Below are 113,860 nucleotides of genomic sequence, written 5' to 3' on the forward strand. Positions count from 1 at the left end.
ACCGTCAACGTCTATTACGAGGCCGCCGCGGTCATCGTGGCGCTGATCCTGCTGGGCCGCTACATGGAGGCGCGCGCCAAGGGCAATACGTCCGAAGCCATCAAGCGCCTGCTCGGCCTGCAAGCCAAGACCGCGCGCGTCGTGCGTAACGGCACGACGCTGGAACTCGCCATCGAGGAAGTGGTGGCGGACGACCTGATCGAAGTCCGCCCCGGCGAGCGCATCCCGGTGGACGGAGAGGTCGTGGAAGGCAACAGCTACATCGACGAGTCCATGATCAGCGGCGAACCCGTGCCGGTCGAAAAGCAGCCCGGCTCCGAAGTGGTCGGCGGCACCGTCAACCAGAATGGCGCGCTGACGTTCCGCGCCACCAAGGTCGGCGGCGACACGCTGCTGGCGCAAATCATCCGCATGGTCGAACAGGCGCAAGGCTCCAAGCTGCCGATCCAGGCCTTGGTGGACCGCATCACGATGTGGTTCGTGCCTGCCGTCATGGCGGCCGCCGTCCTGACCTTCATCATCTGGCTGACGTTCGGCCCCGAACCCGCCCTGACCTTCGCGCTGGTCAATGCCGTGGCCGTGCTGATCATCGCCTGCCCCTGCGCCATGGGCCTGGCAACGCCGACCTCCATCATGGTGGGCACGGGCCGCGCCGCGCAGATGGGCGTGCTGTTCCGCAAGGGCGAAGCGCTGCAATCGCTGAAGGACGCGCAGGTCGTGGCCGTGGACAAGACCGGCACGCTGACCAAGGGCCGCCCCGAGCTGACCGACCTGATCGTCGCTGCGGGCTTCGAACGCGCTGCGGTGCTGGGCAAGGTCGCCACCGTCGAGGCCAAGTCGGAACACCCGATCGCGCAGGCCATCGTGGACGCGGCGCGCGCCGAGAACATCGCGCTGGGCACGATCTCGCAATTCGAATCGATCACCGGCTTCGGCGTCAGCGCCCGGGTGGACGGCGACCTGGTCGAGATCGGCGCCGACCGTTTCATGCGCGAACTGGGCCTGAGCGTCGAGGCCTTCGGCTCGGACGCCGCGCGCTTGGGCGACGAAGGCAAGACGCCGCTGTATGCCGCCGTCAACGGCCAGCTGGCCGCGATGATCGCCGTGGCCGACCCCATCAAGGAAACCACGGCCGCCGCGATCCGCGCCCTGCATGACCTGGGCCTGAAGGTCGCCATGATCACCGGCGACAACCGCCGCACCGGCGAAGCCATCGCCCGCCAGCTTGGCATCGACGAAGTCGTCGCCGAAGTGCTGCCCGACGGCAAGGTCGCGGCGGTGCAGCGCCTGAAGCAGCAGTACGGCCCCATCGCCTACGTGGGCGACGGCATCAACGACGCGCCGGCCTTGGCCGAAGCGGACGTGGGCCTGGCCATCGGCACCGGCACCGACATCGCCATCGAAGCCGCCGACGTGGTGCTGATGTCGGGCGACCTGGGCGGCGTGCCCAACGCCATCGCCCTGTCCAAGGCCACCATCCGCAACATCAAGCAGAACCTGTTCTGGGCCTTCGCCTACAACGTGGCGCTGATCCCGGTAGCGGCGGGCCTGCTGTACCCGGTCAATGGCAGCCTGCTGTCGCCGGTGTTCGCGGCGGGCGCGATGGCCCTGTCCAGCGTGTTCGTCCTGAGCAACGCGCTGCGGCTGCGCCGCTTCGCGGCGCCCTTCCCGGCCCGCGGCTGAGCGGGACTTCCCGGCAGACGCCGGGAAGCGCCCTTCCTGCTGGTTCTACTGCTTCGGCGCGCTGGCCACCAGCGCGCCGAATTTCTTATCCAGCTCCGCCAGCGCATCATTGATGTAGGCGCGGCGCGCCTTGATCCAGGCGTCCTGCTCGGCCAGCTGCGCGCGCGCTTCCTTCAGCATGCGGTCCATTTCAGCCGGTTGCGGACCGCCCGAAGTGGCGCGGTTCTTGACGATGGCCACGGGGTCCAGCGTCGAGCGGAACTCCGCCTCGCTCATCGGCAGTTCGTTGCCGTACTTCGAGTCCTTCATGGCGTCCGCATAGATGCGGCGCGCCTGTTCGTACGGAAAGTCCAGCGGCTTGATGTTGTTGGCCTTGGCGTAGCTGACGACCTCGGACGCGAAGTGGTGGCCGTCGCGGAACGGCAGCTTGTACTTGCGCATCAGCACGTCGGCCAGTTCCTGCGAGGCGGTCCAGTCGCTGTTCAGCTCCTCCAGCGCCCGCTCGGGGCTGAGAACCATCGCTTTCAGCACCCGGTCCCAGCGCTTGAGCGCCGAAATGCCGGCGTCCACCATGGCGGAATTCTGCTTCACGTCCTTCGGGTCGCTCATGCCGGGCGTGATGTTGTGCGTCTGCACCACCGGCCCCATGGCCAGCGTCACGGCGGTGGACGCATCGCTGCGGGTGTCGTTGAGCAAGCCGGGATTACGCTTCTGCGGCATGGCGCTGGACACGTAGGTATTGCCGCCGCCCTCTTCCAGCAGGATCCAGGGACGCGGCTGGGCGTACTGCGTCATCACGTCCTCGACGAAATTGCCCGTGCGCAACGCGATGCTGGTGACGATGGACGCGACTTCGACGGGCTGATCCATGGACGAGATCTGCGAGGCGTCATAGGCGTTGTCGACCAGCGCGGCAAAGCCCAGGTATTGCGCCATGCGCTTGCGGTCCAGCGGCCAGCTGGTGCCGTTGAGCACCGTCGTGCCCATGGGCGAACGGTCGATGCGCACATAGGCTTCGCGGATGCGTTGGGCGTCGCGCGCCAGGCCGGCGGCCTGCCCCAGCAGATAGTGGCCATAGCTGTTGGGTTGCGCGGCCACGCCGTTGGTGTAGTTCGGCACGATGGTCGCGGCATGCTTGCCCGCCAGTTCCACCAGGGTGGTGGAGGTGGCGTTCAACTGGGCCGCCAGGTCCAGCAGCTTGTCGCGCAGGATGGCGCTGCGGTAGGTCGCGTGCATGTCCTGGCTGGAGCGCCCCGCGTGCAGCAGCGTCACGTCCTCGCCCGCCGCCTTGATCAGCAGCGGCTCGAAGGTAATGACGCTGGCCGGCCGCTTGGCGCCGGGCTGGTTGCCGTCGTTGATCACCTTGGCCACGCCGGCCGCCAGCCGCGGCGCCATGGACTTGTCCAGCAGCCCCTCGTCCGTGTTGATGACGGCGGTGGCCTTGTTGATCTCGCCCAGCCAGAAGAACGGATCGCGCGGCACGGAGGCCGCGGGCTGGGCTTGCTGGGCCGATGCCTGCGCGCCGAACGTAAAGGCAAGCGCGGCGCCCAGGGCGGGAAGTAGATGTCTCATGGCTGTCTCGTTAGGATGGCGAGCGGCCAGTGTATCGGCGGGCCTGGCGGCGGGAAATGGCGGATTTCACCGAGCCATCCGCCCGCATGTGCCGGCTGGATCTTCAGGACTTGGTCAGCCTGACCAGCATCTTTCCCGTGTTGGCGCCCTTGAACAACCCGATGAAAGCCTCGGGCGCACGCTCCAGCCCATCCACCACCGTTTCCCGCAGCTGCACCTGTCCGGCCATGATCCACGCGCTCATCCGGGGGATGAATTCCGGTAGTACGTCAATGTGATCGGATGCGATCAGGCCCTGCAGCTTGATGCGCTTTTCAATGGCCGAAAACAGGTTGCGCACGCCGACGGCCGGCTTGCCCTCGTTGTAGCCCGAGATCATGCCGCACAACACGAAACGCGCATGATCGCGAGCCAGCGCCAGCGCGCTGTCCAGGTGGTCGCCGCCAACGTTGTCGAAATAGATGTCGATGCCCTGCGGCGCGGCCTGCGCCAGCGCCGCGGTCAGGTCAGGCGCGTTGCGGTAGTCGATGACCGCGTCGACCCCGGCCACGTCGCGCAGCCAGCGCGCCTTGTCCTCCGACCCCGCGGACGCCACCACACGCAACCCCATCTGCTTGGCCATCTGGACCACCACGCTGCCGACCGCGCCGCTGGCTGCGGACACGAAAATGGTCTCGCCTGCTTGCGCGTTGGCGATCCGCGTCAGCCCCACGTAGGCCGTCAAGCCCGGAAAGCCCAGCGCGCCCAGATAGGTCTGCAAGGGAATGCCGTCGTCGGCGACAGGGGTGGCGTGCGCCGCGTCGATCAGCGCGTGCTCGCGCCACCCGGCGAAATGCACCACGCGGTCGCCTGCGGCGAAGCGCGGATCGGCGCTCTGCTCGACCACGCCGACCGCCGCGCCGTCCATCACCTGATCCAGCGCGAACGGATCGATGTAGCTCTTGCGTTCATCCATGCGGCCGCGCATGTACGGATCTACCGACATCCACAGATTGCGGACCAGGATCTGCCCCGGCTTGGGCGCGGGCAGCGTTGTTTCGACCAGCGCGAAGTCGGCTGGCGTGGGCAGCCCCGTGGGGCGATGCTTCAAGTGGATTTCCCGGGTGGCGATAGACATGGCGGACCTCATTGAAAAGAGTAGGAAGAGAAAGGGTCAGCGCGCGGCTCGTGAGCCAGGCGCCGCGTACGACAAGCCGAGCGCGTGCGCATCCGACAGGCCGCGCACGCGCGCCTTGTCGTCACCGCTCTCGACATCAAGAAACAGGTGCGTGCGCACATCGCTCACGCCGCTGTAATGGAAGACCCCGTGTTCGATCTGCGTGGCAATCGCGGCGCGGTACCCGTGCCCGTCATAGGCTTGCGCGCCGGCGCCGCCGGTCGCGATCAGGCGCACGCGCTTTCCGGCCAGCCGGCCGGGCTGCCCGCCGCCGACGCCGAAAGCCCATCCCTTGGTGAACACGCGATCGATCCAGCCCTTGACCAGCGCCGGCATGCTCCACCAGTAGACCGGGAACGCCAGCACGATCAGGTCGGCGGCCTCCACCCGCAATTGCTCACGCCGCACGTCGCCGGGCAAGTTGCCGTTGCCGCGATAGAAGGCCAGGTCGGCCGCGGTCATGCGCGGGTCGAAGGACTCCGCGTCCAGGTCCGCCCAGACGACGCGGGCCCGGCCGCCAGCCTGGACGCCGGCCACGTAGCGCTCGGCAAGCGTGGCGGAGTAAGAGCCAGCAGGCGCGCTGGCGGCGATAACCAGGATGTTCATGTCGGCCCTTTGTGTCGCGATGACGATGAGCCATTGAATCATCTACCCATCAGATAAAATAGTTCAATATTTCGTTAAAACCTATCTAACTGGTAGATATATATGCCGCCTCGGATTTCGCTGGAGCAATGGCAGGCCCTGGTCGCCGTGGTGGACGCGGGCGGCTATGCCCAGGCCGCCGACGCGCTCAGCAAATCGCAGTCGACCATCAGCTACGCGATCCGCCAGATCGAGGAGCGGCTGGGCGTGGCCGTGTTCGCCATGGACGGACGCAAGGCCTTGCTCACGGACGACGGCAAGATCCTCTACCGGCGCGGCAAGTCGCTGGTGGGCGAGGCCCAACGCCTGGAACGGGCGGCGGCCAATCTGGCCAAGGGACGGGAGCAGATGCTGACGCTGGCCGTGGAAAGCCTGTTCCCGACGGACCTGCTGTTGCGCTGCCTGGACAGGATTGCCGGCGAGTTCCCCGAGACACGCATCGAACTTCACGAATCAGTGGTCGGCGGCACGGATGAACTGTTGCTCTCGGGCGAGGCCGACCTCGCCATCTGCGCCGACCACATTCCGGCCGGCCATGTCGGCGACGCGCTGCTGCGCTATTGCGCGATCGCCGCGGCCGCGCCGTCGCATCCCCTGCACCAGATGAACCGTCCGCTGTCGCTCGAAGACCTCAAGGCGCATCGCCATCTGGTGATCCGTGACAGCGGCCGCCAGCGCGTGCGGCCCAGCGTCTGGGACGTCGCCGAGCAGCGCATCACCGTCAGTCACAAGAGCACGTCGATACGCGCGGCGTGCATGGGCATGGGCTTCGCGTGGTATCCGCAGGACTGGATCCGCGAACAGTTGGCCTCGGGCGAATTGAAGCCGCTGCCGCTGCTGGATGGCGCGCAGCGCTGGGGCGCGCTGTACCTGGTCTACCCCGATCCCGACGCAGCAGGACCTGGCGCGCGCCGCCTGGGCCAAATACTGCGCGAAGAGAGCCAGAAATCCGAATGAAACCGCGGCGCGGACAGCCCGTCCGCGTCCTTTGGCCTTAACATACCGCCCAAAAACCACACCATGCGCCCATGCCCCGTCCGAATCTGACCAACGCCGAAACCCTGTGCCAGATCGCCAAGCTGGGCAGTTTCCGCGCCGCAGCCGAACGGCTGCACACTTCCCAACCCGCCGTCTCGGCGCGCATGAAGGAGCTGGAGCAGTCGCTGGGCTTTCCTCTCTTCGAGAAGCGCGGCCGCCGGCTGGAACTTACGGTGCCCGCGCGCCGTTTCGTCGAACGCGTGGAACCGCTGCTGCTGGCAGTGGAAGACGCCTTCACCGACGCGGAGGCCGTCAATAACGCTGCCGGCACGGTGCGCATCGGCATGGGCGAGATTTCCATGACCTGGTTTTCACGCGTAGTGCCCGAGCTGCGCCGCGCCCTGCCGCGCGTTACCTACGAGATCGAGCTGGACCTCGCGGTCAAGCTGCAGGAGCACCTGACGTCCGGCGCGCTGGACATCGCGATCATGGCCAATCATCTGCGCGACGACCAGTTCATCTGCGAGTCGCTGGGTACGACCCGCATGTCGTGGATGGTCTCGTCCCGGCTGCTGAGCAACGCTGAAGGCCAGCCTCGCACCATGCAATCGCTACTGCAAACCGAGCCGTTGTGGTGCGTATCGCGCCCGTCGGGTTTCTTCGGACCGGCGCAGGACGAGCTGCGCGATATGGGCGCCAACCTGGACAACATCTGCAGCTGCAATCGCCTGAACAGCCTGATCGAAGTCGTCGAGGCCGGCGGCGGCATCGCGCAGTTGCCGGAAATGATGGTGGCCGAACAAGTTCGCGCCGGCACTCTGGTGCTGGTGGACCCGGCGCAGACGCCGCTGACGCTGGAGTTCACCATCGCCATCCACCGCAACCAGGGCCAGTCCGTCGTCCATCAGGTCGCCGAAGCCCTTGCCCGCCTGGGCAAGGCGGCTACCGGCCACGCCTGATGACTCGCGGCCGCGTTCAGGCGTCGAGCAGCGCGCGCTTCTGCACTTTGCCGCTGGCGTTGCGCGGCAACTCAGTCATGAACTGCACGTGCTCGGGTACCTTGAAATATGCAAGGCGCCCGGCGCAATAGGTCTTGATGGCATCCGCATCCGCCTGGTGCCCGGCGTGCAGCACGACGAAAGCCTTGACCGACTGGTCGCGCACCGGATCGGGTATGCCCACCACGGCCACGTCGCGCACGGCGGGATGCCCCATCAAGGCCTCTTCCACCTCCGCCGCCGAGATGTTCTCGCCAGCCCGCTTGATCACTTCCTTCTTGCGGCCGAAGAAAAAGAAGTTGCCCTTGGCATCCTGGTAGCCGAGGTCCCCCGTGTGCAGCCAGCCGCCCTCGAACACCGCCTGCGTCGCCGCCGGGTCGCGGTAGTAGCCCAGGGTCAGCGTGCGCCCAGGACGTCCGCGCACCACGATCTCGCCGACTGCGCCCACGGCCACCGGCCGGTTGTCGTCGTCGACCACGAACACTTCGCGGTCGGGCGTGGCGCGCCCGATGGACGGATAGGTCGAGGGCGAGGCATGGGGCTGCAAGGTGATGTAAAGCATGGTCTCGGACTGCCCGTAGCCGTTGCGCAACGGGATACGGAAACGCTCGATGAACGCCGCGATCTCGGCTTCCGAAATATTGATGGCATAGCCCGCGTACCGCACCTGATGCGCCGTATCGAAAGGCGTGGGCGGCTGGTTCAACAAGGTTCGGCACAGCATGCCGGACAGGCTGCATATCGTGATGCGGTGTTCGATGAGCTGGCGCAGGTAGCGCGTGGCGCTATAGCGTTCCCCGATCACCGCGGTGGCGCCCGCGGTCAGGCAGGACAGCACGGTTTCCTGGCAGTTGGCGTGGAACAGCGGCTTGTTGTTGAACACGCGGTCAGCGCGGCCTATGCCGCTGTTGGCCGCGCCCGCCTGGCCACACCAGAGCAAGTTGGCGTGCGTGAGCATCACCCCCTTGGGCCGCGCCGAAGTACCCGACGTGTACAGGATCTGCGCAAGGTCGTCGCTGCATAGCTCGGGCTCGCGGTAATCCGCGGACGTCGCCGCCAGCGCGCCGCTCACGCCTTCCGGCCCCAGGCTGCCGCGCGCCACCGGCACGATTTCCGGGCCTTGATCCATCGCGTCGCGGACTTCGCGGATCAACGCTTCGTGCGCGGGCTCGACCAGCGCCAGCGCGGGCTGACAATGCTCAAGCTGATAGGCTACTTCCGGCGCAGTGAGATGGATGTTGCCGGCCACGATGACGGCGCCCGCCAGCATCAGGCCCATCCACAGCGGCACGTACTCTGCGGTGTTGCCCATGAAAACGAATACGCGGTCGCCCGGCTGCACGCCGCGCGCCTGCAAGCCCGCGGCGAATGCGCGGGCCGCCTCGCGCAACTGGATGAAGCTCAACTGGCTGATGTCGCCGTTCTGGTACTCATGCACGATCGCCAGCTTATGCCCGTGGCACAGCGCCTGTTCATCGAGCAAATCCGTGATCCCGCGGTTTCCTGCTGCGTCCATCCAGCCTCCGGCTATTCTGATTTTTCAACGGCGCGCCGGCTCCTTGCGGCTGCGCCCATGAGTAGGAAAATCAGTATAGGTAGCGGCATTTCGCGGCACTAGCTAAACGTTTTTATGCATATCCATCAAGGTTTTTCATGCATGCCGGCAAGGCTGAATGATTGATGGGATTTATGCTTTTCCATCAAAACGTTTGCTTAGTCGCCAGCAGTCGGAAAACCTATACTCCGGTTCAAAGAGGCCACGCAGCAGAAGCGCCGGCCAGACCAAGAAGAATGCAAAACTGGAGGAGCTGCCGTGCAAGAGGCATCGATCAAGGACCAGGTTTCGGCCGAGGAATGGGCAGTGCGCGTAGACCTCGCCGCAGCCTATAACCTGGCTGTCGAAATGCGTATGACCGACCACATCTATACGCATATCTCGGCGAGGGTTCCCGGCGCCCAGCCGCACTTCCTGATCAATGCCTACGGGCTGATGTTCAACGAAATCACCGCGTCCAACCTGGTCAAGGTGGACATAGACGGCGGCATCCTGCTGGACCAGACCGGCCTGGGCATCAACCCCGCCGGCTTCGTCATCCATAGCGCCATCCATCGCGTCCGCCACGACTCGGCCTGCGTCATGCATACGCATACCGCGGCCGGCATCGCGGTATCCGCGCAAGAGGCCGGCCTGCTCATGATTTCGCAGCATGCCATGCGCTTTCACAACCGCATCGGCTACCACGACTACGAAGGCGTCGCGCTCGACATGGACGAACAGCAGCGCCTGATCGCCGATCTCGGCCCCCACAGCGCGATGATCCTGCGCAATCACGGCCTGCTGGTCTGCGGCGCCAGCGTGCCAGACGCCTTCGACGCCATGTTCTATCTGGAGCGCGCCTGCCAGGCGCAGGTCGCGGCGCTGGCCGGCGGCCTGCCGCTGGTAACACCCTCCGCCGCAGTTGCCGAGAAGGTCGGCCGCCAGTTCGACCGCCTCGACCGTCCGTCCCGCCACAAGCACTGGCCTCCCCTGCTCCGGCTGCTGCAACGCATCCGGCCCGAATACCAGGAATAGCGGCAACCGCGCCGCCCCCTGGCGGCCACTTTTCGTAGAGTAGAAATGGAAGATGCTCATCAATGCCGCGTCGCGGTATATGGTGCGGGCGCGATCGGCTGTCTGCTCGCCGCGCGCCTGGCCCAGGCTGGCTGCGAGGTGACCATGATCGCCCGCGGACAAACGCTGGCCGCCCTGCGGCAACATGGCGTCGGCTTGACGGCTGACGGCGCCACGCGCCACTACCCGGTGCGCGCCACCGACGATCCGCGTCAGGTGCGCGGCGCGGACTACCTGATTCTTGCGGTCAAGCAACAGGCGCTGGACGATATCGCCGCGCACCTGGCGCCGATGCTGGCGCCGAAAGGCACCGTGGTGCCGGCCGTAAACGGCATCCCCTGGTGGTATCTGCCCACGCTGGACAGCCCGCTGGGCAACATGCCGCTGCAAACGGTGGATGGCCGCGGTGCCCTCAGGCAAGCGCTGCCATTGGAGCGGGTGCTGGGCGCCGTGGTGTACATCGCGGCGAACGCCACCGCGCCTGGCATCACGGCCCAGAACGCACGCAACACTCTCATACTCGGCGAACCGGACGGCTCCAGGTCTGCGCGGGCCGACCGGCTCGCCGGACTGTTGCAAGCTTCAGGCCTGCAATGCGAGGTCAGCGGCGACATCCACCAAGCGGTCTGGGTCAAGGCGATGGGCAATGCCACCTTTAACCCCTTGAGCGTGCTGGCCCACGCCACCATGGAGGCCATGGTTCGCGATCCCCACCTCGGCAAACTGGCGCGCGCCATGCTGGGCGAGTACCTGGCGCTGGGCCAGGCGCTCGGGCTTGCGCTGCCGGTGATGGTCGAGCAACGCATGCAGGCAGCCGCCAGCGCGGGCGCCGCCCAGACCTCGATGTTGCAGGACGCGCTGCAAAACAAGCCGTTGGAAATCGACGCCATCGTCGGCGCCATGATCGAGATCGCAGCAAAGCTGAACCTGGACATGCCCCACGCCAACACGGTCTGGGGATTGATCCGGCACCGGAACCTCAGCGCAGGCGCCATCTGAACACCCCACCTAGAAAACCACAGGAGACAATCCATGAAATGGCTATCGCATTGCCTGGCCGCAACCCTGATCTGCACGGGCGCAGCCGCCCACGCCCAGGAATATCCCAACAAGCCCATCAACATCGTGGTGCCCTTCACGCCGGGCGGCGTCACCGACGTGATGACCCGGCAGGTCGCGGCCAAGCTGCAGGCAGATCTGGGCCAACCGGTGGTAGTGGTCAACAAGCCCGGCGCCGGCACCATGATCGCCTCGGCCTATGTGGCCAAGGCGCCGGCCGACGGCTATACGCTGCTGATGGCGGCATCGTCCCTGGGCATCGCTCCCAGCCTGTACAAGAACACCGCGAACTATGACCCGGTCAAGGATTTCCAGCCCGTTTCGCTAATCGCCAGCGTGCCTCACGTGCTGGTGACGGGCAAGCAGGTGCAGGCGTCCAGCGTGAAGGAATTGATCGCCACGCTCAAGAAAGACGGCAAGTCGGCGACCTTCGCCTCTTCCGGCAACGGCACGTCCAACCACCTGGAGGGCGAGCTGTTTGCCGCGCTGACCGGCCTGAAGATGACCCACATCCCCTACAAGGGCAGCGTTCCGGCGCTGACCTCCTTGGCAGGCGGTGAAGTCGACATGCTGTTCGTGGACATCGCGGCCGCGCAGCCCTTTCTCGACAGCGGCAAGGTACGGCCGCTCGCCGTCACCACCAAGACGCGGTCCTCGGTGCTGCCCGACCTGCCCACGGTCGAGGAATCCGGCCTGCCCGGCTACGACGCCATGCCCTGGCTGGGGATCGTGGCCCCGGCCGGCACGCCGCCCGCGGTCGTCGCGAGGCTGCAAGCATCCCTGCAGAAGATGAAGGCGGCGCCCGACGTGCAAGAGCAGTTCAAGAAAATGGGCCTGGACGCCCTGTTCACCAAGCCGGGCGATTTCGGCGCCTTCATCGTCAGCGACAGCGCCAAATGGGCCGAGTTGATCAAGAAGTCCGGCGCAACCGCCGAGTAGGCCGACACCCCCAACCCCCACGCCATTCCAGGAAGGACCCTTACATGCATCGCGATACTCCGGCCCCGGCAAAACCGCTCGGCAACGACGTGTGGGAGGCCACGCTCAAGCGCGCGCTGGCCAGCGCCAACATCCCCACCTTGCTCATGGTGCTGGTGCACCTGACGGGCGACACGCAGTGGCTGTCCGAACGCTACCAGTGTTCGCGCATCCGTGGCCTCGAAGACAACGACCCCGGCGGGCTGCCGCAAGCCGTGCAGGAGGAAATCCGTGAAGCCGCGTACTCGGCCATCCTGCGCAGCCGCAGCGGCCACCCGCCCAGACTGCCCGCCCCCACGCACGAACAGCTGGTCGCGATGCTGCGCACCAGCATCGGGGAAACCGTTCCCGACTCGTACGGCCCCATGATCGCCGCCTGGCTGGGACTGGATCCGGACTTCGCGCTGGAGCAACGCAATGCGTTCCGGGTGCCGCGAGGCTATCGGGTCCTGGTCATCGGCGCCGGCGTGGCCGGCCTGTGCGCCGCGATCCGCCTGCAAGGCGCGGGCATTCCTTATGTCGTGATCGAGAAGAACGCCGAAGTCGGCGGCACCTGGTACGAGAACCGCTACCCCGGCGCGGGCGTGGACACCCCCAACCACATCTACTCGTACTCGTTCGCCAAGCACGACTGGTCGCGCTACTTCGCCCTGCAAGGCGAGATCCAGGGCTATTTCGAAAGCGTCGCCGACCAGCATGGCGTGCGCTCCAACATCCGCTTCAACACGCGCGTGGAGTCCGCCCGCTACGACGAAGCCGCACTGTGTTGGAACGTACGCACGGTCGGGCAGGACGGCCAGGTCCAGGACTATGTGGCGGACATCGTCATCAGCGCGGTCGGTCTGTTGAACGTACCCAAGCTGCCCCCCATACCCGGCCTGGAGAGTTTCAAGGGCCCCTGCTTCCATACGGCGAACTGGCCGGAAGGCCTGGACCTGCGCGGCAAGAACGTGGGCATCATCGGCAACGGCGCCAGCTCCATGCAGGTCGTGCCCGCCATCGCCGACCAGGTCCGCTCCCTGACCGTGTTCCAGCGCTCCAAGCAATGGGCCGCGCCGTTCGAGAAATTCCAGAAGCCCGTGCCAGAGGACGTCCGCTTCCTGCTGCGCGAGGTACCGTATTACCAGGAGTGGTATCGCCAACGCCTGGCCTGGATCTTCAACGACCGGGTCCACGCGACGCTGCAAATCGATCCGCAATGGCCGCACCCCGAGCGCGCCATCAATGAGATCAACGACAAGCACCGCGAACACTTCACCAGCTACATCAAGGCGGAACTCGGCGAACGCCAGGATCTGCTGCCCGACGTTCTGCCCGACTACCCGCCCTTCGGCAAACGCATGCTGATGGACAACGGCTGGTTCCGAACCATGGCGCGGGACCATGTCGAGTTGGTCACTGGCGGCATCGCGCGGGTCACGGAAAACGCAGTGGTGAGCGACAACGGCCAGGCGCACGAACTGGACGTGCTGGTGGTCGCCACCGGTTTCGACGCGATCAATCTGCTGTCCTCGTTCAAGCTCTATGGCCGCGGCGGACGCTCGATCCGCGAGGCCTGGGACGAAAAGGGAGCCGAGGCCTTCATGGGAGTCGCGGCGCCCGGCTTTCCCAACCTGTTCATCCTGGCCGGTCCCAACACCGCCCTGGGCCATGGCGGCAGCGTCGTCGCCCTGCTGGAGACCCAGGTGCGCTATGTCATGGGCCTATTGCAGCAAGGACTGGACAAGGCCGGCGGACGCTTCGAGATTGAAGTCCGCAGGGACAGGCACGACGCCTATAACGCCCGCGTCCAGGCCGCCCACGACCGCATGATCTGGACCCACAAAGGCATGAGCAACTGGTATCGCAACGCGCATGGCAAGGTGGTGGCGCCCACCCCGTTCCGCAACGACGACTACTGGCACATGCTGCGCAAGACGGACATGGGCGACTACCACTACCGCCCGGCGTCTCGCGTGGGCGAAGCCAAGCCGTCCGCATCCGACCGCGTCGAGATTGCCTGAATGCCACAAGCGCAGAAGAAGCGTTGCCTGGTGCTGGGCTGCGGCGGCGTGACAGGGCTGGCCTGGGAGATCGGCATTCTGGCGGGCCTGGCGCGCCACGACGTCGACCTCTGCTGCGCGGACTTGTTCATCGGTTGCTCCGCCGGTTCCGTCGCCGGCGCGCAACTGGCGCTGGGCGTCCCGCCCATGCAGCTGCTGGCGACGCAGCTGTGCGGGACAGGCGCCGAACAATACCGTCCGTACTCGCAACAGGCGGCTGACGACAAGAACCGCGAGCTGTACGGCAAAGTGGGCGCTGACCTGGGGCAGGCGCGCCGGCGCATCGGCGCCTATGCGCGGCGCTCCGCCACGCCCACACTGGCAGAACGTCGCGCCATCATCGCCTCCCGTCTGGGCGCAAGCGACTGGCCCTCCCGTCCATTGCTGGTGGTCGCGGTCGACACGGCCACCGGCGAAGGGCGCAGTTTCAGCGCCGCCGACCAGGTCGATTTCATCGATGCCATCGCCGCCAGCTGCGCCGTGCCGGGCGCCTGGCCAGCCGTGCCCATCGGCGGCGCGACCTACATGGACGGCGGCATCCGTTCCATGACCAATGCCGATATGGCGGCCGGCTACCAGCAGGTCGTGGTGCTGGCGCCGCTGGGTTATCGAGAAGGGAATCCTGTCAGCGGCCATCTGCGGCGCGAACTGCAGACCTTGTGCGAGGCCGGCAGCCTGGTCCACGCCGTGCTGCCGGACGCGGCCAGCGTACAGGCCATCGGCGACAACGTGCTGGACCCCGCGCGGCGCGCCGACGCCGCCGAGGCCGGGCTGCGCCAGGCATCGGCGATCGCGCAAGCCCTGCGGCAAGCGTGGCGCTGATCCTGTCCCGCATTCCGCCCAGCGCTGTTCCCGTCAGAAAGCGGTCTGCTCACTTTCCTGAATGTGGCAGGTATCGACATACCGCCAGCACCCTAGACTCCCCGTTCAAGCCCGGCCGCCACGCGGCCTGGCCCCACCACGAACGCGGAGTGAACCATGAACGCATCACCGGCTGGCCTTAGACCCGCCGATTTCTTTTCCCCCACCGTCGCAGCCCTGATCTCGGTGCTGGTGAACTACGGTGGCACCTTCGTGCTGGTGTTCCAGGCGGCGGAGCTGGCCAGGCTGACGCCGGCCCAGACCGCGTCCTGGGTGTGGGCGGTTTCCATCGGCGTCGGCATCACCGGCGCGCTGCTGAGCTGGCGCTACAAGGCGCCCGTCATCACGGCCTGGTCCACGCCCGGCGTGGCGTTCCTGGCGACCGTGATGCCGTTCACGCCCTACGGCGAGGTCATCGGCGCCTACATCCTGTCGGCGCTGGGCTTCATCGTGCTCGGCCTGTCCGGCGCATTCGAGAAGCTGGTGCGCATGATTCCGGGCGGCATCGCCGCCGGCCTGCTGGCCGGCATCCTGCTGCAATTCGGCGTCAATGCCTTCGGCGGGGCCAGCGCCGATCCGCTGCTGGTGATCGTGCTGGTCATCTCCTACGCCCTGCTCAAGCGCTACACCTCGCGCTTCGCGGTGGTCGGCATCCTGGTCATCGGCCTGGGGCTGCTCATCGCGCAAGGCCGCATCGACTTCTCGGCGGTCCACCTCAGTCTGGCCGCGCCGGTATTCGAGATGCCGCGGTTCTCGCTGCAGGCGCTGCTGGGCGTCGCCTTGCCGCTTTTCATCATCACGCTGACAGGGCAATACATGCCCGGCATGCTGGTGTTGCGCAACGACGGCTACCAGACCAGCGCGAATCCCATCCTCACCGTGACGGGCCTGGGCTCGCTCATCATGGCGCCCTTCGGCGCGCACGCCTTCAACGTCGCGGCGATCACCGCCGCGATCTGCACCGGCCGGGATGCGCATCCGGATCCGGCCAAGCGTTACCTCGCGGGCCTGGCCTGCGGCGTGTTCTACATCCTGGTGGGCACCTTCGGCGTCACGCTGGCGACCTTGTTCATGGTGCTGCCCAAGGCGTTCATCACCACGCTGGCCGGCCTTGCCCTGCTGGGCGCGATCGGCGGCAGCCTGGCCAACGCCATGGCCGACGCCCGCACCCGCGAAACCGCGCTCATCACCTTTCTGGCCACTGCCGCCAACGTCACGCTGCTGGGCGTGGGCGGCGCGTTCTGGGGCCTGGTCGCCGGCCTGACCGCGCACCTGCTGATCCATGGGGGCCAGCGAGCGCTGGCCGCCAATTCTTGACCTCCCGTCGCCACTTGCCAATCGAAACAGGAACCACCGTGACGAACACCGATCTTCCCGACAGCCTCGCGCTGCCTAGTGTCAACGCCCAGCCCCTGGCGCAGGCCGATCCCGGCATCTGGGGCGCCATCGACGCCGAACGGCGCCGGCAGAGACACTCGATAGAACTCATCGCCTCCGAGAACTTCGTCAGCCGTGCGGTGCTGGAAGTCCAGGGCTCCGTGCTGACGAACAAGTACGCCGAAGGCTACCCCGGCCGCCGCTATTACGGCGGCTGCGTCAACGCCGACGTGGCCGAGGAAATCGCAATCGAGCGCGCCACGCGTCTGTTCGGCGCGCGCTACGCCAACGTACAGCCCCACTCCGGCAGCCAAGCCAACCAGGCGGTCTACCTGGCGCTGCTGGCGCCCGGCGACAAGATCCTGGGACTGGACCTGAAGGCGGGCGGACACCTGACCCATGGCTCCAAGGTCAACATGTCGGGACGCTGGCTGCAGGCGCTGAGCTACAGCGTCGATCCCGCCACGCACCGGGTGGACATGGACGAGGTCGAGCGCATCGCGCGCCAGGAAAGACCCAAGCTCATCATCGCCGGCGGCTCGGCCTACTCGCGCACGCTGGACTTCGCGCGCTTTCGCGCCATTGCCGATGAGGTGGGCGCGATCTTCATGGCGGACATGGCCCATTTCGCCGGCCTGGCCGCGGCCGGGGCATATCCCTCGCCGGTGCCGCATGCGCACGTCACGACCACCACCACCCACAAGACCTTGCGCGGTCCGCGCGGCGGCATGATCCTGACCAACGACAGCGAGCTCGCCCGCAAGATCGATGCGGCCGTATTCCCGGGCCTGCAGGGCGGTCCGCTGATGCACATCATCGCCGCCAAGGCCGTGGCCCTGGGTGAAGCGCTGCAGCCCGCCTTCCGCACCTACGCCCACGCCGTGGTCGAGAATGCGCGCGTTCTGTGCCGCCGGCTGGCCGAAGGCGGCCTGTCCATCGTGTCTGGCGGCACGGACTGCCATCTGGGCGTGGTCGATCTGCGGCCCTGGGGGTTGGCCGGCAATACGGCGGAGCAAGCGCTGGAACAGGTTGGCATCACCTTGAACAAGAACGCCGTCCCCAACGATGCCGCCAAGCCTGCCGTCACCTCCGGCATACGCGTGGGCAGCGCCGCCTGCACGTCGCGCGGCATGGGGCCCGCCGAATTCCAGGAAATCGGCGACATGATCCTGGCCTTGCTGGGCGGCGTACGCGCCGGGGCCGTCGACACCCGCACGGAAAGCGCCATCCGCGAAGGCGTGGCCGGGCTGGCCATGCGCTTCCCGCTGCCGTACTGAAGCGCCCTAGCGCTTCAACGCATTCGACAGCCGCAGCACCGCGGCTTCGATCTCGTAGGCCGTCAGCGAGGCATAGCCCAGCAGCCAGCCCTGCTGCTTGTGATCGCCCGCATAGAGCCGGCTCAGTCCGGGCAGCCGCAGGCCTGCGGCCTCGGCCTGGCGGATGGTCTGTTCCTCGGACCATCCGCGCTCGAGCAGGCATGGGATCTGCAACCCTCCGGGAGGCCTGTAGGCCTGCACGACGCCGCCGAGCTGCTTGCCCAGCGACTCCAGCAACACCTGCCGTCGTCCCGCGTACAGTTTTCGCATGGCTCGCACGTGCGAGTTGTAATGGCCGTCGTCCATGAAGCGCGCCAGCGTCAGCTGCAGGATCTGCGGCGTATGCCCGTCCATGATGCTGCGCGCTCGGGCAAAGGCATCGACCAGGCCGGGCGGCAGCGCCATGTATCCCATCCTGAGGCCCGGATACAGCGTCTTGCTGAACGTGCCCAGGTAGAGGGTGCGCTGGTGCATGTCCAGCCCCTGCACGCAGGCTGTAGGCAGGCCGTCGTAGTGGAATTCGCTGTCGTAGTCGTCCTCGATGATCCACTTGCCGTGTTCCGCCGCCCAGCCGATCAGATCCAGCCTGCGCTCAAGCGACAACGTCACGCCGGTGGGGTATTGGTGCGACGGCGTCACGTACACGCAGTTGGCGCCGCTGCGGTCCGCGCGCAGCAGGTCCAGGCGTATGCCCTGCGCGTCGACGTCAATGGGCACGATGCGCGTTTCCGCGGATTCGAAGGCCTTGCGGGCGCCGAAGTAACCGGGGTTTTCCATCAGGATGGGCTTGCCGGCGTCCGCCAGCAATTGCGCGCACAGGAACAGGGCCTGGCGGGTGCTGCTCAACACCAGCACCTGCTCGGGCAAGACCTTGGCCCCGCGCTCCAGGTTCAGGTAGGCGGCGATGGCGCGGCGCAAGGGCTCGGCGCCCTGCGGGTCGCCATGCAGCAGCACATGGCTGCGGTAGTCCTTCAGGACCTGGCGCTGCAACCGTTCCCAAACGTCGGTGGGAAAGGTGCGGGTTTCCGGCAGCCCCGTGGCGAACGCCTTGATGACCTGCTGGTCCGCGACCCCGCCGCTGTCCAGGATCATGCGCCCGCGCCGGCTCAGCCCCGCCCCTGCCGGTAGCGCGCCCAGCTTGCCATCCAACTTCGCACGCCTGCGCGCGGCGCCGCGCAGTTCGGTGCTCACGGTCTGCGACACGTAGCTGCCCGAGCCCTCGCGCCGCACGATGTAACCGTCGCGATGCAACTGCACATAGGCGTTCTCCACAGTATCGCGCGCCACCCCCAGCGATTTGGCCAATCCGCGGGTCGCGGGCAGCCTGAGGCCCGGCTCCAGCGCGCCGTCCAGGATCAGGGCGCGCAGCGCCCGCTGGATCCTCTGATGCAGCTCCAGGCGCTGGAGCTCCGCATCGTTCATGCGCATCTTCAGCGTATCCAGCTCGAAGGTCTTAGGCATGCGGTCTGCTCACAAGAAGAAAACTGGCCTGTCCGGGCCGGCCATTCTATCCGTAGACTCACCCCTTCGCCACGGCAACCGCGGGCGCAACCATGCAGGAGCCCGCGCCAGGCGGGGCAGGATCGGGAAACATGGCAAGGTCATACAACTTCAGCGCAGGTCCGGCGGCGCTGCCGCTGGAAGTGCTGCAGGAAGCGCACGAAGAGTTCTTCGATTTCGCGGGCACCGGCATGTCGGTGATGGAAATCAGCCACCGCTCGCGCGTGTTCATCGATATCGCGCGCCAGGCGGAATTGGACCTGCGGGCCATCCTGCAAATCCCCGACCGCTACAAGGTGCTGTTCCTGCAAGGCGGCGCTTCGCTGCAGTTCTCGCAGGTGCCGATGAACCTGCTGCGCGGCAAGGCGTCGGCGGACTATCTGCACACTGGACTCTGGTCCGGCAAGGCCATCGAGGCGGCGCGGCGCTACTGCAAGGTCCGCGTCGCGGCCAGCAGCGAGGCATCGGACTTCGACCGCATCCCCGCGCCCGGCGAATGGCGGCTTGACGCCGACGCGGCCTATCTGCACTACACGGAGAACGAGACGGTGCATGGCGTGCAGTTCCAGGCCGCGCCGGACGCATCCGTCCCGCTGGTGTGCGATGCCTGCTCCAGCCTGCTGTCCAAGCCGATTGACGTGTCCCGGCATGGTCTCATCTACGCCGCCGCGCAGAAAAACATGGGGCCGGCGGGCGTCACGGTCGTGGTGGTGGACGAAGCCTTGCTGGACGGCGCGCTGCCCATTACGCCCGATGTGCTGAACTATGCGCACGCCGCGCGGGCGGACTCGATGCTCAACACGCCCGCCACCTTCTCCTGGTATCTGACCGGGCTGACGCTGCGTTGGATCCGCCGGACCGGCGGCATGGAACGCATCCATCAGGCCAACCAGGCCAAGGCCGGGCTGCTGTACCGCGCCATCGACGCCAGCGGCGGCTTCTACCTCAACAAGGTCCGGCCGGAATTCCGGTCCATCAACAACGTGCCGTTCTTCCTGGCCGATTCCGCCCTGGAGCCCCTGTTTCTGCGCCAGGCCGAGAGCGCCGGGCTGATGGGGTTGAAGGGACACTCCCACACCGGCGGCGTCCGAGCCAGTCTCTACAACGCGGTCGACCTGCCGGCGGCGGCCGCGCTGGCCGATTTCATGACGGACTTCCAGCGCACGCGAGGCTGAAGCCGGCGCGGCAGCCCTAAAAAAGACACGGGAAGACCGGCATGGATTTCAGGCAGCTCAGGCAGTTCGTGGTTCTGGCCACGGAATTGAACTATCGCAAGGCGGCCGCCCGGCTGCACATGACCCAGCCTCCGCTCAGCGTCGCCATCAAGCGGCTCGAAACCGAGATCGGCGCGGACCTCTTCGAGCGGGACCGCCTGGGCGTGCGCCTCACCGTCGCTGGCGGCGCCTTTCTTCGCGAAGCGAAGCGCCTGCTGGAAGGCGCCGACGCCGCACTGCAGGCCGCACGCGATGCGGCCGAAGGACGCATGGGTACGCTGCGGGTATGCGCGGTGCCCAGCGCCGCGTTGAACCTGCTGCCGCGCATCCTGCCCGAATTCGCACAGCGCTTTCCGCACATACGCCTGCGACTGACCAGCGGCAGCACCGTCGGCATCCTGGCGGGACTGCAGCGCGGCGAGCTGGACGCGGCATTCCTGGTGCCGCCCGCGTCCGGGGTGCCGGGCATCGCAATCACGGCCTTGCGGCGGGAGAGGCTGACGCTGGCCGTGCCTGCCGGCCATCGGATGGCGGGCATGAATAGCGCCAGGCTCTCGGACCTGGCGGACGAAACGCTGGTGACCCTGGCGCACTCCGACAGCCCGGGATTCGCGGGAGAGATCGTCGCGGCCTGCCAGCGTGCGGGATTCCATCCCCGAGTCCTGCAGGAATCGTCCCACGCCCTCATCAGCCTGCCGCTCATCGCCGCGGGCCTGGGCGTCGCCATCGTCCCGGCGGCGCTGCGCCGGATCGCCATCGACAACGTGGCTTATGTGGACCTCATGGACGTGGCCGGCGCGCCCTTGACCTACGCCATGGCGCTGGCGGCGCCCGCCGAGTCCATGAATCCGGCGGTCCGCTGGTTCATCGACGTGGCCCACGAGGTGCTGGGCGCGCAATCAGCCTGAGGCCCCCCCGGGGCTTACTGCGCCGGTCGCGAAAGAATGCCCGCCCACTTTTTCTGTTCGGCCACGACCCGCTGCTCGAACGCCGCCTGCGATCCATCCACGGGTTCGCTGCCGCGCGCGTAGATCTTGTCCTGCACAGACGGGCTTTTTGCCACCGCGGCGATGGCCGTGTTCAGGCGCGCAACCACATCGGCCGGCGTGCCTTTGGGAACGGCAATGCCCGACAGCGATCCGCCTTCCACGTCCTTGCCCAGCACCTCCTTGACCGTAGGAATGTCAGGCAGGTTGGCCAGGCGTCGCGACGAAGTCACCGCGTAGGGCCGAATCTGCTTCGCCTCGACGAATCCCACCGCGGTAACGGCGGAAACGGCCGTCAGATCCGTGTTGCGGCTCATCACCGCCGTCATGGACTCCGATCCGCTCTTGTAAGGCACATGCAGCATCCTCACGCCGGTCGCCTGTTGCAGCAGCTCCAGGACTTGATAGTTGTCGGAACCTTCACCCGCCGTCGAAAACGCGATCTTGTCGGCCTGGGTCGACGCGGCCTTGATGATTTCCGGCAGCGACGCATACGGGCTGTCCGCGCCCACGGCCAGCACCGTGGGCGTATTGGCCAGCATGGCGACGTAGGTGAAGTCCTGGTTCGGATCGTAGGGCAGCTTCTTGTAGATCAGCGGATTGACCGCGACCATGCCGTTGGTGATCACCAGCAGCGTGTAGCCGTCGGCGGGCGACTTCGCCACCGCGCCCGCGGCGATGGAACCGCCCGCGCCGCCGCGGTTCTCCACCACCACCGGCTGGCCCAGTTCGCGCGTCAGCCCCTCGGCGAAGACCCGCGCCGTGGTGTCGGTCACGCCGCCCGCGCCGAACGGCACGATCAGGCGTATGGGCTGGTCGGGATATGGCCCCGCCCATGCCGCAGCCGGAAGCATTACACCCAACACAGCCGCCATGCAGCGGCGCAATCCCTTGTTCATCGCGTTATCTCCATTTTTTTGAGGATTTCAAGAAGCCGTCGTTCCAGGTCCGGGGCCAGCGGCGCCAGCGGCGCGCGCAGATGGCCGCTGTCCAGGCCGCGCAAGCGCAGGCCTGCGGCCACCGTCCGCGGCAGACCGTGGTCCATGAGAAAGTTCAAGAGATCGATCTGGCGGCCGAACCACTCGTCCGCGCCACGCGCGTCGCCGGCCATGGCGCAGCGATACAGGTTCAGGGCGAATGACGCGCTGACGTTGGCCGACGCCGTGCACCAGCCCGCCGCCCCCTCCGCGAACCCGGTCCGCGCCATGCAATTCAGGCCGATGTACACCGCTGTCCGGTCCGGGCAGGCCGCGCGCAGCCGCGCGATCTTGGTCGGATCCGGACTGCTTTCCTTGATCATGGTGACGTTGGGCAGCTCGGCCAGCCGGGCCAGGAACTCCACGGGCAGGTCCATGCCCGTGGTGAACGGATTGTTGTAGACCATCACCGGTGTGGAGACCGATACGCAGACCTCGCGGTAGTAGGCGTGGATTTCGTCCTGGGTCAGCTTCCAGTAGGTGCTGGGCAATAGCTGCAAGGCTGCGGCGCCCGCGCGTTCCGCGTAGCGCGCGTGGCGCACCGTGCTGGCGGTACTCAGGCTGGACACGCCCGCGAGCACGGGCAGCCGCCCGCGCGCCGCCTGGATGACGGTGTCGATGACGGCCTCGCGCTCGCCGTCGTCCAGGTAAGGCAGGCAGCCGACGCTGCCCAGCGGCGCCAGCGCATGCACGCCCTCGCCGATCAGGCGCTCTACGTGCGCTTCCAAGAGCGCGTGGTCCACCCGCCCGCGTTCATCGCAAGGCGTCAGCAGGTAGCCGATGATTCCCTTCAAGTGCATCGCTCGTTCTCCATGTCCGCTTGCAGTCTAGGGAGGCCGCCCCGGCCGGTCCAATACCTATTTCCAGGGCGCCTGATAGCTCCCGCCCGCGCTGCCGCGCGAGCGAATCTTGTATCCAGTAATTCCCGCGCAAGGCCGATAGACTTTCCCGGCCACTCACCAAGGAGCAAGCCATGAGCAGCAATGACGTTCTCGACCACGCGCAGGCCCACCACATGCCGGAGTACCGCAGGCCGGAGGACATGGAATGGGAAATGGGCCGGTTCAAGAACAAGACGAAGTTCCTCTTCCACACGCGGGCAGAACGCCCCACCGAACCCAACGCGGGATTTCTGCGCTATGAACCGGGCGCGGGCTTCCGTCTGCACAAGCATGACTTCGCCCAGGTCTGGTACGTGATCGAAGGGGAATTCAACATGGGCGGAAAGATGTACGGCCCCGGCACCGTGGTGTTCCATCCGGACCCGCACATCGAGGAGGCCCTCAGCACCGAGACGGGCGGCACCTTGTTCTTCGTCCAGTATCAGGGTCCCACGACCGGCGGCCGGCCGGTGTACGAAGGCCGCATGAACATCAAGGGCGAGCCGCCCGCGATCACCGCGCAGGATCTGGAGCACTGATACGCGGTTCCCCGGGCGGCAGCCAGGACTGGCAGCCGCCCACGGCAGGACTGTCAAGACCGGCCCGCCCACCAAGAAATAGAACATTCCAAGGAGACAACCCTCATGCACGCACGATTTCTGCGCGCCAGCCTCGCGTCGTTGACGTTTTCGCTTGCCGCTCAGGCTCAGGCCCAGGCAGTAGTCGACTGGCCCGAGCGCCCCATCACGCTGGTCGTGCCGTTCGGCGCCGGCGGCATCACCGACCTCACCGCCCGCACCGTGGCCAAACAGCTGCAGGCCGAGCTCGGCAAGCCGGTAGTCGTGGAGAACAAGCCCGGCGCCGGCGGCAACATCGCCGCCGACATCGTGGCCCGGGCCAAGCCCGACGGCTACACGTTGATGGTGATCACCAACGGCATGGTCGCGGTCAATCCGCTCATCCACAAGCAGCTGAACTACGACGCGCTCAAGGATTTCGCCTACGTCTCCATGATCGCCAATACACCGCTGGCCCTGGTCGTGCCCCAAAGCTCGCCGATCCAGGACCTGCCGGCGCTGGTGGCGCGGGCCCGCAGCCGGCCGGATGCCGTCTCCTTCGCCAGCGCCGGACAAGGCACCTCGATACACCAGGTATTCGCCCTGATGCAGCAGCAGACCGGCGCCACGCTCATGCACGTGCCCTACAAGAGCGGCGCGGAAGCCGCCACCGCCCTGCTTTCGGGGGTGGTGGACGTGACGGCGGTCGAGACCGTGGTGGTCGGGCCGTTCATCCAGTCCGGAAGGATGCGCGCGCTGGGCGTGACCTCGGCACAACGGGTGTCGAACCTGGCTGACGTGCCCGCGGCCCGCGAAGCCCTGGGCGGCGATTTCGATGTAGGCTCGATATCCGGACTGGTAGCCCCAGCCGCCACGCCGCAGAGCATCCTCGACAAGCTGGAACAGGCGATGCAGGCGGTGGCGCAAAGCGAGGGCATGGCGCAGCTCCATGCGCAAGGCAGCCAGCCCATGCCTGCGGGATCGCAGGTCTTTCTGGAGCGCATGCGCCAGGAACAGCAGAAGTGGCGCCTGGTATTCTCCGCGGAGCCCGGGAAGTAGCCCGCGGAGAATAGCCGCAGCCGTCAAGAACAGGGGAGTCGGGCCATGGATCGCATATATCCCGCCGCGGAAGAACTGGTGCAGCATCTGGTGGAGTCGATCTCCGCGAAGATCTTCAACGGCGCCTACGCGCCTGGGCAGAAGCTGCGGCAGGAGACCCTGGCCGAAGAATACGACGTCAGCCGCACGCCGGTGCGCGAAGCGTTCCGGCAGCTGGAGACCAAGGGCCTGATCGTGCAGCAGCCGCGCTACGGCGCCACGGTGGTGGCGCCGACCCTCAAGGACATAGGCGCGAATTACTGGCTGCGTGGCGAACTGGAGGGCATGGCGGCCGAGCTGGCGGCGCGCTGGATATCCGACGCCGATCTGCAAAGACTGCAGGCCACGCACGCCGAATGCGCCGAGGCGGTCGCCGCGCTGTATGCCGAGGTCAACGCCGGCGGCGCGGCCGCGCCGCGCCAGGCCGCCGCGCCCATGCGGCATTGGGTGGTCAAGAACCATGAGTTCCATGCCCTGATCTTCCGCGCCGCCGGCAATCCGTCGCTGGAGCGCATCATCAAGGACCTGCACACGGACTACACCAAGAACATCCTCAACATGACCGTGCTGGGCATGTACGAGACCCGCATGAAGAAGAACGTCGAACATCATGCCACCATCGTCGAGGCGCTGACGACGCGCGACACCGCAGCGTCGCGCGCAGCCATGCGCACGCATATCCATGAGTCCGGCGAGTTCGTGGTGGACTGGCTGCAAAAGCGTCCCGCAGGCCGCAAGCCGCCACGGTAGCTGCGCCCCCGATTCGGCCGAAAGCCACGTGCTACCATGCCGGCGGAAGGGCGCAACGCAGACGCCAGGGACACGGATCAGCCTGGCCACCCGCAAGCCGTGGAGCGCCTGCCGACCCGCACAGGAAGCGACACGGATTCGAGCATGAGCGAGACCAGGAACACGTCTAGATCCTCGATCGAGATTTCGGAAGAAATTCTGCGGCGGATCAGGAACGGGCAATACCTGCCCGGCGATGCCTTGAGCCAATACGAGCTGGCGACCGAGTTCGAAACCAGCCGCACCCCCATCCGCGAAGCCTTGCGGTTTCTCGAAGCGCGGCGCGCCATCACGCTGACCAGTACCGGCCGCGCCGTGGTCACCGTGCCATCCATCCGCGCCATCCGCGAAGCCTTCCAGATCCGCGCCGAACTCGAAGGGCTGGCCGCGCAACTGGCGGTGGACTGGATCGACGACCATGACCTGGAGCTGCTGGCGCAGCACCAAAAGCACTACGCCGATGCCCTGCGTTCGCGCGTGCGCAGCGAAAGCGGTTCCGACTGGCTGAAGTTCAACGCCAAATTCCACAGCCTGATCACCCAGGCCAGCCACAACGAACGTCTGCACGAGCTGGCCGCCGAGTTGCAGGGCAGCATCGTTTCCAACGTGCTGGGGTTCGCCTCGAAGATGCCGCCCCGCCTGATGGAAGAGAACATCAAGCAGCACGAGGACATCATCGCGGCGCTGACCCTGCGCAATGGCCCCGCCGCTCGCGAAGCGATGGCCACGCACATATCCCGGACGACCGAACTCGTCATCGAATGGATGGAGTCGCGGCGCTAGCCAGCTTTGCGCCGCCCGAGCCTTGCGGCTTCCCATAGGGACGCATCAACACGCCGCACGCCGCCGCGACCAATCCCAGTCCCGCCAGATACAGCACGATGAACCGCGGCGATCCTCCGCCCAGGGACAGCAGGTACGTCGCCACCAACGGCGCGGTGCCGCCGCCTATCGCCCCACCTATCTGCACGGCCAGCGAGATGCCGGTATAGCGGACGTCCGGCGGGAACATGCTGGAAAAGAGGCTGGACTCCTGCGCATACATCGCGGCGTATACCAAGCCGAACGCCACCAGCATCGCGATGTTCGTGTGATAGGCCGTCTTCTCATCCAGCAGCGAGAAGAACGTCGCGCTGAACAGCGAGATTCCCAGCGCGCCGGCGATGAATATCGCCCGCTTGCTGATCATGTCGCCCAGCAGCCCGAACAGCGGGATGGTGAACAAGGCCCCGACCGCTCCCCAAATGACACCCGTCAAGATGGTTTCGCGCGGCAGCCCCAGCGTACCCACGGCATAGGTCAATGAGAACGTCGCCAGCGTATAGAACCAGGTCTTTTCGGAGATGCAGGCCACCAGCGCGGTCAACACGGGAACCTTGTGCTCTCGGAGCACCGTCTTCAAGGGCAGCGCATCCTGTTTCGGCTGGGCCTGCGCCTGCTTGAATTCCGGCGATTCGCTGACCTTGGCCCGGATGTACCAACCGACCAGCAGCAGGAACACGCTTGCAAGGAATGGCAGCCGCCAGCCCCAGCTCAACATGTCCGCCTCCGGCAACCTGGAGACCGCGCCCATCGCCAGCGACGAGAGGATCAGGCCGGGCGCGACCCCGACCTGCGGCAGGCTGCCGAACAGGCCCTTCTTGCCTTCGGGCGCGTGCTCCACCGCCATCAGCACGGCTCCGCCCCACTCGCCGCCCACCGCCAGGCCTTGCAGGAAACGGAAGAAGACCAGGGCCACCGCGCCCCAGTAGCCGATCGTCTCATAGCTGGGCGTAAGTCCGATCAGGATGGTGGGCACGCCCATCAGCATCAGGCTGATCATCAGCATCGACTTGCGGCCGACGCGGTCGCCGAAATGCCCGAAGACGATGCCGCCCAGCGGGCGCGCAATGAAACCGACCGCATAGGTGCCAAAGGCCGCCAGCGTCCCGCTGATGGGATCGATCGCGGGAAAGTAGATCTTGTTGAAAATCAGCGCAGCCGCAATGCCGTAAAGAAAGAAGTCATACCACTCGATGGTGGTCCCGATCATGCTGGACAGTCCCGCGGTCACGTAATGCTTCTTCGAGCGCGAGGACGGCTGTTGTGAGATGGCGTTCATCCCGGTCTCCCTTGTTTTCTTTTTTTGCGCCCGACTACACGGCGGTGGTCTCTTCCGCCAGGCTCTTGCGCTCGCTGACGTTGAAGCGGCCTTCGTAGATCGCGCCCTGGTGGGTGTGCGGGCCGACGTACTGCACGTACAGGATCGTGCCGGCCTCGATGGTTTCCAGCTTGCTTTCGAAATGGGGATCCGGATGGAAGATCATCGAACCCTTGCCGTGGAGCTTGCCTTCGATGAGGAACTTGCCGTCCAGGATGTACCAGATCTGCGCGAAGTAATGGTTGTGCAGCGGGTGTCCCGATCCCTTTTCGTAACGCACGATGCCGGCGTTCGGAATGGTCGGATCCTCCGCCGTCGGATGGAACATCATCTTCGCGAACTGGCCTTCGTAGCGCAGGTTGGTCCACTCGAGGTCGTCCTCGTGCCGGGCGCGCATGCCCTGATGGTCCTCGGTCAGCGGACCGCCGCGGCCGCCCTCGTTGATGATCTGCTTGCCTGTGATGGTGTCGATGCTGCTCATGTGCTGTCCGTCCTGAAGAAAGAAAAGTGACAAACACAAATGGGATCCCATTTGCATAAAACGGGATCCTATTGATCACATGCCAAAGCGGCTACTGGGTTTAACCCTTAGATTCAGCGGGAGAGATGGCGAGCGGAAGAAACGCCGAGAGCCGCGGGCCGCGGCGGGTTGGAACGGGGCGCGGCGCGGCCCTTGCGCCTATGCAAGGCTACGGTTGCGAAGCGCCCTGGCCGCCGGCAGGCGCCAGGGCATGGGACGGACTCAGAGCTGGTCCAGCCATTGCTCCATCGCCTGGCGCGCGACGTGTTCAAGCCGGGGACCATAACGCCGCGCGTCCTCGCGGATGACCGCGGGATCGATCTGGCGCAGGCTCAGTTCGCAGGCATGGCCGATCAGCCAACGCTCGATCTGCGAGGAATCCGCCTCCAGGTGGAACTGCAGGCCCAGTATCCTGGGTCCCAGCGCGAACGCCTGGTTCGGAAAACCCGGCGTTTCGGCCAGGCGCGCTGCGCCTTCGGGGATGGCGAACTGGTCCCCATGCCAATGCAGCACAGGCACGGACTCGACCGCGCTCAGCACGGAATCCTGTCCTTGCGGCGTAAGCGTCAACGGCGCATAGCCGATCTCGGCGCGGCCGGTGGACACCACGTCCGCGCCCAGCGCCGCCGCCATGAGTTGCGCGCCCAGACAGATGCCCAGGGTCGGTTTGTCCTGGCGCAGACGCTGCGCGATGGCGCGCAGCTCCTGCTCCAGGAAGGGATAGCGGCCGGTTTCATAGACGCCGATCGGGCCGCCCAGGATCACGACGAGGTCAGCGTCGGCCAGGGTGGCGGCGTCAATGGCGTCGATGCCGGCCTCCAGGTATCGCACGCTATAGCCGCGATCAGCCAGGACCGGCGCCAATATGCCCAGGTCTTCAAAGGGAACATGGCGGATCGCCAAAGCGCTGAGGCTCATTCCAGGGACTCCTATTGCGGGCTCGGATGGCGGTCCAGCCCGCCCAGCAAGCCTTCGGGGGTTGAGACGAACAGGTTTTCCGACGCCAGCAGCCGTATGCCTTGCGGCGTGCTTTCCAGCAGGCGCCGTTCGCCTTCGGCAACCTGCAAGCTGAGCTGATAGCCGTCCTTGGCCGGCAGGCGCGCCGCGATGTCGCGGCTGTCGTCCAGCGCGGACGCCGCAGTGGACTCGAAATGGCCGATCAGGCGGCCGTCACGCTTGATGATGAGTCGGTACACCGGCATGCGCGCTACTCCAGGGAGCCGGACGCGCGCGATTCCGCGCCGTTGTCGGTCGGCCAGTAGTAGGAATCGGGCGTGTTGCGCGCGCCGAAGATGGCTTGACCGACGCGGACCACCGTGGCCCCTTCCTCGATGGCGATCTCGTAATCGCCCGACATGCCCATGGACAAATCATCCAGGCCGATGCCCGCCGGCGCGTCCTGGCGCAATTGGTCGCGCAGCGTGCGCAACAGCACGAAGCACTCGCGCACGCGCGCGGCTTCGGCCGAGAACAGCGCCAGGGTCATCAGGCCGCGCACCCGCAGTCCCGAGAATGCAGGCAGTTCGCGCAGGAAGGCCGCGGTCTCGTCCGGCTGCAACCCATACTTGCTGGCTTCGCCCGAGGTGTTGACCTGCACGAACACGTCCAGCTGACGGCCTTCCGCTTGCAGCCGGCGGTCCAGCGCTTCGGCGACCCGCAGGCTGTCGAGCGCCTGGAACTCGGCCGCATAGCGGGCCACGAGCTTGGCCTTGTTGGTTTGCAGGTGGCCGATGACAGACCATCGCAGATCGGTCAGGTCGGCCATGGCTTCCCATTTCCTCGACACTTCCTGCAGCTTGTTCTCCCCCAGATAGCGGCAGCCAGCCTCGTAGGCCAGCCGAATGCGCGCTTCCTCCACCGTCTTGCTCACGGGCAGCAGCCGCACCGCGGCCGGATCGCGGCCGGCGCGGCGCGCGGCATCGGCGATGCGTCCGTTGACCGTGGCCAGATTGCGGCGAAAGTCCTCGACCGACTGCGCCTGCGGCCAGCGGCCATGCTGGTCATGCTGTGTCTGGGTGTCCTTGTCTTGCCCAGGGTCTTGCTCGCTCATGCCTCAACCTCGCGGAGGAACAACGGCAGGCGTTTTCCATTACGCTTATGCCGTCTGAAGTTTTGTCATAGGTCAATATTATCACGCCGGCGCGAAGCCGGCTGATGCTACGCGTTGGCGGCCAGCCACTCGCGCGGTGAAACCCCCATCCGCTGCCGGAACGCCTTGGACAGGGACGAGGCGCTGGCAAACCCCAGTTCCGCCGCCACCAGCTTGACCGCGCGGCCAGACCGCATCATGGACGCCGCAAGGCTCAGGCGCCAGTCGGTCAGGTAGGCCGCAGGCGTGGCGCCGGTAGCGTCCTTGAAGGCTGCCGCAAAGGCGCTGCGCGACATGCCCGCCATCGCCGCCATCCTGGCCAGGGACCAGTCTTCATACGGCGAGCGGTGCAACGCCACCAGCGCCCTGGCCAGACGGGGATCCGACAGGCCCATCACCAGGCCGCTGGTCACGCCCACCTCCTCCGGATGGTCGAGTATCCACCGGAGCAGCTGGATCAGGACCACCTCGAACAGGCGGTCGGCCAACAGGCGCGAGCCGCAGCGCACGTGATCCGCCTCGGCGAACAGCAGGTCCAGCGCGGGCCGCAAGCCTTCGACCGCGTCCAGCGGGATCCGCACCACGGACGGCAAGGATTGGACGATGGGATTGCGTTCGCCGCCGTCGAAATCCAACGCCGCGCAGGTGAAATCGGAACCGTCCCGCGGCGGGTTCACGAACTCGTGATGCACGGCGCGCGGGTAGAACAGCAGGGTCGGCTCGGCCAGGCGCAGGCGTGGCGTGGCGGTCTCGCCCGGCCGATGCCGTACCTCCATCTCGCCCCGGCGCAGCACGTGCAGAAAGCCGCGTCCCGGCACGGCTTCGAAGGCCTGGGTGCCGCATAGCGCACCGGTGTGGAACAGCGTGGCACGCACCCGGAAACGGTCCAGCAGCGCCGACAGCCGGTCAACCTGGAGAGGAAGAGGATCGCTCATATCTTGGACGAAATGACAATTTTTCAGGATTAAAAAACACCTTGCGTCCAGGCATTCTACGTACGATTTCTCCAGCCCGTCCGAAACCGGCGGCCTTTTTTTCATTTCCAGGAGTTACCGACATGTCCCGAGTCCCTCTTATCGATGCCAGCAGCGCCAGCGCGGACCGCAAGGCGCTGCTCACGCAGATCCACGGCGCCTTTGGCGCAACGCCGAACATGTTCAGGGCCGTGGCCAATTCGCCGGCGGCGCTGCAGAGCATGTGGGGCGCCTTCGGCGCGCTGGGCGGCGGCGTCATTCCCGCCAAGCTGGGCGAACAGATCGCGGTGGCGGTAGCCGACCGCAACGCTTGCGAATACTGCCTTGCGGCCCATACGGCCCTGGGCCGCAAGGCCGGCGCCAGCGCCGAAGAAATGGCGGCCGCGCAAGGCGGCGACGCCACCGATCCCAAGACCGCCGCGGCGCTGCGCTTTGCGCTCAAGCTGGTGGAAGCGCGCGGGCAAGTAAGCGACGGTGACGTGCAGGCCGTGCGCGCGGCAGGCTACAGCGACCAGGAGATCGTCGAGATTCTGGCGCACGTTGCGCTCAACCTGTTCACCAACTACGTCAACGTGGCGTTTGCCGTGCCGGTGGAATTCCCGGCCGTGAAACTGCGCCGCGCCGCGTAGCAAGGCAACCGCGGCCGGCGGCGCGTGATTGCTCCGCCGGCCGCCTCACTGGAGTCTTCTGATGCCACGATCCGACACCCACACCGACGTACTGCCCCCGCCCTTGCAAGCGGACGAATGGCTGAATGCGGATGGTCCCATCGACCTCGCCGCCCTGCGCGGCAAGGTCGTGCTGCTGCATGCGTTCCAGATGCTATGCCCCGGGTGCCTGTCGCATGGGCTGCCCCAAGCCGAACGCGTGCACCGGCTGTTCCGCGGCCAGGATGTCGCGGTCATCGGCCTGCATACCGTGTTCGAACACCACGACGTCATGGGTCCGGCCGCGTTGCGGGCCTTCAATCACGAGTACCGCTGGAGCTTTCCCATCGGCATCGACCGGCCAGCGGCGGCGAGCTCCATCCCAATGACCATGCAAGCCTACGGCTTGCGCGGCACGCCCAGCCTGGTCCTGTTGGACCGCCAGGGACGCGTGCGCTTGCAGCACTTTGGCAGCATCGACGACCTGGCCCTGGGCGCGGCCATCGGCAGGCTGCTGGCGGAGAACGATGCTCCTGCGGAACATGCGGCCGCATCAGATGATCCCGCCCGCGACGAGTGCAACGCGGAAAGCTGCCCCGCGCCGCGTCCGCAATAGGCGCCGCGGACCCCGCCCGTGCGGCTATGGCTGGACCTGGGTGCGCAGCGCGCGCACCAGACAGGCCGCCTGCTCCTCGGTACCCACGGAAATGCGCAGGTATTGCTCCACGCGCGGCCGCGGAAAATGGCGCACCAGTATTTTCGCGTCCCGCAGGCCGGCCGCGAGCGACCGCGCGTCGAAACGCGGATGGCGGACGAACAGAAAGTTCGCCTGTGACGGCAAGACCTCGAAGCCCATCAGCCGCAAATGCGCGCAGAGCAACGTACGGGTGCCGATGATGGCCTGCCGCGTCTCCTCGAAATAGGCCCGGTCCTGAAACGCCGCTGCGGCGCCCGCCTGGGCCAGCCGCCCGAGCGGATAGGAATTGAAGCTGTTCTTCACCCGCTCCAGCGCGGCGATCAACGGCGCCTGTCCCATGGCGAACCCCACGCGCAGGCCGGCCAGCGCCCTGGACTTCGACAGCGTCTGAACCACCAGCAGATTAGGATATTGCTCCACCAACGCAATGGCGGATTGCCCGCCGAAGTCCACATAGGCCTCGTCGACCAGCACCAACCGGCGAGGCTGGATCTCCAGCAACCGCTGCACGCGATCCAGCGGCAGGCACTCTCCCGTGGGCGCGTTCGGGTTGGCGATCACAATGCCGGCTATGCCGGCATCCGCGGCGCCCAGCGCCGCGAATCCGTCCAGGTCCAGCCTCAAGCGCTCGTCCACCGCGATCTGCGCACAGCGTATGCCGAACAGGCGGCAATACACCTCATAAAAGCCGTAGGTCACGTCCGCCATCAGCAAGGGCTGGACACCGTGCTGGAAGAACGCGCAGAACGCCAGCGCCAGCACTTCGTCGGAACCGTTGCCGGCGAAGACTTGCTCCAGCGGCACTCCGTGGTACTGCGCGATGGCCGCGCGCAAATGCGCGGCCTGCGGGTCCGGATAGCGCTCCAGGCCATCGGCAGCCGCCGCGGCGATGGCCGCTATCGCGGCCGGTGACGGCGGATAGGGATTCTCGTTGGTGTTGAGCTTGATCCATCCGTTTCCCGGAGCCTGCTCTCCAGGCACATAGGGCGACAAGGTTTCAACGCGCGGGCTGTGTAGGGAAACCATGTTGTTGCGGCAGCGGCCTCTCGGTAAGCGATCGACGGGATTCTTACTGTGTATTTTGTCCTATGCCATACTACACTATGATTCAGGACAATATCCGCCATCACGCACAGCCGCGAGTTTCATGTCGACCTCTCTTTCCCTGTTTGTCCACCGCATCGCGCCCAAGCGCTGGCTGACGCGTTGCGCCGGCCGGCTGGCCTCATGCCGCCAGCCATGGGTAGCCCAGCCGCTGATACGCGGCTACGCCAAGTGGTACGGCATCGATCTGAACGAAGCGCTGCACGCCGACCCGAAGGCCTATGCCAGCTTCAATGCCTTCTTCGCGCGCGCCCTGCGCCCGGGCGCGCGCAAGCTGGCCGATGCGGACTGGACCAGCCCCGCGGACGGCACCGTCAGCCAGTTCGGCCGCATCAGCCTGGGACAGCTGATCCAGGCCAAGCAGCGCCGATACAGCGCGGCTGCGCTGCTGGCCGATGCGGACCTGGCGCGCGCGTTGGGAGGCGGCTGGTTCACCACGATCTACCTGAGTCCGCGCGACTATCACCGGGTGCACATGCCCTGCGAGGGACGCCTGCTGGGCATGCGCCATGTGCCAGGGACGCTGTACTCCGTCCGGCCGGAGATCGTGCAGGGCATGGATGGCCTGCTGGCGCGCAATGAGCGGCTGGTTTGCTGGTTCGAGCATCCCCTCCATGGCGTCTACGCCATGGTGCTGGTGGGGGCCGCCATCGTCGGCAGCATCGCCACGGCCTGGCATGGCCAAGTGGCGCCGCATGGCCGGCGCATCCAGCAATGGGACTACGGCAGCCTGGCTCCCTTGCGCTTGCCGCAAGGCGCCGAGATGGGACATTTCCAGTTGGGGTCGACCGTGGTGGTGCTGATGCCGGGCAGCGCCTGGCGCTTCCATCCCGGCTGGAAGACAGGGCGCGCCGTCAGATTGGGACAAGCCATGGCCGACCGGCGTTGACCCCGGCCGTGGCTAGAGCATGCTTTCCCGGATATCCCGCGCCAGCTTGCGGCACTGGCCGGGTTCGATCGCCGAGATGGTGATGCGCAGGCCCCTGACCGGATCCTGGACCCCGAAGGCATCGCCGTGGCGCACCAGCCAGCCGCGATGGGCCAGAGCCAGCGCAACCGCCTGGTCGTCGGTATCCAGCGGCACCCACAGGTTCAAGCCGTCGCCGTCCGCGGCGCACGGCACGCCTTGCTCCAGCAAGGCGCTTTCCAGGGCCTTGCGCCGCTGCGCGTAATCCTTACGGGCCTGGGTCATCTGCTTGGCCACCTCGGGCCGACCCAGCGTGACCTCGACCATGTCCTGCAGCAGATGGCTGACCCAGCTGGTGCCGGAAGCCAGCCGCAGGCGCAACTGGCGCGACGTCGCGGCGTCGCTGGCCACCATGGCCAAGCGCACGTCGGGACCCAGCGTCTTGGAGAATGAGCGCACCAGCGCCCACCGCTGCGTTCCCGCAGGCAACACCGAGTGGTATTCCTTGCCCGACAGCAAAGCGTAGTGGTCGTCCACGATGACCATGGCATGCGGATACTTGGCCAGTACCCGCGCCAGCGCCTTCGCCCGTTTTTCGCTCAGGCTGCAGCCCGTGGGGTTATGGGCCCGCGGCGTCAGGATCACGGCCTGCGCGCCCTTGGCCAGAGCCACCTCCAGCGCTGCCGCCTGCATGCCTTCGGCGTCGACCTGCACGCCCAGCGCCTGCAGGCCGGCGATGCGCAGCATGTTGATGCTGCTCAGGAAGCAGGGATTCTCGACCGCCACCTTATCCCCAGCCACCAAGTGCGAGCTGAGCAGCCGTTCAATGGCGTCCACCGCGCCGTGGGTCAGGTTGATCTCGAAAGGCGCCGGGCAGTCTCTCGCGAACCAGGCGCGGGCATAGCTTTCCAGCCCCGCGTTGACTGTGGGTTCGCCATAGAGACGCGGCTGATAGGGCCGGATGGCGAGGGCGGCGCTCAGGTCCGGCAGCCAGGCCGGATTGGGATTGCCGCTGGCCAGGTCGGCCAACGGCGAGTCCGACAGCGCGCCCTCCTGTTCGCCCGGGCCAGACTGGTCGCGAATGATGGTGCCCAGGCGGCCTTGGGTCAGCGCGATGCCCGCCGTCACCAACCGCTTGTAGGCCGCGGCAACCGTATTACGGTTGATATCCAGTTCGACCGCCAGATCGCGCACCGGCGGCAATGCCTGGCCCGGCGGCAGCTGGCCCGATTGAGCCAGCCCGCGCACGCAATCGAAGATCTCAGCGGCGGTCTTTCCTTGTATTTTCATAGCGTCCTAAGACAATTCCGTTCCTGGCACGGACAGCGGCCGGGCCGCGTCAAGTCAATGGGGCCGACTCCTGGCCGGGCCAACTCCTGGCCGGGCCGACTCCCCGCGTAAGTTTGACACGGATTCCCGGTCCGCATAAAGCGTGCCTACCGCACGCAATCCACGTAATAGCGCAGGTTTCCGTCCGCGTCGCGCAGCTCCACGAAGCCATGGATGTCCGTGCCGAACCCGGGACACTCCCGGTTCAGCTCGCGCGAGAACTTCAGGTAATCGACGATGGTCCGGTTGAATGCCTCGCCCGGGACCAGCAAAGGTATGCCCGGGGGATAGGGTGTGATCAGGCTGGTGGTGATGCGGCCTTCCAGATGGTCGATCTCCACCCTCTCGGTGCGCCGCTGGGCGATGCAGGCATAGGCATCGCAGGGCTTCATCGCGGGAGTGACGTCGGTCAGGTACATGTCCGTGGTCAGCCGGGCGATGTCATGCCTGGCATAGGTCGCATGAACATGCTGGCACAGATCGCGCAAGCCCATGTTCTCGTAGCGGGGATACTTGCTGCAGAACTCCGGCAGGATCCGCCACATGGGCTGGTTGCGCCCGTAGTCGTCCTTGAATTGCTGCAACGCCGTCAGTAGCGAACTCCAGCGGCCCTTGGTGATCCCTATCGTGAACATGATGAAGAAGCTGTACAGCCCGGTCTTCTCCACGATCACGCCATGCTCGGCCAGGAACTTGGTGACGATGGAGGCAGGAATGCCGCTGTCCGCGAAGTTGCCATCCAAGTCCAGCCCGGGCGTCACGATGGTGGACTTGATCGGATCCAGCATGTTGAAACCATCCGCCAGCGCGCCGAATCCGTGCCAGGACGAATCGCCATCGCCGCCGCGGATGATCCAGTCCTCGGGCGAGCCTATGCCCTCCGGCGCCAGCGTCTCCGGCCCCCAGACCTTGAACCACCAGTCGCCGTCGGCGAAATGCGTGCCGACCTCCTGCATCGCACGCCGGAAGTCCAAGGCCTCGGCGATGCTCTCCTCCACCAGCACCGTTCCGCCGGGCGGCTCCATCATGGCCGCCGCCACGTCGCAGCTGGCAATGATGGCGTACTGGGGACTGGTGCTGGTATGCATCAGATAGGCTTCGTTGAAAAGATGCCGGTCCAGCTGCCGCGTCAGGGAGTCCTGCGCCAGCACGTGGCTGGCCTGGCTGATCCCGGCCAGCAGCTTGTGCGTGGATTGCGTGGAGAAAACCAGTGATTCCCTGGGCCGCGCGCGCTGCTTGCCCATGCAGTGGTAGGCGCCATAGAACGGATGGAACACCGCATGCGGCATCCAGGCTTCGTCAAAGTGCAAGGCGTCCACGTAGCCATCCAGCGCCGCCTTGATCTCCTCGGTCTGGTAGATGATGCCGTCGTAGGTCGACTGCGTCAGCGCCATCACCCGCGGGCGGACCTCATCGGCGTCCAGGTGCTTGAGCAGCGGATGGGCGCGGATCTTCTCGCGGATCGCCTGGACGTCGAACTCGCTGCGCGGAATCGGACCGATGATGCCGAAATGGTTGCGCGTGGGACGCAGGAAGACGGGAATCGCCCCCGTCATGACGATGCTGTGCAGGATGGACTTGTGGCAGTTGCGGTCCACCAGCACCACGTCGCCCGGCGCCACCATGTGGTGCCACACGATCTTGTTGCTGGTGCTGGTCCCGTTCGTCACGAAATAGCAGTGGTCCGCATTGAAGATGCGCGCGGCATTGCGCTCGCTCGCGCCGATGGCGCCATTGTGGTCCAGCAGCTGCCCCAGCTCCTCCACCGCATTGCAGACGTCCGCGCGCAACATGTTCTCGCCGAAGAACTGATGGAACATCTGGCCCACCGGACTTTTCAGGAACGCCACGCCGCCCGAATGGCCCGGGCAGTGCCAGGAATAGGAACCGTCCTCGGCGTAGTCCAGCAACGCCTTCAGGAACGGCGGCTTGACGCCTTCCAGATAGGCCCGGGCCTCGCGGATCAAATGTCGCGCCACGAATTCCGGCGTGTCCTCGTACATATGGATCACGCCCTGCAGTTCGCGCAGGATGTCGTTCGGAATGTGCCGCGCGGTCTTGGTTTCGCCGTACACGTAGATCGGCACGTCGGCATTGCGCCGCCGCACTTCGCTGATGAACTCCCGCAACGCCAGCAGCGCAGGCGCAACCCCCTCTCCATGGGCGAGTTCCTCGTCGTCGATGGACAGGATGAAGGCGCTGGCGCGGCTCTGCTGCTGCGCGAACAGGCTGAGATCGCCGTAACTGGTCGTTCCCAGCACATCGAAGCCCTCGGCCTTGATGGCCTCGGCCAATACCCGGATGCTCAGGCCGGACGTGTTTTCCGAGCGGAAGTCCTCGTCGATGATGACGATGGGAAACTGGAACTGCATTGCTGTCCTCTGTCTATGGGTTGCCGCTTGCGCTTTAGTATGTACTCGAACATAATTATATCTGTCCTAGGACAAAACAAACGGCGCGGTGGCAGAGTGGCTATGCAGCAGGATTGCAAATCCGCAGAGGTTGGTTCGATTCCAGCCCGCGCCTCCAGTTTTCCTGGCCGCGGGCGCGGCGCGCTAGACCGCGTGATCGCGCAGATGCTCGCGCAACGCGTCAGCGAATGAAAGCGCGATAACCGAAGACGGCCAATGTTCGGGCCATACCAGGCTGAGGTCGAACGAGGCGCCCGGCTCCAGCGGCCGCAGTTGATCCAGTCCGCCCGGAATGCGCGCGGCGGTCAACCGGTCTACCAGCGCGATGCCCACGCCGCGCATCACCAGCTCCATCGCCACCGAGGTCCAGAACACCTGCACGCGCCGCCGCGCGTAGACCTTCTGCTGCTCCAGCAGCGCTTCCAGCCAGAAGCGGGTGTGGTCCAGGTTGTCGTAGATGATGAGATCGCGGCCTGCCAGTTGTTCCACGCGGATGGTGTCGAACTTTTCCAGAGGGTCGCCGGGAGGAATGGCGCAATATAGCTGCAGGCTCACCAGCGGCTCGGCCACGACGCCCGGATGCTGCCCCCCGTAGAAGCACACGCCCATATCCACCTGGCGCGCCGCCACCCATTCGACGATGCGCGCCGAACTGCGCGTCTGCAAAGCCACGGAGATATTCGGCCGGTCCGCCATGAAACTGGCGAGCACGTCCGGCATGACGGTCAAGGACAGCAAGGGCAAGGACGCGACGGTCAGGTGGCCCTGCTTTTCGCTGCCCAGGTCCTTGATGAAGCTATCCAGCTGCGAAAGACCGGAAAAAAGCCGGTCGACCTGGCCGTAAAGCGCCCGGCCTTCGGGCGTGGGCAGCAGACGCCCGCCCTTGCGCACGAACAGCGCCACGCCCACGCGGCGCTCCAGCTGGGCGATGTACTTGCTGGCCGCGGGCTGTGAAATCAGCAGCACCTGCGCCGCCCGCGACACCGAGCCTTCGCGCATCACCGCCCTGAAGATCTCTATCTCTCGCACGTTCATGCGCAGACTATAACTATTTAGCTATAGACATGGCAATTATTGGTATTAGGCAGTTATGTAGATTGTTCCTAGGATGAACGCTCGACTTTCATCCAGGACCCATCGTGTCGGAAAACTACGCACCCATGGAATTGCCGTTCGGCCCGGAAACCTATGCCGCGAACCTCTCGCTGCTGGCACGGGACATCCAGGCCCAGGGCCTGTCGGCGGCCATCCTGTTCGACCCTGAGAACATCTACTGGCTGACCGGCTACCGCTCCATCGGCTACTTCACCTTCCAGTGCCTGGTGGTCTCGGCCGACGGCGGCATTGCCATGGTCTCGCGCCAGGTCAACCACGCCGTGGCGACCGGCAACCGCAACATCGCGCGCTTTGTCGCCATCGATGACATCAGCGATCCGGTCGAGGTGCTGGCAAGCTATCTGAAGGACATCCTGCCCAGCGGCCGCGTCGGCCTGGAAACGGCCTCGGGCTACCTCAGCGTGGCCGCCTACAAGCAGCTGCAAGCCCGTCTGGGGGCACGCCTGGCCGACTGGCAAGGTCCGATGGAAGAGGCGCGCAAGATCAAGACCCCGGCGCAGCTGGGCTTCATGCGCCAGGCCGCGGACGCGGCGGTCGCCGGCATCGACGCGGCGGTGCGCGCGATCGCGGTCGGCGCCACCGAAAACGACCTCGCCGCCGCCATGCTGCACGGCGCCACCAAGGCCGGCAGCGAATACACCCGCGTGCCGCTGGTGGCCGTGGGCCGCGCCAGCGGCGTCTGCTTCACCACCTGGCAGCGCCGCGAGATCAAGCAGGGCGACCTGGTGTTCCTGGAGGCCGCCGCCAACATCAACCGCTATCACGCCATGATCTCGCGCAATTGCGTGGTGGGCCGCGCCACCGAGCGGCAGCGCTTCCTGGCCGGCACCGTCATCGCCGCGCTGGACGCCGCCATCGACGCCATCCGACCCGGCGTCACCTCCGCCCAGGTGGACCAGGCCTGCCGCGCGGTCTTCGAACGGGCCGGGCTGGGACAGTACTTCGATCACCGCACCGCCTACGGCATCGGCATCGGCTTTCCTCCCAACTGGGCCGAAGGCCGCTTCCTGGCGCTGCGTCCGGGCGACCCCACGGTGCTTGAGCCCGGCATGACCTTTCACCTGGTGCCGTCGCTATTCATGCCCGAAGGCGGCTTCATGGCCAGCGAAAGCGTGGCCGTCTCCGAGGACGGCTGCGAGGTGCTCACCCGCTATCCGCGAGAGCTGATCGAAATCGACGCCTGACAACAAGACCGGCGCGCCAACAACATACAAGGGGAATTGCCGTGTTGAAGAACTGGATGTATCCAACCACCGCGGTCATGGGAGTGCTGCTTCTGTGGCATTTCGCGATACCGCTGTTCGGCCTGCCGGCCTACCTGCTGCCGCCGCCGCTGAGCGTGCTCGAACGGTTGTGGACGGACTGGGCATTCCTGGGCCATCACTCCTGGGTCACGTCCGTCGAAACCCTGGGCGGCTTTCTGCTGAGCATCGCCGTCGGCATACCGCTGGGCATCCTGCTGGTGTGGTCGCGCCCGCTGGAGCGCGCCATTATGCCGCTGCTGGTGGTGTCGCAGGCGTTTCCGAAGGTGGCGGTCGCGCCGCTGATCATCATCTGGTTCGGCCTGGGCCTGTTTCCCAAGATCCTGATCGCATTCTCGGTGGCCTTCTTCCCCATCGTGGTCAGCACGGTGGCGGGCATGCGTTCAGTGGACGCGGACCTCAACGACCTGGCCCGCTCGATGCGGGCGGGCGCCCTGCGGACCTTTCTGCGGATCCGGCTGCCCTATGCGCTGCCGCAGATCTTCTCCGGCCTGAAGGTCGCCATTGCCTTCGCCACGGTCGGCGCGGTGGTGGGGGAATGGGTAGGCGCCGAAAGCGGCCTGGGCTACGTGCTGCTGTCCGCCAATGCCAACCTCGACACCACGTTGCTGTTCGCCGTGCTGGTCGCGCTCATGCTCATCGGCCTGGTCTTCTACTACCTGGTCGAGTTTTCCGAACGCTTCCTCATTCCCTGGCACATCAGCGTGCGCAGCGACGCCCTGCCCTCTGTCTGACCCCGCCCTCCGGAGACACCACCATGAAATTCACCACCCGACTTGGCTGGACCCTGGCTTGCCTGCTGGCCGCAGGCGCGGCCAGCGCCCAGGAAAAACTGAGCCTGCGCCTGGACTACAGCATCTACGGCACGCACGCACCACTCTACTACGGCATAGAAAAAGGCCTCTACAAGGCCGAAGGCATAGACCTGAGCATCGGCGAAGGCAGCGGCTCCAGCAACACCGCGAAGCTGGTGGCGCAGGGCATCGATCCCATCGGCTTCATGGACTACGGCACCATGCTCAAGGGCGTCGCCGCGGGCATGCCGCTAAAGGCCATCTTCGCCGTGCACCAGCGCTCGCCCATGGTCATCATCAGCCACGCGGACGCCCCGGTGCGCGCGCCCAAGGACCTGGAAGGCAAGGTGCTGGGCATGAGCGCATCCGAGTCGACGGCGCAGATGTTCCCGGTGCTGGCCGCCCTGAACGGCGTGGACCAGAAGAAGATCAATGTCATCGCCCCCGCCGTGGGCACCAAGACCGCCTTGTTCCTGCAACGCCGCGCGGACGCCATCACCGGCGTGACCTACTTCCATATCCCTCCGCTGGAAGCGCAGGGCGCAAAGGTGCATTACTTCTTCTACGCCGACTTTGGCGTCAACGCGCTGGAAGGCGGGCTGGCAGCCAATACCAAATGGCTGGAGGCCAATCCCGACACCGCGCGGCGCTTCCTGCGCGCCACGCGCAAGGCCTACGAGGCCGCCCAGGCCGATCCGGCCGCCTCGGTCGACGCCCTGGTACGCCAACGGCCGGAACAGGCGCGCAACCGCGATCAGCTGGTGCGCCAGCTGCAGCTCTCACTGCAGGCCGCAGGCACGCCCAACACCAAAGGACTGCCGTTCGGCGTCTCCGCGGAAAAGGACTGGCAGGCCATGGTCGATCAGTTCGTGCAATCGAACCAGATCGCCAGCCCGGTGCCGACCAGCACGCTCTACACCAACGACTACAACAGGGAATAGACATGGCACAGCACGCAGCCCTGGCGCTCGCTCCCGCAGCGGGCGCGCCCGATACCGCGATCGACATCCGCGGCATGGTCCAGCGCTTCGGTTCCTATGTCGCGGTCGACGGCATCGACCTTGCCATACCCGAAGGCCAGTTCCTCTCCGTGCTCGGCCCGTCCGGCTGCGGCAAGAGCACCTTGATGCGAGCGGTCGCCGGCCTGACGCCGCCCACTGCCGGCGAGATCCGCGTGCTAGGCGAGCGCGTGACCGAGCCGGGCACCAACGTGGGGATCGTGTTCCAGCGTGCGGCGCTCCTGCCGTGGCGCGACGTCGTCGGGAACATCTCGCTGCAGCTGGAGATGCGCAAACTTCCGGCCGCGCGCCATGAGACCCGGCTGCGCGAACTGATCAAGCTGAGCGGACTGGAGGGCTTTGAAAAATGCCTGCCGCACCAGTTGTCCGGCGGCATGCAGCAACGCGTGGCGCTGTGCCGCGCGCTCATCCACGACCCCGACATCCTGCTGATGGACGAGCCCTTCGGCGCCCTGGACGCGATGACGCGCGAAGCCATGAACCTGGAGCTGCAGCGGGTATGGCTGGAAAGCAAGAAGACCGTCATGTTCATTACCCACAGCATCTCCGAAGCGGTGTTCCTGTCCGACCGCGTGGTGGTGATGAGCAAGCGGCCGGGCCGCGTGGCGCTGACCGTCGACATCGATCTGCCGCGCCCGCGCAACTACGCCATGGTCGGACACCCCAACTTCGTCAAGGCGGCCACCGTCATACGCGAGTGCTTCGACGCCGCGGGGATGACGGAATGAATCCCGTGCGCTACGACGCCGGCCCCTACCCCCGCGCGCGTCTCGCCTTTCTGTGCGTGGCCAACGCCGGCCTGACCGAGGGCGAGATGCACGCCATGGCGCCCGAGGGCGTGGGCCTGAGCTTTGCCCGCGTGCCCATGGCAACGGCCTGCACCGTGCAAAGCCTGGCCGGCATGGAAGACGGACTGCTTGAGGCCCTGGACGGCCTGGCGCCGGGACGCCGCGATATCGACGTGGTCTGCTACAACTGCACCGCGGGCAGCTTCGTGATCGGCAACGACAAAGTGCGCGCGCTGCTCGCGCAGGCCCGCCCCGGCGCGGCCGTGGCCACGCTGCTGGACGGCGTCACGCAGGCGCTGGCCGCGGTCGGCGCGCGCCGCCTGGCGGTTGCCACCGCCTATGACGATGCCGTCAACCAACTGGAGCGCGCTTACTTCGAAAGCATCGGCCACGAAGTCGTCTCGCTACAGGGGCTGGCCCTGCCCGATGACGAGACCATGAACCGGGTTTCGCCTGACTATCTGTACGAATTCGCCTGCGCCGTGGATCGCCCCGATGCCGACGCCGTCTTCATCAGCTGCGGCGCGCTGCGCTCCACCGCCGTCATCGAGCGTCTGGAGGACAGGCTGGGCAAGCCCGTGATCGGCAGCAATCAGGCCAGCATGTGGCATTGCCTGCGGCTGGCGGGGATCCACGACCGGATGGACGGCTACGGCCGGCTGTTCCGGCAGCATTGAAAGCGGGACCTGTCATGGATGAAATCGATACCCGACTGATCGGCATCCTGCGGCGCGACGCGCGCACGCCGCTTTCCGTTTTGGCCAGCAAGGCCGGCGTGTCGCGCGGCACGGTCTCCAACCGTCTGCGCAAGCTGGAGGCGGACGGGGTCATCGCCGGCTACACGCTCAAGCTGCGTCCCGACTCCGATCAAGGCGGCCTGCGCGCCTGGATGGGCATTACCGTCGACGGCAACCAGACGCGCGCCGTGCTGGCCAGCCTGCTGGGCGAGCCGAGCGTAGAGCAGCTGCACGACACCAACGGCCGCTGGGACCTGCTGGCCGAAATACGCGCAGATTCCACCGCCGATCTGTCCAAGGTGCTGGAGCGCGTGCGCCTGATCAAGGGCATCGCGGCCACCGAAACCAGCATCCTGCTCGCGACGTACCGCTGAAGCCTGCGCGCTAGGCCGGCACCGGCTCGCCCCGCAGCCTGATCTGCGCGACAGTTCTTTCCCCGCGCTGCTCCAGCACGAACTGATGCCTGTCCGGATACCTCAGCGTCAGCCGCCGGCACAGGTTTCCCAGCCCGCCTCCGCCGCTGGCCAGATCGAAGGGCGCGTGCAGCCGGCCGGGGTTGTCCACTTCAATGAGCAGTTCATCGCCCTGCAGACGCGTGCGTATGCAGATCGGAAAATGCGCGTGTTCCGAACGCATGCCGTGCTTGATCGCGTTTTCCACCAGTCCCTGCAGCGTCATGCGCGGAACACTGATCCGTAGCGTGGCCGGATCGATCTGGCTGCGCAGTTCAAGCCGCTGGTCAAAGCGCAGCGCCTGTATGCGCACATAGGCTTCGGCGGCCTCGATCTCCTCCTCCAGTATGGACAGGCCGCGCCCGCGCCGGTCCAGCGAATAGCGCAGGTACTCGGCCAGGCTGCGGGTCATTTCCTCCGCGATGGCGGGACGTTCGGCGATCTCGGCCACGATGGTATTGAGCGAGTTGAACAGGAAGTGCGGCTCGATCTGCAGCTGCAGATGTTCGAGCTCCAACCTCAAGGAGCGCGTCTCGGCCTTCATCTTGGACAGGCGCTCGCTGCGCGCGTTCAGCTCGGCCGACACGCCGAAATAGATCAGCGTCCAGATGGAGAGCATGCCCATGTAGTAGAGAAAGCCCAGCCGGTACTGGTTGCCCGGCAACACTCGGATCGCGCCGGGCAAAAACAGGCTATGGATGCCGTAGGCGATCGAGGCCAGCAAGGCCGAGGCGGTCAGGCAGAACAACACCGCGCAAACCAGCACCAGCAAGGGCGGATCACCCTTTCCCGCACGGCGGCCATGCAGCACGGCCGCCCCGCTGGTCAGGACGAAGGCCAGCGGCTCCAGCGCCACGGTAAGCCAGAAGGCCGCGGTGGCATTGCCGAACACGGCCAGCCGGATGAAGAAACCCACGATCGCAAGAAAGAGCCAACCCAGCGTCTGCGCCCGCCAGAAGCCAAGCGAGGACTCCCCTGGGCTCAAGCCCTGGCCGATCGATGCGAACTTCATGGATGCGCTCCCCGGACGGGCAAAGGGTTCTCTGGAAACTGCATAGGCCTTATATTTACCCGCGTGCCAGACCGGACGACTATACCCGCCACACCATGGCGCCAGGGAGGAAAATGCTGCGTGTGCTTGTCATCGACGATGAAGCCCCGGCGCGGCGCTACCTGCGCCGGCTGCTGGAAGCCTCGGCCGACGTCCATGTCGCGGGCGAAGCCGAAAGCCTGGAACAGGCGCGAGCGCTGATCCGCGAGCATCGTCCTGATGCCCTGTTCCTGGACATCGAGCTGACTGCCGCCACCGGCTTCGATCTGCTGGACCAGCTGGACGCTCCGCCCGCCGTCGTCTTCGTCACCGCGCACAGCGACTACGCCGCCCGCGCCTTCGACGTCCAGGCCGTCGACTACCTGCTCAAGCCCGTGCGGCCGGGCCGGCTCGAACAGGCGTTGGCGCGGCTGCGCCCGCGCGCTGGCGGCCACCTGACGCTGCGGACGCGCAACGGCACCAAGCTCATCAAGATCCATGAACTGACCATGGCGCAGGCGCAAGGCGACTACGTGATGCTTTGCAGCGCCGCGCACGCCAACGAGCTGATGCACATCACCTTCAAGCGCCTGGCGGCCCAACTGCCCAGTCCGCCCTTCTGCGCCTTGTCTCGCTCGGTGATCATGAATTTGGAACATGTCTCCCATCTTTCGCAGCTTCCCGGCGCGCAGACCGAGGTCGCGTTCAACAACGGCGTTGCCCCCGTCGTGCTGGGACGGGTCGCGTCGCAGCGCCTGCGGCGCGCGGTGGCGCAGCGCTGAGTAAAGACAGCAACGGCCCATCCCGCAACCCCTCCTGTGCAACCACAGCGGCGCGGGTCGAAATGGATCGATTCTCGTCAGCTGCGCAAGAGAGATCACGCCATTTTCGACGAAACGTGAAATTGCCTCGACCAAATCGCGCCATAGGCGCAAGCCGCAACCCCTGCGCGCGAGCGGTCCGTTTCACTGGTCAGGTGAACCGTTGATCTCCGCCAGCCGCTTGTACAGATAGGACCGCGATATGCCCAGCGCTTCCGCGGCCTTTTTCTTGTTGCCGTGAAAGCGCTGCAGATAATCCACGATGAGATCTGCCTCCATGCGGTCCTTGACCTCCTTCATGGAGCCGTCGCGCGGTGCCGCAGTGGCCACGCGCACGGTATCCAGGTGATAGGCGCCGCGCGCCTCGCCCGCCAACTCGAAATCCGCCACCCGGATCGCATCGCCGTCGCAGAAAATGGCGGCGCGTTCGATGGCGTGCTGCAACTGGCGCACATTTCCCGGCCAGGGCAGAGACTGCAGAAAACGCAAGGCGGCGGGCTCGATCTCCTTGACGGGCAGGCCGTGGCGATCCGCGAACTGCTTCAGGAACGTTTCGGCCAGTACCGGAATATCCTCCAGGCGCTCGCGCAAGGAGGGCAGGCGCAAGGTAACGGCGCTGATGCGGTAAAACAGGTCCAGGCGGAAGGCGCCGCTATCCAGCATCTGATGGAAGTCGCGGTTGCTGGCCGAGATGAGACGGAAGTTCGAGCGGTGCAGAGATTCGCCTCCAACACGCTGGAATGTGCCGTCCTGCAAGGTCCGCAACAACTTCACCTGCACTTCCAGCGGCATGTCGCCGATCTCGTCCAGGAACAGCGACCCGCCATCGGCCTGTTCGAACTTTCCAGGCCTGCCCTTGCGGTCCGCGCCCGTGAACGCGCCGCTCTCGTAGCCGAAGAGTTCGCTTTCAACCAGGGAGACAGGCAGCGCTGCCGCGTTGATGACCACCATCGGATCGCTGGCACGCCGACCCAGCATATGGATGGCATGCGCCACCACGTCCTTGCCCACGCCGCTCTCGCCCAACAGCAGCACGGGCACATCCAAGGGCGCGATCTTGACGATCTGTTCCTTCAGCCGCGCCACCGGTTCGCTGTCGCCGATGATCGCATCCAGCCCGCGATTCGGCCGATCCATGCTGGATAGTTCACGCCTGTAGAAGTTCACCTCCTTGCGCAGTCGGGAAATCTCGGCGCTCATCTTCTGCAGCGCGTCCGGGCTCTTGAACATGACCTGGCCGATGGCGCCGACCACGCGACGCTGGCGATCGAAGATAGGCGTGCGGCTCACGACGCGCGTGGTGCCGTGCATCTCCTGGGTCTGGCCGATCTCGGCCTTGCCGCTGCGCAGCACGGTGTCGAGCCGCGTGTTCTCGATGACCTCGCGCGCCGGACGGCCCACGCCTTCGCCGCGCGACAACTTGAAGAACTTTTCGTGCACCGGACTCATGTAGCGCAGGGTGCCCTGGGCATCGACCACATTGATCGCGCCGTACGGATTAGTGATGAGATGCCGCAGGATATCGCCAGCGAAGTCGACGCTGGCCACGAACTTGAACAGCGGGTCCGCTTCGTCGTGGCGACTGACCAGGAAGCACGCCGCGTCAGGCGTGGCCACGTGCAGCAGACTGAGTGGCTCGTCCAGGTGCTCGAGCGCGAAGCAGGCCGGAATGGGCCTCAAGGCGCGAGCCGCCCAGCGCTTGGACAGGTCACGCAGCAGCCGGGAGTCGGAACCGATCCCCGAGGCAAAGCGCACCTCGCCGCTGGCGTCCAGCACCACGACGCCGCGCATCTCGTTTTCCATGACGCCTGTGTCTCCGAGTGATTTCGTGTTCTTGGGAAAGTGTTTGCGCCGAGGACACCCGCCGCTTTCGGACGTATCCGTAGGCGTGGCCAGCCTAGCAGCGCTCCCTTTTTTATAAGATGGCACGAAACTTGCTTAATGTCATCCACGTGACTTCCACCATGGATGACTGATGACACCGCAAGAACACCTGCCCTACGCGGACCCGGAAAAAGGCGGCCTGAAACTGCTGGCGCCGTTGCGCGTCCTGGATCTGACGACCTCGATTGCCGGTCCGTACGCGACGCAATTGCTCGCCGACCTGGGCGCGACCGTGCTCAAAGTGGAAAAGCCCGGCGCCGGAGACGACACGCGCGCCTGGGGCCCGCCCTTTTTGCAGGACGTCTCGCTCTGGTACCTCAGCGTCAACCGCAACAAGCACAGCCTCACGCTGGACGTGTCTCAGCCGGCAGGGCGCGAAGTCCTCGATGGCTTGCTGGCGCAAAGCGATGTGCTGGTGCTGAACATGGTGCCGCGCGTGCAGCGCAAGCTGGGACTGGACTATGACAGCCTGAAAGCCGCCTATCCCGCGCTGATCCATGCTTCGCTCACCGGCTTCGGCCTGACGGGTCCGCGCAGCGACTTTCCCTGCTACGACCTGATCGCCGAAGGCTATGCGGGGATCATGGACCTGACGGGCGAACTGGAGTCCGCGCCGCAGAAAGTCGGCACGCCGGCCGCCGACCTGCTGGCCGGGCAGGACCTGGCGCTGGCGGTGTTGGCAGCCTACATCGCGCGCGGCCAGCATGGCCGCGGCACGCAGATCGACATCTCGATGCAGTCGAGCATGACGCGCTTCGTCTCCCCACGGCTGCTGCCCTATCTGGGGTCCGGCGAGCTGCCCAGGCGCTCGGGCGGCAAGGATTCGGTCATCGCCATCTACCAGGTCTTCGATACGGCCGATGACCCCCTGTCGCTGGGACTAGGCAACGACAGAATCTGGCAGCGCTTCTGGCAGGCCGTGGGAGACCCGGCCTTTGGCGCGCGCACGGAGTTTGCCAGCAATGCGCACCGCAGGACGCACCGGGAGGCGATCGTGATGCGCATCGCCGAGCTGTTGCGCACACAGCCGCGCGCGCACTGGCTGGCGCTGTTCGCCGAGCACAGCATTCCCGCCGGCCCCATCAACCGGCTGGACCAGGTGGCGCAAGACCCGGACCTGCTGGACAAGGGCCTGATCTATCGCGCCCGCGCCTCCAATGGCGCCATTCCTCAGGTGGGGCTGGGCATAGGCTTTGACGGCTCCCAGCACGTCCACCGCAAGTCCCCGCCCGCCCTGGGCGAAGACACCGACGACGTCCTGCGCGGCTGGCTGGGATATGCCGGTCCGCGCATCGACGCGCTGCGCGAGCGCGGCGTGATTTGACCCATTCCATTCTCGATAACCCCACAGATCAAGGACAGCACCATGGAGTTCCAGGAAATCCTGTACGAGGAGCAAGGCCCCGTCGGCATTCTGACGCTGAACCGTCCCGACGACGGCAACATGTTCACCGAAACGATGTGCCATGAGATCCGCGACTGCATCAACGCGGTCCGGCGCGAAACGCGCACCCGCGTGCTCATCATCACCGGGGCCGGCGACCGTTTCTTTTGCCTGGGCGGACGCAAGGACGGCATGCAGGACAGCCAGCTCTACGCAGGCGTGTTGCCGACGCTGGATATGTACGAAAGCATCGACCGCCTGCAGAAGCCCGTGATCGCCTCGGTCAACGGCTACGCCGTGGGCGGCGGCAATGTGCTGCAGATGGTTTGCGACATCACCATCGCCTCGGACAAAGCCATGTTCCGTCAGGTAGGCCCCATGGTCGGCAGCTTCGACGCCGGTTATGGCACCTGGTATCTGGAAGACCTGGTCGGCAAGAAGCGAGCCAAGGACATCTGGTACAGCAACCCCAAGATCTCGCCGCAGGAAGCCGTGGAAATGGGCCTGATCAACCGGGTCGTGCCGACTGCGGAGTTGCGCCAGGCCACGATGGAGCATGCCCTGAAGATCGCCGACCGCGGCGCCTTCGCGCTGGCTTCGATCAAGGGCGCCTTCAATGCGCGCCATGGCGGCGTGGGCGGCCTCTCGCGCATGGCGCACGACCTGCTGCTCCGCGGCTACCTCGACACCTCGGAACATGACGAACTGGCGGCGTCGTTCGCGGAAAAACGCGCGCCGGACGCCGGCAAGTTCGGCCATTGAGACGCCTTGCCGCAACGAGACGCCCAATATGAACACCCTACTCACGCTGCAGACCCCGCACGCTGCCCGCCAGTACTACCTGTCCGGCATCTGGCAGCAGGACACCCTGTACACGCTGGCCCGCCACCACGCGCGCGAGCGACCCGACGCCTATGCCCTGCGCGACCCTTACCGGCGCCTGACCTGGAGCCAGCTGCTCCAGCACGTCGACAGCGTGGCCGAGAGCCTGAACCGGGCCGGACTGCGGCAGGGCGACCGCGTGGCGGCGTGGCTGCCCAGCCGCGCCGAGACCGTCATCCTGTTCCTGGCCTGCTCCCGCGGCGGCTATGTCTATTGCCCATCGCTGCACCAGAACTACACCGTGGCCGAAGTGGTCGAGCTGGCACGGCGCATGTACTGCCGCGCCCTGTTCGCCGCCGTCGGCTATGGCGCCGATGCCGACAAGAAGGACATCTTCGCGCTGGCGGACGAGATACCCAGCCTCAAACGCTTCTACGCCCTGCCTCGGCCGGACATGCCGCTGCCCCCGGGCGCCCATCCCTTCCCTGACGCCGCCGACCTGCCGCCCGTGCGGACTCCGCCGGTGCTCAACCCGGACAAGATTACCTACCTGGCCTTCACCTCCGGTACTACCGGCGCCCCCAAGGGTGTGATGCACAGCGATAACACGCTGCTGGCCAATGGCCGGGCGCTGGTGCGCGACTGGCACCACACCCACGACACCGTCGCCCTCAGCCTCAGCCCCATGAGCCATCACATCGGCACCGTGGCGCTGGAGCAGATGCTGGTGGCCGGCATGGAGCTGGCGTTGCACGATCCGGCCGCTGGCCTGGCGCCGCTGGACTGGCTGCAAGCCTGCAAGGCGACTTACGTCATGGGCGTGCCCACGCATGCCATGGATCTGCTTTCGGAGATGAAGCGCCGCGGGCTGGACAGGCTGGGCGAGGTGCAGGCCTTCTATATGGCCGGTTCGCCCATCCCCCAGGAACTGGCGGAGAAATTCCTGCACATCGGTATCAAGCCGCAGAACGTCTACGGCATGACCGAGAACGGCTCGCATCAGTACACACTGCCGAACGCCCCCACCGGCGTCATCGTGGGAACCTGCGGACAAGCCTGCAAGGGCTACGAGATCCGCATCTGGAAACAGGAGAATCCCGACGCCGAAGCCGAGCCGGGAGAAATCGGAGAGATCGGCGGACGCGGCGGCCTCCTGATGCTGGGCTACTACAGCAACCAGGAAGCCACCGAAGCCTCGTTCAACGCCTCCGGCTGGTTCATGAGCGGCGATCTTGGCGTGCAGGACACCGAGGGCAACGTGCGTATCGTCGGGCGCAAGAAGGACCTGATCATCCGGGGCGGACACAACATCCACCCCGCGCGCATCGAGGATCTCACCCATCGCCACCCGCAGGTGCTGCGGGCAGCCGCCTTCGCCGTTTCGGACCCAAGACTGGGAGAGATGGTGTGCCTGGCCATCGTCCCTCAGCCCGGCAGCGCGCCGCAGGCCGACGAAATCCTCCATCACCTCAACGAGGTCGGCCTGTCGAAGTACGACATGCCCGAGTACTACATCCTGCTGGACAGTTTTCCCATGACCGCCAGCGGCAAGATCCTCAAGCGCGCGCTGATGGACTGGGTCAAGGACGAAAAGATCGCGCCCATCCCCGTGCGCTGGCAAGGCGCCGCCACGAACACCAAGTGAGACACGCATGATTCAGGAATCAACCCTGCCAGGTGGCATCGCCGTGCTGACCCTGGACCGGCAGAAGGCGTTGAACGCGCTCAGCTTCGAACAACTGCGGAACCTGGACCTGGCTATCGAACGCGTGTCGGCCTCAGCCGCGCGCGGACTGGTCATCACGGGCGCCGGCGCCAAGGCCTTCTGCGCCGGGGCGGACATACCGGAGCTGGTGGGACGCACGCTGCGCGACGAGCATGAAGGCGCCCGCCTGGGCCAAGAAGTGTTCCAACGCATCAGCCAGCTGCGCATCCCTTCGGTTGCCGTGATCCACGGCTATGCCTTTGGCGGCGGCCTGGAGCTGGCGCTGGCCTGCACATTCCGGGTCGCCACGCCCGCAGCCCGCATGGGTCTGCCCGAGGTCAAGCTGGGCCTCATTCCCGGCTACGGCGGGACCCAACGCCTGCCCCGGTTGGTGGGCGAAGGGCGCGCGCTCGAACTCATCCTGTCCGGCCGCACGGTGACAGCCGATGAAGCCGAGCGCATCGGCCTGGTGAACCAGATTGCGGAGGAAGGCGAGCCCGCCGCCGTCGGCGCGGCCTATCTCGCGCCAATGCTCCAGCACGGCCTGCACGCGCTGGACTTCGCCCGCCAGGCGGTTCAGCGCGGTATGCAGACCTCGCTGGAACTCGGGCTACGCATCGAGTGCGACCTTTCCACCCTGGCGTATCGCAGCGCCGACGCTGCCGAAGGCATGCAGGCCTTTCTCGAAAAACGCCCCCCCTGCTTCAAGGATGCATGACCATGCCTGAATCCACCATTGTCGTCACCGGCGCCAGCCGCGGCATCGGCGCCGAAATCGCCCTCTCCCTCGCGCGGGCCGGCTTTCAGGTCGCCTGCCTGTCTCGGTCGGGCCAGGCGCCAGAACTGGCGGACGTGCCCGACGCACAGCGCGCCCGCTGGCATGCCGTGGCCTGCGACGTCGGCGACGCCGCGCAAATCCAGCGCGCATTCGCTGAAGTCTCCGAACGCGCTGGAGGTCGCATCTCCGGCTTGGTGAATAACGCCGGCCAGCACACCGACGGCGCGGCCGCCACGCTGGCGCCCGAGGCGTTTGAATCCCTGATGCGCAGCAACGCCACATCCGTGCTCATGGCCAGCCAGGCCGTCTATCCCCTTCTTCAGGCCAACGGCGGCGGCGTCATCGTCAACATGGGCTCGTTCTACGACAAGCTGGGCGTCAAGAAGAACCTGTCCTACTGCGCCTCCAAGGCGGCGGTGGGCGCTATCACGCGCTGCCTGGCCGTGGAATGGGCGGCCGACGACATCCAGGTCGTCAACCTCGCGCCGGGCTACGTCATGACCAGCCTGAACCGCGAATACATGACCAGCGGACCGCTGGCCCAACATCTGCAGAAACGCATTCCGCGCCGCAGCCCAGCCGAAGCCGCGGAAGTCGCCGATGTGGTGACCATGCTGTTCTCCCTGCGCTCGCGCTTTCTGACCGGCGAGACCATTTATCTGGACGGCGGCCAGAGCCTGATGGTCTGAGCCCCGCCCAAGCAGCTAGGAGCAATCAATGAACGTACTGCAACGCCTGGACGCCTCCATGCCCTGGAGTCCCGAAGAAGCCATGCTTCTCGACTCGGTGCGGGAGCTGGCGCGCGAGCGCATCGCGCCCAGGGCCGCCGAACTGGACCGCAGCGGCGCCTTCCCCCACGACAACGTGGCCGACATCAACGCCTTGGGGTTGAACGCCATGTTCATTCCCGAAGCCTATGGCGGCTCGACCCTGTCCTATTCCTGCTATCTGGCCTGCGTGCGCGAAATCTCCGCGGCCTGCGCCTCCACCGGCATCGTCTGGGCCACCAATTTCCATGCCATCAAGCCATTGATCGAATTCGGCAACGAGGAGCAGAAGCAACGCCTCCTGCCGCGCATCGCCGAAGGCGGGCTGGCCTCGCTGGTCATCACCGAACCCTCGGCCGGTTCCGACGCCACGGGTATGCGCACCCGCTTCGAGGCACGGGGCGACGAGATCGTCATCAACGGCCAGAAGACCTTCATCACCAACGGCGATGTGGCCGACGTATACCTGCTTTTCGGCAAGTGGGCCGGCATCGACGATGCCAAGCAGGCGATCAGCGCGGTCATCGTCGAAAAGGGCGCGCCAGGCCTGACGGTTGTCGGCACCGAGGACAAGATGGGCACCCGCGCCTCCAGCACTGCCACGCTGTCTTTCGAGAACTGCCGAATCCCTCGCGCCAACCTGCTTTGCGAGCCGGGCGACGGCCTGCGCATCCTGCTGACCTCGCTGAACCGCTCGCGGCCCAGCGTGGCCGCGCATGCGCTGGGAATCGCGCGCGCCGCCTTCGAGGACGCGATCGCCTACATCAACGAGCGGCGCCAGTTCAAGCGCCGCGTGCTGGAGTTCCAGGGCATCCAGTTCCTGGTCGCCGATCTGGCAGCCGAGCTGGCGACCTGCGAGGCCTGGCTCTGGCGCGTCGCAGACATGGTCGACAGCCGCGCCGACGACATAGGCATGGAGGCCTCGATCCTGAAGCTCAAGGCCACCGACCTGGCGATGCGCATGAGCACCGAAGCCGTGCAGCTGCTGGGCGGCTACGGCTACTGCAAGGACTATCGCGCCGAACGCCTGATGCGCGACGCCAAGATCACCCAGATCTGGGAAGGCACCAACCAGATTCACCGCCAACTCATCGGCCGCAGCTTTCTGACCAAGGAGTAGTCCATGAACACCATCAAGACCGTAGGCGTCGTCGGATGCGGCACCATGGGAACGGGCATCGCGATCGTCGTGGCCCGTGCCGGCTACAAGCTGCGCGCCTACGACACCCGTGTCGAGCTGGCCGAAGACGGCCGCCGGCAGGCGGCCGCCTTTCTGCGCAAGTCGGTGGAACGCGGCAAGCTGGCGGCCGGCGAGGACGAAGCCATATTGGCCAACTGGCATGCCAGTGACGATATTGAGTCGCTGGCCGACTGCGACATCATCATCGAGGCGGTGTTCGAGGATATCCAGGTCAAACACGAACTGTTCCGCAAGCTGGACCAGATCTGCGCGCCCCACACGCTGTTCGCCTCCAATACCTCCACCCTGTCGATCACCGAGATCGCCGGCGGCAGCGGCCGCGACACCCAGGTCGTGGGCATGCATTTCTGCCTGCCCGCGCAACTGATGAAACTGGTGGAAGTCTCTCCTGGCCTGAATACCTCGCGCCAGGCTCTGGAGCAGGCTTGGGCATTCTGCGAGGCGCTGGGCCAGCAGCCCGTCCTCACGCGAGACACGCCGGGATTCATCCTCAACTACTTCCTGGTGCCCTGGCACAACGACGTCATCAACATGGTGGACCAAGGGGTCGCGGAACCGGCCGACATAGACCTGGCGATCAAGACGGCCCTGGGCTATCCGCTGGGACCACTGACCTTGCTAGACATGGTCGGCATGGACACCCAGAAGCTCTTGTGCGAGGCGCTGCACGGCAGCACCAATGAGCCGCGCGCGGCCTGCCCCCCCTTGGTCAAACGCATGATTGGCGCCGGACGCCTGGGCCGCAAGAGCGGCGCCGGCTTCCATCGCTACGACAACGACAAGATCTTCGGAGCATGACAACCATGGCCTACCGCATCATCGACACCGGGGAAAGCGCGTCCTTCCCCCAAGCCCACGACTTCCTTGCGCAAGCCCACGCCAGCGGCGAGGGACGGGTCTACCTAGGCGCCCAGGCCGGCCAGCGCTACCGGCAGGAACAGGCGGAAAGCCAGCAGGCGCCCTTCGTCGCCATCGAGCTGGACCTGGAATGCCTGGGCGTGCATACGGGCGACGACGACGACGGCCGCGCCCGCAACGTGGTCGGGTTCGCACGGTTCCGCCTGGGCGACGAAGCGCCGACCCGGCTCATCGAACTAGTGCACAAACCCTACACGAGCCCGGAGGCTCTACAGGCGGCACGAGCAGCCTTCGACGCGGCCGGCCTGGAGGTCGCCGTCTGCAACGACTTTCCGGGCCGCATCCTGAACCGCCTGGTGCGGCCCTACTACAACGCCGCGCTGCGGCGCCTGGACGAGGGCCTGGCCAGCGCCGATGACATGGACACCACCCTGCGCCTGGGCCTGGGGTATCCAGAAGGCCCCATCGCCCTGCTCGGCCGCACCGGCCTGCACCACCACTACCGGGTAAGCCAGGCCTTGTACGAAATGCTGGGCCACGAAGCCTACGTTCCCGCGCGGCGGGCGCGCGTCGCGTGGCAGCGCCACCTCCAGGAGAGCGGCAATGCAGGCGCTTAGCGACATCACGGTGCTGGACTTCAGCACCCTGTTGCCCGGCCCCCTGTGCACGCTGCTGCTGGCCGAGGCCGGCGCGCGCGTCATCAAGATCGAGCGGCCGGCCGGCGGCGACGAGATGCGCGGCTATCTGCCCCGTTTTGGCGAGGACAGCGTCAACTTCACCTTGCTCAACTGCGGCAAGGCCTCGGTGGCGATAGACCTGAAGAATGAAGACGAGCGCGCGCGCCTGCGCCAGCTCATCGAAGAGGCCGACGTGCTGATCGAACAGTTCCGTCCCGGCGTAATGCAACGCCTGGGCCTGGACTACGAAAGCGTGGCGCGCATCAACCCGCGCCTGGTGTATTGCTCCATCACCGGCTATGGACAAGAAGGAGCCAGGGCCGGCATGGCCGGCCACGACCTGAACTACCAGGCGCTGACCGGCATGCTGTCGCTGACGGGGGATGCTCAAGGACAGCCCCTGGTGCCGCCCACGCTCACCGCGGACCTTGCCGGCGGCGCCTACCCCGCCTTCATGAACATCCTGCTGGCCCTGCGCCAGCGCGACCGCGACGGCAAGGGACGCCACCTTGATGTAGCCATGGCGGACAACCTTTTCACGCTCATGTATTGGGGGCTGGGCAATGGCTGGAGCCAGGGGCTGTGGCCTCGGCCCGGGAGCGACAAGGTCACGGGCGGCAGCTGCCGCTACCAAGTGTACGAGACCGCGGACGGACGCCACCTGGCGGTGGCGCCGCTGGAGGACAAGTTCTGGCGCGCCTTCGTCGAGGTCATCGGCCTGCCGGAGCTGGCCGATGCAGCCGACGACGACGCCAGCGTGCGCCAGCGCGTCGCGGCCGTCCTGATCCAGCGCAGTGCCGAGGCATGGATGCAGGCATTCGGCGACGGCGACACCTGCGTCAGTCTGGTCGCCAGCCTGCGCGAGGCCACCGAAGACCCGCACTTCATTGCTCGCGGCCTGTTCTCGCGCGAAGTCGCCAACGGCGGGGGCCGGACCATGCCTGCCTTGCCGGTTCCCATCGATCCCGGCTTGCGCGCCCCGGCGTCCCGATCCCAGGCTCCAGGCCTGGGAGAACACACGGTGCGCATCCTGGCTGCGCGGGAGGCGGAAAAATGAAAGCGCTGTTGGTCAGAAACTTCGCACCCGCCAGCGACCACCTTGTCGAAACCGTCGCCGACCCCGTGCCTGGCGCTGATGAGGTATTGATCCAGGTCGCCGCGGCCGGCGTGAATTATCCGGACACGCTGGTGGTCTCGGGCAAGTACCAGATCCTGCCGGCCTTGCCGTTCGTGCCGGGCAAGGACGCCAGCGGCACCGTGCTGCGCACCGGACCGGGCGTGACCGGCTTCAAGCCCGGCGATCGCGTGGTGGCGCACATGGAACATGGCGCCTACGCCAGCCAGGCCGTCGCCCGCGCCGCCCACTGCCACCTGCTGCCCGACGGCGTCAGCCACGAAGACGCAGCCGCGATGGGGCTGGTATTCCAGACAGCCTATCTGGCGCTGCTGGAGCGCGGCGGTTTCAGGGCCGGCGAAACCGTGCTGGTCAACGGCGCGGCCGGCGGCGTCGGCGGCGCGGCGGTGCAGTTGGTCAAGGCCCTGGGCGGTATCGCCCTGGCTGGCGTCAACACGCCGCAACAGGCGCAGGCGGCCCGCGAGATGGGCGCCGACCACGTGATCGATCTGTCGGCGGAAAACCTGCGCGACAGCCTGCGCGATCAGGTCTGGGCGGCAACCGCTGGCCGTGGCGCGGACATCGTGCTTGATCCCCTGGGCGATGAAGTCTTCGCGGCTTCGCTGCGCGCCCTGGCCTGGTGCGGCAGGCTGGTGGTGATCGGCTTTGCGGCGGGCCAGATACCGACGCTGAAGGCGAACTATCTGCTGCTCAAGAACATCAGCGTCATCGGCCTGCAATGGAGCGACTACCGCGACCGCCAGCCCGAGAAGATCGCGCGAGCGCAGGCACGGCTGCTGCGCATGCGCGAACAAGGATTGATCCGTCCCAGGCTGGCCGCCAGCCTGCCGCTGGAAGAGGTGGCCATCGCCCTGCAGGCTCTGGAGCAAGGCCGCGCCACCGGCAAGTACGTCGTCCATATGGAATCCCCCGTGCATCGCCCAACCTGAGAAGACAGGACATATCCCATGAAACAGACAACCGTAGTCATGGCCGCGCTGCTAGGCGGTTCGCTGTACGCACTCCCTGGCCACGCACAGGGCGTCGCTCCGTTCCGCCTGGGCGCCATCGTCGACATGACCGGCGTGTATTCGGCGCATGGCGGCCCCGGCATGGTCACGGCAGTCAAGATGGCGGCCGAGGACTTCGGCGGCAAGGTGCTGGACCGTCCCATCGAAGTCCTGGCCGCGGACTATCAGAACAAGGTCGACATCGCAGCCACGCGCGCGCGCCAGTGGTACGACCGCGACGGCGTCAGCGCCATCATCGAATCCACCGATTCCGCATCGGCCCTGGCCCTGCAAACCCTGGGCAAGGAAAAGAAGCGCATCACGCTGTTCGCCGGCTCGGCCTCGTCCAACCTGACCAACGCGGCGTGCTCGCCCTATGGCGTGCACTATGTCTACGACACCTACGTCCTGGCCAACGGCACCGGCCGCGCCGTGACCCGCGCCGGTGGCGACAGCTGGTTCTTCATCACGGCGGACTATGCCTTCGGCCATTCGCTGGAGCGCGACACCAGCAATGTCATCAAGGCGAACGGCGGCAAGATCCTGGGCAATGTGCGCGCGCCGCTGTCCAGCCCCGATTTCGCGTCCTATCTGCTGCAGGCCCAGGCCAGCAAGGCCAAAGTGATAGGCCTGGCCAATGCCGGCACGGACACCCAGAACGCGGTGCGCCAGGCTTCGGAATTCGGCATCACACAAAGCGGCCAGAAACTGGCCACCCTGCTGGTCTTCCTGCATGACATCAAAGGTTTGGGCCTGCAGGCCGCGCAAGGCTTGCAGTTCACCACCGGCTTCTACTGGGACCGCAACGCGGAAACCCGAGCCTGGTCGCAGCGCTATTTCGAACGCCAGAAATCCATGCCGTCCATGGTGCAGGCCGGCGCCTACTCGGCCACCCTGCATTACCTGCAGGCCGTGCAGGCCGCCGGCACCGACGACGCCGATGCCGTGGCGGCCAAGATGAAGGAGATGCCGATCAATGACTTCTACGCCAGGAACGGCCGCATCCGCGCCGATGGCCGGATGGTCTACGACATGTACCTGGCGCAGGTGAAGACGCCGGCGGAATCCAGGGGCGAGTGGGACCTGCTGAAGATCCTGGACACCATTCCAGGGGACGAGGCCTACCGCCCCTTATCGCAAAGCGAGTGCCCGCTGGTCAAGCCAGCGGGCTGAACGAGCAGCGGGCGGCGGCCATCCGGCCCACCGCCCGCTGCTCGCGCGCTCAAGCCGCCACATATTTGAGCCAGCGGCCGCCATCCACCACCATGTTCTCGCCGGTGATGTAGGCGCCCAGGTCCGACGCCAGATAGACGGCGGCATTAGCGATATCGGACTTGTTGCCGAACCGCCCCAGGGCTGTCTTCTTGCGCTCCAGTTCTTCGCGGCCGGTCTCCTGATACAGGCGGCGCACCCCTTCCGTGTCGCCGATGGGCCCAGGCGAAATGGTGTTGACGCGAATGTTGTCGCCGCCCCACTCTACCGCCAGTGCGCGCGACAAGGAAATGATCCCGGCTTTGGCCGCGCCGGCGTGCGCGGCGCCCGGCCAGCCACTCAGGCCGAGCATGGTGGCGATGCTGATGATGCAGCCGCCCTCGCGGGCGGCCTTCAAATGCTTGTATGCGGCGTGACAACCATAGAACGTGCCATTCAGATCGATGTCTATGACCGTCTTCCAGCCATTGGGCGAAAGTTCGGCGGTCGGACAATGGAAGTTCCCGGCGGCGTTGTTCACCAGGATGTCCAGCGCGCCGTAGCGCTCGACCGCGGCTTCTATGGCGCCCTGGATCTGCTCGTAGACTCTGACGTCGGTTTGCACGGCCAGGATCTCCAGGCCCTGTTCCGCCAGCGACGCCACGGCGCCGTCCAGCCGCTCCTGGTTGCGGCTCGCCACCACCACCTTGGCGCCCAGGCGCGCATAGGCCGTGGCGATCTCCAGCCCTATGCCGCCTCCGCCTCCCGTTATCAACGCCACCTTTCCTTTCAGCACATCTGCAGCAAACATCGCTTTCTCCTGTTTCACTTGTGTTCCCGGCGCGAACGGCCTAGTTGATCTTGATTCCCGACTCTTCGATGAGCTTCTTCCACTTGGGACGCTCCAACTCCATGAACGCGGCGAACTCTTCCGGAGTGGTGCTTTTCGGTATGCCGCTCATTCCCTCGACCCGCGCCCGGAAGTCCGGCGACGCCACGACTTTGGCGATGGTCTGGCTCAGCTTGTTGACGATGGGCTTGGGCGTACCCGCGGGGACCACCACGCCGTACCAGGCGGTCAGGTCGTAGCCGGGCAAGCCGGATTCAGCCACCGTCGGCATGTCCGGCATGGACGGGACCCGGTCCAGGGACGTCACCGCCAATCCCCTGAGCATGCCGCCGTCGACGAAACGCTTGGCGGCGAATATGCTGCCGAACACGATGGGCACCTGTCCGCCGACGACGTCCGGCATCGAGGCGCCATCGCCCTTGTAGGGAATGTGCGTCATCTGCACGCCCGCCATGGACTTCATCAGTTCGCCCGCAAAGTGGGTGCTGGTGCCGTCGCCGCCCGATGCGAAGCTGTACTTATCGGGATTCGCCTTCAGCAGCGCGATCAGCTCCTTGATGGTCTTTGCCGGCACGCTGGGGTGCACGGCGACCATATTGGGCAGATAGGCCACGAAGGAGACAGGATCCAGGTCCTTCTTCGGATCGAAGCCCAGGTTCTTGAACATCAGCTGATTGGCCACCAGCGGACCGTTGGTGACCAACAGCACCGCATAGCCATCGGGGGCCATGCGCGCGAATTGGGCCGTGCCTACGTTCCCGCCCACGCCCGGCTTGTTTTCCACAATCACTTTCTGGCCCAGCTGTTCCGTCATCGCCTCGGCCAGGCTGCGCGCGAGCGTGTCGGTCGGCCCGCCCGCCGCGAAGGGCACGATCATCCTGATCGGCTTGCTCGGATATTCGGCGGCCCAAGCGCTGGTCGCGGTGAGCGCTGCCAACGCTATCGTGGCCACTCGGGTGGCCATCTTATTGATTGCATGGTTCATGTCTGCTCCTGACTTCCTGGTTGAAAATCCACGTCTGCATCCTTCCTGGGCAAATGCAAATTCCATGCCAGACCCGGTCTCGCCGCGCGCCGTCCGGCAACGCAGCACCGCGGCCGCCAGCCGGCCGCCGTGCCCTGCCTCCTGGGTGAACACATTTGCGTACTATGAGGACACTCGCGGCGCGGCAGGACCTGTATCCGCGGCGCATGCCCCCGTGGTACGGGTTTTGCTTCATACCCGAGCACATCCCGGATAGCCCGGACACGCCAGACTTGCTCAGGAGCCCCACGCCATGCCCGCCTCGCCCGATAAGCCCTACGCCGGATTACGCGTCCTGGATCTCAGCCAGGGAGTCGCCGGACCTTACTGCGCCATGCTCCTGCTGGAGCAAGGCGCCGAGGTCATCAAAGCGGAATCACCTGCCGGCGACTGGAGCCGCGCCATAGGCCATCAGACCGAAGGCATGAGCGCGCTTGCCATTGCCTACAACCTGGGCAAGCGTTCGATCTGCGTCGACGCCCAGGCCGAGGCCGGCCGCGACCTCCTGCGCCAGTTGGCGTTGCGGGCCGACGTTGTCATAGAAAGCTTCCGCCCCGGCGTCATGGAGCGTCTAGGCCTGTCATACGCCGAACTCTCGAAAGCCAGGCCCGATCAGGTGTATGTCTCGGTATCCGCCTTCGGTCCAGACGGTCCCTATGCCGAACGGCCAGGATCAGATTCGACGCTGCAGGCCATGAGCGGCATGATGGTGGTCAACCGGGACGCCCGCGGCGCGCCGCGCAAGGTCGGCATCCTGCTGATCGACGTGGCGACAGGCATCTATGCGGCGCAGGCCACGGGCGCCGCGTTGTACCGCCGGGCCGTGCGGAGCCAAGGTGCGCGAGTGAAGGTCTCCCTGCTGGAAGCCGCGGCTGCGGTGCAAAGCGGCGCGATCATCGACGAGGCCCTCAATGCCGGACGCGCCGTGCAGGCTCTCAGCGTACCGGCTGGCACCTTCGAGACCGAGGACGGGCATATCAACGTCACCTCGCTGCACGACCGGATGTTCGCCGGCCTGTGCCAAGCCACAGGACAGAACGCCTGGCTCGCCGACCCGCGGCTGAGTACGGCGACCGAACGTTACGCCCACGGCGAGGAAATCAATTCAACGCTGATGCGGATCTTCCGCGCCAAGCCGACGGCACATTGGGTCGAGCGCCTGAACCGGCATGGAGTGGTCTGCGGAAAAGTCTCTGACTACGCCGGCTTCCTGGCCGACGCACAGGTTGAACAACAACGGATATTCGCGATGAGCGAGCAAGGCGGCCCATGCCGCGTGCCGATCGCCCGGCTGCCGGGTACGGCGGCGTCGGGCAGCCAGGAAAAGCGCTCGCCGCGGCGCGGCGAGCACACCCGGCAAATCCTAGGCGAACTCGGTTTGGATGCCGTGCGGCAGCAAGAGCTGTTCGACGCCGGGATCGTGCAGTCCTGACATCCCAGGGCCGGGACTCAGCTCTCCTTGCCGCCTTCCATCAAACGCAGCTGCTTGTACAGATAGGAACGGGAGATTCCCAGCTCTTCGGCGACCCGCTTCTTGTTGCCGCCGGTGCGCTCCATGGCGTCCGCGATCAGCTCCATTTCGACGCGCTGCTTCGCTTCCCACATGTCGAAGCGGCCCGAGCCCGCGGTCGCCTGCAAGGGGCGGTACTCCTTCTCGGCCCCGATACCGCCCGGATGCTCCAGACCGCCGAAGCTCTCCAGCGTCAGGCGGCTGCCGTCGCTGAATATCGCCGCCCGCTCCACCGCGTGCTGCAGCTGGCGCACATTGCCCGGCCAGCTGCGCGATTGCAGATACTGGATGACATGGTCGTCGATGGACTTCCTGGCCACGCCCTGGCGCTTGGCGAAGGCGGCCAGAAAAGTATCGGCCAGCTCGGGAATATCCTCGGGCCTGTCCCTTAGCGAGGGCAGGTAGAGCGTCACGGCGCTGATGCGGTAGAACAGGTCCAGGCGGAACGTATTGTCCGCAACCATCTTCTGGAAGTCTCGATGGCTGGCCGAGATCAGACGGAAATCCGAGTGCAGCAGACGTTCGCCGCCCACGCGCTGGAACGTGCCATCCTGCAGCACGCGCAGCAATTTCACCTGCATTTCCATCGGCATGTCGCCGATCTCATCGAGGAACAGGCTGCTGGTGTCGGAAAGCTCGAACTTACCCTTGCGGCCGCGCTTGTCGGCGCCAGTGAAGGCGCCGCCTTCATAGCCGAACAGCTCGCTTTCCACCAGGCTGATGGGCATCGCGGCCGCATTGATCAGGGTCAGCGGCTTGTCTCCACGCGGGCTGAGCATATGCAGCGCGTGCGCCACAAGCTCCTTGCCCGTCCCGCTTTCCCCAACCAGTAAGACCGGCACGTCCAGCGGCGCGACCCGCAGAATGTCTTCCTTGAGCTGCCGGATGGCCTTGCTGCTGCCCACGATCTGGTCCAGCCCGTAGGAACGGTTGCGTATGCCGGAGAGTTCGCGCTTATAGAAATCGCGCTCTTGCCGCACGCGGGCGAGTTCGTTGGAGATGTCCTGGATCGCTTGTGGAATCGCCTGCGGGCCCTTGAACATGACCTGGCCGATCGCCGCCACCAGCTTCTTGTCGCGGTCGAAGATCGGGATGCGCGAAACGATGCGGGTGACGCCCTTGGCCTCATGGGCCTCGCCGATCTGCGGCTTGCCTGTAACGACCACTTCCTGCAAGCGGGTGTTCTCAATCACATCGCTGACCGGCCGGCCGATGGCGTCGCCGCGCTTCAAGCCGATCGAACGTTCGTGGATCGGGCTCATGTAAAGCAGATTGCCCGCCGCGTCGACGACGTTCATGGCCTCATAGGGATTGGTGATGAAGTACCGGAAGATATCCGCGGCGCAATCGACGGTGGAAATGAACTCCGTCAGCTCATCCCCGCCCGTGGAGAAGATCAGGAAACACGCGCCCTGCTCGCAAACCAGCGCAGCGACACTGTGAGCGGGTTCGATGCCGGGCAGGGCGAACAGGCGTTTGATCGGCGTGCTGGAACGATCGGCCCACAGCCGGGAGAGCATCCGCGCAATCACTTCCTCCGTGCCCAAACCCGAAGAAAATTTAATCTGGCCGCCCTCTTCCAGGACAAGTATCCCTTCGGTGTCTCTTACCATATCCTCTCGCTCTGCATCTGCCTTCCGTGTCTTTCGTGGCGGCATGTTGGTGGCGACGAGTGTACTCCACGGCTGCAGCGCCGCAGGCCGCGCCGGCGCTACATCTTGCGGCAGATGCCCCGCCTCGCAAGGCGCTCCGCCGCTCCTGTCGCGGCGCGGCCCGCAATGGCATGGAAATTGCTTGAAAGAAATAAATCAGGAACGCATTTGATGCCATGCAACAAACCCTGTCCTTCGATCGGGGCTGCGGGCGCACCAGCCGATTTCTGTGTAACGAAAGAACCAACGAACCATCAAGAAGCGTAGAGGAGTGTCATGCCTGGTCCTTTGTCTCAAATCAAGATCGTCGACCTGACGTCAGTGGTAATGGGGCCTTATGCCACCCAGATCTTCGGTGACATGGGCGCGGACGTCATCAAGGTGGAAAGTCCCGACGGCGACATCATGCGCCACATGGGCGCAGGCCGTAGCCGGGCGATGGGGCCGATACACCTGTCGGTCAACCGGAACAAGAAAAGCCTGATGCTGGACCTGCGCATCCCCGAGGCGCGCGCAGCGCTGCTGCGCGTGGTGGCCACGGCCGATGTCTTCGTCCATGCCATGCGCCCCGCGGCCATCGAACGGCTAGGCCTGGGTTATGCACAGATCAAGGAGATCAACCCTGGCATCGTCTACTGTGGCGCCTATGGCTTTGGCGAAGGCGGTCCCTATGCCGACGATCCTGCCTACGACGACATGATCCAGGGTGTGTCCGGCCTGTGCTCCGTCAATGCCCATCTGGCGGGAGAACCGCGTTTCACGCCCACCATCATCGGCGACAAGGTCGCCGGCCTGACCATTGCCTACAGCATCCTGGCCGCGCTGTTCCACAGGCTGCGCACCGGCGAAGGGCAGAGCATCGAAGTGCCGATGTTCGAGTCCCTGGCCTCGTTCATGCTGATAGAACATCAATGGGAACGGGCTTTCGACCCGCAGAACGGCAAGGCAGGCTATCCGCGCGTGCTCAGCCAGTTGCGCAAGCCGCATCGGACCAAAGACGGCTATCTGTGCGTGCTGCCCTACACCGACAAGAACTGGAAGGACTTCTTCCAATTGGTGGGCCGCGACGATCTGGCGCAGGATCCGCGCTACGACACTCCGAACCACCGCAGCCAGAACTACGAAACCCTGTACAAGATACTCGGGGAAATCATGACCGAGCGGACCTCCCAGGAGTGGCTGAGCCAGCTCCGGCCGCTGAGCATACCGGTCGCGCCGGTCAACAGCCTGGAGGACTTGTTCACGGACCCTCATCTGGCGGCGGTCGGCATGTTCGTGCAACAGGAACATCCCAGCGAAGGCGTGCTGACTCACGTCAGGCCGCCCGTCAAGTTCGGCAAGACGCCGAGCGAGGTCAAACGCCTCGCGCCACGCCTGGGCGAGCATAGCCGCGAGATTCTTGCTGCGGCCGGGCTGTCCGACGGCGAGATCAGCGCACTGGCCGAAAGCGGCGCAACCCGCTAAGCCCCTCCTTCCTTTTTTTGACGGGACCGGGAGCCAGCTTCCCGGTCCCGCGAACCAGATACGGAGACCACCCCATGGTGTCGCCTTCGCATTTTCTTCCCCCTCCTGCCAGCGCCAGAAAATCGTCCCATTCGCGCACCATCCAGTTGCAGGCCTACGAGCGCGAGGACGGCCTGTGGGACCTGGAGGCCTTGATCGAGGATGTCAAGCCCCAACCCTTCACCACACAGATGCGGCATTTCGACTGCGGCGTGCCCATACATCTGATGGCGATCCGCGTGACGATCAACGAAGCGCTGGACGTGCTGGGCGCCGAGGCCGGCATGCATCGCATGCCCTTTCCTTCCGTCTGTCCTGAAGCCCAGCTGCGGCTGGAACGGCTCGTCGGCGCGAACCTACTCAAGGGCTTCCGCCAGGAAATCGCCAAGCGGATCCCCGCCCCTGAGCGCTGCTCGCACTTGTCCGAACTGGCGACCCTGCTGCCGACCCTCGCCGTGCAGACGATCCTGCAAGGAAAGATCTCCCCGCAAGACGAGGACGATCCCGCCAAGCGTCCCTTGAAGATCGGCGCGTGCCACGCTTTGAGAGAGGACGGCCCGCTGGTCAAGGAGCATTACCCGCAGTGGTACAGGCCGTCAGGCCAAGCCTGAACGCGGCGGCGATTCCGGCGCACAGTGCGTGTCTTCCGACTGTGCGAACTGCGTGTACCGCGGACACTGTCCGCAGCTTCCCCGCCCCCGGGCCGCAGCGGCTGAACGCTGGCATCCATTTTGCTTGAAGGTTCATCACCCCCCTTCAAGGAGAAGCATGATGCCCGCGCATCACCAGGAAAACGCCACCGCCCAACCCACGGTCCTGCTGGAAAAGGCCGGCGGCCTGGCGGTCTTGACGTTGAACCGCCCCGAAAAGCTCAATGCCCTGTCGACGGCAATGCGCGCCGAGTTCGGCGCCCGCTTGCAGGACATCGCCGCGGCCCCCGACATCCATGTGGTACTGCTGCAAGGGCTGGGACGCGCCTTCTGCGTCGGGGCCGATACCGGCGATCTGCCGACGACCCCGCTGGCCTGGCGCGACCGCATCCTGACTGCGCAGCAACATCACATGGCGCTGGTCAGGATGAACAAGATCGTCATCGCCTCGGTCCAGGGTGCGGCGGCTGGCGGCGGCGCTTCACTGGCGCTCGCCGCCGACCTGCTGGTCATGGCGGATGACGCGACCCTGCGGTTCCCCTTCGTGCGCCTGGGCCTGATTCCGGATGGCGGCTGTTCCTATCTGCTGCAGTCGAAACTGGGCGTGCCGGCCGCCCTGGACCTGATGCTCACGGGCGGCACCATGGATGCCGAGGAGGCCCGCCTGCGCGGTCTGACCCGTCGCGTGGTGCCGCGGGAAACCCTGGCCGAGGCCAGCCGCGCCTTGGCGGCCGAACTGCTGGCGCTGCCCCATGATGCGCTGATGCTGACCAAGTCGGTCAGCCGCCAGAGCTGGAGCCAGCCCATGGACAGCGCCATGGCCCATGAGGCCGATGCGTTCGCGCTGGCCACAGCCATGCCAGGACATCAACGCGCGCTGGCGGCGGCGCAGGCGCGCAAATAACCAGGCCGGCAGACCCTTGCGGTACCCCCGCCGCGAACACGCAAGCACAGTCCCGCATCCGCGTGTATGCCGCGAGTACACCCCGGCAGGCGATCCGCGCGCGCGCCCGGCTCCGGCCCGTGGACGGCGCAACTGGCACGAACTTTGCTTTTAGGCCAACACCCCCTTTACCCATTGGAGCGTCCTACATGGCAGCACAGGAGCTGGTAGCAACACAAAAAGACGGAGACGTACTCATCATCCGCCTGGCGAACCCGGAAAGCCGGAACTCGATGACCATGGACATGCGCGAACAGCTCGGCGCGGCGATCGCCCTGGCCGAGCGCCAGCCCGGCATCCGCGCGGTCTTCCTGACGGGCGACGGCCCCACTTTCTGCTCCGGCGGCGACCTGAATCATCTGCGCACGGCCTGCGATCCGTGGACGGTGCACCGGCGCTTCCGCAATCTGAGCCGTTGGCTCACGCCGCTGATCTCGCTGGACAAGCCGGTCGTTGTCGGCGTGAACGGCCATGCGGTGGGCGGCGGCATGGGCCTCGCACTGACCGGCGACGTAGTCATCGCTGGCGAAAGCGCGAAGTTCATGTCCGGATTCTTCAGGCTTGGCGTGGTGCCCGACATCGCGGTCATGTACCACTTGCCGCGCCTGATCGGCATGGCGCGGGCCAAGAACTTTCTGTTCAGCGGCGGCACGTTCTCCGCGCAGGAAGCGGCCGATCTGGGCCTGGTATCCAAGGTCGTCGCCGATGCCGACCTGTATGACGCCGGCCTCGCCGAGGCCAGACGCCTGGCCGAAGGGCCCGCCGAGGTCATGGGGCTGGCCAAGGCCGTCATGGCGCGCAGTTTCGAGACCTCGCTGCACGACATGCTGGCATTCGAGGGCTTCGGTCAGGTGCTGGCCATGTCCAACCCTGAGTTCCGCGAAGGCTTGAACGCCGCCCTGGAACGCCGCCGCCCCGATTTCGCGGGCGCCGCGGCGGTCGCGAACAAGGGAGACAAAGCATGAGCCGGGATCTGCCGCAACCTATCGCCAATGCCGACTCCCAGCCCTACTGGGACGGAGCCCGCGAACGCAAACTGCTGATCCGGAAATGCAAGGCATGCGCAGCGCTGCATTTCATGCCGCGCCATCTCTGCCCGGAATGCTGGTCGGATCAGCTCGAATGGGTCCAAAGCAAAGGCACGGGCAGCGTCTACAGCTTTTCCATCATCCGCCGCGCGCCGCTGCCCGCGTTCGCGTCCAAGACGCCCTATGTCACCGCGCTGATCGAACTCGACGAAGGCCCGCGCATGGTCGCCAACATCGTGGGCGCCGACGCCCTCTCGGTACGAATAGGAGACAAGGTCGGCGTGGTTTTTGAAGACCGCGGCGATGGCGCCCTGATTCCCCAATTCAAAAGAACCGAGGCCTGACTGGGATGGCTATGAAAGAACGCGCATCGCTAAAGAATAAAGTCGCCATCGTCGGCGTGGGCGAATCAGATATCGGCAAGGTTCCCCACATGACGGGCCTGGGTCTCAACGCCCAGGCCGCCAAGCGCGCGCTGGACGACGCCGGATTGCAGGTGTCCGACATCGACGGCGTGCTGACGGCCTATTCCTTCACGGAACCGTACTTCATGCTGGGATCGGTCATCTGCGAGTACCTCGGCATCAAGCCCAGGCTCAACGCATCGATGATCGTGGGCGGCGCCAGCCCGGTCGTCATGCTCAAGCATGCGGCGCAGGCCATAGTCAGCGGCCAGGCGGAGACCATCCTGGTCTGCGCGGGAGAGAACCGGGCCACGGGCCAAAGCCGGGACGCGGCCGTGGCGGCGCTCACGGCAGTGGGACACCCCTATTTCGAACAGCCCTACGGCACCTCGATACCCGGCTTCTACGCCATGATCGCATTGCGCCACATGCACAAGTACGGCACCACGCGGGAACAGCTCGCGCACGTCGCAGTGAACACGCGCACACACGCCCTGCTGCATCCCAACGCGCACATGAAAGCGCCCTTGACGCTGGACCAGGTGCTCTCGGCCAAGCCTATCGCCGATCCGCTGGGCATGCTGGATTGCTGCCTGATATCGGATGCCGGCGGCGCCTTCATCGTGACGTCCGCCGAGCGCGCGCGCGACCTGAAATGCAAGCCCGCCTACCTGCAAGGCATAGGCGAATACCACACACATGAGCATCTGATGTGCGCCTCCAGCCTGACCGAGTTCGGCGCGGCCGAATCCGGGCGCATGGCCTACGAGATGGCGGGACTCGCGCCCAGCGATATCGACGTGGCCGAACTCTACGACTGCTTCTCCATCGTCCCCATCCTGGAGGCCGAGGAACTCGGCTTCTGCCAGCCCGGAGAAGGCGGCGCGTTCTTCGAGCAGGGACACGCGCGCATCGGCGGCAAGCTGCCCATCAATACCCACGGCGGCATGCTCTCGCATGCGCACGCCGGCGCCGCGGGCGGTCTGTTCGGCATCGTGGAAGCGGTGCGCCAATTGCGCGGCGGTCTGGGCAATCGCCAGGTCGAAGGCGCGGACGTTGCGCTTGTGCACAACGAAGGCGGCATCCTGTCCTCGCACGGCACCGCCATCCTAGCCAACGAGAAAGGCTGAATTCAACGCGGCTGTGCCGCATCCGGCAACCACTACAAGGACAACGCAATCATGACCACGACTCCCTCCGCACGCGGCCGGTACTTCGATGACTTCGAGATCGGCCAGGAATTCGTCAGCCCGGCCCGCACCATCACGCAGACGGACATCGTCAATTTCGCCTGCCTGTCGGGCGACTTCAACGAAGTCCACACCAATTTCGAGTACTGCAAGACCACGCCGTTCGGCGAACCCATCGCGCACGGACCACTGGTGTACGCCATCATGGGTGGCCTGCAGTACGCCAGCGGCCTGAACGACGGCACCTTGCTGGCCCTGCTGCAGATCGACGGCTGGAAACTGCTGGACCCAGTCAAGCATGGCGACACCATCAGGCTGCATTCACGGGTCGTCGACAAGAAGGCCAGCAGCAAGCCGGATCGTGGTGTCGTCACCTTCCAGCGGCAGTGCGTCAAGCATGACGGCACGGTCGCCCAGGAAATGACGGCCACCCTGCTGTACCGCCGGAGAACATCGTGAACCCTCGCAGAAGACACATCCTGGGCGCCATGCTGGCCGCCCCCCTCCTGGCCGGGCGCGCCCGGGCGGCCGACAGGCCCTTGAGAATCGTGGTTCCCTTCCAATCGGGCTCGGCCACCGACACCGCAGCGCGCATCATCGGAGAAAACCTGAGCCGGTCCTTGTCCCGCGCGGTGGTCATCGACAACAAGCCCGGCGCCGAAGGATACATCGCGGTCAAGGAAGTCATGAAGGCGGATCCCGCGGGCGACGTGTTGCTGTTCTCGACCAACACCGCCATCACCGGCATCAATACCTTCAATGCCAAACCGATCTACGACCCGCTGACCGAGCTGTCTCCCATCGGCCGAGTCGGGGAATTCCCCTTCCTGCTGGTCGTGAACACCGGCCTCCCCTTCATGGATGCCCGCGCGTTCGTGGAATACGCCCGGGCCAACCCCAGAAAGCTGACCTATGCGTCCGGCAGTTCGTCCTCCATCGTAGCGATGGCGCAGTTGATGGGCATGGCCGGCCTGGCGCTGCATCACATCCCTTACAACAGCGAACCGCCTGCCGTGGTAGATCTGGTGGGCGGTAGGATCGACGTCATGTTCGCCACGCCCACCACGACCATGGGCTTTATCAAGGAAGGGAAGGTGCGCGCGCTCATGACCACCACCCAGACACGCCTGGAACAGTTTCCCGATGTGCCCACGATGACCGATTTCGGCTACACCAACATGCCGCTGGTGCCGTGGGGCGGGTTCTTCGGTCCTTCCGGAATGCGGTCGGAACTGCGCAGAAAGCTGAACGCGGAGATCAATGCGGTTCTCGCCCAACCGGACGTGGCGCGCGCGCTTGCCGTTCACCACATTTCGATCTCGACATCCGGCCCCGACGAATTCTCCGCCTATGTGAAGGAGCAGCTTGCGCAGTCGCTGCAAGTCGTCAAGGAACACGGGCTCGGCAGGAGGTAGACGGAGCAACTGCTGTGCACCGCCCATACACTGCTGATCGGACCATGAACACCAGCGCGCAGGCGAACAACTCCAGAGCCGGGCAGGCAGGCGGCGCCAGCCCCTGGCACGGATGTTGCGAGGTTATCCCCGACGCGTCTTGCGTTCCTGTTGCCGGCCCGCTGAGGCGGGCTGAACAATAACTACATATGTGTTTTCCGCTGGTTGAAAGCGGAATTGGAGATAAGAATGACCTTATTCAAAAAACCGCTGCTGGCCGCGGCGGCCCTGCTGGCCTACCTGGCCCTGCAAGGGCAGGCGGCCGCCGGCAGCTACCCGGACAAGCCCATACGCCTGATCACCCCCTACGCCGCCGGCGGTCTTTCCGACATCCTGGCCCGCACGCTGGCCCAGGATCTTTCGGAACGCCTGGGCCAATCCGTCATCGTCGAAAACCGCACCGGCGCGGGCGGTATCATCGGCACGGACTTCGTCGCCAAGTCGCGCCCCGACGGCTACACCCTGGCGCTGGCCAGCCAAGGCCTGGCCAGCGTCAACACCACTCTGTATCCGAACCTGCCCTACAACACGCTCAGGGACTTCACGCCGATCTCCCTGATCGCAAAATTCTCGTTGGTGCTGGTGACGAACCCCGATCAGCAGATCAAGACCGTCGCTGACCTCGTCGACCGGGCGAAGAAGAATCCCAGTGCGCTCAACTATGGGTCAGCGGGGAATGCCTCGACCGCGCATCTGACGATGGAAATGCTAAAGGACCGCACCGGCATGCCCATCATGCACATCCCATACAAGGGCGAGTCCCTGGCGTTTACCGAACTGCTGGGCGGCCGGATCGACGCGATATTCGCCACGGTGGGAGGCGCGCTGCCGCTTATCCAGTCCGGCAAGGTCCGCCCCATCGCCGTGGCCGACAACGCGCGCAGCGCCTTGATGTCTGACGTGCCCACGGTCGAGGAATCGGGCGTGAAGGACTTCAACGTGTTCGGCTGGTACGCCATCCTCGCCCCGGCCAACGTGCCGGCGGAGGTGGCCGACCGCCTGAGCAAGGCGCTGATGGATATAGGCAAGAGCGAGAAGTTTCGCGAGGCCATGCGCGTGCGCGGCATGGAGGCCGTGGGCAGCTCGCCCGAAGAAACGACCCAGGTGATCCGCGATGAAACGCAACGTTGGGGCGCCATCATCAAGAAGGTAGGCATCACCGCCGACTAAACGGCCGGCGCATCGCCCCCCCCGAAGGGCGGCCCGCTACCGGGCCGCCCTGCCGTCAAGCGCTTACAGTCCCAATTCCCGCGCGATCAGTTCGCGCTGAATCTGCGAGGTGCCGCCGCCGACGGTCGCGTTGCGGGCATCGCGCCAATGCCGTTGCATCGCATGATCCGTGGTGTAGGCGTGTCCGCCCAGGATCTGCATGCCCGAGGCGGTGACCCGCTGAAGCATCTCGGAAACGTAGAGCTTGGCCATGCTGGCCTCCTTGCGGCAGGACAAGCCATTGTCGTAGCGCCAGGCGGCCATCGAGGTCAGCCAGCGGCCACACTCCACCTCGGTCGCCATGTCGGCCAGCATGTGCGCGATGGCCTGGAACTGGCCGATGGGGCGCCCGAACTGCTTTCTTTCCTTGGCGTAGATCGTGGCTTCGTTCAAGGCGCTGCTGGCGCAGCCCAGGTAGTTCGCTGCGAGCGTGATGCGCTCGCGTTCCAGATGGCGTCCGATGTATCCCCAGCCCTTGCCCTCCTCTCCCAGCAGATAGCGCGAGGGCACGCGCACGTCGTCGAAGTAGATTTCCGACAGGCCCAGCACGCGGCGGCCGATGACGTCCAGACGCCGGATGGTGATGCCCTTGAGATCGTTGGGCACCAGGAACAGGGAGATGCCATCGTGCCGCTTGTCGCTCTTCGCGGTCCTGACCGCCAGCACGATGTGATTGTCGGGCGCATCCGCGCCGCTGGAAAACACCTTCTGGCCGTTGATCAGCCAATCATCGCCGTCGCGCCGCGCACTCGTGGTCAACGATGCCGCGTCCGACCCGGAGCTCGGTTCCGTGAGGCTGAAAGACAGCTTGGCCTCGCCCTGCGCCACGCGCGGCAAGATTTCGCGCTTCAACTCATCCGGCGCCACATCCGCCAGGATCGAGCAGCCCCAGGCCTGCAGCGCAATGCGCGTGGCGAAGTCGACGCTGGGCTTGGCGACCTCTTCATAGAGAATGATGCAATCGGACATCGGACTGCCCATCCCGCCGTACTCGGCCGGGACCACCATGGAAACAAAGCCCGCATCCACCATGGCCGCATAGACTTCCTCCGGATACGTGCCGTCACGGTCCCATTGCCTCACCTTTTCTGGCGTGCACAGGGACTGCACCAGCCGCTCAACCGCGGAACGCAACATGACCTGCTCTTCGGTCTGGTTAAAGTTCAATTTTTCCTCCAGGTGGTTTGGTATCTACGCCTGCGTCCCGCCAGAGAGGTGGGACCGCACCGCATCCCAAGGCAGAAGCAAGAACCGCGCCAGCCCGCGGCATCACCGGGCGGCATACTGCCATGGGCACCGCCAGTGCCTGCGCAGCGAACACCCGTGATTGCACAACGGACAACTGATCACGCGCCCCGGCAATCGGGTAGCCGCGGATGCTCTTGACTTGGCGCAGGCTTGCCGCAAAACTGATCGCTCTGTGCGCAAGGCCGCCCTTCTTCTTTGTGTCCCCCAGTGTTGCGGAAGGCGCCGATTCAATCGACCGAGCGAGTACTGAAGGAGCTCCGCATTGACCACTGCCGCGATGCCCAGACTGAAGCTGCGCCGCCTTGTCACCGTGCTGGCGCTCGCGAGCGGACTCATCGCCTTCGTCAACACGCTGTACGCGGCCTACCTGGTGCAGCGCGAGCAGCTGATCGCCAACACCCTCGAGGCCAACCGGGCCTACGCGATCAAGCTGGCGGAAGTCACCGACATCTACATCGAATCCATACAGCGGCAATTGCTCCTGTCCGCCGAGCGGGCGCCGGGCCTGCTGGGTTCGAAACCCGCCATGGAAGACGAGCTCGCGCGCCTGGTGCAGCAGACCGACGGCGTCATGACGGCCGCCATCGCAGACAGTAGCGGCACCATCCTCGCCACCGCTCCCGCCGACGCGGGCTTCGAAGGCAGGACGCTGGTACGCCAGCAACTGACCACAGGCGCCCAACATCTGAAGGGCCACATATCGACGCCCTACGTGGGCATGGAGGGCCGGCTGATACTGGCGTTCTCCGAACCTTTCCGTGATGCCAAGGGCAACCATGCCGGCACCATCCTCGCGGCCATCCACCTTCGGCAAGGCAACGAGTTCGACAAACTCGTGGGCGAGCACTTCTACCGCGACGGCTCCTACCTGTATGTCGTCGATGGCGACGGCACCATCATCTACCACAAGGACAAGGATCGCATCGGCACCAGCGAAAGAAGCAATGCCGTGGTCGAAGCCGTGCTGCGGGGCGAGACCGGTGCGATGCCCGTGGTCAACACCCGCGGCGCGCACCTGTTGGCCGGCTACGCCGCGCTCAAGAACGCCGGCTGGGGTGTCGTGGCGCAACGCCCGCTGGACGAAACGCTGCGCCCGCTGCAAAGCCTGACCAGCAGGATCGTGCTCTACGCCTTGCCGGTGGGGCTGATCATGTTCCTGGCCATCTACCTGCTGGGCCGCTGGATCTCGCGGCCGCTGGAGGAGCTGGCCCAGGTCATCGAACGGGATCAGCCCGGCGCGTCGGCTGGCGACCTGCACCGGATCAAGGGCTGGTACTACGAGGCGGCCCGCCTCCGGAACGCCGTGACGATGAGCCAAAGCTCCCAGACCCGGCGGCTCGATAAGCTGAACACGGACACCATCACCGATCCGATGACGGGCCTCTTCAACCGCAGGGGCCTGGCGCTGCAGATCGCCACGCTGCGCCAGACCCGGCAGCCTTTCGCGGCGCTCGCGCTAGACCTGGACCACTTCAAGCGCGTGAACGACACCTACGGGCACGCGGCCGGCGATCAGGTGCTGATCGCGCTGGCCGCCATCCTCAAGACCTGTGTGCGGGCAGAAGACGCGCCGTGTCGCGTCGGCGGCGAAGAGTTCCTGATCCTGATGCCCAACGCCTCGCGCGACACGGCGGAAAGGGTGGCCGGACGCATCCGGGCGGCGACGGCGGACCACGCCATGCCGCAGGCGGTGGGAAATGTCACGGTGTCCATCGGCATCGCGCTGTGGCCGTCGGATGATGCCGACATCGACAAGGTCATGGCAAAGGCCGATGAGGCCTTGTACCGGGCAAAGAATTCGGGACGGAATCGCGTGGCGGTCTGGTCGGCCGCGTAAATCACGGAACAAGCGAATCAGGCGCTAAAAGCGCCGTGCCGGGCATACCGCAGCGGCAAGGAGACGTCTGGCCCGCGCCGGCGTGCCCCTAGGGAAAACACTCATCAAAAAAACAAAAATGAATAATGACTCATCGTTCATTTTTTGCCAGAATGAGTCAACCGCCTAACGGCTAGCCGCAACGCAGCGCGTGCGCCGGCTATTCCAGGCGCCCCCCCCAAGCAAGAGACACCTGGCGTCTCCTGCTACTCCAAACGAGGTCTAGATGAACTTTGCTGAGTACAAGAGCTTGACGTTCGAACGCCGCAAGCGCGTCCTGGAAATCACGATGAACCGGCCCGAGAAGCTCAATGCGGTCGACGAGGCCATGCACGAAGAACTGGCCCGGGTCTTCGTCGATGTTTCCGCCGACCCGGAATGTGACGTCGTGATCCTGACGGGAGCGGGCCGGGCCTTTTCTTCTGGCGGCGATATGGCCTGGCTGCAGAAAATGATCGACCAGCCCGGCGCATTCGAAAAGACGGCCCGCGAAGGCAAGCAGATCGTGTTCTCGTTGCTGGATTGCGAAAAGCCCGTCATCGCGAAAGTGAATGGGCACGCGGCAGGACTTGGAGCCACGCTCGCGCTGTTCTGCGACGTGATCTTCGCCTCGGACGCCGCGAAGATCGGCGATCCGCACGTCAGTGTCGGCTACGTGGCCGGCGACGGCGGCGCCGTGATCTGGCCGCAGCTGATCGGCTATGCGCGCGCCAAGGAATACCTGATGACGGGCGACCTGATGACAGCGACCGAAGCGGCGCGTATCGGCCTGATCAATCACGTGGTGCCCGCGGCGGACCTGGAGCAACGCGTCGAACAGTTCGCCGACAGGCTGGCGGCGGGAGCGACCAAGGCCATCCGATGGACCAAGATGTCCGCAAACATCGGACTGAAGCAACTGGCGCACACGATCTTGGACGCCTCCTTGGCCTACGAGGCGCTCTCCAGTGCCACCCAGGACCATCAAGAAGCTGTAAACGCCTTCCGCGAGAAGCGCATCCCGGTCTTCTCTGGAAAGTAGAGAACCACTGATGAACTTCACGGAACCCGACCACATCCGGCAGTTGCGCGATACGCTCGAGCGGTTCGTCGAGAAGGAAATGCCGCGCGGCGCCGCCGCCGACTGGGACAAGCGCAACCACTTCCCGCGCGAGGTCTTCGACAAACTCGCGCGCCTCGGCGTCATGGGACTCACCGTACCCGAAGCGTATGGCGGCGCGGGCCGCGACATCCTCGCCACCATGGTTGTCATCGAAGAACTGTCCAGGCGCAGCCTGGCGGTATCGGTGCCCTACATCATGAGCGCCTGCTATGCGGGCATGAATCTGGTCGAATGCGCCACCGAGGCGCAGAAGACCGAACTTCTGCCCAAGGTCGTGGACGGTACCCTCGTCTTTGCCTACGGCTGGACGGAACCGGATGCCGGCGCCGACCTGGCCAGCGTCAAGACCCGCGCCGAACGTGTGGGGGACTCCGTGCGGATCAACGGCGCCAAGCGCTTCTGCTCGGGCGCGGCGATATCGGACTACATCTACGCGCTGGTGCGCTCCGGCAACGAGGGCGAGCGCTACAAGAATCTGTCCATGATCATGATCCCGCCCGACACCAAAGGCGTGACGATCACGCCCATCGAAGGGTTGGGCATGAAAGGAGCCGCGACCACGGACGTGATCTTCGAGGACGTGGAGGTGCCATTCGAGAATGTGATGGGCGGCGAGGCCGGCTGGAATAACGGCTGGCAGATGATCGTGGGTTCGGGACTGGACGTGGAAAAACTCGAAGTCGCCGCCATCGGCATCGGCGTCGCCCGGGCCGCGCTCGACGATGCATGGGCCTACGCGGGCGAACGCCAGCAATTCGGCAAGACCATCAACCACTACCAGTCCATTCAGCACAAGCTGGCCGACATGAAGACGCAACTGCACGCCGCGCGCCTCGTGCTCTACCACGCAGCCTGGATGGCCAACGAACACCAGCGCTGCGGGGTCGAAACATCCATGGCGAAGCTCTTTGCCACGGAAACCGCCCGCTCGGTCGCGCTGGAATGCCAGACCATCTTCGGCGCCTATGGCTACGTCAAGGATTTCGACGCGGAGCGCTACGTCCGGGACGCCCTGCTGCTGCCCATCATCGGCGGCTCCTCCGCGGTCCAGCGCAACAACATCTACAAGTGGTCCGGAGCCAATGCCTGACATGCCCTCAATTGACCTGACCGGGAAGAATGTGTTGGTAACCGGCGGCTCCAGCGGCATCGGAGCGGCGGTGGTCGATCTGTTCCTGGAACTCGGCGCGCAAGTGAGTTCGGCCGACCTCCAGCCGCTCGACGCCGTGGAACGGGACACCGTTACCCGGCTCCAGGCGGACGTCTGCGTGGAACAAGACTGCCTGCGCGCCACGGCGGAAGCCATGACCGCCATGGGAGCCATCGACGTGCTCGTGAATTGCGCCGGCATACCCGACACCTACACCCCGACCCTGGAGCAAAGCACGCAATCCTGGCAGCGGATCGTGGATGTAGACCTGACCGGCACCTACCTCATGTGCAAGGCCGTAGGCGCACACATGGCGCAACGCCGCTCTGGATCGATGATCAACATCTCGTCCATCGTCGGCCTGGGCGGCTTTCCCCGCCGCAACGCCTATGGCGCGTCCAAGGCTGGCGTAATCATGCTTACCAGATCGCTGGCCAGCGAGTGGGGCAGCCTGGGCATCCGCGTGAACTGCATCGCTCCCGGCTATATCCGCACGCCCTTGGTCGAGACCCTGATACGCGAAAACAAGGTGAACACCGGACAGATAGAACGGCGGACACCGCTGGCCCGCCTCGGCCATCCCAGGGAGATCGCGCATGCCGCGGCGTACCTGTCCTCGGAATGGTCATCCTTCATCACGGGGGCAACCCTGCCGGTGGATGGCGGCTGGTCCGCGTTTGGAGGCGCGGGCGACATCGGCATCGCATGACATAGGCCTGATTGATCTGAAGTTCCCTGGGGCGAGCCCCGCACAACAAAGCAGAACAATACAGAACAAAGCAAAGGAGACATGAACATGGATCGCAGAAACGTCCTCAAGATGCTGGGCGCCCTGGGCGGCGCAAGCGCAGCCGGCGCCGGCAGCCTGTGGAGCCGCACCGCATTCGCGCAAGCTAATTCGTCTATCAAGCTGGGCTTCATTTCATCGCTCTCCGGCGCCCAGGCGCCACTCGGGCAGCCCATGCTTCTGGGCGCGCAGATCGCCATTGACCAGGTCAACCAGGCGGGCGGCGTTCTCGGCAGGAAACTGGAGCTGGTCATCCGGGACGACAAGGCCAAACCGGCCGAGGCGACCGTCGCCGCGCGCGAGTTGGCGGGTTCCGGCGTGAACATGCTGTGCGGCGTGGTATCCAGTGCGGTCGCCCTAGCGATCGCCGCGGTCCTGGAACAGGAGAAAACACTGCTGATAACCTGCGCCGCGCACTCCGAAAAGCTCACCAAGGAGAGCTTTGTCCGAAACTATTTCCGTGTCACGGACAATCCCTACATGCGTCAGCGCGCCCTCGCCAAAATGGCCGCGCAACGCTATCCGGACGTCAATCGCTGGGGCGGCGTCATTCCCGATCATGAGTACGGCCGCACCACCTGGGGCTGTTTCGAAGACGGCCTGCGCGAGTTCTATCCAGCGCTTGCCCAGAAGCAACCCGCGATCGCCCCGCCGATCAAGACGCAGTACGGCGCCGCGGACTATCGCAACGCCATTACCGCCACCATGTCCGTCCCAGCCGAAGGCTTCATGATCTCCGTGTATGGCGGCGATGCCGTGACGCTGTACAAACAGGCCGAACCGTTCGGATTCTTCAAGAAGGCCAAGCTGATCGTGGATTCGGCCAACGAGCTGATCGTAGCCAAGGCCATGAAGCAAGATCTGCCGGACATGTGGGTGGGAACGCACTGGTACGCGGGTGCGTTCGAGGACATCCCGGTCAGCCGCGAACTCCAGGCGGAAGCCGTGCGCCGCGCCAAGGATCCCCTCACGCTGGGCTTTATTTCCGAGGGGCATGCCGCGGTGATGGCCTACGCTCGCGCGCTACAAGCGGCTGGCTCGGCCGATACCGGCGCGGTTCTGAACGCGCTTGAATCGGTCACGTTCGAAACCGCCACCGGTCCGCGCCGCTTCCGCAAGGAAGACCATCAGGCCATCAAGCCCGTTGTCATGTATCGCCTGCGCGGATCGGCCAAGGCAACGGACGGCTTCGAAATCGTCGACGTCATTCGCATCCCCGGCGAGGAGGTGATGGATCCGGCCACTCCCGGAAAGGCCTTGAGCTTGCGGACAGTCTGAAAGGACCGGGAATCATGGACCAATACGGTTTGATGACGCTCAACGGCCTGTCGTGGGGCATGACGGTCTTCCTGACCGCCGCCGGCCTGACGCTGGTTTTTGGCATCCTGCACGTCCTGAACTTCGCACATGGCGGCTTCGTCATGCTGGGGGCCTATCTGGCCTACAGCCTGCTGGCCAGGCTTGGAGAGCCGTCCTTCTGGGCTTTCATGCTCGCCACCATCGTGTGCGCCGTGGCGCTGGGCGTGCTGGGCGCCGCCGTGGACAAGCTGGTTTTCCAGCGGCTCAGAGGCGTTGGCGAATCCTATTCGTTGATCGCCACCTACGCGCTGCTGCTGCTCTGCCAGGGAGTTGTCAAGGTAGTCTGGGGCATCGACTTTCTGAGCGTGCCGCCTCCGCCGGTATTGCGCGGCGCCACCGAGATCGCCGGCATGCTGGCTCCCAACTTCGTCCTCTTCGTGATCGGCTGCGGCGTGCTCGCCTTCCTACTTCTCGACTATCTGGTGCATCGCACCGAACTGGGAAAAACAGTCCAGTCGGTCGCGGTCGATCCCTGGATGGCCTCGTTGCTCGGCGTGAACGTGCGCCTGGTGCTGACAGGCACCGTGGTTGTGGGAATCGCGCTGGCTGGAGTCGCCGGCGCGCTGCTGTCCGTCAACCAAAGCCTGTCTCCCAACATGGGCAGCGCCCTGATCATTCAGGCCTTCGGCGTGATCATCGTCGGCGGCATGGGGAACATTCGCGGCGCCTTCCTGGCCGCCGTCCTCCTGGGCCTCATCACCGCGATAGGCGACCGCGTCTTCGCGGAAGTACCGGGGCTTTTCTTCTATGTCGCCCTCATTTCCATCTTGATGTGGCGTCCGCAAGGACTTTTGAAGGGGCTACGGTAATGAAGCAGCTTGCCAGCACAACAAGCCGGCGCTCGTTCGACCTCGCGGTTGCGGGGGTGGTGATCGGGCTGTTCGCCAGCGTCCCGTGGTGGGCGGACAAGGGATTGGTGTTTCTCGCGTCGGTGGTGTTGATCAACGCAACCTTCGCCTTGAGCTTCAACCTCGTTTTCGGCCTGACCGGCCTGGTCAGTTTCGGCCATGCGGCGTACTTCGCGGCAGGCGCCTACACCACCGGCCTGCTGCTGCAGAGCTACTCCCAGGTTCCCTTCCCCCTTGCCTGGCTGGCAGCGGGCATTGCGGGAGGGCTGGTCGCCGCGGCCGTCGCCGTCGTCGCCCTGCGCCGCGCGAGCGGCATCTACTTCGCCATCCTGACTCTCGCATTGGCGGAACTGGTGCACATCCTGATCTCGAAATCCGACCTCCTGGGCCGCGAGGATGGCATGACAGGCATCAAGCGGCCGGTGATGGACTTTGGCCTGTTCAGACTCGACCTCGCGCAAGGCAACAATCTCTACTACGTCACACTGGTCTGTGTCTCTTTCCTCGCGCTGATTCTGTACATTCTTTGGCACAACCGCTACGGCAGGCTGCTGGCGGCCATCCGCCAGGATGCCGAGCGAGTGCGCTTTCTTGGCATCAATGTCCACGCCATGCGATTCTCGGCCTTTGTGGCCAGCGGCGCCTTCGCCGGCCTGGCCGGCGGCCTGTACGCGCCGGCGGCCCAGCTGCTCACGCCGGAAATTGCGCACTGGGGATATTCCGCCCTGCCCATTCTGTTTTGCCTGGTGGGCGGAGTCGCCTACTTCTGGGGGCCCGTCGCCGGGGCGGTGATCTTCATCGGGCTCGAACACATGACCCGCAACATCGTCGGTCTTTCCGAAATCCTGATAGGCGCGGTGCTGTTGCTCGTGGTGCTGGCGTTCCCGGGCGGCGTCATCGGCGGCGCGCAGCGGCTGCTCGCGGCTGGCCGGCGCGGGACATCCGCCAACGGCAGCTCCGAATCGAAGATTCAAGGACAGACATCGTGACTACGCACATACTCGACGCGCGCGGGCTCTACAAGGCTTACGGCAGCATTTCTGTCCTGAAGGATGTGACACTGCGCATGCAACAGGGCGAAACGCACGTCGTCATCGGGCCCAATGGCGCGGGCAAGACCACCTTGTTCAAGACCTTGAGCGGCGAACTTCTGCCAGATGCGGGCGAAATCTCGATTGAGGGCATGAGGGTCGAAGGCATCGACGGATACCAACGCGTGCGCCTGGGCGTGGGGCGGACCTTCCAGGTCGCCCGCGTCTTCGGCGAAGACACCGTGCTGGACAACATGGTGGTCGCCATCGAGGCGAGCCGCCGCCATCAGGGTGCCGGTGGCGGCTTCAGCTTGCGGATAGCGCCCGCCGCCGATGTCTATGACGAAGCCCTGGACGCCCTGGAGAAAATGGGCCTGGCCTCACAGCGCAATCACGTCTCGGGGGTGCTGGCCTACGGCGATCGGAAGCGCCTGGAACTCGCGATGAGCCTTGCGCTGCGGCCCAAGCTACTGATGCTCGACGAGCCGATGGCCGGCATGTCTCCGCCAGACAGGGCGGCTGCGGTGAAAACCATTAAATCGGTGGTGCGGGAACGCGGAATCTCGGTCCTGCTAACCGAGCACGACATGGACGTCGTCTTTTCGCTGGCCGACCGCATCACCGTGCTGAACTACGGCGAGATCATTGCCAGCGGAACGCCCGAGGACGTGCGTTCCTCCCCCGAAGTCAGGGAAATCTACCTGGGCCATGAGGTGCAAAGTGCTTGAAGTGAAAAACCTGCGTGCACGCTACGGGGACAGCCTCGTTCTCGACGGCGTCGGCATCGAGGTCGCAGCCGGCCAGGGAGTCGCCCTGCTGGGCCGCAACGGCGCGGGCAAGACGACTTTGCTCAAGAGCATCGTGGGCGGCGGCCCTACCGTCGACGGCACGCTGCGATTCATGGGCGGCGACCTCAGGCAGATCGGCACGCATGCGCGCGCGCGTTCCGGGCTGGCGCTGGTACCGGAAGACCGCAGGATATTCAGCCACCTGACGGTGGAAGAAAATCTGCTGCTGGCGCGGCATGCCAGCGGTCCGCGAGGCACTCTCCCGCTACAGGAAGCCTACGGACTCTTTCCAGCGCTTGCCGAGCTGCGCACGCGCATGGGAAACCAACTCAGCGGCGGACAGCAGCAAATTCTGGCGGTCGCGCGAGCCTTGATGTCGCGACCGAAGTGCATGCTGCTGGACGAGCCCGCGGAAGGCGTCGCCCCCTTGCTGGTCCAGCAAATGGCCGAGCAGGTTAATCGGGCCCGCCAGCAGCAAGGCGCCGCGCTGCTGCTGGCGGAACAGAACCTGTGGTTCTCGCGACGGTGTACCGACTACGTATTCGTGATAGATACTGGCAGAATCGTATTCGAGGGCGATTGGAATCACTTCGACGCCCACCCTGAAATTGCCGACCGCTATCTGGCGGTCTGAACTTTTCACACACTGATGATGCTCCATGACTGTACGCAACCCGAGTAAATCGGCATCGGCGCCTTCCGCGCCGCTTTCCGCCGGCCCCAAGAGCCGTCCCCGAAAAAAGCAAACCCGCGACGAACGGGCCGAAGAAACCAGGGCGGCTATCTTCAGCGCTGCGGCGCAGGTTGTTGGAAAACACGGCTACGGCGATGCTTCCATCAACCGCATTACCGAAGCCGCGGGAATCGCGCAAGGCACGTTCTATCTTTACTTCGAATCGCGCCAGGCGCTGTTCGACGAGCTCCTGCCCCATGTCGGCCAGGACATGTTGATCTTCATCCGCAACCAGGTGAAGGGCGCGGCGAACGTGCTGGACATGGAAGAAAGAGGATTCCGCGCGTTTTTTAAGTTTCTGCAGGAGCGTCCAGGATTCTTCCGTATCCTCAATGAGGCCGAAATCGCCGCGCCGGTCGCGTACCTGGCGCACTTCAAGCTGATCACGCAGCACTACGTCGAAGCCCTCTCCAGAGGAGTCCAGGCCGGAGAGATCGTCAACTATCGGGAACAGGAACTGGAAACCCTGGCCTACATGTTCATGGCGGCACGCAGCTATCTCTACCTGCGCTATGTCAAGGACGCGGAAGCGGCGGGCGACGCGGGCGCGACCCTGCCGGAGTCGGTGGTCGAAACCTATATGAAGCTGGTGCGTGGCGGCTTGACCTGAACACCCACGGCACGGCCCCGTCCACGCAGACGGGCGCCGGCGAAAAACGATGCGGGAGACAGAAATGCACACAGACGGGAGTGGCTGGCAGACACGACTCGGCCCGGACATGGCGGCTCGGTATGCGGGCGACGGACGATGGCAGAACATCCCCCTGGCCGAGAGCGCGGGCCAGTGCGCACGCGACTACCCGGACCGGACCGCCGTGGCGGACGATTCCGGCGGACTGACGTTTCAGCAGCTATGGAATCAAGCGCTGCGCCTCGCGGCGACGCTGCGCGACCATGGCCTGCAGCCTGGCAGCGTCGTCAGCTTCCAACTGCCGAACTGGCGCGAAACCCTGGTCATCAATCTGGCCTGCGCCATCGGCAGGTTCGTCTGCAATCCTATCGTCCCTATCTACCGCGACGCGGAACTCAGTTTCATCCTTGCCAATTCAAAGGCCAGGGTCCTGTTCATTCCCGATCGCTTCCGCAGCATCGACTACCTTGAAATGATCCAGCGGCTGCGCCCGAATCTGCCTCACCTGGAACACGTAGTCCTGGTTCGAGCCGAAGCGGACGGGGTCGCCTCGTATGCTTCCTGGGTAGACCGCCCCGCTCCCCTGGAACCATTCACCCGCGCCGATCCCGACGCCGTCAAACTCTTGCTGTACACCTCTGGCACCACCGGGAACCCCAAAGGCGTTCTGCATAGCCACAATACCCTCCGCGCCGAAGTCCAGGCCGTCACCGACTTCTGGGGGTTGTCCAGGGACGATGTGCTGCTCATGCCGTCTCCCGTTACCCATATCACGGGCTATCTGTATGCGCTGGAGCTGCCCTTTCTGCAAGGAACAAAAACGGTGCTGATGGAGCGCTGGGAGGCGAGCGCCGCGCTGGACGCAATCCAGCGGCACCAGGCGTCGTTCAGCATAGGCGCGACGCCCTTCCTGGTCGAGCTGGTGGCCGAAGTCGACCGGCGCGGCATCCAACTGCCCTCCCTGCGGCTCTATGGCAGCGGCGGCGCCCCCGTGCCGCCCGAGGTAGTCAAACGGGCCTATGCCGTATTGCCGAACTGCAAGACGTTCCGCATTTACGGAAGCAGCGAGGCGCCCACCATTTCGCTCGGCATCGCCCAGGGCGACCCTGCGGAGTGGGGCGCCAAGACCGACGGCCTGATTTTCAACCATGAAGTCCGCATCGTGGATCCGGCTAGCGGCGTGCCGCTCGCGACTGGCCTGGCCGGCGAAATCACGGCCCGAGGACCGGAAGTGATGCTGGGCTACACCGATCCGAGCGATACCGAAGCAGCCTTCGACGCGGACGGCTATTTCCACACTGGCGATCTCGGCTACATCGACGAGAACGGCTACATCACCGTCACCGGCCGCATGAAGGATCTGATCATCCGCGGAGGCGAGAATATCAGTCCCAAGGAGATCGAAGATCTCCTGCATCAGCATCCAGCCATCCAGGAGGCCGCGGTGGTCGCGTTTCCCCATGCCAGGATGGGAGAAACACCCTGCGCCTACGTGGTCCTGCGGCCCGGACGCGAATTGGATTTTCCCGGCCTGCTGGCCTATCTGGAAAGCGCCAGGCTGGCTCGCCAGAAATTCCCGGAACGCATGTTCGTGGTGGACGACCTGCCGCGTACCGCCACCGGCAAGGTACTCAAGCACGTCCTCAAAGCCCGGGCCACCACGGAAGACTGCCAGGATGCGCCCCGCCTGCTCGCGCAGGCATGATCCCATCGCTCAATCGCAGCAGAGGCAAAAATCATGGAATCCGAAGCGCCGCATGATGATTCGCTCCCGCCCTCGTGGGATGCAGTCTCCGGCAAAACCCTGAGACAACTGCTTGAACTGCGGGCCAGACAGCAGCCCCATCGGGTCGCGTTATCAGCGCAATCGATTCAGGGTTTTCGCGATCGTCTGACCTACGCGCAGCTAGCTCTTTTTTCACGCCGGATGGGGGGGTGGCTGCGCGCCATCGGCATCGAGTCCGGCGACCGGGTCGCCATTTACCTGGCGAACGACGCCGGACGGGAAGCCATCCTGACTGCGCTCGGCTGCTTCGCCATAGGCGCGGTTGCCGTGCCCATGAACACGCGCGCCGCCGACGACGATCTCGTCCACGCGCTGGACTTGGTGACCCCCGCTCTGGTGGTCTGCGGCACGGCGTCGGCCGCCCGTTTGCAACGCCTGACACGCACCAGGCAAGTGCATATCGACGCCCCCGCGAATGCCGCGAACGCATGGCAAGACCCTTTGCACGGCACGGACGCCGGTCTATCCGCGGCCGTCGGCCCGGATCCGGACTCGCCCGCATGCTTGCTCTTTACTTCGGGCACGACCTCCCGCTCCAAGGCCGTCATCCACAGCCATCGGAGCATGATCGCCGCCGGATTCGCCGTCGGTCAGGCGGTCGGGCTGGGCGCCGGCGACCTCTACCAGGGCGCCTTTCCATTCTTCACCAGTTCCTGCCTGAATCTTGGATGCATGTCCTCCTGGGTGCACGGCGCCGGCTTCGTCCTGGAGCATCTGCCCGGCAACGCTGACCGGTTGCGCCTGGCGGAATCCGAGCAATCCACCGTCTACCATGGCGTGCCCGCCGTGATCCAGTACATGCTGGACGAATGCGAACGCGGAACGTACGCCCTGGGGCGCCTGCGGCGGATCGCTTATGGCGGCGCGCCCATGCCCGTGGCCGCCATCGAACGCATAGCCCAGGCCTGGCCCTGGGTAGACCAGATGCAGATCTGGGGCATGACCGAAAGCGGACCTGCGGGCGCGAGCCTGCCGCCTCACTGGCTGCCCGCCAAGGCGGGAATGATCGGCGCCGCCATGCCCAACTGCGAATTGCGCGCGGTGGACGAGAACGGTCAAGCAGTCCCGCCGGGCGAGCCAGGCGAACTATGCTTTCGCGGCCCCAGCATGGCCCAAGGCTACTTCGAAAACCCGCAGGAAAGCGCAAACACCTTTCGCAACGGCTGGCTACACACCGGCGACATCGTGGTCCAGGACGAGGACGGGCTGTTCCGCTTCGTCGACCGCAGCAAGGACGTGATCAATCGCGGCGGCCTGAAAGTCTCGTCCGCCGCCATCGAAAACGCGCTGCAGCGCCTGCCGCAAATACAGGAAGTCGCGGTGATCCCCTTCCCTCATCCCAAGCTGGGCGAAGAAGCGGCGGCCTGCATCGTCTTCCGGCCCGGCGCGGCGCTGGATAGCGAGCGCCTTGAGGCGCACTGCGTCCAATGGCTGGCCGACTACGCAGTACCCAGGCACTGGTTCATCCTGGAATCACTGCCACGCAACCCCATGGGCAAGGTACTTAAACGAGACCTGCCCGCCCTGATCGCGCGACGCGCGCCCGCCACTGACGGCAGTCCCTGCGAGCCCCAATAGCGGCGCGCGGAATTCATCCTTCAACACACACTCTTTTAGTCTTCCTCACGTGCCACGCCTCTTGTTCGAACCCAGAAGCCACTACCCCTTCGCCACCGAGATCCAGATCTATGCCGGCCACATCAACTACGGGGGACACCTCGACCATGCCCAGTTGATCACTCTGGTCTCGGAGGCCAGGGTCAGGTTCATCAACTCGTTGGGCTATCAGGAACAAGACATCGAGGGGCATCATTTCGTCGTGGCGGACCTGGCCCTTCAATACAAGTCAGAAAGTCACCACGGAGAAGTCCTGCGCATCGAAATCGCCCCCGACAACTTCAACCAGTACGGCTTCGATCTGGAATTTCACCTGACGGAAAAGCAGAGCGGGCGCGCGGTCGCCACGGGGAAGGCCGGGCTCGTGTGCATCGACAATGCGACGCGCAAGGTTGCGCCAATCGCCAGTCTTGATGTGGACTGGGGCGCTGGCACCCGCCGCGACCAGCCCGTCTATCCCTAGCCCTGGTCCGTTGGCCGCCGTGGTGGCCATCGCCGAGCGGGACGGCAGACAGGTCGCCGCGGCGCCGTTCCTATTTTTATAATTCCTATTGGCTTTCACCCGATGACTAATCTTCATTAGACGGTTTTCACCACGCGCCTACAATCCTCGCCAGGGTCAACTCAAATAAAAAGACCGTGGAGACAAGATGAAGACAGCCGTTCCCGGCGGGGCCGCCCTGATAACCCGACTCAAGTACCTGGCGTTGGCCGGCCTGTTCATGGCCGCCAGCGGCCACGCGCAGCAGCCTGCAAAGCTGGTCGTCGGCCTGCCGGCCGGCGGCTCGTTCGACACCATAGCCAGGATCGTGGCCGAGAAGCTTCCCAGCCATCTGGAGCGGCCGGTGGTGGTGGAGAACCGCCCCGGCGCGCAGACGCGCATCGCCATTCAGGCGGTCAAGGGCGCGGCGCCGGATGGCAACAGCCTGCTGGTGGCGCCAGGCGTGGCCATCTTCCTCTACCCGCACCTGTTCCGTCAGCTCGGCTACGACCCTTTCACCGACCTCAAGCCGGTGACGCAGCTGGTGAGCTGGGACATCGTGCTTGCCGTCGCGGCTGACAGCCCCATCACCTCGTTCGAGGGATTCCGGACCTGGGCCAAACAAAATCCGGACCAGACGTTCTACGGCACATCCGGCACCGGCAGCCTGCAGCATTTCCTGGGCGTTTCGCTGGCCAGGCGCCTGGATACGCCGCTGGAGCACATCGCGTTCAAGGGCGGCAAGGACGCCGTCACCGCGCTGCTGGGCGGACACATCAATGCCATCGTGATGGACGCCGGCGAAGTCGTCCCCCTGGCGCAGGCTGGCAAACTGCGCGTTCTGGCGACCTTCAGCGCGCAACGCGAACCGGCGCTGCCGCAAACGCCGACCATGCGCGAACTCGGGCTGGGCGAACTCGAGACCTCGGGCTGGGCCGGACTGTATGCGCCGGCCGGCACCCCTGAGCCGGCCGTCCGCAAGCTGAACACGGCGGTGAACGAGATCCTGGCCCTGCCTGACGTGGCCAAGCGAGTCGCCGAGCTGGGCATGCGGCCGGCCGGCGGCACACCGCAGGCCGTCGATGCGCTCGCGCGGGAGCAGTTCGACCAGTGGCGCGACACGGTGGCCCAGTCCGGCTTCGTCATCGACTGAGCGACGCCTCTCTTTCCCATCTCACCGGATCAGTATCCATGTTTGCATTGACCACTCTCGACGTCACCTCCCGTCCTGTCGCCTGCCTGGAGATCGATGGCAGCCACTATCCCCTTGCCGCTTGCGCGAGGATCCTGGACCTGCCGGCGCTGGACGCGTCCGTCCGGGAACTCTTCGAGGACTGGCCGCGCTCGTTGGCATTGCTGCAGCAAGCGGCAGCCCGCCGCGCGGCGCTCGCCGGTCACGAAGTCGCCGGTCCGGTCCGCCATCTGGCGCCGCTGCAGTATCCAGGCAAGGTGCTGTGCGCGGGGGCCAACTACCATGACCATCTGGCGGAAATGAACGTGCCGAATGCCGCGGACAAATCCGCGCAGCGCCTGTTCTTCTTCTTCAAGCCGCCGCGCCAGGCCGTGGTCGGCGAGGGCGCAACGGTACACGTGCCCATCGGTTGCGAACGCCTGGACTGGGAAATCGAACTGGCGCTGGTGATAGGCAAGACCGCCAGGAACCTGCGCCTGGAAGACGCGCTCGACCATGTGGCGGCGTATACGGTGGCCGTGGACATGTCGGCGCGCGATCTCAACAAGGCGCCCGACACCTTCTACAAGCTGGACTGGGTAGCCGGCAAGGCGCATGACACCAGTTGCCCCCTCGGCCCCAGGCTGGTGCCTGCGGCGTTCATCCGCGACCCCATGGATCTGAGATTGACGCTCAGCGTCAACGGCCAGTGCAAGCAAGACGCGCGCACCAGCGGCATGGTCTTCGACATCCGCGAGCAGCTGGTGACCCTGAGCCGCATCATGACGCTGGAGCCCGGCGATCTGGTACTGACAGGTACGCCCGCCGGCGTGGGCGCGCCGCAAGGCACGTTCCTCAATGTCGGCGACGAAATCAGCGCAACGATCGAAGGCATCGGTACGCTGGCGGTGCAGATCCAAGCGCCACGCTGACATCCTGGCCCGCCGCGGCCGCATCTTCCTCATGAGGCAGCTCCATGCAGTCCCTTTTCTCCCCCCTGCCCGCTGCGGCCGGCGATACGATCTTCGCGCTGGTTGAAGCCTTCCAGAACGACCCGGCTCCGCACAAGGTGAGCCTCAGCATCGGCACCTACTTTGCCGAGGATGGCACCATCCCCGTGATGCGCGCCGTGCGCCAGGCGCGCGACATGCTCGTGCAGGCGGACAAGCCGCATCCGTACCTGCCCATTCCCGGATCGGCGCCGTACCGCAACGCCGCCAGAGAACTGGTCCTGGGCGCCGATGGCCCTGAACCTGAGCGCGTGGTGACGGCCCAAAGCGTCGGCGGCACCGGCGCCTTGAAGCTGGGCGCGGACTTGCTGCGCCAAATCCGCCCCGACGCGACGGTCTGGGTCAGCGATCCGACCTGGGAGAACCATGCCCAGATCTTTCGCCAGGCAGGCTTCACGGTGCATGAGTACCCTTACTATGACGCCGAAACTGCCACCGTGCGCTTCGCGCAGATGCATGACGCGTTGCAGGCCCTGCCGGCCGGGTCCATCGTCGTGCTGCACGCCAGCTGCCACAACCCAACGGGCGTGGACCTGTCCGCGGATCAGTGGAAGGCACTGACCGAACTGTTTGCGCGCCAAGGCCTGATTCCCTTTTTCGACCTGGCGTACCAGGGGTTTGGACTAGGCCTGGACGCAGACGCCGAACCAATCCGTGCAATGGCGCGCGCGGGCGTGGAATGTCTGGTCGCCAGCTCCTTCTCGAAGAACTTTTCCCTGTACGGCGAACGCTGCGGCGCCCTGAATATCGTGTGTCGCGACAAAGCCGCCGCGGACCGCGCGCTGGGCCAGCTCAAGTTGCTGATACGCGGCAACTACTCCACGCCTCCTACGTTTGGCGCTGCCTTGGTCGCCGCCGTTCTGAGCGATCGCGCGTTGCGGCAGGTCTGGACCGAAGAACTGGAGCAGATGCGGACACGGCTCGTCAGCCTGCGCACCCGCCTGTCCGGCGCGCTGACGCAACTGACCGGCGCGCCCGAAACCTGGGACTACATCGAGCGGCAGCAAGGACTGTTCAGCTACATGCGGTTGAGTCCCCAGCAGGTCGAATCGCTGCGGCGCGAACATGCCGTGTATCTGCTGAAATCCGGCAGACTCTGCGTGGCCGGCCTGACCGACGGCAACATCGACTACGTCGCAGGCGCCATCGCGGCCTGCGCCCGGCGCTGAAAATTTCTCCCTGGCCCGCAGATCCGAGGCGACCCACTGATTGGAGCAAGGCATGCCCCTCCTCAACCGGCTTATGGCCGCGAGTTCCGGATTGATGCTGGCGCTGACCCTGGCTCCCTCCATGCCCGTGGCCGCCTCCGGCGCCGGCCTGCTGCAGGAAGCTCTGCAACGGGCGGACCAGACCGAACCTGAAGTGATCGCATGGAGACGCCACATACACCAGCATCCGGAGCTGTCGTACCAGGAGACGGAAACGGCGAAATACATCGCCGACGCCCTGCGCGCGATGCCGGGCATCACCGTCGAGACCGGCGTGGCGCGTACCGGCATCAAGGCCGTGCTCAAGGGCGGCAAGCCGGGGCCTGTAGTGGCATTGCGCGCCGACATGGACGCCCTGCCCGTCGAGGAACGCAATGACCTGCCGTTCCGCTCGCAGGCCAAGGCCGTCTGGCGCGGAGAGCAGGTATCGGTTTCCCACGCCTGCGGCCACGACACTCATGTCGCCATGCTGCTGGGCGCGGCCAAGGCCTTGTCGGCGATGCGGGAGGAACTGCCCGGCACGATCGTCTTCCTGTTCCAGCCCGCGGAAGAATGGGGACCCGACAAGGAACCCAGCGGCGCCAGGGCCATGATCGCGCAGGGCGTGCTGGAGAATCCCAAAGTGGACGTGGTCTTCGGCCAGCACATCGGCGCCGGCGCGCCCTCCGGCACCATCGCCTACCGCGCCGGCCCTACCATGGCCAGCGGCGACCGCTTCGAGATCTCGCTGCACGGCAAAGGCGGACACGGCGGCCGCCCATGGACCGCCAATCCCGCGCTCGTACCCGCGGCCGAACTGACATTGGCGTTGCAGGGCATCACCAGCAGCAAGGTGGATCAGTCTGACGGCGTCACCGTGCTGTCCATCGGCATGTTGCAAAGTGGCCGGCGCGCAAACATCCTGCCCGAAAGCGCCGAACTGGCAGGCACGGTACGCTCGCTATCGTCGCACAACCAACGCATCGTCCACGAGGCCATCCGCGCACGCGCCGAGCATATTGCGCAGGCCTACGGCCTGAGCTCCAAGGTGAACATCTACACCGGCTACGAGGTCGTCGACAACGATAAATCCCTGACCGGCAGCCTGATACCAGCATGGCAGGCAGCGGCCGGCGCCGGCAAGACGGTTGAAATGCCGGCGCCATCCACCGGCAGCGAGGACTTCGGCGCCTATGGCGTCAGCGGCAAGGTACCCTCGGTCTTCTGGTTCATCAATGCCTCGCCGTTCGGCGACAAGAGCGGCGCGCCCAACCATTCGCCGGAGTTCGCCATCGACGAGAGCGCGCTGCGCGTGGGCGTGCGCGCGCTGGTGGCTTCCGCGCTGACGTATATGGACAAGCAGTAGGCAGCGAGGATCGGATCCGACGCTGCCGACGCGCCAACGCATCGGCAGCGCCGCCCTTCAGAACTTCGGCGCGCGCTTCTCGATGAATGCGGTGACCGCCTCGCGGTGTTCGGCGGTCTTGTGGGCCAGGGCCTGGTAACTGGCCGACAGCTCCAGCAAGGACGCCAGGCTGCTGTGCTGGCCTTCGCGCAGCAGGCGCTTGGTCATGCGCATGACGCCGCCGGGATTGGCGGCGATCTTCGCGGCCAGCGTCCTGGCGGCGGGCAGCAGATCGGCGGCTGGAACCACCCGGCTGACCAGGCCCCAGGCCAGCGCATCCTGCGCGCTGATGGCCTCGCCCGTGTAAGCCATTTCGCTGGCGCGGGCCATGCCCACCGCGCGCGGCAGCAGCCAGGCGCCGCCGTCGCCGGGCACGATGCCCACGCGCACGAAGCTCTCGGCAAACGTGGCCGTGTCGGCCGCGATGCGGATGTCGCACATGCAGGCGATGTCCAGGCCGGCGCCGATGGCCGGGCCATTGACCGCGCAGATGACGGGCACGTCCAGGCCATGCAGCGCAAGCGGAATACGCTGGATGCCCTGCCGGTACTCCTCGCAGATGCGCTCGGGAGTCAGCGCATCGTCGAAAAAGCGGCGCATGTCCTTGACGTTGCCGCCCGAGCTGAAGATCGGCCCGGCGGCGGTCAGGATCAGCACCTTCACGCCGGCGTCCTGGCGGATGTCCGCGCACAACTGCACGATCTCTTCGATGGCGGTGTTGCCGGTCAGCGCATTGCGTGTCTCCGGCTGATTCATGGTGGCGACGACAATGCCGCCGTCGCGCTCTATTTGCAGAAAAGCCATGCAAGTGTCTCCTGAAAGCCAGGCTTACGCCGGGACGTCGGTAATCGTGCGCACCAGGTCCAGGGTTGGCCCTGCGTGCGCGAACAGCGCCTCGCCCGCCACGTCCTGCCAGTAGGCCTCGCTGCCCGCGGTCTGACGCCAGGCATGCAAGCGGCGCGTGTAGAGTTGCAGGTCGTATTCTTCCGTGAAGCCGATCGCGCCATGTACGGCGTGCGCAAGCTCGGACACCACCAGCGCCGCCTCGCTGCAGCGCGCCTTGGCGACCGCCACCCGCAGCCGGTCCGGCGCCACGCCGTCGGCATGGCAGCCGAGCTGCGCCGCCATGCGGGCAGCGCAGACGTGTTCGCTCATGACGGCCAGCTGATGCTGGATGGCCTGGAACTTGCCGATGGGCCGGCCGAACTGCTGGCGCTCGTTGGCGTACTGCAGGGTGCGCTCCAGCACGCTGCCCAGCGCGCCCGCCATCTGCGGCGCGACCACGCTGGCCTGCACGGTGCGCACGTCGATAGCCGCATCCATCGGCGCCTGCGGCGCCGTCGCGACCTGCGCCGGCGTCCAGCGCATGGCGGCGTCCAATGCCAGCGCCTGCGGCTCCCTGTGCGCCTGCGCGGCGTCCAGCAGGCGCCAGACGTGGCCCGTCTGCACCAGCACGCTGTCAGCCACCGCGCCGCCGCGCACCAGCGCGCAATGCCAGGCGCCATCCGCTTGTTGCACGCCGCGCGCCAGGGCGATGCTGCCCGCCGGCCGCTGTCCCGCAGGTAGCAAGGCGCGCGCAATCATGGTCTCGCCCAGCAGCAGGGGCAACGCGTGGGCGCCGCATTGCTCCAGCACGCCGAATACCTGCTCCAGGCTCAGCCCGGAGCCGCCCTCGTCCTCGCCGACCAGCGCATCGGCCAGGCCGGTCTCCTCCAGCTGTCGCCAGATCCTGCCGGCGGAGTCGCCGCCCGCTTCGATATCGCGCACCGCCTGCGGCGTGCAATGGTCCGCCAGCACCTGGCGCGCGGCATCGGCGTACAGATCGTTGTCGCTCATGTCATGCTCCTTCAACGCAGGCCCAGGCCGCGCGCGATCATGCCGCGCAGAATCTCGCGGGTGCCGCCCCGCAGGGAAAACGAAGGCGAAGCCTCCGTCACGTATTTCAAGGTCATCAGCAATTCCACCGGAATGTCCTCGGCCTCGCGCGAATACAGGTCTTCCGCGATCCAGGCAGGGATCATCTGTTCCAGCGTGGTGCCCAGCTCCTTGACCAGCGCCGCCTCCACGATGGGGCTGGCGCCGCGCGTCAGCTTCTCCTGCACCGATACCGACATGGCCCGCAGCGGCGTCAGTTGGCCCAGCACCTTGCCGGCCAGCCGCTGGGCCGAGGGCGTGCGATTGGCCGGCAGACGCGCATAGTCCAGCCATTGATCGAACAGCACGATGCTGGAGTACAGCCGTTCCGGACCGCTGCGTTCGAACGCCAGCTCGGCGGTGACCTGTTCCCAGCCCTGCCCCTCGTCGCCCACCAGCGCATCGGCGTCCAGCTGCACGTTGTCGAAGAACACTTCGCAGAAGTGGCTGTCGCCCGACAGGTCCTCGATCGGCCGCACCGTCACGCCGGGCAGGGACAGGTCGACGATCACCTGCGACAGGCCCTTGTGGCGATCCTCCGGTCCGCCCGAGGTGCGCACCAGCGCAATCATGTATTGGCAGTGATGGGCATTGGTGGTCCAGATCTTCTGGCCGTTGAGCAACCAGCCGCGGTCGTTCGGCACCGCGCGCGTGCGCACGCTGGCCAGGTCCGAGCCCGAGTTGGGTTCGCTCATGCCGATGCAGAAGAACGACTCGCCGCGGCAGATGCGGGGAACGTGGAAGCGCTTCTGCGCTTCCGTGCCGTACTTGAGGATGAGCGGCGCGCTCTGCCGGTCGGCAATCCAGTGCGACCCGACCGGCGCGCCGGCATTAAGGAATTCTTCCACCAACACATAGCGCGCGAATGCGCTGCGTCCGCCGCCACCATACTCGCGCGGCAGGGTCAGGCCGATCCAGCCGCGTTCGCCCACGCGGCGGCTGAACGCGGTGTCGTAGCCGCCCCAGGAACGCGCCCGGACATGCGCCGGCATGTCGCGCACCGCTTCCTGCAGGAAGGCGCGGACGGCGGGGCGCAGGGCCTCGTCTTCGGGAGGAATGCGCGTCAGCGGCAACGCCAGTGAATTCAGACTGCTCATTCCAGGACTCCATTGATTCGATGCGTGTGCAGGGTATCCGCGCTCAGGCCCAGCAGGCGGGCCAGGACGGCGTCGGTATGTTGGCCCAGCTGCGGCGGCGCGTGGCGGTAGCTGACCGGCGTATCCGACAGGCGGATGGGGCTGGCGACCAGCGGCACTTCGCCCGCCTGCGGGTGCTGCATGCTCATGCGCAGGCCGCGCGCCTGGACCTGCGGATCCTCGAACACGTCCGCGACGCTGTTGATGGGTCCGCAAGGCACGCCGTGCTGCTCCAGCAGCGCCACCCAGTCGCGCGTGCTGCGGGTGACTGTGATGGCGCGCAAGCCATCGATCAGGTCGTCGCGATGTGCGATCCGCGCCGCATTGCGTGCAAAGCGCTCGTCCTCGGCCCATTGCGGCCGCTCTATGGCGGCGCACAGCCGGGCGAATTGCCCATCGTTGCCGACAGCCAGGATCATGTGTCCGTCCGCCGTCGGAAAGTCCTGATACGGCAACGTATTCGGATGCGCATTGCCCATGCGGCGCGGCGCCTGCTGCCCATACAGATAGTTCATCGCCTGATTGCCCAGGCAGGCGACGCCCACGTCCAGCAAGGCCAGATCGATATGCTGGCCGCGCCCGGTGTGCGCGCGCGCCTGCAGCGCGGCCAGGATGGCGGTGCTGGCATACAGCCCCGTCAGAATGTCGGTCAGCGCCACGCCCACTTTCATGGGACCGCCTCCGGGCGTGCCATCGGGGTGGCCCGTGATGCTCATCAGGCCGCCCATGCCCTGGATCAGGAAGTCGTAGCCGGCCCGGTGCGCATACGGGCCATCCTGGCCAAAGCCCGTGACCGAGCAATACACCAGCCTGGGATTCAGCTCGCTCAGCGAGGCATAGTCCAGGCCGTATTGCGCAAGCCCGCCGGTCTTGAAGTTCTCGATCAACACGTCGCATTGCTGCGCCAGCTGCCGCACCAGTTCCTGCCCCTCGGGCTTGGTGAAATCGATGCTGACCGACTGCTTGTTGCGGTTGGCGCACATGTAGTAGGCGGACTCGCCCGTGGGCTGCCCCGCCGGATCGGTCACGTAAGGGGGCCCCCAGGCGCGGGTATCGTCACCCGTACCCGGCCGCTCCACCTTGATCACTTCCGCGCCCAGGTCGCCCAGCGTCTGGGCGGCCCAGGGGCCAGCCAGCACGCGCGACAGATCGAGCACCTTCACATTCTGCAGGGCTTGCGACGTCATGCTCGCCTCTTCCTTCATTGTTGGGGAACGTTCGCCTTCTTGACGATGCGCTGCCACAGCGCGATTTCCTTCTGCTGGAATTCGCGCATCTGCGCGGGACCGCCCGTCATCGGCGTGGCGCCCAGGCGTTCATAGAAGGCACGGGTTTCGGGCATTTTGGATATGCGCGTGAACAGCTCGGCCAGGCGCCCGGTCTGTTCAGCCGGGGTCTTGGCGCTGACCATCGCGCCAACCCAGGTATAGGCTTCGAATCCTGGCAGGCCGGCCTCGATCGCGGTCGGCACGTCGGGCGAAGTCCCGACACGCTGGTCCGACGCCACCGCCACCACCTTCACGCGGCCGTCCTTGGCCAGTTCCTGCACCGCTGTCACCTCGGCGAACGTGTAGTCCACCGTGCCCCCGGCCACAGCCATGATGGCGTCGCCGGCGCCCTTGAACGGCACATGTACCGTCTTCAGGCCGGCGCTGTCGTTCAGCAATTCGCCCATCAGCTGATAACCAGCCGACCCCGCACCGAAGTTCACCTTGCCGGGATTGGCCTGCGCATACGCGATCAGGTCCTTCAGGGTGCCATATGGCGCCTGCGGACTGACGGCCAGCATGGCGGGCGAACGCATCATCATCGTCAGCGGCGCGAAATCCTTGATCGGGTCGTACGGCAGCGCCTTGAACAACGCCGCATTGACCGCCAGCGTCGAATTGCTGCCGATGAACACCGTGTAGCCATCCGCCGGCGCCGACAGCACGTTCTTCACCGCGATGAAGCCATTGGCGCCCGGCTTGTTCTCCACCACCACCGGCTGTCCGGTCAGCTCCTGCAGCTGTCGGGCGAAATAGCGGGCCGACGTATCGGTGCCGCTGCCCGGGCCGAACGGCACGACGAACTTGATCGGCCGGGACGGGAAGGTCTCGGCGTGCGCGACGGGCTGATGGCCGGCGGCGCCGAGCAAGACCACGGCCAACATGGCCGTCAGCATTTGTCTGCGGTGCTGCATGGAAGTCTCCTTTGCGTGGATGGCCGGCCGCTCTAGGCGGCGGTCCTGGCCGTATGGTCCAGCGGATGACTTTAGGCGTGCTTCGCAGGGCTGTCTAATATTAAGAATTTGAGATTTGATATCGAATGAATATCAAACCAGACAACCTCCAGGAACCTACTTCATGCCGCGAGCCAGGCTCGCGCTGCCTTGCATCCCTTCCGCTTCGGCCACCACCTTGAGCGGCACGGCGCCCACGGCGAGCGCACGTTCTATCTGCAGCTCGTCGCCCTGGGCGGCCAGCAGGTCCTGCAGCTGGCCAAATTCGCCGCACCACATGGATTCGACGTCCCGGTCGCGCGACACGTCGCGATTCGCCTCAGTGGACACCACGCGGACCTGCATGCGGCCGCTCTGGCCGCCGACTTCGACGCCGTAGCCGGGCACCGAGGATTTCTTGATCACCACGCGGCCGTCATTGGCCCAGGCCGTTTCCATGCCTTCGTGGACTTCATAGCCCAGCTTCGCCAGGCCGCCCAGGATCGCGCGGCGCCGCGCCGTGGCCGCCTGCTGCTGCTGGGCCTGGGCAAGCAGCGCTTGCCCGGACTCGATCAGGGCAATCATGGCGGCAGCGGAGGCGGCCGCGTCCAGCTGCGCCGCCTGCTCGACGTAGGCCACCGCTTCGGGCGTCGCGTAGGCGCTCATCTCGGCGCTCAGTTCTTCCAGCGCCTCGCGGGCGGCGCGCCGCTTGCGGGCCGCGTCGATCGCGGCGGCCAGATCCAGGGTCAGGCTGTCCAGCAGAAGCCTGCGGCGGGCATCGTTCGTTTCCTGTTCCATCGCCACCAGTCTGGCCGCATATCCAGCCGCCTCGGCCTGACCCAGATGAATGCCGGCCTCACCGATCTGGCGGCCCAGCCGGGCAATCGCCGGATCGCGGTCCAGCGTGGCATTGGCCACCTTCCAGGCCCGCAAATCCATGGCGGGTTCAGCGGAGCCCAGGGCGCGGGCCAAGCTCTCCTGCGCGGCGCTAAGCGTTTTCGAGGCCTCGGGCGCCAACAACCCGAATGCCCGCGCCAGCACCGCATCGGCGTCATCGAGCAGCTGGCCATTGCGCATGCGCGCCAGCGACGCGCCCAGTTCCGCCGGCACTGCGATGCCCTTCGCTTCGAGCGCGCCCAGCACGGTCGCCGCGCCATGGCGAGTGTGGCGCTGGCGCCGGGCGGCTTGCTCTGCCTTGTCGGCTACCGCTTGCTGTCGCCGCGCCGTGTCGGCCTTGAGGAAGGCAATCTCATCCGGCACGCCCTTCTGCAACCGCACCAGTTCGCTGGTTTCAACGAGCGCGGCCAGCGCGGCGCGCCGCCGCCAGGTCGCCGTGATCTCATCATCCGACAGCATGCCGCACCCTTGCCCTGCCGCGATCCAGGCGGCCATGGCCTTGTCCAGGCGCTTCAACAGGCCGTCTGCAATCTCCAGCATCTGTTCCCGCGTAACCAGCACCACTACCTTGGGACCGCTCATGCCGCCACCTCCTGGACCATCGCAAGTTCGACTGCCGCCTTCAGCCGCGCACGCTCGGCCTCGGGCTCCTGATACCAGGCCTGTGAGGACACGCGATGCAGTCTGGGAATCGCGCGGCCCAGCACCAAAGGACGCCAGATTTCGCGCGCCCTGGCGCGCATCAGCAGCGGATGGCGCGGCGCATCGCATTCGATGCCCAGCGCATACAGTCCCGTCTCGGGGTCGGCGATGGCGAAATCCATGCCAAAGGCATCGCCTTCCTGGGCCGGCACTGGCGTAACGCCCAGCGTCTTCAGATAGGCGAGCACATCGGCCGCGAAGCCATCGGCGGCCTCGCCCTGTCGCGTCCTGGCATGCGCCCGCTCGCTGCTCATCCGTCCCATCAGGGCACGTCCCGCAGCCAGTTCGCCATTGGACATGGCGCGGGCGTACTCCATGTAGCCCTGCAGATAGTCGCGCGGTGCGGCCGGGCGGCGCTGCGTGGTCAGCATGTCGGAGATTTCGCGTATCGGCATGGACGTGACCAGCACCACCTTCTGGCGGGCGCGCGTCACGGCCACGTTCAGGCGCCGCTCGCCGCCTCGCTGGCCGAGCACGCCGAACAGACGCCGGAAGGTGCCCTGGCCATTGCGGCCGAACGTTGTCGAGAACACGATGATGTCGCGCTCGTCGCCCTGCACGTTCTCCACGTTCTTGACGAAGACCGCCATGTCCTCACCCCTGTCCACCCGCTCCAGTTCCACGCGGTAGGCATTGCGGAACGCCTCGTCAGCCTCGGCGCGCAGTTCCAGCCGCTCCTGGATGAGATCGGCCTGTTTGCGGTTGAAGGTGACCACGCCGAGCGACGGGCGCTGCGCGGCCGGCTGCTGCCAGACGCCGGCCAGGTAATCGACCACGCGATCCGCTTCGGCGCTATTGGTCTGCTGTTCGTACAGGCCGTCCACCTGAATCAGCTCCAGCGGCCGGGCCTCGCGCACCGTGGCGTCGGGATGGCGCACCGGCACGCTCAGATTATTCTCGTAGAAGGCCGCGTTCGAATAGCCTATCAGCTCGCGATAGGCCGAGCGGTAGTGGATCTGCAGGGTCGATACCGGCAAGGCGCTGCGCGCCAGCTGCAGCAGGTCCGGGCAATCCTTGATCTCGCGCCGGTTCCAGGTGTCTTCAAAGCGCTCACGCTCATCTTCCGTCGCGCTTTCGTCAGGCTGTTCGCCGTCATAAACCTCGGCCTCGTCGCTTTCTGCGCGGCTGGAGAAGAAGGCTGTGGGCGGCATCTGCTTCTCGTCGCCGCTGACGATGGAAAGGCTGCCCCGGAACAAGGTCGGAATGGCGTATTCGACCGGCATCTGCGAGGCTTCGTCATAGACGATCGCGTCGAATAGGCCAGGCTTCAGGGGCAACACGCGGCTGGCCACGTCCGGATTCATCAGCCAGACCGGCCGCAACGCCATCAGGCCCAGATCCGAGCCCAGTTCGATGAACTCGCGCAGGCGCCGCGAACGCCGGCCCGTCAAGCGCGTCAGGTCTTCCCAGGCGCGCGCCGTGCCAAGGCGCGAACGGTCTATGCCGTAGCGCAGCACCTCGCGGTTGAGCTCGCGCATCTTCTGGTCCGCCTCGGCCAGCGAACGGACCTTGGCCTCTGTCTCGCTCTGATCCAGCAACAGCTCCGGATTGTCCTGTTCCATGCGGCGCTTCCAGCCCAGCCTCGCCTCGCGATTGATAAGGCGGCGCACCGCCTCGTCCAGATCACCGGAGGCCAGCTGCGCCAGCGCTTCCTCATGGCCGCGCAGGATCGCGAACACTTCCAGCGCAGCGTCACCCAGATGACGCGCGCGGGTCCGGAACTGCTGATAGGCGGCCAGTGTCGGCAAGGCATCGCCAATCCGGTTCAAAGGCGCCTGATAGCTGATGTTCTGCACGATGGCCTGCCGGCAGCCCGCGGACAGTTCCGGCGACAGGAATTCCTCCAGCGCGGCCAGGGCTCCAAGGCTGTGCTGGCGGGCGTTGTGGCGCACGAATGCCGCCTCGAAGCCGTCGAGCAATTGCTCGACCGGCTCGCGGTTCCCTGTCATGACCGCGGATTCGAACTCCTCGCCGCGCGGCGCCGCTGAAAGATGCTGGGCGAGCTCGCGGATTTCCTCAAGCTGACGTAGACGCGTGAAGCAAGCGTCCGCCAGGCCCGGCACCTCGTCCGGGGCCACCGCATCCAGGCCCAATTCACCGCTCATGCGATTCAAACCGGCGCGCAGCGGCCGCAGCCCCTGTTCCAGCCGGCTGGCGGCCAGCAGCTTGCGCAGGCCGGCGTCGTCCTGGGCCACGCCTGCCGACTTGAGGAAAGTCATCAGGCTGGCACGACGCAGATAGCTCAGCGGATTCAGGCGCGACCAAAGGGTGGGCATCCGCGTCGCCAAGGCGGCCTTGCCCGCCAGGCGATCCAGTTCCTGATCGCTCAGGCGGGCCACGGCGGGCGACAACGCGAGATCGTGATCGCCGGTAGCGCGCGACGCCAACTCACGATGCAGGGCAGCCAGAGCCGCGTACAGGCGCTGCCCTTCGGTGTCCGGATTGGCGGCGGGCCGGAACAGAGGCAGCCATTGCGCGAGGCGCTTTCGCTGCGTGTCGTCCAAAGCCACCAGTCGGCTGGCATGCACGTCCAGCCATGCGTGGTAAGGCGCGGGATCGTCGATATCGAAATGCGCCGGATGCGCGGCCAACGTCTCGACGCGCAGGCGCTCGGCTTCACGGAAAGCGGCGTACAGCGCGTTGAAGCCGTCCAGCGTCGCCGCATCCGTGGCGAAGGGCTGGAGCTGCGCCAGCGCGCTGCCTTCGAATTTCGCCGGCAGCCAATAGCGCGTCAGCGGCGCGCACAGCTCTTCCAGCGTGGCCAAGGCCGAGATATCCAATGCGGCCAGCTTGCCGCGCAACTGTGGGACGCTGACAGGCGGCGTTCCGGCTTCGAGCTGGATCAGCTCGCCCAGCAGGCCGCGAAAGCTCAGCCCCGTCTGCGCGTCCACCTGATGCAGCGCTGCGTGCTGGCGGTCCAACTCGCCCTCCAGCGATTCGATCCTGGCCGCCATGCGCTCGCGCTGCCGTATCCAGCTGTGGTCGAACACCGTGCCGCGCAGGATCGCGTCCAGCTGTTCGCGCACGGCGCGTATGGTCGGCTCCCTGTCCTTGTTCACGTCGTTGAGCATCACGACGCGATCGCCCAGACCTTCCGCCACCAGACGCTTGTGCACCACATCCAGCGCCGCATGCTTCTGGCAGATGATCAGGAGGCTCTGGCCGCGTCCGATCGAGTCGGCGACCATGTTGACGATGGTCTGGCTCTTGCCGGTTCCCGGCGGCCCCTCCACCAGCAGGCCCGGCTCCTGCCGCGCCTGAAGAATGGCCGCCTCTTGCGAAGGATCGCTCGCCACCGTCAGGTAACGGTCGATCTCGGCTGACTCCGCCACGGGCGCGTCGTAGGCCGATTTATCCTTGAGCCGCAGCATAGATTCGAGCGCCGTGCCCGAAGGCGACAACTGCTTGAGCTGCCGCAGGTCCTCGCCGATGGCCTGGCCCGCGAAGTCCACATGGAACAGCACCGCCGCGCAGGCAATCTGGGCGCTGCCGGCAGGCATCTCCAGGGACAGCGGCGGCAAGGCGCCAAGCTGGCGGCTGGCCACATCGGCCAGCAGGCCGAAGGCGTCGACCACGTCGCCCGCCTTCAACGCCGACCGTCCCAGCACGTCATCGGCGGCCGCCCGCCAGGCCTTGACCGCTTCGCGGCCCAGCAGTCCTTCCAGCGCCGGGTTGAGCCGCACTTCCTCGCGCTCGCCGTCGAAAGCCACGGCGACCTGTCCGCGCGCGCCCGCTTCCATCAGCAGCTTGACGGGCCACAACAGGACCGGCGCAATGCGCGGACGGACCGTGGCGCGATGCTCGCGGAACAACAGGAAGGGAAAGCCCAGGTATAGGCCATCTATGCCGGTGTCTCGCTTGTAGAGCGAGGTCTGGCGGTACAGCGCGTGCAGGCGGTTATCCAGCATCGGCGTTGCGCTGAGCACGGCCGGATCCACCGTCACAGACTGGGCATTGCGTCCCACCAGATGATCCAGCAAGGCGCTGCTGGAAACCCGGTCGCCGTTCAGTTCGCGCAGATCAACCCGGCCCGTGGTCTTGCCTATGCCCATCCGCACCAGGGGGCCGCGCAGCACGGTGGTCGCAACTTTCTTCTCGAAGAAATCCAGCACTTGCGCCACGTACTGTTGCTTTTGCGGCTCCAGCCATTGCTCGGGCGGCACCGCCAGCAGGACCACCGCTTCGTGCAAGGGCAGGCGGCGCTCCAAGCGGAACTCGTCCGCCCAGTCGTCCAGCGCCCGGTTGCCTGTGCGCGCGAACCCGGCGATCCGCTCGTCCACGGCGCGGAACAGATCGGCGCGCGACAGCGCCAGCAAGGCGCGCGCGGCATCGCGCTCGAACAGCAGGATGCTCTCGCGCTGCGCCACGCCGGCCGCCTGGTCAAGAATTTCCTCGACCGAACGGAACTGCGAAATCGAGGCGCTCAAGAGGACGATCAGGTCCTCTTCGCTGAACGTGCGCCGCTCGGACAGCGACAACAGGCCCGGGTGCTCGGAATCCGGCAGCAGCAGCCGCCGTTCCTCCCACTGCGCCGCCAACAAGGCGCGCGAGGTCGACAACACGGCAACGCGGACCATGTCCTCATCGAGTTGGATGTCCAGATTGCGCGCGCGTTGCCGCACCTGTTCCGCGCGCGTGCGCAGCCTGGAGATCCAGTTTTCCGTTTCCAGCTTCGCCAGGAAATCCGGGATCTGGCCGGTCACCAGGTCGTAGCCCTCCAGCGGGCTCTGCAACAGCCAGCCGGGCGTGACGATCTCGCCGCGCAGAATCAGCGGCATGTCCGGATTCAACAGCTTCAGCGCGACCATCAGGCGGCCATCGTCATCGACGCCCTCGAGCTGCATGGCCTGCCGCAATCCCGCCACCGTCCTGGCGCTGGCGCCCGCCTGTTCGACCCAGGTCAGCACCACGCCGCGATTCAGATGGTCGCGGGCCTCGTCCCAGTTCTCGCGCTCCGCAGCCGCCAGGGCAAACACCGCGGGCCGGCGGAACTGCCGCTGGCCCAGGGCAATGGTGGCGCCTTCCGCGGCGTCGGCTTGCGTGGTGCTGGCCAAAGGCGCTGCCACCGGCAAGCCATCCAGCCAAGCCTTTACCTGCGGCCACTGCCAGCGTTCGTGCCGGTCGCGGGCCAGCAGCCCCCGCAGCAGCAGGTGCAACGAGGGCTCCAGATCATCGGGCAGCGCCACGCCGTTGGCCAGCACGTGAATCAGGAAGGCATGCGGGTTGATACCTTCGAAGCAGCGGCCGTGAGTCAGCTGTTCCAGCAGGATCATGCCCAGGCTCCACCAGTCCGACGCCGGCGCCACGCCACCCGCGATGGCCTCGGGCGCCATGTAGCGCGTGGTTTCAAGCGGGGAGACAATGTCCAGGTCGAACTCCGACAGGCGCGCCGAACCGAAGCCGCTGATGACCAGGTCCAGGGGATCGCGGCTGCGCACCAGCAGGGTCGCCGGCCGCAGGTCGCGATGCCGCAGCCCGACCTCGAAAAACGCGTGCAGCGCGCGGCCAAGCTCGTCCACGACATGCCTGATCGCCTCGACGTCATGCATGGCGATGCCCAGGTCGGCCAGCGTGCCCCCGCTCATTTCTTCGGCGACCTCATATGCGCGGCCGTCCCAGCGGCCGGTCGCGATGATCTCCGGCACGTGACCCGTCGGCAGGCGGCGCAGCACGTCGTAGACGGCGGGGTCGGGTTCCGCGCCGGGGCGGTACAGCGTCAGCACGGCTTGGCGGGCGGTGTCCTGCTGTTGCGCCAGGTAGCGCTCGCGCACGCCGTCGGTGCTCGATATCTGGCGCAGCAGCCGCCAGCCGTCGATGCGTGTCTCGCCGGGATCCGCTGCGGCCTCGTCCGCAGCCGTAGGCGCGCCTGCGGCATCCGCGGCGTCCGCGCCGCACGCCAGGCACATCAGATCGCCCTCGTTCATGGGGTGGCCGTTGACGCAGGCCAAGGCCGGACCCGGCTGGTCTTCCGTCTGCGGCTCGGCCGTCCTGACTTCCTGCGGCCGCCAGCCATTCGCGCGTATGGGCACCAGCGACAGATCCCAGTCGCAAGAGGATCCATTGACCGTGCCGGCGCAGTAGAACTCGTCCACCGATCGCTCGGTGTGGCAGTTCGGGCAAAAACGCATCATGACTGCTGATTCCTGTCTTGTTTTTATGGCACCTTGGCGGCGCTGGTCCGGAGGTGATGCCCTTGACCGGTCAATAGCTCGCGCAGGCGCTGGAAATCGCCGCGCGACGGGATTCCCGCCAACCATACGCTGCCGTCGTCGTCGAACATGACGTCCAGCGCCTTGGCGCCTGCGGGCAGCCCGGCAAAGCGCTGGCGCCCAAGTGGAGTCAGGCAATGCAGGCGCTGGTTGTCGCTGCCGCGCAGCGCCTGCGTCTGCGGCGCGGCCAGATCGAACGGATCGGAAATCAAGGCGTCGATCAGGCCGTCGGCCTCGGCAAGCGCATCCGCCAGCCGTTCGGCCGCGTGGCCGCTGTAGACCAGGATGTCGCCCGCCGACAGGTGCCGCAGGCCGCGCAACAGCGCCAGCAGCGCCTCGGGCTGGTCGAAGGGTTCGCCGCCGGAAACCGTGAAGCCGTCGGCCTGCGGCAGCCAGGCGGCCAACTGCGCCAATACGGCGTCGACTGTGGTTTCGCCGCCGGCCTCCACCCACGTATCCATCGAAATGCAGCCAGGGCAGCGTATGGAACAGCCCTGGAACCAGATTCCGATCCGGCGCCCTGGTCCCAGCGTGGTCACGGGGAAATGCAGGCGCGAGATCCGGATATTCATGGCCCGCGCTTTTCCAGCCGGAAGGCCTCCGCGTCCAGGCCCGAGATCAGATAGCGGTCTGCGGGCTGCGCATCCTGATCGAACAGGCCGCGCGCCAGCGGATTGAGCAAGTGCGCTTCAAGCTGGTTTCGGATGCCGCGGCCGCCGTTGGACAGATCGCCGATGCAGCGTTGCCGCAGCGCCGCCTTCGAGGCCTCGGCAAGTTCCACGCTGATGCCCAGAGCCGCGATGTCCGCCAGGATGGAGCTCACCATCTGCTCGAAAATTTCGGTCGCCACATCCTTGCGGATGAAGTCGAACACGATGATGTTCTCGCCGATCCGGTTCAGGATTTCCGGACGATTGAGCACCAGCTTGAAATGCCGCTGGATCTCGCCCAGCACATTCTTCTGGATATCCTCGAAGCTGTCGCCGGGATGGACGTTCGCCACGCGCTGGCCGGTATCGTCCGGGCGGTATATGCCCAGATTGGACGTGAACACGATCAGCGCCTCGGAGAAATACACGCGGTCGCCGCGGCCCGAGGTCAGCACTCCGTCATCGAGAATCTGCAGGAACTTGTCGAGGATGCGCGGGTGCGCCTTCTCGATTTCATCGAACAGCACCACGCTGAACGGTCGCTCGCGGATCGCATTTGTCAGTTCACCGCCCACGTCATAGCCTACATAGCCGGGCGGCGCGCCTATGAGGCGCTGGTCGGCATGCTCGGCGCTGAACTCCGACATGTCGAAGCGGATATAGGCGCTTTCATCGCCAAACAGCAGGCTGGTGACGGTCTTGGCCAGTTCGGTCTTGCCCACCCCGGTCGGCCCGGCCAGGAAGGCAACGCCACGCGGCCGGTTGCCCTTGCGCTGCGTGCCCACGCCGGTCATGGCGCGCTTGACCAAGTCCAGCATATGCGTCACCGCATGCGTCTGGCCCTTGACCCGGCGGCGTATGAACGAGTCGGCATTACGGATCTTGTCGCGGTCAATGCGCAGCCAGGGATCTTCCGTCACGCCGACCTTGTAGCGCCGCACCGCGTCCGCGATGTTGGTAATGGACACGTCTTCCACGCGCGCCAGCGTGGCGATCGCGTTCATGTCCGCCAGCAGCAGACCTTCCGAGCCGTCCACGAAGGCCGATTCGGCCTCGGCCAGAACCTCTGGCGTCGCCTCCCGGGCGCCGGGAACGCCGCGCAGCAAGGCGCCCGCCAGGGCGCGGCGCGCGGCGCTGTCCGGCTTGGACACCGGGACATGGCGGATGCGGGGGTTCTCGATCAGCAGCCAGTCGGGCAGATCGCCTTCCTTGTCGACGATCCAGATCACGGTATTGAAAAACGGACGCCGCGACTCGCCCGCGGGGCGCGCGGCGGCGCTGTGCGCCAACACCAGCGCCCGGGTGAACAAGGCATGTTCCGCGGCGCTGAGGGTCTCGCTGCGCACGGCCAGGCGCGACGCGAAATCGATGATCAGGGCGACAGGCGGACCGGCCAGGGCGACCAGACGCTCCAGACAGGCGGCCAGCGCGTCCATGCCGCCAGGCGCAGCGCCATCCACCGGCGTCAGGCCCAGCCGGCGCAAAGTCTCGTCAGGCGGCTCGGCCGGCACCTCGCGGCTGTCGGGCACCGTAAAACCCGTCACGGGGCTCCAGACGACCAGCTGGGCGTATCCGGCTTCGCACAAATTGTCGGCCAGGGTGCAGACGAGCGGCTGCGCCGCCACCAGGCCCGGCGCAACCTCGCAGGCCTGCAGATCGCGCACGTTGCCGGACAGCACGAACTGGCTTTTCAGCGGAAGGAATCGCAGCGTGTCCCGTAACCATCTGGGTTTGACATATGCAGACATGGGCAGGCAACGAGGGCGGAAAATGAAAGCCAGACGTTACCATAGAGCCCCCCTGCGCAGCGGCCTCAACGCGCCGCCGCGGCCAGCTTGTGCACCCCCCTGTTCCGGATGCACCTGGCGATCACGCCCCATGAATTCCTCACTGACGAGGCCTAGAGACTGGCTGCCGAGAACGCCAGGAGTATTCGTGGAATACTCAGGGAACTTCAAGCGCGATGGGAATTACTGCAGTGGCTAGTCACAAACTGCGTATGCTGTTCGGCGCGGCAGCTTCGATCGTCTTTGCCTGGTACTGCTTCCACGGATTGTCGTGGCTTGCACGCGGTGTCGGAATCATTCCGATCGCGCACTACGATCCGCCGGTAGACCAATGGATTCTGATCGGTGACCCGATGCTTCAAAGCTGGCACAAGGTCCGCGTGTCCGAGGACTTTACGCTTGCTGGCATCGCACTCATTTTCCTGACCCTGGTGCTGTCCTATTACGTCGCACGCGTGGCCTATCACCTCAGTTTCGCGAAGGTCTTCACCCGCCACGACCGTTGGTTTGTCGCGGGATGGATGATCGGCGCGCCATTGATGGCCGCGCTGGGGCACGTGTTCGTCCTCCTGGTGTTCGAGCAGTCCTGGGCTGATCGATGGCCCACGCTTGCTGGCGCGGCCGTGCTGATCGCTTTTGCCGTGTCGGCGAAACTGTTCGCGGATTCCTGGCGGTGGATCATGCGCAGGCGCAGGGTTCATGCGATCTGACACGCCCCTGCGGCCTTGCAAGCGACGCCCGTTCCCGGCCTGCCCAGCATCCATCCGCATTCCGTCCTAAAATGCCGGGTTTGCCGAAAGAACCGTCATGGCCATCGCCATGAAGGGCTTTCATCCTTTACGAATGAGTGTGGTGAAGATGAACAAGCCTTTCATTTCGCTGTGCCCGGAAATTACCCGGACGCACGCGCTGACGCTGATGGATTGGTTGGAAGACGAGCGCGTCACCTGCTATCTGAGCGATTCGCGCAATGTCTCCCGCTTCATCGAGCAAGCCATCGATCGGACGCAACTGCCGATCCTGACCCATCTGTTCAACCAGGGCGGCCGCTTCTTCATGGCCTATGACAGGCGCGACGTCCCGGTGGGCTTCGTGCGCCTGGTCAAGACCGGCCCCGACTGCGAAATCGTCCTGGTGATCGGAGACTGCGACAACTGGGGCCGGAACCTGGGGGCAAGCACGATCCGCGAAGGCATGAAGCTGGCCTTCCTCGACATGCGGGCCGAAAAGCTCATCGCCAAGATCCACCCGGACAACGCACGCTCGCTGAAGACCTTTCTGCGCAGCGGCTTTCTGCTTGAGACCGAAACGCCGACACTGAAGTCATTTTCCATGACTGCGGGGCGCTATCTCCGGCTGTTGCGCGAAGGTGCCGTTGTCGACTCCACGGATATCTACGTCACTGAGATCGACAAGGCACGGCTCAAGGAGCTGATCGAACTCGAGCAAGGCCCGGCTATTGTCGAACTCGAGCACGAGCTTGAACGAGCCATCGTCGTCGCGCCGCAGCAGGTGGCACGGAATGTCGTCACGATGAACTCCAGGGCCTTGCTGCAGCTGGACGACGAAGAAATGGAAGTTGCCCTGGTCTACCCGGAAGACGCCGACAGCAGCGCGGGAAAGTATTCCGTGTGTTCCGACGTCGGCGCCGCTATCCTGGGCTACCAAGAGGGGGATTCCATCGATTGGCGGATTTCAGACCGGACCCGCCGGATCGGAATCAGGAAAGTGCTTTACCAGCCGGAAGCCGCGGGCGATTTCCATCTGTAGACCGCTGGGAGGCTGGGGCGCCTGCGCAAAGGCGGCCTTCCATCAGGGTTGAACCGTCAGCAGGTTGGCGTCGCGCGCAAGCCGCCACTTGCCGTCGGACTCTTTACGCAGAAGTGTCAGCGTGTATCCCGAACGCCGGACGGATTTTCCGCCGGGCGGCGCGGCCGTCATTTCGATGCGATTGCGGATGAACGCCCTGTCTCCCAGCAGCTGCAACTCGACGATCTGGTTCGTACCCCCGATCTGCATGTCGCCCATGCTTTGAGAGAGCGCCGCAAACGCCTCTTTGCCAAACGGCTCCTGCCCCGGCACCGAGAACACCACGTCGTCGGTCATCAAGGTCAGAACGGTTGCGAGGTCGCCTGCCTTGCTCGCAGCCATCCAAGTCTCTACAACCTGCCGGATCGCTTTTTCGTCGTCGGTCATTGCGGGCACCTCGATTCTTGGGCGTCAGACCTTGGGACCGATCCCAAAATCACAGTCGAATATCGGAGGAGAGAGATGGAGCGGGTGATGGGAATCGAACCCACGCTTGAGGCTTGGGAAGCCGCCGTTCTACCATTGAACTACACCCGCTCGGGTGTCGTGCCCTCGGCGCAAAGCCGAAGCAGAGGCGGCGATTATAGCGCGCCTTTTTTCATCGCCGCCGCCTGCCGTCGCCCTGCCGCAGCGGCCCTCAGCCTCAAGGCTGTAAATATGTCCCCAATTTAGTGCATCTGGGCGACAGCGGCGCGCCGGGCCTGCCACTACAATTCGGGCTATGAATACGAACACCCCCGAAAACAACCCCGCAGCCGCCTCGGCCCCGGCTGCCGCAAGCACCCCCGCGACGCCTGGCGGCGAACCCTCGGCTACCGCCGTTTCCCCGGAAACGCAGGCTGCGCTGGCCAGTACCGCCCACGCTCCCAACAGCCCCGGCGCGACCCATATCCGCAGTTTCGTGCACCGCCGCGGCCACATTACGCAGGGCCAGCTGGCCGCGCTCGAGCGCCTGATGGGCCAATGGTCCATCCCGTATGCGCCGCGCCGCCTGGATCCCGCCGCCGCCTTCGGCCGGCAGGCGCCGACGGTGCTGGAGATCGGTTTCGGCATGGGCGAGACCACCGAGAAGATCGCGCTGGCGCGCCCGGGCGACAACTTCCTGGGCGTGGAAGTGTTCAACGCCGGCGTCGGCTCGCTGCTGCGCCGCATTGAAGACTCCAGCATCCCGAACCTGCGCATCATCCAGCACGACGCCGTGGAAGTGGTGCGCGACATGATCGCCCCCGATTCGCTGGCCGGCGTGCACATCTACTTCCCGGATCCGTGGCCCAAGAAGCGCCATCACAAGCGCCGCCTGATCCAGCCCGCGTTCATCTCGCTCTTGGCCAGCCGCATCGCGCCGGGCGGCTACATCCATTGCGCCACCGATTGGGAAGACTACGCGGTGCAGATGCTGGAAGTGCTGGGCAACGAGCCGCAGCTTGCGAACACCGCGGACGGCTACGCCCCCCGCCCCGATTACCGCCCCCTGACCAAATTCGAGAACCGCGGCCTGCGCCTGGGCCACGGCGTCTGGGACCTGATCTTCAAGCGAGTCGCCTGATGCTATACCCGCCCATCGAACCCTACCGCCAAGGCACGCTGGACACCGGCGACGGCCACCAGATCTACTGGGAACTCTGCGGCAATCCGCAGGGCAAGCCCGCCGTGTTCCTGCATGGCGGCCCCGGCAGCGGCTGCTCGCCCGTGCATCGGCAGCTGTTCGATCCGCAGCGCTACAACGTGCTGCTGTTCGATCAGCGCGGCTGCGGCCGTTCACGGCCCCACGCCAGTCTGGACAACAACACGACCTGGCATCTGGTATCCGACATCGAGCGCCTGCGCACCGAGGTCATGGGCGCGGAAAAGTGGCTGGTGTTCGGCGGGTCCTGGGGTTCGACGCTGGCGCTGGCCTATGCGGAAACGCATGTATCGCACGTGAGCGAGCTGGTGCTGCGGGGCATTTTCGGGCTGCGCAAGGCAGAAATCCAGTGGTTCTATCAGGAAGGCGCGTCGTGGCTATTCCCCGACCGCTGGGAAGAATATCTGGCGCCGATTCCGGAAGACGAGCGCGGCGACCTGGTGGCCGCGTATCACAAGCGCCTGACGGGCGATGACCCGGCCGAGCAGTTGCGCGCGGCCAAGGCCTGGAGCAAGTGGGAAGACAGCACCATCACGCTGCTGCCCAGCCCGCGCCATCAGCAAAGCCATGCCGCCGACCGTGCCGCGCTGGCATTCGCACGCATCGAGAACCACTACTTCGTGAACCACGGCTTCATGGAAGAAGGCCAGTTGATCCGCGACGCGCACAAGCTGCGCGGCGTTCCGGGCACCATCGTGCAGGGGCGCTACGACGTCTGCACGCCCGCGCGCACCGCCTGGGACCTGCACCGCGCCTGGCCCGAAGCCGAATTCCACCTGGTCCCGGACGCGGGCCATGCGTTTGACGAACCCGGCACGTTGGCGCGGCTGATCGCCGCCACCGACGGCTATGCGCGATAACTGAGGAGACCTGCATGCACATCACCCTGAACGGAGACGCACGGGAGTTTCCCCTGGACACGACCGTGAACGAACTGCTGGAGGCCCTGGGCTATGCCGGCAAGCGCGTGGCCGTGGAACGCAACGGCGAAATCGTGCCCAAGAGCCAGCACGCGCAGACCGCGCTGACGGACGGCGACCAGGTCGAAATCGTGGTGGCCGTGGGCGGCGGCTGACGCCTGCGCCGCGTTGAAAAACTGCCAAGACAAGGGCCGCTGCGATAGCGGCCCTTGTCGCATGTAGCCGCGCGCCCGATGCGGTTTAGACCGATCGCGGCGCATTCCCTGCAAACTGACCAGCATTCTTGCGTAGTCTGCCAACAGGCTAGCAACCTGTTACACGTTAACCCCTCGTCGCGCGGGGAATGTGCGAGTCATAATCGTTCCTGCTGGTTTCGTACTCTCTTGTCTTGCTGTTGTTCTAGCGTTGCACATCGCCCTCGCGGGGCAGAGGAGGCATCATGAACACCGCAGTCATCATCAACCTGATCATCCAGCTTGTCGCCGGCGCTGCCGGGGGCAATGGCCTGGGAAAGATGCTCCAGCAGTTCAATCTGGGCCCGTTGGGCAACACCATCGCAGGCGCCATCGGCGGCCTGGCTGGGGGTTCCTGGCTGGCTCCGATGATCACCGCAGGAGCGAACGCGGTTGCAGCGGGCAATACGGGACTGGATCTTTCCGCGATCGCCAGCAGTGTGGTCGGCGGCGGCGTCGGTGGCGCCGTGCTGACCCTGATCGCCGGCGTCGTGCGCAAAATGTTCATGGGCCAAAAGCCCTGATGGCACTTGTTTCTCTCACCGCAACATAGATAAAGGAAACACTATGGGTCTGCTCAATTTCATCAAGGACGTTGGAGAAAAGCTCTTCGGCGCCAGCGAGGCCAAGGCCGCGACGGCGGACG

Annotated in this window: 104 protein-coding genes and 2 tRNA genes (2 of these 106 running past the window's edge); 72 read left to right on the plus strand and 34 right to left on the minus strand. The window is 65.7% G+C overall.

Going from position 1 to position 113,860, the window contains the following annotated elements:
* Window positions 1-1,683, plus strand: partial view of a heavy metal translocating P-type ATPase gene (locus ACZ5YA_RS17910; RefSeq protein WP_464091002.1) — the 3' portion only. Its footprint begins 798 nt before the window's first position; only the last 1,683 of its 2,481 coding nucleotides appear in the window; its start codon lies off the left edge, out of view; the stop codon is at window positions 1,681-1,683.
* A 45-nt stretch (window positions 1,684-1,728) separates the two neighbouring features.
* Here the strand turns inward: ACZ5YA_RS17910 and ACZ5YA_RS17915 are convergent, their stop codons facing one another.
* From ACZ5YA_RS17915 to ACZ5YA_RS17925, 3 genes are all read right to left on the minus strand, one after another.
* Complete coding sequence (locus ACZ5YA_RS17915) at window positions 1,729-3,255, minus strand: argininosuccinate lyase (protein WP_464091003.1); 1,527 nt, start codon at window positions 3,253-3,255, stop codon at window positions 1,729-1,731.
* Window positions 3,256-3,358: 103 nt separating this feature from the next.
* Window positions 3,359-4,372 carry an NADP-dependent oxidoreductase gene (locus ACZ5YA_RS17920; protein ID WP_464091004.1) on the minus strand — a complete coding sequence of 338 codons (1,014 nt, stop codon included), beginning with the start codon at window positions 4,370-4,372 and terminating at the stop codon, window positions 3,359-3,361.
* A 36-nt stretch (window positions 4,373-4,408) separates the two neighbouring features.
* Window positions 4,409-5,017, minus strand: coding sequence for an NAD(P)H-dependent oxidoreductase (locus ACZ5YA_RS17925; protein ID WP_464091005.1), 609 nt, complete (start codon window positions 5,015-5,017; stop codon window positions 4,409-4,411).
* Window positions 5,018-5,119: 102 nt separating this feature from the next.
* Between ACZ5YA_RS17925 and ACZ5YA_RS17930 the strand changes: the two genes are divergently transcribed.
* Window positions 5,120-6,013, plus strand: coding sequence for a LysR family transcriptional regulator (locus ACZ5YA_RS17930; protein WP_118931552.1), 894 nt, complete (start codon window positions 5,120-5,122; stop codon window positions 6,011-6,013).
* 71 nt (window positions 6,014-6,084) lie between these two features.
* The gene (locus ACZ5YA_RS17935; RefSeq protein ID WP_464091006.1) at window positions 6,085-6,993 is read left to right on the plus strand and encodes a LysR family transcriptional regulator; all 909 of its coding nucleotides are present in this window, start codon (window positions 6,085-6,087) and stop codon (window positions 6,991-6,993) included.
* Window positions 6,994-7,009: 16 nt separating this feature from the next.
* Here the strand turns inward: ACZ5YA_RS17935 and ACZ5YA_RS17940 are convergent, their stop codons facing one another.
* On the minus strand, window positions 7,010-8,548 hold the full coding sequence (locus tag ACZ5YA_RS17940; RefSeq protein WP_464091007.1) for an AMP-binding protein: 1,539 nt from the start codon (window positions 8,546-8,548) through the stop codon (window positions 7,010-7,012).
* A gap of 297 nt (window positions 8,549-8,845) precedes the next feature.
* On the opposite strand from ACZ5YA_RS17940, the gene ACZ5YA_RS17945 reads away from it, so the two are divergent.
* The 7 genes from ACZ5YA_RS17945 to ACZ5YA_RS17975 all read left to right on the plus strand — a co-directional run bounded on the left by ACZ5YA_RS17945 (window position 8,846) and on the right by ACZ5YA_RS17975 (window position 17,237).
* A complete protein-coding gene (locus ACZ5YA_RS17945; RefSeq protein WP_464091008.1) occupies window positions 8,846-9,604 on the plus strand; it encodes a class II aldolase/adducin family protein in 759 nt (252 codons plus the stop codon).
* A 45-nt stretch (window positions 9,605-9,649) separates the two neighbouring features.
* The gene (locus tag ACZ5YA_RS17950) at window positions 9,650-10,642 is read left to right on the plus strand and encodes a ketopantoate reductase family protein (RefSeq protein ID WP_464091009.1); all 993 of its coding nucleotides are present in this window, start codon (window positions 9,650-9,652) and stop codon (window positions 10,640-10,642) included.
* A 33-nt stretch (window positions 10,643-10,675) separates the two neighbouring features.
* Window positions 10,676-11,641 carry a Bug family tripartite tricarboxylate transporter substrate binding protein gene (locus tag ACZ5YA_RS17955; protein WP_464091010.1) on the plus strand — a complete coding sequence of 322 codons (966 nt, stop codon included), beginning with the start codon at window positions 10,676-10,678 and terminating at the stop codon, window positions 11,639-11,641.
* A gap of 44 nt (window positions 11,642-11,685) precedes the next feature.
* Window positions 11,686-13,683 carry a flavin-containing monooxygenase gene (locus ACZ5YA_RS17960; protein ID WP_118931548.1) on the plus strand — a complete coding sequence of 666 codons (1,998 nt, stop codon included), beginning with the start codon at window positions 11,686-11,688 and terminating at the stop codon, window positions 13,681-13,683.
* The gene (locus ACZ5YA_RS17965) at window positions 13,684-14,544 is read left to right on the plus strand and encodes a patatin-like phospholipase family protein (RefSeq protein WP_419341250.1); all 861 of its coding nucleotides are present in this window, start codon (window positions 13,684-13,686) and stop codon (window positions 14,542-14,544) included.
* 156 nt (window positions 14,545-14,700) lie between these two features.
* Window positions 14,701-15,900 (plus strand): benzoate/H(+) symporter BenE family transporter, encoded by a 1,200-nt coding sequence (locus ACZ5YA_RS17970; protein WP_059371200.1) that lies wholly within the window; start codon window positions 14,701-14,703, stop codon window positions 15,898-15,900.
* A gap of 38 nt (window positions 15,901-15,938) precedes the next feature.
* Window positions 15,939-17,237: a serine hydroxymethyltransferase gene (locus ACZ5YA_RS17975; protein WP_464091011.1), complete on the plus strand. Its 1,299-nt coding sequence runs from the start codon at window positions 15,939-15,941 to the stop codon at window positions 17,235-17,237.
* A gap of 6 nt (window positions 17,238-17,243) precedes the next feature.
* Here the strand turns inward: ACZ5YA_RS17975 and pdxR are convergent, their stop codons facing one another.
* On the minus strand, window positions 17,244-18,737 hold the full coding sequence (gene pdxR, locus ACZ5YA_RS17980) for a MocR-like pyridoxine biosynthesis transcription factor PdxR (RefSeq protein WP_464091012.1): 1,494 nt from the start codon (window positions 18,735-18,737) through the stop codon (window positions 17,244-17,246).
* Window positions 18,738-18,868: 131 nt separating this feature from the next.
* Between pdxR and serC the strand changes: the two genes are divergently transcribed.
* Together serC and ACZ5YA_RS17990 are read left to right on the plus strand one after the other, a co-directional pair.
* Entirely contained in the window at window positions 18,869-19,951 is a 1,083-nt protein-coding gene (gene serC / locus ACZ5YA_RS17985) for a 3-phosphoserine/phosphohydroxythreonine transaminase (protein ID WP_280015636.1), read from the plus strand.
* A gap of 41 nt (window positions 19,952-19,992) precedes the next feature.
* Window positions 19,993-20,898, plus strand: a complete 906-nt coding sequence (locus tag ACZ5YA_RS17990; RefSeq protein WP_464091013.1) for a LysR family transcriptional regulator — start codon at window positions 19,993-19,995, stop codon at window positions 20,896-20,898.
* Between the two features lie 14 nt (window positions 20,899-20,912).
* Here the strand turns inward: ACZ5YA_RS17990 and ACZ5YA_RS17995 are convergent, their stop codons facing one another.
* The gene (locus tag ACZ5YA_RS17995; protein ID WP_251878990.1) at window positions 20,913-21,875 is read right to left on the minus strand and encodes a Bug family tripartite tricarboxylate transporter substrate binding protein; all 963 of its coding nucleotides are present in this window, start codon (window positions 21,873-21,875) and stop codon (window positions 20,913-20,915) included.
* The gene (locus tag ACZ5YA_RS18000) at window positions 21,872-22,753 is read right to left on the minus strand and encodes a dihydrodipicolinate synthase family protein (protein ID WP_059373849.1); all 882 of its coding nucleotides are present in this window, start codon (window positions 22,751-22,753) and stop codon (window positions 21,872-21,874) included. Before ACZ5YA_RS18000 ends, ACZ5YA_RS17995 begins: the two co-directional genes overlap by 4 nt.
* A gap of 173 nt (window positions 22,754-22,926) precedes the next feature.
* On the opposite strand from ACZ5YA_RS18000, the gene ACZ5YA_RS18005 reads away from it, so the two are divergent.
* The 4 genes from ACZ5YA_RS18005 (at window position 22,927) to ACZ5YA_RS18020 (ending at window position 26,061) form a co-directional block, all read left to right on the plus strand.
* Complete coding sequence (locus tag ACZ5YA_RS18005) at window positions 22,927-23,373, plus strand: cupin domain-containing protein (RefSeq protein ID WP_464091014.1); 447 nt, start codon at window positions 22,927-22,929, stop codon at window positions 23,371-23,373.
* Between the two features lie 105 nt (window positions 23,374-23,478).
* Complete coding sequence (locus ACZ5YA_RS18010) at window positions 23,479-24,450, plus strand: tripartite tricarboxylate transporter substrate binding protein (protein WP_118931541.1); 972 nt, start codon at window positions 23,479-23,481, stop codon at window positions 24,448-24,450.
* Window positions 24,451-24,495: 45 nt separating this feature from the next.
* Window positions 24,496-25,239 (plus strand): GntR family transcriptional regulator, encoded by a 744-nt coding sequence (locus tag ACZ5YA_RS18015; RefSeq protein WP_464091015.1) that lies wholly within the window; start codon window positions 24,496-24,498, stop codon window positions 25,237-25,239.
* Window positions 25,240-25,383: 144 nt separating this feature from the next.
* Entirely contained in the window at window positions 25,384-26,061 is a 678-nt protein-coding gene (locus ACZ5YA_RS18020) for a GntR family transcriptional regulator (RefSeq protein WP_464091016.1), read from the plus strand.
* Here the strand turns inward: ACZ5YA_RS18020 and ACZ5YA_RS18025 are convergent.
* From ACZ5YA_RS18025 to ACZ5YA_RS18050, 6 genes are all read right to left on the minus strand, one after another.
* Window positions 26,033-27,379, minus strand: a complete 1,347-nt coding sequence (locus ACZ5YA_RS18025; RefSeq protein ID WP_464091017.1) for an MFS transporter — start codon at window positions 27,377-27,379, stop codon at window positions 26,033-26,035. The two genes, ACZ5YA_RS18020 and ACZ5YA_RS18025, sit on opposite strands and share 29 nt — an antisense overlap.
* 34 nt (window positions 27,380-27,413) lie before the next feature.
* Window positions 27,414-27,899, minus strand: a complete 486-nt coding sequence (locus ACZ5YA_RS18030) for a cupin domain-containing protein (protein WP_251878982.1) — start codon at window positions 27,897-27,899, stop codon at window positions 27,414-27,416.
* Window positions 27,900-28,160: 261 nt separating this feature from the next.
* A complete protein-coding gene (locus ACZ5YA_RS18035; protein WP_464091018.1) occupies window positions 28,161-28,856 on the minus strand; it encodes a glutamine amidotransferase in 696 nt (231 codons plus the stop codon).
* Between the two features lie 11 nt (window positions 28,857-28,867).
* Window positions 28,868-29,140 (minus strand): hypothetical protein, encoded by a 273-nt coding sequence (locus ACZ5YA_RS18040; RefSeq protein ID WP_054452121.1) that lies wholly within the window; start codon window positions 29,138-29,140, stop codon window positions 28,868-28,870.
* A 5-nt stretch (window positions 29,141-29,145) separates the two neighbouring features.
* On the minus strand, window positions 29,146-29,988 hold the full coding sequence (locus ACZ5YA_RS18045; protein ID WP_251878978.1) for a YggS family pyridoxal phosphate-dependent enzyme: 843 nt from the start codon (window positions 29,986-29,988) through the stop codon (window positions 29,146-29,148).
* 107 nt (window positions 29,989-30,095) lie between these two features.
* A complete protein-coding gene (locus ACZ5YA_RS18050; RefSeq protein WP_059373857.1) occupies window positions 30,096-30,962 on the minus strand; it encodes an AraC family transcriptional regulator in 867 nt (288 codons plus the stop codon).
* 122 nt (window positions 30,963-31,084) lie between these two features.
* On the opposite strand from ACZ5YA_RS18050, the gene ACZ5YA_RS18055 reads away from it, so the two are divergent.
* Window positions 31,085-31,630: a carboxymuconolactone decarboxylase family protein gene (locus tag ACZ5YA_RS18055; RefSeq protein ID WP_464091019.1), complete on the plus strand. Its 546-nt coding sequence runs from the start codon at window positions 31,085-31,087 to the stop codon at window positions 31,628-31,630.
* A 61-nt stretch (window positions 31,631-31,691) separates the two neighbouring features.
* Complete coding sequence (locus tag ACZ5YA_RS18060; protein WP_464091020.1) at window positions 31,692-32,264, plus strand: redoxin domain-containing protein; 573 nt, start codon at window positions 31,692-31,694, stop codon at window positions 32,262-32,264.
* A 24-nt stretch (window positions 32,265-32,288) separates the two neighbouring features.
* On the opposite strand, the gene hisC is transcribed toward ACZ5YA_RS18060, so the two are convergent.
* A complete protein-coding gene (gene hisC, locus ACZ5YA_RS18065; RefSeq protein WP_059373860.1) occupies window positions 32,289-33,371 on the minus strand; it encodes a histidinol-phosphate transaminase in 1,083 nt (360 codons plus the stop codon).
* 121 nt (window positions 33,372-33,492) lie between these two features.
* Between hisC and asd the strand changes: the two genes are divergently transcribed.
* Entirely contained in the window at window positions 33,493-34,338 is an 846-nt protein-coding gene (asd, locus tag ACZ5YA_RS18070) for an archaetidylserine decarboxylase (RefSeq protein ID WP_059373861.1), read from the plus strand.
* A gap of 12 nt (window positions 34,339-34,350) precedes the next feature.
* Here asd and ptsJ read toward each other — a convergent pair whose 3' ends face one another.
* Complete coding sequence (ptsJ, locus tag ACZ5YA_RS18075; RefSeq protein ID WP_419341269.1) at window positions 34,351-35,646, minus strand: MocR-like B6 salvage transcription factor PtsJ; 1,296 nt, start codon at window positions 35,644-35,646, stop codon at window positions 34,351-34,353.
* Window positions 35,647-35,792: 146 nt separating this feature from the next.
* Entirely contained in the window at window positions 35,793-38,057 is a 2,265-nt protein-coding gene (locus tag ACZ5YA_RS18080) for an Orn/Lys/Arg family decarboxylase (protein WP_464091021.1), read from the minus strand.
* Between the two features lie 82 nt (window positions 38,058-38,139).
* Between ACZ5YA_RS18080 and ACZ5YA_RS18085 the strand changes: the two genes are divergently transcribed.
* Window positions 38,140-38,214, plus strand: a tRNA-Cys gene (locus ACZ5YA_RS18085).
* A gap of 26 nt (window positions 38,215-38,240) precedes the next feature.
* Here the strand turns inward: ACZ5YA_RS18085 and ACZ5YA_RS18090 are convergent.
* On the minus strand, window positions 38,241-39,131 hold the full coding sequence (locus ACZ5YA_RS18090; RefSeq protein ID WP_118931531.1) for a LysR family transcriptional regulator: 891 nt from the start codon (window positions 39,129-39,131) through the stop codon (window positions 38,241-38,243).
* A gap of 104 nt (window positions 39,132-39,235) precedes the next feature.
* On the opposite strand from ACZ5YA_RS18090, the gene ACZ5YA_RS18095 reads away from it, so the two are divergent.
* From ACZ5YA_RS18095 to ACZ5YA_RS18120, 6 genes are read left to right on the plus strand one after another with little or no spacing between them, the layout of a single operon-like run.
* Window positions 39,236-40,396 carry a M24 family metallopeptidase gene (locus tag ACZ5YA_RS18095; RefSeq protein WP_306635306.1) on the plus strand — a complete coding sequence of 387 codons (1,161 nt, stop codon included), beginning with the start codon at window positions 39,236-39,238 and terminating at the stop codon, window positions 40,394-40,396.
* Window positions 40,397-40,452: 56 nt separating this feature from the next.
* The gene (locus ACZ5YA_RS18100) at window positions 40,453-41,208 is read left to right on the plus strand and encodes an ABC transporter permease (RefSeq protein WP_059373866.1); all 756 of its coding nucleotides are present in this window, start codon (window positions 40,453-40,455) and stop codon (window positions 41,206-41,208) included.
* A 23-nt stretch (window positions 41,209-41,231) separates the two neighbouring features.
* Window positions 41,232-42,209, plus strand: coding sequence for an ABC transporter substrate-binding protein (locus ACZ5YA_RS18105; protein WP_059373867.1), 978 nt, complete (start codon window positions 41,232-41,234; stop codon window positions 42,207-42,209).
* A 2-nt stretch (window positions 42,210-42,211) separates the two neighbouring features.
* Window positions 42,212-43,015, plus strand: a complete 804-nt coding sequence (locus tag ACZ5YA_RS18110) for an ABC transporter ATP-binding protein (RefSeq protein ID WP_464091022.1) — start codon at window positions 42,212-42,214, stop codon at window positions 43,013-43,015.
* The gene (locus ACZ5YA_RS18115; protein WP_251878964.1) at window positions 43,012-43,752 is read left to right on the plus strand and encodes a maleate cis-trans isomerase family protein; all 741 of its coding nucleotides are present in this window, start codon (window positions 43,012-43,014) and stop codon (window positions 43,750-43,752) included. The genes ACZ5YA_RS18110 and ACZ5YA_RS18115 overlap by 4 nt, the downstream gene beginning before the upstream one ends.
* Window positions 43,753-43,766: 14 nt before the next feature.
* On the plus strand, window positions 43,767-44,186 hold the full coding sequence (locus ACZ5YA_RS18120; protein ID WP_280015617.1) for an Lrp/AsnC family transcriptional regulator: 420 nt from the start codon (window positions 43,767-43,769) through the stop codon (window positions 44,184-44,186).
* 10 nt (window positions 44,187-44,196) lie between these two features.
* Here the strand turns inward: ACZ5YA_RS18120 and ACZ5YA_RS18125 are convergent, their stop codons facing one another.
* Entirely contained in the window at window positions 44,197-45,276 is a 1,080-nt protein-coding gene (locus tag ACZ5YA_RS18125) for a sensor histidine kinase (protein ID WP_059373871.1), read from the minus strand.
* Window positions 45,277-45,389: 113 nt separating this feature from the next.
* Between ACZ5YA_RS18125 and ACZ5YA_RS18130 the strand changes: the two genes are divergently transcribed.
* The gene (locus tag ACZ5YA_RS18130; protein WP_118931525.1) at window positions 45,390-46,076 is read left to right on the plus strand and encodes a LytR/AlgR family response regulator transcription factor; all 687 of its coding nucleotides are present in this window, start codon (window positions 45,390-45,392) and stop codon (window positions 46,074-46,076) included.
* A 183-nt stretch (window positions 46,077-46,259) separates the two neighbouring features.
* Here the strand turns inward: ACZ5YA_RS18130 and ACZ5YA_RS18135 are convergent, their stop codons facing one another.
* A complete protein-coding gene (locus ACZ5YA_RS18135) occupies window positions 46,260-47,918 on the minus strand; it encodes a sigma-54 interaction domain-containing protein (protein WP_306635297.1) in 1,659 nt (552 codons plus the stop codon).
* Between the two features lie 172 nt (window positions 47,919-48,090).
* On the opposite strand from ACZ5YA_RS18135, the gene ACZ5YA_RS18140 reads away from it, so the two are divergent.
* Genes ACZ5YA_RS18140 through ACZ5YA_RS18190 form a run of 11 tightly spaced genes read left to right on the plus strand, consistent with a single transcriptional unit; the run spans window position 48,091 to window position 59,488 of the window.
* Window positions 48,091-49,323, plus strand: coding sequence for a CaiB/BaiF CoA transferase family protein (locus tag ACZ5YA_RS18140; protein ID WP_464091023.1), 1,233 nt, complete (start codon window positions 48,091-48,093; stop codon window positions 49,321-49,323).
* Between the two features lie 42 nt (window positions 49,324-49,365).
* Window positions 49,366-50,145 (plus strand): enoyl-CoA hydratase-related protein, encoded by a 780-nt coding sequence (locus ACZ5YA_RS18145; RefSeq protein WP_464091024.1) that lies wholly within the window; start codon window positions 49,366-49,368, stop codon window positions 50,143-50,145.
* Between the two features lie 28 nt (window positions 50,146-50,173).
* Window positions 50,174-51,850 (plus strand): class I adenylate-forming enzyme family protein, encoded by a 1,677-nt coding sequence (locus ACZ5YA_RS18150; protein WP_464091025.1) that lies wholly within the window; start codon window positions 50,174-50,176, stop codon window positions 51,848-51,850.
* A gap of 7 nt (window positions 51,851-51,857) precedes the next feature.
* Window positions 51,858-52,628 (plus strand): enoyl-CoA hydratase/isomerase family protein, encoded by a 771-nt coding sequence (locus ACZ5YA_RS18155; protein ID WP_464091026.1) that lies wholly within the window; start codon window positions 51,858-51,860, stop codon window positions 52,626-52,628.
* Window positions 52,629-52,630: 2 nt separating this feature from the next.
* Window positions 52,631-53,377 (plus strand): SDR family NAD(P)-dependent oxidoreductase, encoded by a 747-nt coding sequence (locus tag ACZ5YA_RS18160; protein ID WP_464091027.1) that lies wholly within the window; start codon window positions 52,631-52,633, stop codon window positions 53,375-53,377.
* Window positions 53,378-53,405: 28 nt separating this feature from the next.
* Window positions 53,406-54,575 (plus strand): acyl-CoA dehydrogenase family protein, encoded by a 1,170-nt coding sequence (locus ACZ5YA_RS18165; RefSeq protein ID WP_464091028.1) that lies wholly within the window; start codon window positions 53,406-53,408, stop codon window positions 54,573-54,575.
* 3 nt (window positions 54,576-54,578) lie between these two features.
* On the plus strand, window positions 54,579-55,454 hold the full coding sequence (locus ACZ5YA_RS18170; RefSeq protein ID WP_464091029.1) for a 3-hydroxyacyl-CoA dehydrogenase family protein: 876 nt from the start codon (window positions 54,579-54,581) through the stop codon (window positions 55,452-55,454).
* Window positions 55,451-56,131: a 3-hydroxyacyl-CoA dehydrogenase family protein gene (locus ACZ5YA_RS18175; RefSeq protein ID WP_464091030.1), complete on the plus strand. Its 681-nt coding sequence runs from the start codon at window positions 55,451-55,453 to the stop codon at window positions 56,129-56,131. The genes ACZ5YA_RS18170 and ACZ5YA_RS18175 overlap by 4 nt, the downstream gene beginning before the upstream one ends.
* Window positions 56,118-57,248, plus strand: a complete 1,131-nt coding sequence (locus ACZ5YA_RS18180; RefSeq protein WP_306635280.1) for a CaiB/BaiF CoA transferase family protein — start codon at window positions 56,118-56,120, stop codon at window positions 57,246-57,248. The genes ACZ5YA_RS18175 and ACZ5YA_RS18180 overlap by 14 nt, the downstream gene beginning before the upstream one ends.
* Complete coding sequence (locus ACZ5YA_RS18185; RefSeq protein WP_464091031.1) at window positions 57,245-58,255, plus strand: NADPH:quinone oxidoreductase family protein; 1,011 nt, start codon at window positions 57,245-57,247, stop codon at window positions 58,253-58,255. The genes ACZ5YA_RS18180 and ACZ5YA_RS18185 overlap by 4 nt, the downstream gene beginning before the upstream one ends.
* An 18-nt stretch (window positions 58,256-58,273) precedes the next feature.
* Complete coding sequence (locus ACZ5YA_RS18190; RefSeq protein WP_464091032.1) at window positions 58,274-59,488, plus strand: ABC transporter substrate-binding protein; 1,215 nt, start codon at window positions 58,274-58,276, stop codon at window positions 59,486-59,488.
* Window positions 59,489-59,537: 49 nt separating this feature from the next.
* Here the strand turns inward: ACZ5YA_RS18190 and ACZ5YA_RS18195 are convergent, their stop codons facing one another.
* Window positions 59,538-60,317 carry an SDR family oxidoreductase gene (locus tag ACZ5YA_RS18195; RefSeq protein ID WP_306635274.1) on the minus strand — a complete coding sequence of 260 codons (780 nt, stop codon included), beginning with the start codon at window positions 60,315-60,317 and terminating at the stop codon, window positions 59,538-59,540.
* A gap of 40 nt (window positions 60,318-60,357) precedes the next feature.
* Window positions 60,358-61,341 carry a Bug family tripartite tricarboxylate transporter substrate binding protein gene (locus tag ACZ5YA_RS18200; protein WP_464091033.1) on the minus strand — a complete coding sequence of 328 codons (984 nt, stop codon included), beginning with the start codon at window positions 61,339-61,341 and terminating at the stop codon, window positions 60,358-60,360.
* Window positions 61,342-61,633: 292 nt separating this feature from the next.
* Here ACZ5YA_RS18200 and ACZ5YA_RS18205 point away from each other — a divergent pair, with 292 nt between their 5' ends.
* Complete coding sequence (locus ACZ5YA_RS18205; RefSeq protein WP_464091034.1) at window positions 61,634-62,812, plus strand: CaiB/BaiF CoA transferase family protein; 1,179 nt, start codon at window positions 61,634-61,636, stop codon at window positions 62,810-62,812.
* Between the two features lie 17 nt (window positions 62,813-62,829).
* Here the strand turns inward: ACZ5YA_RS18205 and ACZ5YA_RS18210 are convergent, their stop codons facing one another.
* Complete coding sequence (locus tag ACZ5YA_RS18210; protein ID WP_464091035.1) at window positions 62,830-64,410, minus strand: sigma-54 interaction domain-containing protein; 1,581 nt, start codon at window positions 64,408-64,410, stop codon at window positions 62,830-62,832.
* A 408-nt stretch (window positions 64,411-64,818) separates the two neighbouring features.
* On the opposite strand from ACZ5YA_RS18210, the gene ACZ5YA_RS18215 reads away from it, so the two are divergent.
* From ACZ5YA_RS18215 to ACZ5YA_RS18255, 9 genes are all read left to right on the plus strand, one after another.
* A complete protein-coding gene (locus tag ACZ5YA_RS18215; RefSeq protein ID WP_464091036.1) occupies window positions 64,819-66,006 on the plus strand; it encodes a CaiB/BaiF CoA transferase family protein in 1,188 nt (395 codons plus the stop codon).
* Window positions 66,007-66,080: 74 nt separating this feature from the next.
* On the plus strand, window positions 66,081-66,656 hold the full coding sequence (locus ACZ5YA_RS18220) for a DUF2889 domain-containing protein (RefSeq protein ID WP_464091037.1): 576 nt from the start codon (window positions 66,081-66,083) through the stop codon (window positions 66,654-66,656).
* A 157-nt stretch (window positions 66,657-66,813) separates the two neighbouring features.
* On the plus strand, window positions 66,814-67,599 hold the full coding sequence (locus ACZ5YA_RS18225) for an enoyl-CoA hydratase/isomerase family protein (protein ID WP_464091038.1): 786 nt from the start codon (window positions 66,814-66,816) through the stop codon (window positions 67,597-67,599).
* A gap of 188 nt (window positions 67,600-67,787) precedes the next feature.
* On the plus strand, window positions 67,788-68,603 hold the full coding sequence (locus ACZ5YA_RS18230; RefSeq protein WP_306635264.1) for an enoyl-CoA hydratase/isomerase family protein: 816 nt from the start codon (window positions 67,788-67,790) through the stop codon (window positions 68,601-68,603).
* Window positions 68,600-69,010: a Zn-ribbon domain-containing OB-fold protein gene (locus tag ACZ5YA_RS18235; protein ID WP_464091039.1), complete on the plus strand. Its 411-nt coding sequence runs from the start codon at window positions 68,600-68,602 to the stop codon at window positions 69,008-69,010. The genes ACZ5YA_RS18230 and ACZ5YA_RS18235 overlap by 4 nt, the downstream gene beginning before the upstream one ends.
* Before the next feature lie 11 nt (window positions 69,011-69,021).
* Complete coding sequence (locus ACZ5YA_RS18240; protein WP_306635262.1) at window positions 69,022-70,200, plus strand: thiolase C-terminal domain-containing protein; 1,179 nt, start codon at window positions 69,022-69,024, stop codon at window positions 70,198-70,200.
* Window positions 70,201-70,251: 51 nt separating this feature from the next.
* Window positions 70,252-70,719: a MaoC/PaaZ C-terminal domain-containing protein gene (locus tag ACZ5YA_RS18245; protein WP_020926807.1), complete on the plus strand. Its 468-nt coding sequence runs from the start codon at window positions 70,252-70,254 to the stop codon at window positions 70,717-70,719.
* A complete protein-coding gene (locus ACZ5YA_RS18250; RefSeq protein ID WP_464091040.1) occupies window positions 70,716-71,675 on the plus strand; it encodes a Bug family tripartite tricarboxylate transporter substrate binding protein in 960 nt (319 codons plus the stop codon). Before ACZ5YA_RS18245 ends, ACZ5YA_RS18250 begins: the two co-directional genes overlap by 4 nt.
* Before the next feature lie 228 nt (window positions 71,676-71,903).
* Window positions 71,904-72,884, plus strand: coding sequence for a Bug family tripartite tricarboxylate transporter substrate binding protein (locus ACZ5YA_RS18255; protein ID WP_306635259.1), 981 nt, complete (start codon window positions 71,904-71,906; stop codon window positions 72,882-72,884).
* Between the two features lie 63 nt (window positions 72,885-72,947).
* Here ACZ5YA_RS18255 and ACZ5YA_RS18260 read toward each other — a convergent pair whose 3' ends face one another.
* Window positions 72,948-74,090 (minus strand): acyl-CoA dehydrogenase family protein, encoded by a 1,143-nt coding sequence (locus ACZ5YA_RS18260; RefSeq protein ID WP_464091041.1) that lies wholly within the window; start codon window positions 74,088-74,090, stop codon window positions 72,948-72,950.
* A gap of 343 nt (window positions 74,091-74,433) precedes the next feature.
* Between ACZ5YA_RS18260 and ACZ5YA_RS18265 the strand changes: the two genes are divergently transcribed.
* The 17 genes from ACZ5YA_RS18265 to ACZ5YA_RS18345 all read left to right on the plus strand — a co-directional run bounded on the left by ACZ5YA_RS18265 (window position 74,434) and on the right by ACZ5YA_RS18345 (window position 93,094).
* A complete protein-coding gene (locus ACZ5YA_RS18265) occupies window positions 74,434-76,008 on the plus strand; it encodes a GGDEF domain-containing protein (protein ID WP_464091042.1) in 1,575 nt (524 codons plus the stop codon).
* Between the two features lie 265 nt (window positions 76,009-76,273).
* Window positions 76,274-77,068, plus strand: a complete 795-nt coding sequence (locus ACZ5YA_RS18270; protein WP_059373876.1) for an enoyl-CoA hydratase/isomerase family protein — start codon at window positions 76,274-76,276, stop codon at window positions 77,066-77,068.
* Window positions 77,069-77,078: 10 nt separating this feature from the next.
* Complete coding sequence (locus tag ACZ5YA_RS18275) at window positions 77,079-78,239, plus strand: acyl-CoA dehydrogenase family protein (RefSeq protein ID WP_059373877.1); 1,161 nt, start codon at window positions 77,079-77,081, stop codon at window positions 78,237-78,239.
* A gap of 1 nt (window position 78,240) precedes the next feature.
* On the plus strand, window positions 78,241-79,008 hold the full coding sequence (locus ACZ5YA_RS18280) for an SDR family NAD(P)-dependent oxidoreductase (RefSeq protein ID WP_059373878.1): 768 nt from the start codon (window positions 78,241-78,243) through the stop codon (window positions 79,006-79,008).
* Window positions 79,009-79,095: 87 nt separating this feature from the next.
* Window positions 79,096-80,364: an ABC transporter substrate-binding protein gene (locus ACZ5YA_RS18285; RefSeq protein ID WP_187774078.1), complete on the plus strand. Its 1,269-nt coding sequence runs from the start codon at window positions 79,096-79,098 to the stop codon at window positions 80,362-80,364.
* 14 nt (window positions 80,365-80,378) lie between these two features.
* Window positions 80,379-81,254 (plus strand): branched-chain amino acid ABC transporter permease, encoded by an 876-nt coding sequence (locus tag ACZ5YA_RS18290; RefSeq protein WP_118931520.1) that lies wholly within the window; start codon window positions 80,379-80,381, stop codon window positions 81,252-81,254.
* Complete coding sequence (locus tag ACZ5YA_RS18295) at window positions 81,254-82,282, plus strand: branched-chain amino acid ABC transporter permease (RefSeq protein WP_118931519.1); 1,029 nt, start codon at window positions 81,254-81,256, stop codon at window positions 82,280-82,282. Before ACZ5YA_RS18290 ends, ACZ5YA_RS18295 begins: the two co-directional genes overlap by 1 nt.
* Window positions 82,279-83,052, plus strand: a complete 774-nt coding sequence (locus tag ACZ5YA_RS18300; protein ID WP_205736583.1) for an ABC transporter ATP-binding protein — start codon at window positions 82,279-82,281, stop codon at window positions 83,050-83,052. The genes ACZ5YA_RS18295 and ACZ5YA_RS18300 overlap by 4 nt, the downstream gene beginning before the upstream one ends.
* Entirely contained in the window at window positions 83,045-83,746 is a 702-nt protein-coding gene (locus ACZ5YA_RS18305) for an ABC transporter ATP-binding protein (RefSeq protein ID WP_464091043.1), read from the plus strand. The genes ACZ5YA_RS18300 and ACZ5YA_RS18305 overlap by 8 nt, the downstream gene beginning before the upstream one ends.
* 25 nt (window positions 83,747-83,771) lie before the next feature.
* Complete coding sequence (locus tag ACZ5YA_RS18310) at window positions 83,772-84,455, plus strand: TetR/AcrR family transcriptional regulator (RefSeq protein WP_118931518.1); 684 nt, start codon at window positions 83,772-83,774, stop codon at window positions 84,453-84,455.
* Window positions 84,456-84,519: 64 nt separating this feature from the next.
* A complete protein-coding gene (locus ACZ5YA_RS18315; RefSeq protein WP_251878942.1) occupies window positions 84,520-86,181 on the plus strand; it encodes an AMP-binding protein in 1,662 nt (553 codons plus the stop codon).
* 33 nt (window positions 86,182-86,214) lie between these two features.
* A complete protein-coding gene (locus ACZ5YA_RS18320; RefSeq protein WP_118931516.1) occupies window positions 86,215-87,840 on the plus strand; it encodes a class I adenylate-forming enzyme family protein in 1,626 nt (541 codons plus the stop codon).
* Between the two features lie 61 nt (window positions 87,841-87,901).
* Window positions 87,902-88,342: an acyl-CoA thioesterase gene (locus ACZ5YA_RS18325; protein WP_223283277.1), complete on the plus strand. Its 441-nt coding sequence runs from the start codon at window positions 87,902-87,904 to the stop codon at window positions 88,340-88,342.
* 187 nt (window positions 88,343-88,529) lie between these two features.
* Window positions 88,530-89,513 (plus strand): Bug family tripartite tricarboxylate transporter substrate binding protein, encoded by a 984-nt coding sequence (locus ACZ5YA_RS18330; protein ID WP_059373896.1) that lies wholly within the window; start codon window positions 88,530-88,532, stop codon window positions 89,511-89,513.
* 38 nt (window positions 89,514-89,551) lie between these two features.
* Entirely contained in the window at window positions 89,552-90,463 is a 912-nt protein-coding gene (locus tag ACZ5YA_RS18335) for a fumarylacetoacetate hydrolase family protein (RefSeq protein WP_464091044.1), read from the plus strand.
* Window positions 90,464-90,507: 44 nt separating this feature from the next.
* Entirely contained in the window at window positions 90,508-91,710 is a 1,203-nt protein-coding gene (locus ACZ5YA_RS18340; protein WP_464091045.1) for an amino acid aminotransferase, read from the plus strand.
* Between the two features lie 52 nt (window positions 91,711-91,762).
* Window positions 91,763-93,094, plus strand: coding sequence for a M20 metallopeptidase family protein (locus tag ACZ5YA_RS18345; protein WP_464091046.1), 1,332 nt, complete (start codon window positions 91,763-91,765; stop codon window positions 93,092-93,094).
* A 57-nt stretch (window positions 93,095-93,151) separates the two neighbouring features.
* On the opposite strand, the gene ACZ5YA_RS18350 is transcribed toward ACZ5YA_RS18345, so the two are convergent.
* From ACZ5YA_RS18350 to ACZ5YA_RS18390, 9 genes are all read right to left on the minus strand, one after another.
* Window positions 93,152-93,937 (minus strand): crotonase/enoyl-CoA hydratase family protein, encoded by a 786-nt coding sequence (locus ACZ5YA_RS18350; RefSeq protein WP_251878934.1) that lies wholly within the window; start codon window positions 93,935-93,937, stop codon window positions 93,152-93,154.
* A gap of 24 nt (window positions 93,938-93,961) precedes the next feature.
* On the minus strand, window positions 93,962-94,969 hold the full coding sequence (locus ACZ5YA_RS18355; protein WP_251878932.1) for an acyl-CoA dehydrogenase family protein: 1,008 nt from the start codon (window positions 94,967-94,969) through the stop codon (window positions 93,962-93,964).
* An 11-nt stretch (window positions 94,970-94,980) separates the two neighbouring features.
* Window positions 94,981-96,144 carry an acyl-CoA dehydrogenase family protein gene (locus tag ACZ5YA_RS18360; protein ID WP_251878929.1) on the minus strand — a complete coding sequence of 388 codons (1,164 nt, stop codon included), beginning with the start codon at window positions 96,142-96,144 and terminating at the stop codon, window positions 94,981-94,983.
* The gene (locus ACZ5YA_RS18365; RefSeq protein ID WP_464091047.1) at window positions 96,141-97,388 is read right to left on the minus strand and encodes a CaiB/BaiF CoA transferase family protein; all 1,248 of its coding nucleotides are present in this window, start codon (window positions 97,386-97,388) and stop codon (window positions 96,141-96,143) included. The genes ACZ5YA_RS18360 and ACZ5YA_RS18365 overlap by 4 nt, the downstream gene beginning before the upstream one ends.
* Entirely contained in the window at window positions 97,385-98,365 is a 981-nt protein-coding gene (locus ACZ5YA_RS18370) for a Bug family tripartite tricarboxylate transporter substrate binding protein (RefSeq protein ID WP_464091048.1), read from the minus strand. The genes ACZ5YA_RS18365 and ACZ5YA_RS18370 overlap by 4 nt, the downstream gene beginning before the upstream one ends.
* Window positions 98,366-98,521: 156 nt before the next feature.
* Window positions 98,522-99,862, minus strand: coding sequence for a hypothetical protein (locus tag ACZ5YA_RS18375; protein ID WP_464091049.1), 1,341 nt, complete (start codon window positions 99,860-99,862; stop codon window positions 98,522-98,524).
* A complete protein-coding gene (locus ACZ5YA_RS18380) occupies window positions 99,859-106,113 on the minus strand; it encodes an AAA domain-containing protein (protein ID WP_464091050.1) in 6,255 nt (2,084 codons plus the stop codon). Before ACZ5YA_RS18380 ends, ACZ5YA_RS18375 begins: the two co-directional genes overlap by 4 nt.
* A 23-nt stretch (window positions 106,114-106,136) precedes the next feature.
* Window positions 106,137-106,763, minus strand: coding sequence for a 4Fe-4S cluster-binding domain-containing protein (locus tag ACZ5YA_RS18385; RefSeq protein WP_464091051.1), 627 nt, complete (start codon window positions 106,761-106,763; stop codon window positions 106,137-106,139).
* Window positions 106,760-108,589 (minus strand): AAA family ATPase, encoded by a 1,830-nt coding sequence (locus ACZ5YA_RS18390; protein WP_464091052.1) that lies wholly within the window; start codon window positions 108,587-108,589, stop codon window positions 106,760-106,762. The genes ACZ5YA_RS18385 and ACZ5YA_RS18390 overlap by 4 nt, the downstream gene beginning before the upstream one ends.
* 251 nt (window positions 108,590-108,840) lie before the next feature.
* On the opposite strand from ACZ5YA_RS18390, the gene ACZ5YA_RS18395 reads away from it, so the two are divergent.
* Both ACZ5YA_RS18395 and ACZ5YA_RS18400 read left to right on the plus strand, forming a co-directional pair.
* Entirely contained in the window at window positions 108,841-109,338 is a 498-nt protein-coding gene (locus tag ACZ5YA_RS18395; protein WP_464091053.1) for a hypothetical protein, read from the plus strand.
* A gap of 97 nt (window positions 109,339-109,435) precedes the next feature.
* Complete coding sequence (locus ACZ5YA_RS18400; RefSeq protein ID WP_464091054.1) at window positions 109,436-110,398, plus strand: bifunctional GNAT family N-acetyltransferase/nucleoside diphosphate kinase regulator; 963 nt, start codon at window positions 109,436-109,438, stop codon at window positions 110,396-110,398.
* Between the two features lie 42 nt (window positions 110,399-110,440).
* Here ACZ5YA_RS18400 and ACZ5YA_RS18405 read toward each other — a convergent pair whose 3' ends face one another.
* Both ACZ5YA_RS18405 and ACZ5YA_RS18410 read right to left on the minus strand, forming a co-directional pair.
* Entirely contained in the window at window positions 110,441-110,824 is a 384-nt protein-coding gene (locus ACZ5YA_RS18405) for a YybH family protein (RefSeq protein WP_464091055.1), read from the minus strand.
* Between the two features lie 76 nt (window positions 110,825-110,900).
* Window positions 110,901-110,974, minus strand: a tRNA-Gly gene (locus ACZ5YA_RS18410).
* A gap of 184 nt (window positions 110,975-111,158) precedes the next feature.
* Between ACZ5YA_RS18410 and trmB the strand changes: the two genes are divergently transcribed.
* The 5 genes from trmB to lysM form a co-directional block, all read left to right on the plus strand.
* A complete protein-coding gene (trmB, locus tag ACZ5YA_RS18415) occupies window positions 111,159-111,983 on the plus strand; it encodes a tRNA (guanosine(46)-N7)-methyltransferase TrmB (RefSeq protein WP_165867763.1) in 825 nt (274 codons plus the stop codon).
* On the plus strand, window positions 111,983-112,921 hold the full coding sequence (pip, locus tag ACZ5YA_RS18420) for a prolyl aminopeptidase (RefSeq protein ID WP_118931501.1): 939 nt from the start codon (window positions 111,983-111,985) through the stop codon (window positions 112,919-112,921). Before trmB ends, pip begins: the two co-directional genes overlap by 1 nt.
* A gap of 14 nt (window positions 112,922-112,935) precedes the next feature.
* Entirely contained in the window at window positions 112,936-113,136 is a 201-nt protein-coding gene (thiS, locus tag ACZ5YA_RS18425) for a sulfur carrier protein ThiS (protein WP_057285417.1), read from the plus strand.
* 284 nt (window positions 113,137-113,420) lie between these two features.
* Window positions 113,421-113,738, plus strand: coding sequence for a hypothetical protein (locus ACZ5YA_RS18430; RefSeq protein WP_118931500.1), 318 nt, complete (start codon window positions 113,421-113,423; stop codon window positions 113,736-113,738).
* A 43-nt stretch (window positions 113,739-113,781) separates the two neighbouring features.
* Window positions 113,782-113,860, plus strand: the start of a protein-coding gene (gene lysM, locus ACZ5YA_RS18435; RefSeq protein WP_054459342.1) for a peptidoglycan-binding protein LysM. Its footprint extends 368 nt past the window's final position; the window shows 79 of its 447 coding nt (coding positions 1-79); it begins with the start codon at window positions 113,782-113,784; its stop codon lies beyond the right edge, outside the window.

This window comes from Achromobacter sp. JCM 18799, assembly GCF_055395645.1.

Coding starts and splice junctions, on each gene's coding strand:
- ACZ5YA_RS18380 (WP_464091050.1), bottom strand. CDS start 106,113: ATGATGCGTTTTTGCCCGAACTGCCACACCGAGCGATCGGTGGACGAG.
- ACZ5YA_RS18400 (WP_464091054.1), top strand. CDS start 109,436: ATGGCCATCGCCATGAAGGGCTTTCATCCTTTACGAATGAGTGTGGTG.
- pdxR (WP_464091012.1), bottom strand. CDS start 18,737: ATGCCTAAGACCTTCGAGCTGGATACGCTGAAGATGCGCATGAACGAT.
- trmB (WP_165867763.1), top strand. CDS start 111,159: ATGAATACGAACACCCCCGAAAACAACCCCGCAGCCGCCTCGGCCCCG.
- ACZ5YA_RS18005 (WP_464091014.1), top strand. CDS start 22,927: ATGAGCAGCAATGACGTTCTCGACCACGCGCAGGCCCACCACATGCCG.
- ACZ5YA_RS17915 (WP_464091003.1), bottom strand. CDS start 3,255: ATGAGACATCTACTTCCCGCCCTGGGCGCCGCGCTTGCCTTTACGTTC.
- ACZ5YA_RS18340 (WP_464091045.1), top strand. CDS start 90,508: ATGCAGTCCCTTTTCTCCCCCCTGCCCGCTGCGGCCGGCGATACGATC.
- ACZ5YA_RS18210 (WP_464091035.1), bottom strand. CDS start 64,410: ATGCTCTCCCGGCTGTGGGCCGATCGTTCCAGCACGCCGATCAAACGC.
- ACZ5YA_RS18130 (WP_118931525.1), top strand. CDS start 45,390: ATGCTGCGTGTGCTTGTCATCGACGATGAAGCCCCGGCGCGGCGCTAC.
- ACZ5YA_RS18310 (WP_118931518.1), top strand. CDS start 83,772: ATGACTGTACGCAACCCGAGTAAATCGGCATCGGCGCCTTCCGCGCCG.
- ACZ5YA_RS18405 (WP_464091055.1), bottom strand. CDS start 110,824: ATGACCGACGACGAAAAAGCGATCCGGCAGGTTGTAGAGACTTGGATG.
- ACZ5YA_RS18275 (WP_059373877.1), top strand. CDS start 77,079: ATGAACTTCACGGAACCCGACCACATCCGGCAGTTGCGCGATACGCTC.
- ACZ5YA_RS18050 (WP_059373857.1), bottom strand. CDS start 30,962: ATGAGCGATCCTCTTCCTCTCCAGGTTGACCGGCTGTCGGCGCTGCTG.
- ACZ5YA_RS18035 (WP_464091018.1), bottom strand. CDS start 28,856: ATGAGCCTCAGCGCTTTGGCGATCCGCCATGTTCCCTTTGAAGACCTG.
- ACZ5YA_RS18155 (WP_464091026.1), top strand. CDS start 51,858: ATGATTCAGGAATCAACCCTGCCAGGTGGCATCGCCGTGCTGACCCTG.
- ACZ5YA_RS18180 (WP_306635280.1), top strand. CDS start 56,118: ATGCAGGCGCTTAGCGACATCACGGTGCTGGACTTCAGCACCCTGTTG.
- ACZ5YA_RS17970 (WP_059371200.1), top strand. CDS start 14,701: ATGAACGCATCACCGGCTGGCCTTAGACCCGCCGATTTCTTTTCCCCC.
- ACZ5YA_RS18280 (WP_059373878.1), top strand. CDS start 78,241: ATGCCCTCAATTGACCTGACCGGGAAGAATGTGTTGGTAACCGGCGGC.
- ACZ5YA_RS18140 (WP_464091023.1), top strand. CDS start 48,091: ATGACACCGCAAGAACACCTGCCCTACGCGGACCCGGAAAAAGGCGGC.
- ACZ5YA_RS18230 (WP_306635264.1), top strand. CDS start 67,788: ATGGCAGCACAGGAGCTGGTAGCAACACAAAAAGACGGAGACGTACTC.
- ACZ5YA_RS18115 (WP_251878964.1), top strand. CDS start 43,012: ATGAATCCCGTGCGCTACGACGCCGGCCCCTACCCCCGCGCGCGTCTC.
- ACZ5YA_RS18240 (WP_306635262.1), top strand. CDS start 69,022: ATGAAAGAACGCGCATCGCTAAAGAATAAAGTCGCCATCGTCGGCGTG.
- ACZ5YA_RS18215 (WP_464091036.1), top strand. CDS start 64,819: ATGCCTGGTCCTTTGTCTCAAATCAAGATCGTCGACCTGACGTCAGTG.
- hisC (WP_059373860.1), bottom strand. CDS start 33,371: ATGGTTTCCCTACACAGCCCGCGCGTTGAAACCTTGTCGCCCTATGTG.
- ACZ5YA_RS18120 (WP_280015617.1), top strand. CDS start 43,767: ATGGATGAAATCGATACCCGACTGATCGGCATCCTGCGGCGCGACGCG.
- ACZ5YA_RS18200 (WP_464091033.1), bottom strand. CDS start 61,341: ATGAACCATGCAATCAATAAGATGGCCACCCGAGTGGCCACGATAGCG.
- ACZ5YA_RS18220 (WP_464091037.1), top strand. CDS start 66,081: ATGGTGTCGCCTTCGCATTTTCTTCCCCCTCCTGCCAGCGCCAGAAAA.
- ACZ5YA_RS18165 (WP_464091028.1), top strand. CDS start 53,406: ATGAACGTACTGCAACGCCTGGACGCCTCCATGCCCTGGAGTCCCGAA.
- ACZ5YA_RS17935 (WP_464091006.1), top strand. CDS start 6,085: ATGCCCCGTCCGAATCTGACCAACGCCGAAACCCTGTGCCAGATCGCC.
- ACZ5YA_RS18270 (WP_059373876.1), top strand. CDS start 76,274: ATGAACTTTGCTGAGTACAAGAGCTTGACGTTCGAACGCCGCAAGCGC.
- ACZ5YA_RS18015 (WP_464091015.1), top strand. CDS start 24,496: ATGGATCGCATATATCCCGCCGCGGAAGAACTGGTGCAGCATCTGGTG.
- ACZ5YA_RS18195 (WP_306635274.1), bottom strand. CDS start 60,317: ATGTTTGCTGCAGATGTGCTGAAAGGAAAGGTGGCGTTGATAACGGGA.
- ACZ5YA_RS17990 (WP_464091013.1), top strand. CDS start 19,993: ATGGATTTCAGGCAGCTCAGGCAGTTCGTGGTTCTGGCCACGGAATTG.
- ACZ5YA_RS18090 (WP_118931531.1), bottom strand. CDS start 39,131: ATGAACGTGCGAGAGATAGAGATCTTCAGGGCGGTGATGCGCGAAGGC.
- ACZ5YA_RS18125 (WP_059373871.1), bottom strand. CDS start 45,276: ATGAAGTTCGCATCGATCGGCCAGGGCTTGAGCCCAGGGGAGTCCTCG.
- ACZ5YA_RS17955 (WP_464091010.1), top strand. CDS start 10,676: ATGAAATGGCTATCGCATTGCCTGGCCGCAACCCTGATCTGCACGGGC.
- ACZ5YA_RS17920 (WP_464091004.1), bottom strand. CDS start 4,372: ATGTCTATCGCCACCCGGGAAATCCACTTGAAGCATCGCCCCACGGGG.
- asd (WP_059373861.1), top strand. CDS start 33,493: ATGTCGACCTCTCTTTCCCTGTTTGTCCACCGCATCGCGCCCAAGCGC.
- ACZ5YA_RS18190 (WP_464091032.1), top strand. CDS start 58,274: ATGAAACAGACAACCGTAGTCATGGCCGCGCTGCTAGGCGGTTCGCTG.
- ACZ5YA_RS18160 (WP_464091027.1), top strand. CDS start 52,631: ATGCCTGAATCCACCATTGTCGTCACCGGCGCCAGCCGCGGCATCGGC.
- ACZ5YA_RS18205 (WP_464091034.1), top strand. CDS start 61,634: ATGCCCGCCTCGCCCGATAAGCCCTACGCCGGATTACGCGTCCTGGAT.
- ptsJ (WP_419341269.1), bottom strand. CDS start 35,646: ATGAAAATACAAGGAAAGACCGCCGCTGAGATCTTCGATTGCGTGCGC.
- ACZ5YA_RS18370 (WP_464091048.1), bottom strand. CDS start 98,365: ATGCAGCACCGCAGACAAATGCTGACGGCCATGTTGGCCGTGGTCTTG.
- ACZ5YA_RS18040 (WP_054452121.1), bottom strand. CDS start 29,140: ATGCCGGTGTACCGACTCATCATCAAGCGTGACGGCCGCCTGATCGGC.
- ACZ5YA_RS18235 (WP_464091039.1), top strand. CDS start 68,600: ATGAGCCGGGATCTGCCGCAACCTATCGCCAATGCCGACTCCCAGCCC.
- ACZ5YA_RS18225 (WP_464091038.1), top strand. CDS start 66,814: ATGATGCCCGCGCATCACCAGGAAAACGCCACCGCCCAACCCACGGTC.
- ACZ5YA_RS18335 (WP_464091044.1), top strand. CDS start 89,552: ATGTTTGCATTGACCACTCTCGACGTCACCTCCCGTCCTGTCGCCTGC.
- ACZ5YA_RS18110 (WP_464091022.1), top strand. CDS start 42,212: ATGGCACAGCACGCAGCCCTGGCGCTCGCTCCCGCAGCGGGCGCGCCC.
- ACZ5YA_RS18000 (WP_059373849.1), bottom strand. CDS start 22,753: ATGCACTTGAAGGGAATCATCGGCTACCTGCTGACGCCTTGCGATGAA.
- ACZ5YA_RS17965 (WP_419341250.1), top strand. CDS start 13,684: ATGCCACAAGCGCAGAAGAAGCGTTGCCTGGTGCTGGGCTGCGGCGGC.
- ACZ5YA_RS17950 (WP_464091009.1), top strand. CDS start 9,650: ATGGAAGATGCTCATCAATGCCGCGTCGCGGTATATGGTGCGGGCGCG.
- ACZ5YA_RS18330 (WP_059373896.1), top strand. CDS start 88,530: ATGAAGACAGCCGTTCCCGGCGGGGCCGCCCTGATAACCCGACTCAAG.
- ACZ5YA_RS17995 (WP_251878990.1), bottom strand. CDS start 21,875: ATGAACAAGGGATTGCGCCGCTGCATGGCGGCTGTGTTGGGTGTAATG.
- ACZ5YA_RS18030 (WP_251878982.1), bottom strand. CDS start 27,899: ATGAGCAGCATCGACACCATCACAGGCAAGCAGATCATCAACGAGGGC.
- ACZ5YA_RS18055 (WP_464091019.1), top strand. CDS start 31,085: ATGTCCCGAGTCCCTCTTATCGATGCCAGCAGCGCCAGCGCGGACCGC.
- ACZ5YA_RS18025 (WP_464091017.1), bottom strand. CDS start 27,379: ATGAACGCCATCTCACAACAGCCGTCCTCGCGCTCGAAGAAGCATTAC.
- ACZ5YA_RS17925 (WP_464091005.1), bottom strand. CDS start 5,017: ATGAACATCCTGGTTATCGCCGCCAGCGCGCCTGCTGGCTCTTACTCC.
- ACZ5YA_RS18105 (WP_059373867.1), top strand. CDS start 41,232: ATGAAATTCACCACCCGACTTGGCTGGACCCTGGCTTGCCTGCTGGCC.
- ACZ5YA_RS18365 (WP_464091047.1), bottom strand. CDS start 97,388: ATGAAGGAAGAGGCGAGCATGACGTCGCAAGCCCTGCAGAATGTGAAG.
- pip (WP_118931501.1), top strand. CDS start 111,983: ATGCTATACCCGCCCATCGAACCCTACCGCCAAGGCACGCTGGACACC.
- thiS (WP_057285417.1), top strand. CDS start 112,936: ATGCACATCACCCTGAACGGAGACGCACGGGAGTTTCCCCTGGACACG.
- ACZ5YA_RS18010 (WP_118931541.1), top strand. CDS start 23,479: ATGCACGCACGATTTCTGCGCGCCAGCCTCGCGTCGTTGACGTTTTCG.
- ACZ5YA_RS18185 (WP_464091031.1), top strand. CDS start 57,245: ATGAAAGCGCTGTTGGTCAGAAACTTCGCACCCGCCAGCGACCACCTT.
- ACZ5YA_RS17930 (WP_118931552.1), top strand. CDS start 5,120: ATGCCGCCTCGGATTTCGCTGGAGCAATGGCAGGCCCTGGTCGCCGTG.
- ACZ5YA_RS18255 (WP_306635259.1), top strand. CDS start 71,904: ATGACCTTATTCAAAAAACCGCTGCTGGCCGCGGCGGCCCTGCTGGCC.
- ACZ5YA_RS18060 (WP_464091020.1), top strand. CDS start 31,692: ATGCCACGATCCGACACCCACACCGACGTACTGCCCCCGCCCTTGCAA.
- ACZ5YA_RS18430 (WP_118931500.1), top strand. CDS start 113,421: ATGAACACCGCAGTCATCATCAACCTGATCATCCAGCTTGTCGCCGGC.
- ACZ5YA_RS18355 (WP_251878932.1), bottom strand. CDS start 94,969: ATGAGCGACAACGATCTGTACGCCGATGCCGCGCGCCAGGTGCTGGCG.
- ACZ5YA_RS18345 (WP_464091046.1), top strand. CDS start 91,763: ATGCCCCTCCTCAACCGGCTTATGGCCGCGAGTTCCGGATTGATGCTG.
- ACZ5YA_RS18395 (WP_464091053.1), top strand. CDS start 108,841: ATGCTGTTCGGCGCGGCAGCTTCGATCGTCTTTGCCTGGTACTGCTTC.
- ACZ5YA_RS18315 (WP_251878942.1), top strand. CDS start 84,520: ATGCACACAGACGGGAGTGGCTGGCAGACACGACTCGGCCCGGACATG.
- ACZ5YA_RS18145 (WP_464091024.1), top strand. CDS start 49,366: ATGGAGTTCCAGGAAATCCTGTACGAGGAGCAAGGCCCCGTCGGCATT.
- serC (WP_280015636.1), top strand. CDS start 18,869: ATGGCAAGGTCATACAACTTCAGCGCAGGTCCGGCGGCGCTGCCGCTG.
- ACZ5YA_RS17960 (WP_118931548.1), top strand. CDS start 11,686: ATGCATCGCGATACTCCGGCCCCGGCAAAACCGCTCGGCAACGACGTG.
- ACZ5YA_RS18390 (WP_464091052.1), bottom strand. CDS start 108,589: ATGTCTGCATATGTCAAACCCAGATGGTTACGGGACACGCTGCGATTC.
- ACZ5YA_RS18350 (WP_251878934.1), bottom strand. CDS start 93,937: ATGGCTTTTCTGCAAATAGAGCGCGACGGCGGCATTGTCGTCGCCACC.
- ACZ5YA_RS18360 (WP_251878929.1), bottom strand. CDS start 96,144: ATGAGCAGTCTGAATTCACTGGCGTTGCCGCTGACGCGCATTCCTCCC.
- ACZ5YA_RS18175 (WP_464091030.1), top strand. CDS start 55,451: ATGACAACCATGGCCTACCGCATCATCGACACCGGGGAAAGCGCGTCC.
- ACZ5YA_RS18320 (WP_118931516.1), top strand. CDS start 86,215: ATGGAATCCGAAGCGCCGCATGATGATTCGCTCCCGCCCTCGTGGGAT.
- ACZ5YA_RS18045 (WP_251878978.1), bottom strand. CDS start 29,988: ATGAGCGAGCAAGACCCTGGGCAAGACAAGGACACCCAGACACAGCAT.
- ACZ5YA_RS18375 (WP_464091049.1), bottom strand. CDS start 99,862: ATGAGCGGTCCCAAGGTAGTGGTGCTGGTTACGCGGGAACAGATGCTG.
- ACZ5YA_RS18135 (WP_306635297.1), bottom strand. CDS start 47,918: ATGGAAAACGAGATGCGCGGCGTCGTGGTGCTGGACGCCAGCGGCGAG.
- ACZ5YA_RS18170 (WP_464091029.1), top strand. CDS start 54,579: ATGAACACCATCAAGACCGTAGGCGTCGTCGGATGCGGCACCATGGGA.
- ACZ5YA_RS18290 (WP_118931520.1), top strand. CDS start 80,379: ATGGACCAATACGGTTTGATGACGCTCAACGGCCTGTCGTGGGGCATG.
- ACZ5YA_RS17940 (WP_464091007.1), bottom strand. CDS start 8,548: ATGGACGCAGCAGGAAACCGCGGGATCACGGATTTGCTCGATGAACAG.
- ACZ5YA_RS18385 (WP_464091051.1), bottom strand. CDS start 106,763: ATGAATATCCGGATCTCGCGCCTGCATTTCCCCGTGACCACGCTGGGA.
- ACZ5YA_RS18080 (WP_464091021.1), bottom strand. CDS start 38,057: ATGCAGTTCCAGTTTCCCATCGTCATCATCGACGAGGACTTCCGCTCG.
- ACZ5YA_RS18020 (WP_464091016.1), top strand. CDS start 25,384: ATGAGCGAGACCAGGAACACGTCTAGATCCTCGATCGAGATTTCGGAA.
- ACZ5YA_RS18150 (WP_464091025.1), top strand. CDS start 50,174: ATGAACACCCTACTCACGCTGCAGACCCCGCACGCTGCCCGCCAGTAC.
- ACZ5YA_RS18295 (WP_118931519.1), top strand. CDS start 81,254: ATGAAGCAGCTTGCCAGCACAACAAGCCGGCGCTCGTTCGACCTCGCG.
- ACZ5YA_RS18285 (WP_187774078.1), top strand. CDS start 79,096: ATGGATCGCAGAAACGTCCTCAAGATGCTGGGCGCCCTGGGCGGCGCA.
- ACZ5YA_RS18245 (WP_020926807.1), top strand. CDS start 70,252: ATGACCACGACTCCCTCCGCACGCGGCCGGTACTTCGATGACTTCGAG.
- ACZ5YA_RS18100 (WP_059373866.1), top strand. CDS start 40,453: ATGTATCCAACCACCGCGGTCATGGGAGTGCTGCTTCTGTGGCATTTC.